Below are 115343 nucleotides of genomic sequence, written 5' to 3' on the forward strand. Positions count from 1 at the left end.
ATGGCGGACCTCGAGAACGGGCTGTTCTCCGGTGTCAACGCCGGCTACAACGCCAACGACCCGTCGGTGAACCACCGGTTCCTGACCGCGATCATCAAGGGCGAGCCGAACCACTGGGCCATCCGCGCGGGCAACGCGCAGACCGGCGGCCTGTCCACCTACTACGACGGCAAGCGCCCGAACGTCAACGGGTACAACCCGATGCGCAAGGAAGGCGCGATCATCCTCGGCACCGGCGGCGACAACAGCATCGGTTCCGCGGGCACCTTCTACGAGGGCGTGATGACCGCCGGCTACCCGTCCAACGCCACCGAGGACGCGGTGCAGGCCAACATCACCGCCGCCGGCTACACCATCGGGGCCAGCACCGGCAGCGGACCGCTGCACGCGAGCGGCGCGGGCAAGTGCCTCGACGGCGCGAGCTCCGGCGTCCAGCTGCAGATCCGTTCCTGCACCGGCCAGGCCAACCAGAACTGGACCCGCACGGCGGAGAACCGGCTGACCGTCACCGTCGGCGGCGCCACCCTGTGCCTGGACGCCAACGGCGCGGGCACCACGGCGGGCACCAAGGTGATCACCTGGAGCTGCAACGGCCAGGCGAACCAGCAGTGGCAGCTCAACCCGAACGGCACGATCACCGGCGTCCAATCAGGACTGTGCCTGGACGTGACCGGCGCGTCCACCGCGGAGGGCGCCCTGGTCGAGCTCTGGACCTGCAACAGCGGCAGCAACCAGCAATGGGCGCTCGGCTAGCCTGCCCTGCCCTGAAGCCCTTTTTCAACGACGAAAACGAGGGGTTCGATGTCCACCAGTCCATCCCTGCGACGGCGTGGCAGATCGGCGCTCGCCGCTCTGACCGCCGCCGGACTCACCACAGCCACCCTGACAGCGACGCTGGCGGTCGCCTCCACGCCCGCGGCCGCCGCGGCGAGCACGCTCGGTGCCGCGGCGGCGCAGAGCGGCCGCTACTTCGGCGCCGCGATCTCCCAGAGCCATCTCGGCGACTCGGCGTACGTGAACACGTGGGGCACGGAGTTCAACAGCGTCACACCTGAAAACGAGATGAAATGGGACACCGTCGAGCCCGGCCGCAACCAGTTCAACTTCGGCCCGGCGGACCAGATCGTGAGCCAGGCGCGCAGCCGCGGCATGTCGGTCCGCGGCCACACCTTCGTCTGGTACCAGCAGATTCCCGGCTGGGTGAACGGCCTGAACGGCAACGACCTGCGCGCGGCGATCTCGAACCACATCACCCAGGTGGCCGGTCACTGGAAGGGCCAGATCTACGCCTGGGACGTGGTGAACGAGGCGTTCGAGGAGAACGGCAGCCGCCGTCAATGGTTCGTGCAGCAGCGGCTCGGCGACGGCTACATGGAGGACGCGTTCCGCACCGCCCGCGCCGCCGATCCGGCCGCCAAACTCTGTTACAACGACTACAACACCGACGGCATCAACGCGAAGAGCACCGGCATCTACAACATGGTGCGCGACTTCAAAACCCGCGGCGTGCCGATCGACTGCGTCGGCTTCCAGAGCCACCTCGGCCAGGGCGCGAACCTGAGCAGCTACCAGGCGAACCTGCAACGCTTCGCCGACCTCGGCGTCGACGTGCAGATCACGGAGCTCGACGTCGGCGGCTCCGGTTCCGCCCAAGCCGCGACGTACCGCGCGGTGACGCAGGCCTGTATGGCCGTGACGCGCTGCACCGGGATCACCCCGTGGGGCATCACGGACAAGTACTCGTGGCGGGCAGGCGACACCCCGTTGCTGTTCGACGGCAACTACAACAAGAAGCAGGCGTACACCGCAGTGCTCGACGCGCTGAACGGCGGCGGCGGTGGTGGCGGCAATGGCACGTTGCGCTCCGTTTCCGCCAACAAGTGCCTGGACGTGCCGAACTCGTCGACCTCCGCGGGCACCCAGCTGCAGATCTGGGACTGCCACACCGGGACGAACCAGCAGTGGACGCGCGCCGCGTCCGGTGAGATCTCGGTCTACACCGGCGACTCCAAGCGGTGCCTGGACACCTCCGGCACGGGCAACGGCGCGAACTCGGTCATCGCGAACTGCAACGGCGGCAACAACCAGAAGTGGAACGTCGGCAGCAACGGCACGCTCACGAACGTCCAATCAGGACTGTGCCTCGACGTCAACGGCCGGGGAACCGCCAACGGCACCAAGGTGATCATCTGGTCCTGCAACGGCGGCACCAACCAGCAGTGGACCGGCCTGAACGACCCGGGCCCCGGCCCCGGACCCGGTCCGCTGCCGTCGCGGTACTCGTGGAGCTCGAGCCAGCAGCTGATCGCGCCGAAGTCCGACTCGACGCACAACATCGCGGGCATCAAGGACCCGACCGTGGTGTACCACGACGGGAAGTGGCACGTTTTCGCCAGCGTGGCGAACGCGGCCGGGTACAACATGGTCTACCTGAGCTTCACGGACTGGGCGCAGGCGAGCGCGGCACCGCACTTCTACCTCGACAGGTCGGGGATCGGCGCCGGCTACCGGGCGGCACCCGAGGTGTTCTACTTCGCGCCGCAGAACCTGTGGTACCTGGTCTACCAGGACGGCAACGCCGCCTACTCGACCAACCCCGACATCAACAACCCGGCGGGCTGGACCGCGCCGAAGCACTTCTACCAGGACATGCCGAAGATCATCAGGGACAACATCGGCAGCGGCTACTGGGTCGACATGTGGGTCATCTGCGACGCGGTGAACTGCCACCTGTTCTCCTCCGACGACAACGGTCACCTCTACCGGTCGCAGACCGCGGTCGGGAGCTTCCCGAACGGCATGAGCGACCCGGTCATCGCCGCGCAGGACTCCGACAAGTACGCGCTGTTCGAGGCGTCCAACGTGTACAAAGTGGACGGTGCGAACCAGTACGTGCTGATCGTCGAGGCGATCGGGGCGCAGGGCCGGTACTTCCGGTCCTGGACGTCGAGCAGCATCTCCGGCCCGTGGACGGCGCTGGCCGACACCGAGAGCTCACCGCTCGCGGGCGCCGCCAACGTCACGTTCCCCGCCGGATCGTGGACGCGGGACATCAGTCACGGCGAGATGATCCGGTCCGGCCGTGACCAGACGCTGAGCATCAGCCCCTGCAACATGCGCTACCTGTACCAGGGACGCGATCCCAACTCCGGTGGCGACTACAACAGCCTGCCGTGGCGGCTGGGCCTGCTCACGCAAACCAACTCTTCCTGCTGACTGGCGAACGCTAGGAGACGACGTTGTCCAACGCACCAGACGAGCGTTCACCGGACCACCAGCACAGGATCCGGCGCCGCACCATCCTCGGCACCGGCCTGGCGGCTCTCGCCGCACCCGCGCTGGCCCGCACTGCCGAAGCCTCCGCGGCACAGGCGAGCGGGGACGTGACGGCCGCGGCATGGCCCGACCCGCCCAACGGCTACCCCGAGTGGAACAACAACATCGGGATCTTCCAGGTCAACGCCCAGCCCGCGCACGCCACGTTCATGCCCTACGCCGATCTCCAGCAGGCGCTGGCGGCGGACCGCTCGAACTCACCGTTCCGGCTCGACCTGACCGGGACGTGGAAGTTCAAGCACGTCACCAAACCCGCGGACCGCGACCTGAACTTCTGGCGGACCGACGTCAACGACAGCGGCTGGGCGAACCTGCCGGTGCCCGCCAACTGGCAGCTGCACGGCTACGACAACCCGATCTACGTCAACGTCACCTACCCGTGGTGGGGCGGCAACGGGCAGAACGAGAACGCGCAGCCCCCGTTCGCGCCGCAACGCGTCAACCCGGTCGGCCAGTACCGCAGGACGTTCACGCTTCCGCCCACCTGGCAGGGGCGGCGGATCCACATCCACTTCGAGGGCGTCAAGTCCGGGTTCTACCTGTGGGTCAACGGCACGAAGGTCGGTTACCGCGAGGGCTCCTACACGCCCTCGGAGTTCGACATCACCGACCAGGTGCGCACCGGGTCGAACCTGATCGCGGTCGAGGTCTTCCGGTACCCGGACGGCGACTGGCTGGAGGACCAGGACATGATCCGGCTGTCCGGGATCTTCCGGCCGGTCTTCCTCTACTCGCTGCCGCCCGTGCACCTGCGCGACTTCACGATCACCACGCCGTTGCGGGACAACTACACCAACGCAGACCTCGGCGTCGCGGTGGCCGTGCGCAACAGCGGCGGGCAGCAGCCGGGCACGTTCACGGTCGAAACCCAGCTGTACGACCAGAACCAGCAGCCCGTGTGGCCGGAACCGTTGCGCACGGCGGTGAACTCCCCCTCGCCTGGCCAGGAGGCGACCGGGCGCGGCTCGAAGGCGGTGCAGGGGCCGAGGCTCTGGTCCGCCGAGCACCCGAACCTCTACACCGCGGTGCTCTCGCTCAAGGACCCGGCGGGCACGGTGATCCAGACCGTGTCGGCCAGGGTCGGCTTCCGCGAGTTCGCCATCAAGAACGGGCTCATGCGGATCAACGGCCAGCCCGTGTCGTTGCGCGGCACCAACAGGCACGAGATGCATCCGGACCACGGCGCGGCGCTGACCCGTGAGGACATGGTCCGCGACATCACGGTGATGAAGCAGATCAACATCAACTCGGTCCGCACGTCGCACTACCCGAACAACGCGGTGTGGTACGACCTCGCCGACGAGTACGGCCTGTACGTCCTGGACGAGACCAACCTCGAGACCCACGGCATCCGCGACAACTACCCGGACTCGAAGGCGGACTGGACCTCCAACGTGCTCGACCGGGCAGCGCAGATGGTGCACCGCGACAAGAACCACCCGTCGGTGATCATGTGGTCGCTCGGCAACGAGGCCGGTGGCGGCAGCAACTTCGTCACGATGCGCGACTGGATCCGCGCGGCCGACCCGACCCGGATCATCCAGTACGAGGGCGACAACCGCCCCCAGGTCAGCGACATCCGGTCCGCGATGTACGAAAGCCCCGCCGGAGTGCAGAACCGGGCGCGGAACACCTCCGACACCCGGCCGTACGTGATGATCGAGTACACCCACAGCATGGGCAACTCGACCGGCAACCTCAAGGAGTACTGGGACATCATCCGTGCCAACCCGATCCTGCAGGGCGGCTGGATCTGGGACTTCGTCGACCAGGCACTGACCTGGAAGGCCTCGAACGGCGCCACGTACCAGGCCTACGGCGGCGACTGGGGCGACAACCCGAACGACGGTGCCTTCAGCGGCGACGGCATCGTCACCACCAACCGGCGGATCAGCGGCAAGGCCGTCGAGGTCAAGCAGGTCTACCAGGCGATCAACGTGGCCGCCGGCAGTTCCTTCGACACCGTCCGGATCACCAACGAGTACCTCTTCAGCAACGTCGGCGAGTTCGTCGCCGACTGGGCGCTGGTCGCCGACGGCACGGTGGTCCAAAGTGGACAGCTCACCGCGGAGCAGGCCGACATCGCGCCGCTGTCCACCAAGACGGTGCAGCTGCCGGTCCAGCGTCCGGCCAACCCGGCGCCGGGCGAGGAACACTTCCTGCAGCTGTCGTTCAAGCTGCGGACGGCGACGCCGTGGGCGGGCGCCGGTTTCGAGGTGGCCAAGCAACAACTGCCCGTCAACCTCAACAGCCCGGCGATCGTGCCGACACCGGTCACGTCCGTGCCGGTGCTGACCGCCACCGAGACCGGCGACCGCATCACCGTCACCGGACAGGACTTCACCGTCGCCATCGCGAAGTCCAACGGCGTGATCACCTCCTACGAGGCGATGGGCATGCGGCTGCTGAGTTCCGGTCCCACACCGAACTTCTGGCGAGCGCCGACGGACAACGACAACGGCAACGGCCACCCGAACCGCAACGGGACGTGGCGCAACGCCGGCGCGAACCGCACGGTGAGCCGCGTGGCGCTCGAACGGCCGTCCGACCGCGCGGTGCGGGTGACCATCAGCGGCACCCTGCCGACCAGCACCGTCTCGACGTTCACGATGACGTACACCATCTACGGCAACGGCGAGATCAAGGTCGACAACACCCTGCACCCCGGGTCGTCGTCCCTGCCCTACATCCCCGAGGTCGGCACGATGCTGTTCCTGCCGGGTGAGCTCTCCCGGCTGCGCTACTACGGCCGGGGCCCGCACGAGAACCAGTGGGACCGCAAGACCGGCTCCGACGTGGGCGTGTACTCCTCGACCGTGGCCGAGCAGTGGACCGGCTACCTGCGGCCGCAGGAGAACGGCAACAAGACCGACGTCCGCTGGGTCGCCCTGGTCAACGGCAGCGGCCGCGGCCTGCTCGCGTACGGCGACCAGCCGCTGGAGGTCAACGCGTCGTACTTCACCCCCGAGGACCTCTCGAAGGGCGTCCGCCACGACTACCAGCTGACCCGGCGGCAGGACGTGGTGCTGCGGCTGAACCTGCGGCAGACGGGCGTCGGCGGCAACGACAGCTGGGGCGCGCAACCCCTCGACACCTACAAGATCTTCCCCAACCGGGACTACACCTACACGTACCGGTTGAAGCCGCTGCCCGACCTCGGCCAGGCGCTGGCGCTGTCCCGCGTTCCGGTCGGCACCGCGGGCGGCGGCGGTACCGGGGTGCAGCCGGGGGTGGACTACCACCTCGTCGCCCAGCACAGCAACAAGCTGGTCGACATCAACGGCGCGTCCACCGCGGCGGGCGCCACCGTGATCCAGTGGGCCGCCACGGGCGGGCTGAACCAGGTGTTCGACTTCGTCGACTCCGGTGGCGGCTACTACCGCATCCGGGCGCGGCACAGCGGTCTCGTGCTCCAGGTCGCGAGCTCGAGCACCGGCGCCGACATCACCCAGCAGGCCGACACCGGCTCGCCCGCCCAGCAGTGGCAGGTGGTCGACCAGGGCCTGGGCGTGGTCAGCTTCGTCAACCGGCAGAGCGGTCTGGCCATGGACGTGTTCAGCGCCTCGACCGCGGACGGCGCCCGGATCTCGCAGTGGACCGCGGGAAGCGGGCTGAACCAGCGGTTCGCGCTCCAGCGGCTCTGAGCCGATGAGGTGAGCTTTCCCTGGCGTGGTCGGGGAAAGCTCACCCTTCGGAGGCGACCTCCTCCAGCCACGCGCCGATGAGCGCGGGCCAGTCGAGGGTCAGCACGGCCTGGTGGGTCGCGTGGAAGAGCCCCAAAGGCCCGCCACCGCGGCCATCGGCCTCGAGGATCACGTGCAGCTCGTGCTCTCCGGCGACGAACGTCAGCTCGACCTCGCCGATCCGGTCCGCGTACCGGGCAGGCGCGACGAGCTCGATCTCCTGGTAGTACCCCGGTTCGTGCCGCACCCCCGGCAACCGGCCGGCGTCGACCCCCGACCCGCGCAACCGGAAACCCAGCTGCCCGAAGGCCTCCAGCACCTTCCGCTGCCCCGGCGCCGGCTCCACCTGCACGACGTCGAGGTCGTCGTGGACCGAGACGCCCGCCACGAAGACCTCGGTCCGCACCCCCACGGACACGCCGGGCAGCCACAGGCCGCCGACAGCGGTGATCGGTGTCTCCCACGGCACCGCGAGCTGGAACGGGATCGACACCACCTCGCCCGGCAACACCCGTATTGCCCGGCGTGCGACGACCCGGTGCAACTCGCGATCGCCGTGCTCGGCCTCGACGCTCGTGACGAGCGACAGCACGACCTGGCTGATCACCGCCTCGGACCTGCCACCCTGCAGGTGCGCTTGGCCCGTGATCACCTGGCCGGGCACGGTGCGCGGTGAGTCCAGCACGGTATCGGCCGACGGGCCGCCGACGCCGAGAGCGTTGAGCATCCGGCTGAACATGAGCTGACTCCTGCCGTCTGGGATGGGCGGCATCGAGCGTCACAGACAGCGCCGGGTCACCACATCGGCCCGGCGGCCGGAACAGCCTGCCACCCGGCCGGAACACGCCCCGCCAGGTGGCTGGTCAGACGCGGTCGAACGGCACCCGCAGCCGCACCCGGAACCCGCCCTCCGGCGTCGGCCCCGTCTCCACCGCACCGCCGAGCAGCTCGGCCCTCTCCCGCAGCCCCACCAGTCCGTGCTGCGCGCTGGGCAGCGGAACCGTCGGCCGCGTCGGCCTGCCGTTCGTGATCGTCACGGTCAGTTCGGCTCCCACCCGGTCGATCCGCACCGTCGCGGCGGCTCCCGGGGCGTGCTTGCGCACGTTCGTCAGTCCTTCTTGGACAGTGCGGTAGACCGCGCGCTGCACCACCGGCACGGCTTCGGTCGGCACCTCCCCGTCTAGCCGGACGTCGATGCCGCTGGTGGCCAGCAACCGGTCCAGGTCGAGCAGGGTCGGCTGCGGCATGAGCTCGGTCGCGAGTGTGCCGGACGCGCGCAGCAACGTGACCATGTGCCGCAGCTCGTCGAGGGTGTCGACGCTGAGCTGGCGGATGGTCGTCGCGGCCTCGCGGGACGCCGGGTCGGGCGTGCTGACCTGCCACGCCCCCGCGCGCACCGCGATCAGGCTCACCTGGTGCGACACCACGTCGTGCATCTCGCGGGCGAGCTGCGCGCGTTCCTTGGCCAGGGTCTGCTCGGCGATCAGCAGCCGTTCGTGCTCGCGCGCCTCGTTGATCTCCCGCAGCCGCAGGGAGAGGTCGTGCCGGGCCTGGACGAGCTGGCCCAGGAACGCCGGTGCGAGCGCCGTCATCGAGCCATACAGGACGTTCAGCAGGATCGTCTTGTGATCGGCGGCGACGAACATCTCGTACGGGTCGGGAAAAGTGTTGCCGGCCACCACCACGAGCGCGAAGCCCGCCAGCTTGCGGCGATCGGGCTCGTAGCGGGCGACGGTGTAGAGCGCGATCAGGGACGAGATGCCGGAGTACGACACGAACAGGGCCGGCAACGTCAGCACGAACACCAGTCGCGGAAACCGGCGCCGCACGACCAGCGCCAGCACCGCGACGCACGCGAGCACCGTGGCGACCGGCTGGTCGCCGTCGGCCGTCAGCCACACGTCGAGGCCCGCCGCCAGCACCAGGGCGGCGTCGAAGGACCGCGCCCCGTTCACAGCAACCCCGCCCGCTGCGCCAGCAAGGCCGCCTGAACGCGGCTGCCGACGCTGAGCTTGGTCAGGATCGCGCTGACGTGGTCCTTGATCGTGCCCACGCTCAGGTGCATCCGCGCGCCGATCTCGGCGTTCGACAGGCCTTCCGCGACCAGCACGAGCACCTCGCGCTCCCGCACGGACAGCGTGGCCACCGCCGAGGCGTCGGGCCCTGTGCCGCGGCCCAGGTACCCGTCGACCACGGTCTGGGAGACCTTCGGCGACAGCACCACTCCCCCGCTCGCGAGCGTGCGGACGAGCTGCGCCAGCTGCGTCGGCTCGGTGTCCTTGAGGATGAACCCGGCCGCACCCGACCGCAGCGCCTCGGCGATGTACTCGTCGGAGTCGAACGTGGTCAGCATCGCCACGACCGGCGGCTGCGCCATCGCCATCAGCGTGCGCAGCACCGTGAGGCCGTCGACGTCGGGCATCCGGATGTCGAGCAGCACCACGTCCGGCCGATGCGTCCCGACCTCCCGCACCGCCTGCCCACCGGCCGCGGTCGCCACCACGTCGATGTCCCCGGCCGCGCGCAGGATCAGCTCGAACCCCGACCGCACCAACGCCTCGTCGTCCACCACGACAACCCTGATCACACCGCAGACGATAAGCCCCTCGCGCCGGCCGGTCGACGGCGGCGCGTCTACTTCGGACAGTAACCGGTGGCGCCGGCCGCAAGTTGCCGATCGTCTCTAGTTCGAAGGCCGGTCGTCTCGGCACCCGCTCCGATCGGTCCGCTGTCCTCCGCGCGCTGAACGGCCAGGCAGCGAACCCCCGTACTCCCCCGTCGGAAGCGTCGAACACGAGAGGAAAACCAAGATGCCGAACCAGAAGCAGGTGGTGAAGCGTGGCGTGATGGTGGCAGTCCTGGCCGCCGCGGTCAGCGTCGGACTCACCGGCACAAGCGCCGCGAGCCCCACCACAAGTACCACCGCCGCCGCCAACTGCACCGCGCAGCAGAAGCAGGCAGCGAACCAGGCCGCGACCAACGCGAAGAACCAGGCCGGCCGGGCGCAGCGAGCAGCCAAGCTGGCGGCGAACACGGCCAAGCGCGCCCAGCAGGCCGCGCAGAAGGCCCAGCAGAAGGCGAACACGGCCAAGCAGACCGCCGACGCGGCCGCGAAGAAGGCACAGCAGACCAAACAGGCAGCCGACGTGACCAAGGCGAACCAGGCCAAGCAGGCGTCCGACCAGGCCGCTGCGGCAGCGGCCAAGGCGAAGCAGCAGGCGACCGCGCTGGCGAACCGGGCCGCGAAGGCCAAGAAGGCCGCGGACCAGGCGGCCGGCCGCAACAACCAGGCTGCCGCGGCGGCGCGCAAGTGCGCCGCCTGACGGGGGCGATCGGGCTCGTGGTCTACCGGGAGCGAACCCGATCGTGAGGACGGAGAAGGAGCCTGGGCCGCGGCGGTCCCGGGCTCCTTCCCCGCGTCACGGCCAGGAGAAAGCCCGATGCCCGGCAGCGGCCCGGAGGCCTTCTCCGTTCGACAACCAGGAAAACTCAGGTGTCCGGCAGCAGTCCCGCGTCGTGCGCGACGATCGCGGCCTGGGTCCTGTTGGCACAGCCCAGTTTCGCGAGGATGCGGCTCACATAGGTCTTGACCGTCCCCTCCCCCATGTAGAGCAGCCGCGCCGTCTCCGCGTTGGACGCGCCGGCACCGACCATCACGAGCACCTCGCGCTCGCGTTCGTTCAACGTCCCCACCAGCCGCTGCGCCTTCACGGCCCTGCTGTCGGCAGCCGTCAGGTGCGTCGCGATGAGGTCCTTGGTGATGCGCGGCGAGAGGATCGCACCCCCGTGAGCCGCCGCCCGCACCGCGTGGATGAGCTCCTGCGGCCCGCTGTCCTTGAGGATGAACCCGGCGGCCCCGGCACGCAGCGCCCGCGTGATGTACTCCTGCTCGCCGAACGTCGTGAGCATCACGACCTTGACCGCGGGCGCTCGCACGGCCAGCTGCTCGGCGGCGGTCAGGCCGTCGGTGCCGGGCATGCGGATGTCCACGAGCGCCACGTCGACCGGCACCGCGCAGGCACGTTCCACCGCCTCCTCGCCGTCACCCGCCTCCGCGACCACCTCGATGTCGGCGGCGTGTCTCAGCACCAGCCGGACTCCCTCGCGCAGCAGTTGTTCGTCATCGACCAGCATCACCCGGATCGGTTGCGCGGTCACGACTTCGGCAGTTCGAAGCGGGTCTTCTGGACGAGCAGGTCCCGGTGGAAGCAGTAGCGTTCGATCATGGTCCATTCGCCCTCCTGGTAGTAGCTGTAAGAACATTGCGCGTTCGCGGGTCGCGCCGGTTCGACCCCGCGGGCCGCCAGGCGGGCGAGCGGACTGTCCGGCCCGGCCGTGTCGGTGACCTGGTCGCGGGTGCTGCCGAGCGCGAGAGTCTCGAACGGCAGCTGTGCCTGGACGTTCTGGAAGTCGAACATCACGGTGTTGAAGGTGACGACGAGAATCGCCACCGCGCCGATCAGCCCGGTCGCCAGAACCGCGGACATGCCCGCGCGCGCGAGCTGGTCGTCGGGGCGGGCGGGGCCGTCGGAGGCGACCGGGATCGGGCTGGTCGCGGTGAGCGGAAGCGTTGCGGTGACGCGGAACCCGCGTCCCTGCCGGGGGCCGGCCTCGAAGCTGCCGCCGAGCAACCGAACCCGTTCCTGCACGCCCGCGAGCCCGAGACCCGTGCCCGGCGCCGGGGCCGCCGTCCCGCCGTCGTCGAACACGCCGACGCGGACGCAGTCGCTGCCGTGCTCCACCACGACTTCCCCGTGCGCGCCCTGGGCGTGACGGCAGACGTTGGTGAGTCCTTCGCGCACGATCCGGTGCACCGCCTGCCGGACCGGGCTGGCGACGCCGGTCAGGTCGTCGCCCGTCCACTCCAGCCTGACGTGGACGCCTCCCGCCTGGGCCTGCCGCACCAGCTGGAACACGTCCGCCCTGGTGCCGGTGTGGTCCGCGGGCTGCGTGCTGGCGGGTTCGGGCTGGCGGAGAATGCCGAGGGTCGCCCGCAGCTCGTCCATCGCGGTGCGCACGGTTCCCCTGATGAGCCGCGCGGGGTCGCTGATGTGGCGCGGCGTCGTCGTGTCGAGCTCGAGACTCCCCGCGTACAGGGAGATGAGGCTGAGCCGGTGGCCGAGCAGATCGTGCATCTCCTGCGCGATGCGGGTCCGTTCCTGCAGCCGCGCGGTCGACCCGGCGTAACGGGTCTGCTCGTGCAGGGCGCTGATCAGCTGTTCGCGTTGCACGAGAAGGGCCTGCACCACGACCGGACCGGCCACGCAGACGAGCACCGAGACGCCGAAGTCGACGAGCACGGCCTTCCACTGGTACCCCGACCCGACCAGCCCGATCACGACCGGCAGCAGGGCCGCCACGACCAGCACGGTGGTCCGCCACCGCTCGTTCCGGACCCGCGCCGCCACGCTGTAGGCCGCCACCGCCAGTGCGATGCCGGCCGCCGGGTACCAGCCGAACAACGCCGCCGCGGTCAGCACCGCCACCCCGGGCAGGCGATGCCGGAGCAGGGCGGGCACCATCGAGGCACCCGCGATCACCAGGCCGACCACCGGGTCGTCGCACGGTGCGGGTCCCCAGTCCACGATCACGTACCGGGTCGCCGTGAAGGTGACCGCGCCGATGAACGCCAGCAGCATCACCTCACGGCTCAGCGCCACGACCCGTGGGGAGAGCCGCGGCGCCGAAACGCGAGTTGCGCTCATAGCCTGTTCTACGTACCCGCGGTCTCACCGGTTGACCGCTGCACGAATGCGAGGCAGTACGTCGTCGGCGGTTCCGCGTAGACGATCGACGCCGAGTTCTCGCCGTCCGGGCATTCGACCGCGTCCCCCGCCGACGAGATCACCTTGGTGACCTTGACGGTCTCCTCCCCGGCGCACTCCGCCTTGACCCAGCTGTCCTCGTCGTCGGCGGGCCGGTAGCACGCGCCCTCCGCGAGGTTGGGCAGCAGGCAGAGCTTGCCGCCGCCGGAGTTCGGCACGACCTGCACGTACTCGTCGTCGCCCGCCGGGCAGCCCGCGGCTGCGTCGGCGAGCACCTTGCCCACCTTGAACCTCACGTCACCCGTCGCACAGCCCGCGCTCGAGACGTCCGCGCGGTTGTCGCTGCGGTTGGCCAGCGCGACGCACTCACCCGCCTTCGCCCGCGGCCCGCCGGCGAACTTCACGAACACGAATCCCGCGGCGGCGGCGACCACGAACGCCGCCAGCGCGATCACCAGTACCGGTTTTCTCATACAGGTGGGTACGGACGCGGCGGAAAGCCCGGGCGGCGGCCCGCGCAGCGCGAGGCGAAGGTCTCTGCTGCCCGGACGCGTCGCATCCGGACGGCAGAGAGCTCGAGACGATCGGCGACTTGTTCTCGCGCGTCAGAGCTGGTTGATGCGGACCAGGTTGCCGGCCGGGTCGCGGAACGAGCAGTCGCGCACGCCCCACGGCTGGTCCTCTGGCTCCTGCAGCACCTCACCCGCACCTGACTCCTCGACCCACGCCCTGGCGCGGTCGAACGCGCCCTGCAGGTCCTTGGACGCGAGCGAGATGGCCGTGTAGACGCCCTTCGCCATGAGGACGGCGATCGTGCGGCGCTCCTCCTCGCTGACGCCGGGGTCGGCGGCGGGCGGGTGCAGCACGATGCCGGTCTCCGGCTGGTCGGGCGGTCCGACGGTGATCCAGCGCATGGTGCCCTTGCCGACGTCCTGGCGGACCTCGAAGCCGAGCGCGTCGCGGAAGAAGCCGAGTGACTTCTCGGGGTCGTCTGCGGGCAGGAAGGCCGCGGCGATGATGACTGACATGCCCGTCAACCTAATCGGGCGAACCGGCCGCCGCTTCTCGATTCCTGATCGGACGCATGACGGCCTTGGCCAGGCAGTTCGGGATGCCCTGGCCGTCCTCGGCGGCGACCTTGCGGTACTGGCTCGGCGACATGCCGACCAGCTCGGAGAAACGGGTGCTGAACGTGCCGAGCGACGTGCAGCCGACCTCGAAGCAGACCTCGGTGACGGACAGGTCGCCGCGCCGCAGCAAGGTCATCGCGCGCTCGATGCGGCGGGTCATCAGATAGCTGTAGGGCGACTCGCCGAACGCGGCCCTGAACGCGCGCGACAGGTGCCCGGCGGACAGGTGCACGCCGCGGGCCAGCGCCGCCACGTCGAGCGGCTCCCGGTACTCGCGGTCGATCCTGTCGCGCACCTTGCGGAGCAGGACGAGCTCCTGCAGGCGCGGGTCCTGGGCGGTCACGAGAGACAGCCTAAGGCCCGCGCCTGACAGTTTCCTGACTTGCGAGAACTAGCAGGCACCCTGGTCGCGCCAGACGCCCCACTCACCGGTGGTGCCGGGCTCCTCGCCCTTCGTCCACCACTGGGCCTTCCACTTGCGACCCTTGTGCGACACCTCGTTGCCACCCGTGTAGACCTGCTCGCGGTCCCACGCGGGCAGCGAACAGGCAGGCGGGTTCGTGGTGGTCGTCGTCGTGGTGGTGGTCGTGGACGTGGTGGTCGGCGTGGTGCCGCCGCCGATCTTCGGGTAGTCGGCCGTGATCGCGTAGGACTGGCCGCCGAAGGTGAACACGAAGTTCGACGGCGTCGAGATCGGCAGCTGGTAGCTGACCGTCATCTCGACCGACGCGCCCGGTGCGAGCGACTGCCACGACGGCAGCGTCAGCTCCGCCTTCTGGAAGTCGCCCTTCAGGCCGCCGACGTTCGATCCGCTGTGCCCCTTGGAAACGACCTTGAGCCCGAAGCCGGACTGGTCGGCCATGCCGCCGGGCGCGCTGGTGCCGTAGTCGAACGCGATCTTCGTGCCACCGGGGATGGTGACGGTCGAGCGGTTGGTGAACTTGATCTTCGGAGTGATCGGGTAGTTGTTGTCGCCCAGCGCGAAGCCGTAGACGTCCACGTCGACCGCGAGCGACTGCGACTGCTGGGACGAAGCCTTCAGGTTGCCGTAGGGCGCGGCGCCGTTCAGGCCGGTGTTGATCGTCGACAGCAACGTGTCGCCGATGAAGTACTCCTTCTTCGCGGAGTCGTACTTGTAGTCGCCGGCGAGCTCCCAGATCATGATGCCGCCGAGACCCTTGTCGCGCACGTACTTCGCCTTCTCCGCCATCGACTGCTCGGTCTCGGTGGACAGGAACACCTTCTTGTCGTTGTTCCACAGCCACGGCGACTTCAGCGTCGAGTCGTAGGAGGGCGTGTACGTGCCGGTCAGCCGGTCCGTCGGGTCGTTGACCGGGTCCAGGCCGTACTGCGCGGAGTACGAACCGGTGACCTTGGCCTCGAGGTTCTTGGTGTGCCACAGCGGGTTCACGCCGGACGGAACCTCGGCGCCACCGGCCGTGACGTCGTGCCAGATGTTGTCGATGCCGGTCGCGCCGTTGCCGCACGGCGTGGTCGAGCCGACCGAGGTACCGGTGCCGGGCGGGCACTTCGACTGGTCCGGCAGCGCCGCCTTGCCCCACAACCCGTTCGTGCCACCGGTGACGCCCTGCCAGCCGCGCGAGTAGAACGGCACGCCCAGGTTGATGCGTCCGGCCTGCATGGCACCGCGGTAGTAGTGGTACGCCCAGTCGCTGTTGAGGTAGCCCATGCCCTCGTACTGCGGCGCCGTGTACACACCACCCGCGGACAGCTCGCCGTCCTTGCCGTCGTCGTAGAGAGCCGCGTTCGGGCCGACGAAGTGGTTCCACGAGCCGTGCAGGTCGTAGCTCATGACGTTGAGGTAGTCGAGGTACTTGACCACCTGGTACGACTCCTGGCCGCGCAGCAGCCAGCCGGACGCGGGCACCGCCGCGGTCAACATGTAGTGCTTGCCGTCGGTGGCGCCGGCGCGGTCGAGCTTCTCGCGCAGGGTCTTCATGATCGCCGAGTAGCCGGTCCACAGGTTCCCGCGGTTGGCGTTGGAGATCCAGAAGTCGTCGGGGTTGCCCGCGTGGTTGTTCGACGTCGCGTACTCGTAGTCGATGTCAGCGCCGTTGAAGCCGTACTGGCGCAGGAACCCGACCACGCTGTCCGCGAACGTGTCGATCGCGGCCTGCGACTGGCCGAGCTTGTAGAAGCCGCCCGAGGCGTTGCGCGTGCCGTCTGCGTTGAAGAAGCCACCGGTCTCCGCCCAGCCGCCGATGGAGATCAGCGTCTTGACGTTCGGGTACTGCTTCTTGAACTTCGTGAGCTGGTTGAAGTTGCCCTTGTAGGGCAGCGACGGGTCCATCTCCGCGCCCGCGACGCCCGGCCACTCCATGCCGATCGAGGAGTTGTTCGCGTCGTTCGCGCCGACCGAGATCTTGTTCTGCGCATCGATGTGCGCGAACGCGTAGTTGAGGTGCGTGACCTTGGTCCAGGGGATGTCCTTGGCGAGGTAGCCGGGCTGACCGTTCTTGCCGGTCCGCCAGCTGGTGAAGTACCCGATCACCCGCCGGGACTTGTCCGGCCCCAGGTTCTCGCGCCCGGAGGTGTCGTAGACGGTGCAGTAGGGCACGTCGACGCCCGGCGTCCTGTACAGCCCGTCGGGCCGGCAGTCCTCGTGGGCCGCGGCGGCGATGGGCGCGTTGGTCACAGCTATGACGGTCCCGGCTAGCAGTGCTAGCACCGGGACCACTCTGGAGAGCAGTCGCAAGACGAGGACCTCCTGGCTAGGGCGGCGGCCCTGCCCGGAACGGTAAAATGGTCCAGACCTTTGCGTCAATACTCGATCACTGACATCGGGTGTCAGTGATGGCGTTTTAGCGTCCTGGCCATGAGTAAGAACGATTTCGACTTCTTTCACGGCCGGTGGCGCGTGGCCAACCGCAAGATCGCCGACATCGTGGGCCGCGGCACCGACTGGGTCGAGTTCGAGGCGACGAGCGAGTGCAGGCCGGTCCTGGGCGGGGCGGCCAACATCGACAACCTCCTCGCCGACGGCTGGGAGGGCATGACGCTGCGCCAGTACGACCCCTCCGCCGACGTCTGGCGCATCTGGTGGGCGTCCACCCGCGCTCCCGGCCACCTCGACCCACCGCTCGAGGGCCGGTTCACTGACGGGCACGGGGTGTTCTTCGGCGACGACGTGGTGGGCGGCCACGCGGTGAAGCTGCGGTTCGACTGGACGGCGGGCGACGAGCCCGTGTGGCAGCAGCAGTTCTCCTACGACGGCGGCGAGACCTGGGAGACGAACTGGGTCATGAGGTTCACGCGCGCCGAACTGGACGCGGTCTGACCTGCGGGTTCAAAGTTCTTGCAAGCACACGCGGGCATCCTGGACCTACCACCGAACTGGGGAGGTCACATGGTGGGCAAGAAGACAGCGGGCGTACTGGTGCTCGCAGCAGCGGCGCTCGTGCTCGGAGTGGGCACGGCATCGGCCGCCGGGGATGACAGTGGTCAGGGCACGCGGGTGACCGGGGTGGACAACCGGGAATCGGGAACGCGCGTGACCGCGGCGGACGACCGGGAAGCCGGGATCGACGGCAAGGAGCAGTCCATCGGGACCGACGGCAAGGACCAGTCGATCGGCACCGACGGCACTCGGGTGACGGGCGGCGTCAGCAGCCAGGGCACGCGGGTCACCTCGGTGGACTCCGGTTCGCTGGTCTGGTGACCGAAGGGCCGGGACGTCACGAAACGTCCCGGCCCTTCCAGTCAGTGGTGGTGCTGGTGGACGACCGCGTGGCCCTTGCCGCGCCCGATCATCCAGCGGTTCACCGGCACCGTGACCACGAAGGCAATCACCAGCGACACCGCCAGCGACGCCCAGAACAGCCAGGTCCCCAGGCCCGCCTCCATGGCGCCGGGCACCACCAGGATCACGCCGTTGTCGACGATCTCCATCACCGCGATCGACACCGTGTCCGCCGCCAGCGCGACGCCGAGCGCCGCCTTGAACGACAGGCCCGAGCGCAGCACCGGGCGCATCGTGAGCGAGTAGCCGAACACGAACGCGAGCACGATGGCCAGCACGATCGTGGCGAGGTTTCCCCAGCCCAGCGCCGTGCCGATCACCATGCCGAGCACCTCGCCGATCGCGCAGCCGGTGAGGCAGTGCAGCGTCGCGGAGATCGCCTGCCTGGTCAGGCTTGCGGGAGCGTGGTCCATCTCGTCCTCCTCGTCGAACGTCGAGCCGACCATACCCCTAGGGGGTATTGGTATCAACCCGTACCCCGGTAGGGTGTGCCCCATGACGAGGCGCCGGGCCACCCAGTGGGTGCTGCTGTGCGCGCTCGTCTTCGCCGTCGTCGGGATGCACCATGTCGCAGCGGCGGAAACTCCGCACGCCGGGCACACGATGAGCCAGCAGCAGGAGCAACCGCACGAGCACAACCTGCTGCACATGTGTCTCGCGGTCCTGGTCGCGGCGGCCGTGGCGCTGACGGCGTGGTTCCTGGTCCGGACGGCACTCCCCCGGCTCGCGGCGCTCCCGTCCGAAGTGCCGCTGAGCACCCCTCAACGTCCGCCACCGGGCGGAAGATCACTCCTCACTTCTCTCTGCGTGCTGCGGAACTGAGTTCGACAGTCCACTCAGCACTGTCCACAAACGTCAGAGAGAAGACCGCGTCTTGAAGAAGTCCCTCATCGGGGCTGTCGTCGGCATGCTCATCTTGAGCGCCTGCAGCAGCACCGAGAAGCCGGCCGCGCCCGACCTCAAGGCGGACATCGCGTTCGCGCAGAAGATGGTCCCGCACCACGAGCAGGCGCTGGAGATGGCGAAGCTCGTGCCGTCGCGCAGCAGCGACGACAAGGTCCGCGACCTCGCCCAACGCATCGAGAAGGCCCAGGACCCGGAGATCACCCGGATGAACTCCTGGCTCAAGGAGTGGGGCGCCCCCTCCATGCAGGACCACTCCGGCCACGACATGTCCGGGATGATGAGCGGCGACGACATGGCCGAGCTCGAGAAGGTCACCGGCGCCGAGTTCGACCAGCAGTGGCTCGACATGATGATCAAGCACCACGAAGGTGCCCTCGAGATGGCGAAGACCGAGCTCGACCAGGGCAAGGACGCCGAGGCCAAGAAGCTCGCCCAGGCGATCATCGACGGTCAGCAGCAGGAGATCACCGAGATGAAGGGCCTCCTGCAGGCCAGGTGAACAACGGCGGGGGCCGGTCGCCCGGCCCCCGCCTTCCTGAGCTAAAGAATTCTCGCTTGTTTTAGCAACTCGGAATGCGCGCCGCTTTCGCCCGATCGGCCCTCGAAACATTTCTTGCGCGTCTTGACCGCGCGGAGATCGTCCCCCACAGTTTGATGCACGCGAATGGCACCCGCGGCTGTGGCATCCCCGTCCGTCGCCTGTCTTTGGTTCTCCGATTGTCGACGCTGGCGTAATCGCCGTTCGTACGCTGCCCGTACCGCGGTGTGCCCCCACCTCAACGAAGAGGAGCACACCCATGGCCGGATCGGGCCATATTTCGCACACAGCCGTCCCACGAGCCGGCAGGCGACGCATGGCCGGTGCCGCCGCCGTCGCCGCCGTGCTGCTCGGCGGGCTGGTGGCGGCCTTCACCGCGGCGCCCGTGTCGGCCGCGACGGTCGACACCAGCGCCTGGTACGTGCTGGTCAACCGCAACAGCGGCAAGGCTCTGGACGTCTACAACCTCGCCATGAACGACGGCGCCCGCATCACCCAGTGGGCCCGCAACGACGGCAACCAGCAGCAATGGCAGTTCGTCGACTCCGGCGGCGGCTACTACCGGCTGAAGTCACGGCTGTCGGACAAGGTCCTCGACGTCTCCGGCGCCTCCACCGCCGACGGCGCCGGCATCATCCAGTGGACCGACCACGGCGGCGGCAACCAGCAGTTCCGCCTCGCCGACTCCGACGGCGGCCACGTGCGTCTGATCAACCGCACCAGCAACAAGGCCGTCGAGGTCCAGGGCTCCTCCACCGCCGACGGCGCCAACGTCGTCCAGTACAGCGACCTCAGCGGCACCAACCAGCAGTGGCAGCTCGTCCTTGTCGGCGGAGGGCCCGGCCCCACCACCACGACGACCACCCCGCCCGGCACGTGCACGCTTCCGTCGACCTACCGGTGGTCGTCGACCGGCTCGCTGGCGAACCCGAAGCAGGGATGGGTCTCGCTCAAGGACTTCACCCACGTCGTCTACAACGGCAAGCACCTGGTCTACGCGACGACGCACGACACGCGGACGTCCTGGGGATCGATGAACTTCGGGACCTTCACGAACTGGTCCGACATGGCCTCTGCCAGCCAGAACGGCATGAGCAGCGGCACCGTCGCCCCCACGCTGTTCTACTTCGCCCCGAAGAACATCTGGGTGCTCACCTACCAGTGGGGCGGCACGGCGTTCAGCTACCGGACGTCGAGCGACCCCACCAACGCGAACGGCTGGTCGGCCCAGCAGACGCTCTTCACCGGCAGCATCCCCAACTCCGGCACGGGCCCCATCGACCAGACGCTCATCGGTGACGGCACGAACATGTACCTGTTCTTCGCCGGTGACAACGGGAGCATCTACCGGGCCAGCATGCCGATCGGTAACTTCCCCGGCAGCTTCGGCTCGAGCTACACGACGATCATGAGCGACACGCAGGCCAACCTGTTCGAAGGCGTCGAGGTCTACAAGGTCCAGGGCCAGAACCAGTACCTCATGATCGTCGAGGCGATGGGCCGCAACGGCCGGTACTTCCGCTCGTTCACCTCCAGCAGCCTGAACGGTTCGTGGACCCCGCAGGCCGCCACCGAGAGCAACCCGTTCGCCGGCAAGGCCAACAGCGGCGCCACCTGGACCAACGACATCAGCCACGGCGACCTGATCCGCAGCAACCCCGACCAGACCAAGACCATCGACCCCTGCAACCTGCAGCTGCTCTACCAGGGACGTGACCCGAACTCCGGCGGCGACTACGGCCTCCTGCCCTACCGGCCGGGCCTGTTGACGCTGCGACGCTGATCGCCGGCACACCCTGAACGTTCGTCGAATTCGACAATCCGAATTCGACAGGATCGGATCACCGAAAGAGTTTTCGAAAATTTATCGAAACCTTTGAGCACCCACCGGAGCCGGTTCGGCACTGCTAGCGTCGAATAATCCCCCAAAGCGCCGACGAACTGGATTCCCTCGAATCCGGTGCGCGGTCATGTCCGCGCTGCCGGCCGACTCCGGTGAGGAGTACCCCGCATGGTTGAAACAAATATTCGAGCGGGCCGCGTTCCCGGTCGCATCGCACTGCTCATCTCCGGTGCCTGCACCGCGCTCGTCGCCGCGCTGCTGCCCGGCGTCGCCGGCGCTGACGTGGGTATCGCCGCCACGTGCTCGAGCCAGACGGGCAACAACAACGGCTACTACTACTCGTTCTGGACCGACGGCGGCGGCAGGGTCTGCATGGACTTCGGCGCCGGCGGCAACTACAGCACGTCGTGGAGCAACGTCGGCAACTTCGTCGGTGGCAAGGGCTGGAGCAACGGCTCACGGCGGACCGTGACCTACTCGGGCAGCTTCAACCCCTCCGGCAACGCGTACCTGACGCTCTACGGGTGGACGTCGAACCCGCTCGTCGAGTACTACATCGTCGACAACTGGGGCACGTACCGGCCCACGGGTACGTACAAGGGCACGGTCACCAGCGACGGTGGCACGTACGACATCTACCAGACGATGCGCTACAACGCGCCCTCCGTCGAAGGCAACAAGACGTTCCCGCAGTTCTGGAGCGTCCGGCAGCAGAAGCGGACGGGCGGAACCATCACCACCGGCAACCACTTCGACGCGTGGAACCGCGCCGGCATGCGGCTCGGCAACTTCAGCTACTACATGATCCTCGCGACCGAGGGCTACCGGAGCAGCGGCAACTCCAACATCACCGTGAGGTGACGCTGGCGGGCGGGCTCAGTTGATCTGGGTCAGCGCGAGCCCGCCCGCCATCAGCAACACGCACGCCAACGCGTGCACGACCGGGTTGCGAACCAGCAGTGCCACGAACTCCCGCAGGAACGCGCTCGGCACGAAGTACCAGGCCGTCGGCGCACCGATCACCTGCAACCGCAACCCCTGCTTGCGCGACAGCACGGCGGTGCGGAACACGTGATAGTTGTTCGTCACCGCGACAACACGGCCGGTGTGCCCGCGTTCGGCCAGCAACTCCTTGCTGTAGCGGAGGTTCTCCTCGGTCGTGGTGGCCTGGTCCTCGAGCACGATGTCGGACTCCGGCACGCCGCGTTCGGTCAGGTACCGGCGCATCGCGAACGCCTCCGAGACCTCCTCGTCAGCGCCCTGCCCGCCCGACACCACGATGATCGGCGACCGACCGGCCTCGCTCTCGCGGTGGTACAGGCGCAACGCGCGGTCGAGCCGGGACGCCAGCAGCGGCGGCACCTTTGACCCGACCAGGCCCGCGCCGAGCACCACGATGCCGTCGAACCCGGTGCGGCGCCCGGTGCGGCCGTAGATCACCGAGTACAGCAGCAGGCTCACGAACAGGAACGCGATGTACGCGGACACCAGGAACAACCCGATCGCGCTGCCGCGGATCCAGTCGTTGGGCTGGCCGATGCCCCACCCGAAGTAGATCATCTCGCCGATCAGGGCGAGCCCGGCGAGCAACGACAGCAAGTTGCCCAGCGACCGGCCCTCGCGGCGGACCATGACCAGGCCGTTCGCGAGCAAAGCCAGTGGCAGCAACAGAAGACCGAGCACGGCGAGCATGAAGGCGAGCAGCAGCGGCAGGCTCAGCACCGGGTTGTCGCGCCCGGCCTCCGCCAGCAGGAGCAGCAGCATCACCAGCGTGATGCCGAGCCAGACCGCGTTGCTCAGCCTGCGCCGGTCGCGCACCATGCCGTACAGGAAGATCGACGCGGGGATGACGAACAGCAGGCCGGCGAGCACCGGCTCAGGGTAGTACCGACGATCAGTCGGTGTTCTCGGGCTCCGGTGCGGCGGGCTTGGGCCGCGGCCTCAGCCGCACGGCCCCCGCCGTGAGGTCGAGCGGACCGGTCTCCTCGAAGTCCTCGCCGGTGCCGGAGTCCGTCGCCTCGCTGCGGAGCTTGCGTCCCGGGAACAACTCACCCAACTGTCCCATGCCTTCGACCCTACCCCTTTAGAACAGGGCGATGAGCAGCACGATCACGGCGATCGCGACCAGGATCGGGATCCACATCCCACCGGCGGGCCTGCGGTAGTGGCTGCGGACCGTGGTGGTGCGGAACCAGCTGTACGGGGCGCTGCGGCGGTGCCGGCGAACCCAAGGCATCTCGACTCTCCTTAAGAGGGCGACCTATCTGGTCGGGGATACCCAGATCTTCAGCCGATCACGCACACCCGCCAGACCACCCGCCGCCACCTGCGGGTCGCCGATGTCGTTGCCGTACAGCACTTCGTCCCACGGTCCGAGCTGATGCCAGATCAACGCCCGGTGTCGCAGCTGGTCAGTCACGCCGTAAGTGCCGGCGAGCGCGTCCGCGAACTCCGGTGGTGTGCCGTGCAGTGCCCAGGCCAGGTCGACCGCCGGGTCCCCGATGTGGAGGTCGCCGAAGTCGATCACACCGGTCAGCACGCCGTCGCGGCCCAGGACGTGTTCAGGGCCCAGATCGCCGTGCACGAGCGTGTCCGCGGGCACGCCCGGCAGCGCGTCCAGCAGCGTCGCGCCTTCCGGCACGTGCGGCAGCACTTCGCCGCGAAACCGTTCGACCGGCAGCGTCCTCGGGCTGACACCTCGTGCCGAAGCCTCCTCGACCGGCAGCGCGTGCAACGCCAGCAGGAACTCGCCCAGCTGCCGGCCCTGGGTCGCGTTCAGCGTGGCCAGTTCGCCGGGCACCAGCTCGTGCCGCACGACGAGCGGGTCGTGAGACATCACGACAGGCACCGGGACGGGCAGGGGCAGCAGCGGCGCGAGCCACGGCATCACCACGGTCTCGCGCACCAGCTGTGGCCCGATCTCCGGACGGCGCGGCCGGCGTTCCACCCAGCCGCCGACCAGTTCGGCCCTGCTGTCCCAGCCCTCGCCCAGGTACGTCACGCGCCCAGTGTTACCAGCAACTCCCGTGCGTCTGAAGCGACTTTCGCCTGGCCACACCGCTCCGCCGCCTCCAGCGCCTCCCGTGCCACCTCAACGGACCGGGTGATGCGCGCACGGACCAGCAACGCCCGTGAGTGGTCCATCATGCTGTTGGTCTCGTGGATCATCGTGAGCACCTCGTCGATCAGCTCGACCGACGCCGTGGCCTCGGCGAGCAGGATCGACGCGGTGATCACGCCGGGGCCGTAGCCGATCTTGCGGCCGAGCTCGGCCGCGTCCCCCGCGTGCTCCCTCGCCCTGGCCGGTTCCAGCACCGCCATCGCGACCAGGCAGTCGATCCGCGCCTTGGGGTGCTCGGCTTCCCGCGCGACCTCGAAGCACTGCTCCGCCACCCGCAGCCCCTCGGCGGTCTCGCCCCGTTCGGCGTGGATGCGGGCCTGGCTGGCCAGCGCGTTGGCCAGCGCGCGTTGCTGGTCCTGGCTGATGTTCAGCTGCACGGCCTCGACGCTCGCGGCCAGCGCCCGGTCGAGGTCACCGAGCTCGAAGCAGGCGACGGCGATGTTGTCCAGCGCGAGAGCGACCTGGTTGTGCAGCCCGTTGCGCTCGCTGAGGTCCTTGACCTCCTGGAAGTACTCGGCGGCCTGGCGCAGCTCACCGCGCGTGCCGGAGGAGATGGCAAGGTTGATCAGCACGCTGCCGACGCCGCGTACGTCTCCGAGCTCCCGCCTGATCCGCAACGCCTCCACGAACTGCTCGTCGGCCCGGCCGCCCTCGCCCATCTCCTGCAGCACGAGGCCCGTCGCGTTCCTGATCGACGCCACCGCGAACGGCGTCGGCGCGCACTCCATGGCCTGCTCGTAGCTGCTCAGCGCGGCGGGATACTCGCCGCGCGTCCACGACGACATGCCCAGGCCGTACCACGCGGCGGACTGCCCGGCCAGGTCGCCCGCCGCCCGTGCGGTGCGCAGCCCCGCGCGGAACACCAGCGCCTTCTCGGTCTCGAACCGGCCGATGTGCAGGTAGATCCGCAGGGCGTCGGCGAGCTGCTGCGCGTATGGCGACGGTGCCGCCAGCACCGCCGCGACCAGGTTGGAGTGCTCGTCCTCCAGCCACGCCGCCGCGTCGTCCCGGTCGGTGAAGCTCAGGCTCGGGCCGTCCAGGTCGGGCTCGGTCAGGAGGTTCGTCTCGGGCACGATCCGCAGGACGGCGTTGTGCGCGGTCCGCAGGTACCACGCGTACATGTCGAGCAGCCCGGCCCGATCGTCGTCGTCCGCCGTGTCTGCGGCGAACAGCCTGATGAGGTCGTGCAGCTGATAGCGAACGCCGATGTGGTCGACGAGGCCGGCGCGCACCAGTTCGTCGAGCTGGGGTTCGGGATCACGCCCGGCGAGTGCCGTGGCCGCGTCCAGCCCGAGGTCCGCGCCCGGAGGCAACCCGAGCCGCCGGAATACGCGCTTCGCCTCGCTGGTCAGCGCCCGGTACGACAGCTCGAACGTGGCCCGCACGGCCGTGTCGCCGTCGATCTCCAGCACGTCCAGCCGGTCGCCGCGCAGCTCGTCCAGGTAGTCCTCGATGTGCCCGTGCGCGACGTTCGCCCCCGCGATCCGCAACGCGAGCGGCAGGTGCGCACACAGCCGCACCAGCTCCGTGCGTTCCTCGGGAGTGCCTTCCACCCGCATGTTGGTCAACAGGTCGTGTGCCGCGTCGTCGCCCAGCACGTCGAGCCGCAGCTGCCCCGGCAGGTCGTGGCGGCTCGTGACGATCGCCAGGCAGCCGGGTGAGGCCGGCAGCAGCGGCTCGATCACGTCCTCGACGGCGTTGTCGAGCACGACCAGCACCTTCCTGCCGTCGAGCTTCGACTTGTACAGCTCGACCTGCGCGTCGAGGTTCACCGGAATCGCGGGCTGCGGAACCCCGAGTGCCCTCAGGAACCCGCTCAGCGCCTGCTCGGCCGTCACCGGCGGCCCGGACGCGAACGCCCGCAGGTTCACGTACAGCTGCCCGTCGACGTACCGCTCCCGCAGCCGGTGGGCGAGCCTGACCGCGAGCGCCGTCTTGCCGACGCCGGGCGGCCCGGTGATCGAGATCAGGTCGCTCTGAAGTTCGAGACGTTCCAGCTCGTGCTCGCGGCCCACGAAGTCCGGCAGGTCCGCCGGCAGCTGGCACGGTCCGGGCGTGCGCACCTTCAGGCGGTACCCGGACGCGTCCGTGACGATCTCGTCCGGAATGGACCGTCGCAGGCGCTTCACCAGCGTGCGCAACGCGGGCATCGGTCCCGTGGGCGGACTCTCGCCCCAGACCTCGCGAATCAGGTCGGCGAACAGCACCGGCTCGTTGGGGCGCGCGGCGAGTGCCCGGTGCAGCGCGCGGAGCTTTCCCTCTTGTGATCCGGCCACCGGCCGATCCTAAGCAAGGCGTGCAGAATTCCGGGATGGCCGCCACCGTCTCCGCCAAGCTGCTCTCGCTGCTCGGCACGTTCGACGCCCGCCACCGCCGCCAGACCCTCAGCGGCATCGCGCGCCGCGGCGGCCTGCCGATCAGCACGACGCACCGGCTGCTCGCCGAACTGCAGGCGTGGGGTGCGGTGCGCAGGCTGGACTCCGGCGAGTACGTCATCGGCCGCCGGATCTGGCGGCTCGGGCTGCTCGCGGCGGGCGAGGTCGACCTCAGCCGGGTCGCCGAGCCGTTCCTGCACGACATCCACGCGGCCACGCGCGCCGTCGTGCACCTGGCCGTGCGCGAAGGGACCGAGGTCCTGTACCTCGACCGGGTGTCGGGCCACGCGTCGGTGCCGATCGTGAGTTCGACGGGCAGCAGGTTGCCGCTGCACTCAACCGGCGTGGGCAAGGTTCTGCTCGCGCACGCGCCCGCCGAGGTGCAGGAGGAGGTGCTGCTGCACCACCTGACGCGCATCACGGCGTACACGGTGACCGAGCCCGGCCGGATGCGGGCGCAGCTGCACCGGATCCGCCGGGACGGGTACGCGCAGACGTTCGAGGAGATGACGCTCGGTGCGTGCAGTGTCGCGGTGCCGGTCGAGGTGGACGGGCACGTCGTGGCGGCTCTCGGCATCGTCGTGCCGGATCTGCGGAACGTGCGCGGACGGCTGGTCGCCGCGTTGCAGGTGGCCGCGCGGGGCATCGGGCGGATGCTGGATCCGGGTTTCCATCCATCGGAAATCGACCCTGGCGGTCAGCGCGGCTGACCGGTTGAATCTTCAACCGTGGCAAGCGAAAAGCGTCAGCTATTCATCGGCGGCGAAAGCGTTCCCACCGCGGACGGCCGCACTACTGAAGACCTCAACCCCTTCACGGGCGAGGTGTACGCCGTGGTCGCCGCTGCTGGAGCGGCGGACGTGACGCGTGCGGTCGACGCGGCGCAGGAGGCGTTCGCGGAGTGGGCGGCGACCTCGCCGTCCGCCCGGCGCCGGATCCTGCTGCGCGCGGCGGACGAGTTGGAGAAGCGCACCCCGGAAGCCATCGCGCTGATGGCTCAGGAGGTCGGCGGCGTCGCCGGGTGGGCCGGCTTCAACGTCATGCTGGCCGCCAACATGCTGCGCGAGGCCGCCGCGGCCGCCACCGCGCCCATCGGCGAGGTGCTGACCACGGACACGCCGGGCCAGCTGTCGCTCGCGGTGCGCGAACCGCTCGGCGTGGTGGCGGCGATCTCGCCGTGGAACGCGCCGATCATCCTCAGCGCGCGGGCCGTCGCGGCCCCGCTCGCCGCGGGGAACACCGTGGTGCTCAAGCCCAGCGAGGACGCGCCGATCGCGGCCGGTCACTTCATCGCCGACGTGCTGCACGAGGCCGGGTTGCCGGCGGGCGTGCTCAACGTCGTGACGAACGCGCCTGCCGACGCCGCAGAGGTGGCGGAAGCGTTGATCGCCGATCCGCGCGTGCGTGCGGTGAACTTCACCGGCTCCACCGAGGTGGGCCGGATCATCGGAACCCTCGCGGCCCGGCACCTCAAGCCCGCCGTGCTGGAGCTCGGCGGCAAGAACTCGCTGCTGGTCCTGGACGACGCCGACCTCGACCACGCGGTGGAGGCGGCCACGTTCAGCTCCTTCTTCAACGCCGGTCAGATCTGCATGTCGGCCGACCGGATCCTGGTACACGCATCCGTGGCCGAGGAGTTCACGGCGAAGCTGGCCGCCAAGGTCTCCTCGCTGCCTCACGGCGACCCCGCCGACCCCGGCACGGTGATCGGCCCGGTGATCACCCCGGGCGCCGCCTCCCGGGTGGCCGCGCTGGTCACCGAGGCCGTCGACGCGGGCGCTCGCGTGCGGGCGGGTGGTGACGGCGCCGCGACCGTGCTGGACAACGTCACCCCGGCCATGCGCATCTTCCAGGAGGAGATCTTCGGTCCCGCCGTCGTCGTGACCACGGTCGCGGACGACGACGAGGCCGTCGCCATCGCCAACGACACCGAGCACGGCCTCACCGCCGGCATCCTCACCGAGGACTCGCGGCGCGGCCTCGCCCTGGCGCGCCGGATCCGCACGGGCATCGTCCACGTCGGCAACCAGACCGTGGACGACGAACCGCAGGCGCCGTTCGGTGGCGTCAAAGCCAGCGGGTACGGCAGGTTCGGCGGCAGGTGGGGCATCGAGGCGTTCTCGGCCACCCGCTGGGTCACCGTCGCCTCGGAACACGGTCACTTCCCGATCTGAGCCGGCACTAGCCGGAGATGAGCCCGGCCTCGTGCGCCACGATCGCCGCCTGCACCCGGTTCTCCGCCCCGAGCCGGGTCAGGATGGCGCTCACGTGCCCCTTCACCGTGCCCTCGACGAGCTCCAGCCGGCGCGCGATCTGCGCGTTCGACAGGCCTTCGCCGAGCAACGCCAGCACGTCCCGTTCCCGCGCGGTCAGCGACTCCACGCGGGACCGGGCCTCGCTGACCCGCCCGCCGCGGAACCGCGTGATCATCCGCGCCGCCACCTTGGGCGCCAGGTAGGCACCACCGGACGCCAGGGCGTGCACGCCCGCGATCAGTTCGCGCGGATCACCCGACTTCAACAGGAACCCGCGCGCGCCGCCGTCCAGCGCCTGTTCGAGGTAGCCGTCGTCGTTGAACGTCGTCAGCATCGCCACGCCGAACCCCAGCCGCGCCAGCTCCCGGGCCGCCGCCAGCCCGTCGAGCCGCGGCATCCGGACGTCCAGCAGCACCACGTCGGGCCGGTGCTTCAACGCCAGGTCGATCGCCTCACGACCGTCGCCGGCCTCCGCGACCACCTCGATCGCCTGATCCGAACCGAGGATGGCGCGCACGCCCGCACGCACCAGTGCCTCGTCGTCGGCGAGCAGAACGCGAATCACGAGTCCCCCGCGTGCGGAAGTGTTGCCACCAGCTCGAACCTGCCGTCGTCACGGCTGGTCCGGAGGGTACCTCCCGCGATCCGCACCCGTTCGCGCAACGCGATCAAGCCCAGCCGGCTGCCCGTGCCACGCCGCAGCCCGAGGTCGTTGCTCGCCTCCACCACCGTGGTCGCATCCGCCGTCGTGACCTTCAGCACCACCAAGGACTTCGGCGCGTGCTTCGCGGCGTTCGTCAACGCCTCCTGAACCACCCGATGCACGGTTCGCTCCACAACGGACGGAAAACGTCCCTCCACGGTGAACTCGACCTGCAACCCGGACGCCACCGCGCGGTCCACCAGATCCCGCAGGTCCACCACCGCGGGCGGATCGCCGTCGCGCAGCAGGAACACCAGGTCCGCCAACCGTTCCGTGGCATCGGAGGCGGCCACGCGGAGTTGTGCGGCCGCGGCCTGGTGCTCGGCGGGCAGGTTCATCTCCAGCGCGCCGGCCTGCAACGCGATCAGGCTCAGCTCGTGGCCCAGCGTGTCGTGCACCTCGTGCGCGATCCGGGTCCGTTCGCGCAGGTGCGTGGCCTCCACCCCGGCCGCGGCCAAGGCTGCCTGCTGGTAGGCGACCCGGCCGAGGAACCACGGCAGCGCCACCGCCAGTCCCACGACGATGAGATGCACGGCCTCGATGAGGCCCGCCGCCGCGAACATGATGATGGGCCAGCCGGGTTCCATCCGGCGGCCGAGCAGGAAGGCGGCCACGAACAACACAACACACACCGCGACCGTCCACGGCGGCACGTGGTCGCGCATGAAGAACGACACGGTAAACGCAGCGCCGACGCACGCCGCGAGCGCCACGACCCTCATCGCACCCACCTCACGACCGCCACACTCGCGTTCATCGCACTGGACACGCCCAACCACACCACAAGCGGCAAAGAATAGTGCGCCAGTTGGTAGAACGTGATGTCCCGCCCACCGCCGTACAGCAGTCCCAGCAACGTCGGCAACGCCAGCAGCACTCCCAGCGGCACGAACCTGAGCACCTGCCACGCCTTGTCCAGCCTCCGAGGCCGCCGCAACGCTCGCACTCCAAGCGCCAGCGACAACAACGTCAGCCCGGCCAGCACGAGATCGATCATCAGCCGATACGACGACGGCTCAGCGGGCGTCTTGCCGTCGACGATGTCCGCGATGCCGTTCTCCAGCGCATGAGTGCCTTCGTTGCCAAGCCCGATGCCGCTGTTGCTCATCACCGCGATGCCGTATCCGGAAGGGGTCAGCACCTGCCCGGCCGTGCTCGTGAACCAGATCCCGTTGTGCCGCAACCGTCCCTGCGAATCGGCTTCCCAGCCCATCCTGTCCTGTGGTGCCAGCTTCTGCTGCGCCGCCAGCCACTTCGCCATGTCCGCGGCGGTGGTGATCACGCCGTCCGACCCGGCAACGAACCGATCAGGCTCGGTCAACGGAACCGAGAACCCGTAGGCGTATCCGAAACCGCGCCGGTAGTCCGACGGCAGATCGCGCGGTGTCACGTCGATCGCGACCGTGTCCCGCATGCCCAACGGTTCGAAGACGTGCGACCGCAGATAGGAGTTGAACTTCTCCCCCGACGCCAGCTCGACCAGCCGCGCGGCCAGGTGGTAGTTCGTGTTGGTGTACCGGAACTGGCCGTCGGGTACGGCCGAACGCAGGACCTCACGAGCCCGTTCCACCGCTCCCTCGGGCGAGTCGGGCTGCGGCAGGCTCTTCTCCGGCAACGTGCGGTCGCTGATCCCCGATGTGTGGGAGAGCAGCTGACGCGGCGTGACGCGTGAGTCGAACACGGGCCGGTCCAGGTCGATCTTGCCCGCGTCCGCGAGCTGCCGGACCGCCAACGCCGTGAACGACTTGCTGACCGACGCGATCGCCATCTTCGAGTTCTCGGTGATCGGCGCCCCGGCCGAGTCGTGGCCGAAGCCCTGGACCGCGACCACCTGGTCCCCCTTGGTGATCGCCACCGCGACCCCGGGAAGCGAGGCCTCCCCCATGTACGTGGAAACGAACAGCGTGAGCGCTGCACCCCAGATGTTCATGAGACACAACGTAAGGAGCCGCGAACGCGAAATCCCGGCCCGAAAGGCAGAGCGGACCCCCGACGAAAGTCAGGGGTCCGCCCGGTACGACAGGAACGATCAGTGACCCGCCGCCATCTCGGCGACCAGCCTGTCGTCACCGCTCTGCTCCTTGAGCGGCTTCTCCTTGATGAACAGCACCGCCAGCAGCGCGAGCACCGCGAACGGCGCGCCCACCAGGAAGATCTCGGCGGTGGCGGTCGCGTAGATGTCCGCGATCACGGCCTTGATCTCGGGCGGCAGCACCGCGAGGTCCGGCACCTTGGCCTCACCGGAGCCGGTGATCGGCCCGAACTTCTCGGCCGCCAGAGACGACACCTTGTTCGCCAGCACGGCACCCAGAGCGGACACCCCGATCGCGCCGCCCAGCGAGCGGAAGAACGTCAGCGTCGACGTGGTGGCACCGAGGTCGCGAGCGGGCACGTCGTTCTGGGCAGCGAGCACCAGGTTCTGCATCATCAGACCCACGCCGACACCGAGCACGAACATGTCCGCGGACACCATGAACACCGTCGTGGACGAGCTGATCGTGGACAGCAGCAGCATGCCGCCGACCATGACCACGCCACCGGCGACCAGGAACGCCTTCCACCTGCCGTACTTCGTGATCAGCTGACCGGCGACCGTCGAGGAGACGAGCAGGCCGAAGATCAGCGGCAGGCCGAGCAGACCGGCCTGGGTCGGCGTCTTGCCGAGCGCCAACTGGAAGTACTGCGACAGGAACACCGTGCCGCCGAACATCGCGACACCGACCAAGGCGCTCGCCACGGTCGCCAGCGCGACCGTGCGGTTGCGGAAGATCGACAGCGGCACGATCGGGTCGTGCGCGGTGGCCTCGACGCGGACGGCGGCCGCCAGCAGCAGAACACCCAGCGACACCAGGCCCGCGGTCCAGCCCGACCACCAGTCGAACTTCTGGCCGGCCAGCGAGGACCAGATCAGCAGTGTCGAGACACCGGACACGATCAGGAAGGCGCCCAGGTAGTCGATCTTCGTCTCCTGCTTGCGCACGACCGGCAGGTGCAGGGTGCGCTGGAGCATGTAGATCGCGGCGAGGCTGAACGGGATGCCGATGAAGAAGCACCAGCGCCAGCCCAGCCACGAGGTGTCGACGAGCAGGCCACCGATGAGCGGGCCCGCGACGGTGCCGACGCCGAACACCGCGCCGAACATGCCGGAGTACTTGCCGAGCTCGCGCGGTGGGATCATCGCGGCCATCACGACCGTCGCGAGCGCCGTGACGCCACCGGCGCCCACGCCCTGCACGACCCGGCTGACGATGAGCATCTCGATGTTCTGCGAGAAGCCCGCGATCAGCGAACCGACGACGAACAGGCCCAGCGACGCCTGGATCAGCAGCTTGCGGTTGTAGAGGTCGGCGAGCTTGCCCCACAACGGCACGGTCGCGGTCATCGCCAGCAGCTCGGTCGTCACGATCCAGGCGAAGACCGACTGCGAGCCCTTGAGCTCGGCGACGATGCGCGGCAACGCGTTCGACACGATGGTGCTGGCGAGGATCGACACGAACATGCCGAGCATCAGGCCCCACATGGCCTGAACGACCTCGCGTCTGCTGTGGACTGGTGTCACTTCGGTTTCGGTGCTCATGATCCCCCTTCGCGGTGGTGCGGTGGCACGTGAGCCAGCCCGGTGCCGAACAGGTCGAGTGCTTCACCGACCAGGTCACCCAGCGCGACGTTGTCGTCGAGGGCCCAGCGGGTCACCGCACAGCGGAACGCGGTGCTCCCGGCGGCGACGAGCAGGCGCGGGTACATGTCGGACTCGGGAAGTCCTGCCCGCTGCCCGACGGCGTTCGCGAGCAGCTGCTCGGACTCGGCGCTGTTGGCGAACGCCCGCAGGAGCAGGTCCGGCCGCTGCATCAGCACTTCCTTGCGCAGCAGCCACAGGTCGCGGGCGTTGTTCAGCTCGTCGGTGATCTCGGCGAGCACCGAGGACCGGTACGCCTCGAACGGCGTGACCTCGTCCGGCGCGGCCAGGATGCGCTCGGCCATGCGCGGGCCCGCCTCGGGGTCCGCGCCGATGAGCGCCTCGTCCTTGCTCGCGAAGTAGTTGAAGAACGTGCGCACCGAGACGTCGGCCTCGGCGGCGATCTCCTCAACGGTGACGTGGTCGTAGCCCCTCTCGGCCGCGAGACGCACCGTCGCCCGCTCGAGCGCCGCACGCGTGCGGCGCTTCTTGCGGTCGCGCAGGCTCTCCCCCGGCTGGTTCACAGGGGCAGCGTACCGGATTGTTTTGCAGTCTCTGCAACTTTGCAGACTGTGAAATGGATCGCTACGACCAGGGCGTCTTCGGCTTCTCCTGGAGCTCGCCGTCGACGTAGAGATCAACGCGCTCGCTGTAGAAGCACGCAAGCCCGGCGACCTTCTGGCTCTCGGGCAGGGGTGCCCGGTAGATCCACACGAGGTCCTCGTGCACGACGCCGCCGACCTCGACGTTCCAGTAGGTGGCCGTCCCCTTGTACGGGCAGTGCGTCTGGGTGTCCGACGGCCTGAGCAGATCGGACCGCACGTCGCTCAGGGGCAGGTAGTACCGCGGTGGAAGGCCGGTCTCGAACAGAATCCTGGGCTGCGAGGAGGCCGCCAGCGTCACGCCGTCGAGCGCGACTCGAACGTGCCGCGAGCTGCCGAGCACGTCAACACGCGCGTACGGGCTCCGCGGGTGCACGTAGATGGGCTCGTCCTCTTCGAGCCACTCGTCCATCGCCGCGAACTCGAACCGGACGACGTCGCGCAGCTCCTCGATCGGCGAGTCGGGGTAGGTCAGCGCCGCGCCCTCGGCCGTGCCGCCGGCCGTCACGACGTCGTGCACGACGCCCTCGCCCCTGCTGGGCGAGTGCTTGGTCTCCCCCGTCGCCTTCAGCTCGGCGCGGACCGAGGAAAGCGGCAGGTAGTAGGCCGGGTAGTACGGGATCTCCCAGACCAGCCGCGGCGAGGTCGTGTCCGCGACCAGCTCGCCACCGAAGTACGCACGGACCCGCTTCGCCGAGTTCTCGACCCTCACCCGGCCACGCTGCTGCTCGTTGCCCATGTCACAGCACAACGCACCCCGCGGTCAGGCATTCCCGTCGAACAGGCTGGTCACCGAGCCGTCCTCGAAGACCTCCTGGATCGCCCGCGCGAGCAGCGGGGCGATGCTGAGGACCGTCATGCCCTGGAACCGCTTCTCGTGCGGGATCGGCAGGGTGTCGGTGAGGACCACCTCGCGGGACTTGCTCGCGATGAGCCGGTCGTACGCCTCGCCGGACAGCACACCGTGCGTGGCCACGAGCACGACGTCCTTCGCGCCCTGCTCCAGCAGCTGCCGGGCCGCGCCGGTGCTCGTCAACGCCGTGTCGATCATGTCGTCGACCACGACGCACGTGCGGCCCTCGACGTCACCGACCACGCGGTTGGCCAGGACCTCGTTCGGGCGCGACGGATCGCGGGTCTTGTGGATGAACGCGATCGGGCACCCGCCGAGCAGGTCCGCCCACTTCTCGGCGAGCCTGGTCCGTCCGGCGTCCGGCGAGACGATCGTGAGGTCCTCGCTGTCGTAGCGCGACCGGACGTGGTCGGTGAGCAGCCACATCGCGTGCAGGTGGTCGACCGGGCCGTCGAAGAAGCCCTGGGCCTGCGCGGTGTGCAGGTCGACCGTGACGATCCGGTCCGCGCCGGCCGTTTTGAACATGTTCGCGACGAGCCGGGCCGAAATCGGTTCACGTCCGGCGTACTTGCGGTCCTGACGCGCGTAGGGGAACGACGGCACGACCGCCGTGATCCGCTTGGCCGAGGCGCGTTTGAGGGCGTCGACCATGAGCAGCTGTTCCATCAGCCAGTCGTTGATGGGCGCGCTGTGGCTCTGCAGGACGAACGCGTCGGCGCCGCGCACCGACTCCTCGAACCTGACGAAGATCTCGCCGTTCGCGAAGTCGTAGGCGGCCTGCGGGGTGATCGGGGCGCCGAGGTGCTTGGCCACGGCCTGCGCGAGCTCGGGGTGGGCCCTCCCGCTGAGCAGGATGAGCTGCCGTTTCGCGATGCCCGGCTTGCCACTGACCACGTCACGCTCCACGTTCGCCCGTCGGTGAACCCGATGGTTCAGCATCACGGCGAGATCACGCAAACGCGGAGTCCGGCCGGCGAGATTCCACGTTGCCGAGAAATGCGCAGTACCCCTATCGGGCACACCCACACGTAGTCGTCCAGCGGGCTCCGAGCCCCACACTCGGTATAAATCGGCTGACTCGAATTCACCTCATGGGGTACGTCGAGTGTGATTTCTTGATCAGCGTGCTTGATGGGTCAAGGACGATGCCTACGCTCCTGGCATGCCTGCAGACCAGGACGCTCCCGGACCGACACAGTCGGCTTCAGCACCGAACCCGGTCGTGATGAGCACGCCCATCCACGACCAGATCGCCGACCGGCTGGGAGTTCGCCAGAAGCACCGACGCCCGGACTGAACCCGCTCGGGAGGTCGCGACTTTCGGCGGTCGACGGGCCGCGCGGCGAGCGGGTAGGAATGGCCCCTCTTCGGACAAGAGGGGAGCTTGTCGATGCGTATCACCGTGCTCGCCGCGGCGGCCGCGCTCATGATCACCGGTGCGCCCGTCGCGCTGGCGGATTCCGGCGTCCCGCGGATCAACTGGGAGGCGTGCGGACCGGAACACCCCGGTTTCGAGTGCGCCTCGGTCAAGGTGCCGCTGGACTACGGCACCCCGCGCGGCGCGACCACGTCCCTCGCGCTGGCGCGCAAGCCCGCGACCGACAAGGCGCACCGGATCGGGTCGCTGTTCCTGAATCCCGGCGGACCGGGTGGCTCCGGCGTGGACTTCGCGCTGGGGGCCGGCGAGAGGCTGTCCGCCAGCCTGCAGGGCCGGTTCGACATCGTGGGCTTCGACCCGCGCGGCATCGGCCGGTCGGACCCGTTGCACTGCTTCGCCAGCGAGGCCGATCTCGACAAGTTCTTCGAGGGCGTGCCGGGCTTCCCGTACCAGGCCTCGCAGGAACGGCCGTTCTTCGACCGGTACCGGACGCTCGGCCCGGAGTGCCGGGACGACCAGGCCATCGCCGGGCACATGAGCACCGCCGACGTGGCGCGGGACATGGACCTGCTGCGGCGCGCGGTGGGTGACCGCAAGATCTCGTACCTCGGCTTCTCGTACGGCTCGTTCCTCGGTGCCACGTACGCGAACCTGTTCCCGAACAACATCCGCGCGCTGGTGATCGACGGCGTGCTGAACCCCGAGCTGTGGTCGAGCGGGCGGCAGGTCGAGTCCGACCGGATCGCGACGAAGGAGGAGTTCCGCGAGTTCCTCCGCAACTGCGACGAGGCCAAGTGCGTGTTCGGTCCTCAGTCGGAGAAGCGCTGGAACGCGTTGCTGGCCTCGGTGCGCGCCAAGCCGATCCAGCTCGGCGACCAGCTGTACACCTACGACGCGGTGATCAACGCGGCGATCGGCGCGATGTACAACCCGCGTGACTGGCCTGGCGCGGCCACCCTGTTCGACCAGCTGTCCGACGCGTCCACCTCGGCCGCGTCGGCCGCTGTTTCCGTCGCGGCGGAACCGGACTACGACAACGGCTTCGACGCCTACAACGGCAACGTGTGCGCGGACACCGAGTTCCCGCGCACGTTCGAGGCCTACCGCTCGACTGCTCGTTACGCCGCAGCGGGTTCGGAGTTCGGCCCGGCGTGGTGGTGGGGCAATGCGGCCTGCGCGAACTGGCCCGTCAACCACGACCGCTTCACCGGACCGTGGCGGACCAGGACCAACGCGCCGGTTCTGGTGGTGGGCAACTACTTCGACGGCGTGACGGACTACCGCGGCGCCCAGGCGGCCAACCGCCTGATCGCGGGCAGCCGCCTGCTCACCTACGCGGGTTGGGGCCACACGGCTTACGGGCTGAACAAGTGCGCGTCCGACCACACCAACGCGTACCTGCTCAACGGCACGTTGCCGCCGGTCGGAACCGTGTGCGCGGCGAACCCCAACCCGTTCCTGCCGGCCGCGGTCCTTTCGGAGCCGCTCTTCCAGCCCACCCGGCGCTGACGACGGAGTGGCTGTAGGGCGTGTGCACGCCCTACAGCCACTCGGTCTAGCGCGACAGTCCGAGGAAGTCGACGGCGTACTGGGCCATGCCGGCGACCATGATGTTGTGCGTTCCGTTCGTGATGCTGATGCCTTCGACCTGGACGGTGCCGCCGAGGTTGTAACGCGTGCGGACCCAGTTGGGCATCGGGCGGTCGGTCGTGGACGGGTTCTGGCTGATGCCGGCGACGTTCGTCCACTGCTTGATCGCCTCGCCGAAGTTCGGGTAGCGCAAGGTGTCGTCGTTGGTGCCGTGCCACAGCTGCATGCGCGGCTTCGGGCCCGTGTAGCCGGGGTAGGCGCGGCGCACGAGGTCGCCCCACTGCTGCGGGGTCTTGATGAGCTGACCGTTGGCGCACTGGGAGTTCCACTCCGAGCCGTTGGTCGTGGCGAAGCAGGCGAACGGGACGCCCGCGAACGCCGCGCCGGCCTTGAACACGTCGGGGTAGGCGCCGAGCAGGACGTTGGTCATCATCGCGCCTGACGAGACGCCCGTCGCGTATACGCGGTTCGGGTCGGCGTTGTTGCGCTGCAGGACATAGCGCACCATCGACACGATTCCGGTGGGGTCGCTGTCGCCGTCGTGGCGCAGCGCCTGCGGGGAGGACACGTCGAAGCACTTGCTGGCGCGGGTCACCGACGGGTAGATGACGACGAACCCGTAGCGGTCGGCCAGCCTGGCGTACTCGGTGTTGCTGTAGAAGACCGGTCCGGAACCCGTGCAGTAGTGCGCCGCGACGAGAACCGCGGGCCTGGGTTTCACCGTGTTCGGCACGTACAGGTACATCTGGAGATTCGACGGGTTCGGCCCGAAGTTCGTCACCTGGGTCAGCGACGCCGCCGACGCGGACGGGGCTCCGGTGATCAACAGTGCGGCGACCAGCGGTGCGGCGGCCAACCCGCGCAGGGCACGCCTCAGCAACTCTCGAACCACGATGTCTCCCTCAATCCCTGAGCGCGTTCACGGACGGCGGGCGGAGAAATCCGACGTTACTCGTTTTTCTTTGCGCAGCAAGAAGTGCGCGTTCGAACAATCGAACCTGCTGTTCACGGAATTCGATTGTTCGACGACGGCGACCGCGATCACACCGCATGCCCACCGGTTGCCCACCGCGTCCCGGCAGCGTGGCACCCGGACCGGACGCCGCTGGTGCCCCGGCCAGACCTGAAGGAGGTACGCCATGTCGGGTGACGACATCGTGCGGTACTGGAAGGACGAGGAGTACCGGCTCGGCCTCGGTGCCGCGGGCAGCCTGCTGCCCGCGAACCCGGCCGGCATGCTCGAGCTCACCGACGAGGCGCTCGAGAGCCTCGTCGCGGGCGCCGGGCTGGAGCTGCTGGACTCGTGCGGCTTCCTGAGCTGCAACAACAAGCCGAAGCCGCCGGCGGACCCGGTCGAGAGCTGAGTTTCCGCGCGCCGACCTCGGGGCCTTCGCGGTCCCGGGGTCGTCCGGCTTCGGCTTCGGCTTCGGCTTCGGCTTCGGCTTCGGCTTCGGCTTCGGGGAGGGTGTGGTGGCGGAGATCTTCCGGCAGCAGGCGGTCGAGCACCACCGGTCCGGTCGCGGGGTCGCCGAGACGGCGGAACCAGGCTCGATGGGGCGGACCTGGGGCGTGCTGTGCGGTCTGGTCGTGCTCGGACTGGTCGGTGCGGCCGTGGTTTCCGTGCCTCGGTACGCGCGGGGAAGCGGTGTGGCGACAACGGATCGGGAGATCGTGGTCGAGGTTTCCGCGGTTTCTGGAGCGCCGGCGGTGCTGCAACAGGGAACGGCGCGCGGCACGGTTGCCGGACAGACCGACGGGAAAGTCGTTGTGCGGCTGGACGTCGGAACCGTCGAGCCGGGAAGCCGTTACCAGGTCTGGGTTCGCGTCGGTTTCCGCTCGATCCTGGAGGCGCTGTGAGGGGATTCCTGCGGTGGCTGCGACGCGGGATGCCGGTGGTCCTGCAGCTGACCGCGACCGAGTGCGGCGCGGCGTGCCTGGCCATGATCCTCGGTTTTCACGGTCGCAGCACGCAGATCTCCGAGTGCCGTTCGCGGTTCGGCATCGCGCGTGACGGCATCACCGCGCTGGCGCTCGTGCGGGCGGCACGGGAGTTCGGCCTGCGGGTCAAGGCCTTCTCGGTCGACCTGCCGCAGTTCGCGCAGTTGCCGTTGCCGTTGATCGCGCACTGGTCGTTCAACCACTTCGTGGTCGTGGAGAAGAAGCGGCGTGGCGGTTACCAGATCGTCGACCCGGCTACCGGCCGGCGGTTCGTCGACGCGGAGGAGTTCGCTCGCGAGTTCACCGGCGTCGCGCTGACCATGGCGCCCGGCCCCGGTTTCACCCGGCGCGGGCTGGGCCGCTCGCCCGTCACCGCCTACCTGCGCCAGGTCCTGCGCGTGCCGGGGTGGCGCGGCCTGCTCGCCCAGGTGCTCGGCGCGTCCCTGGTGCTGCAGGTCGTGGCGCTCGCGATTCCGGCCTTCACCAAGGTGCTGGTCGACTACGTGGTGCCGCTGCACGTCACGGACGTCGTGCTGGTCGTCGTGGCCGGCGTCGTGGTCGTCGTGGCCACCGACCTGGTCGCGGGCTACCTGCGCGCGATGCTGCTGATCCGCCTGCAGAGCCGGTTCGACGCCCGGATCATGACCGGCCTGTTCAGCCACCTGCTGAGCCTGCCGTACGCGTTCTTCGCCCAGCGCACGAGCGGCGATCTCCTGTTGCGTCTGAGCAGCTCCGGCCTGATCCGCGAGGTCCTCACCAACCAGACGTTGTCGGTGGCGCTCGACGGCGGTTTCGTCCTCGTCCTGCTGGTCGTGTTGTTCACGCAGAGCCCGATGTTCGCCCTGGTGACGCTCACCATCGGTGCCGCACAGGTGCTCGTGCTGCTCCTGACCGCCCGGCCGTTGCGCGACCTCACCCAGCGATATCTGGTGGCGCAGTCGGAGTCCCAGAGCTTCGGCGTGCAGGTGATCAGGGGCATCGGCACGCTCAAGGCGTCCGGCTCCGAGGACGACGTGCTCGACTTCTGGTCCTCGCTCTTCCTGCGCGAGCTGGCGGCGTCGGTGCGGCGCAACAGGCTGAGCGCGGGCGTGAGCACCGTCCTGAGTGGACTCCGCACGTTCGCACCGCTGGTGCTGCTCGGCATCGGCACGGCGGGCGTTCTCAACGGCTCGATGCAGCTGGGCAGCATGCTGGCGCTCAATGCCATTGCGATTTCGGTGCTGGGCCCGCTGACCTCGCTGGTGACCGCCTGCCAGCAGCTGCAGCTGGCCGGCGTCCACTTCCACCGGATCGTCGACGTGATCGAAGCCGCGCCCGAACGCACCTCCGGCGCCGTGACACCGCACCTCACCGGCAGGCTGGAGTTCTCCGGCGTCTCCTACTCCTACGACGCCAACGGCCCGCGCGTGCTCGACGACGTCTCGTTCACCGTCCAGGCGGGCCAGAAGGTCGCTCTGGTCGGCCGCACCGGGGCGTCCAAGAGCACCCTGGCGTTGCTCATGCTCGGGCTCTACCAGCCCACCGCGGGAACCATTCGTTACGACGGAACGCCTCTGTCCTCGCTGTCGTTGCGCGACGTGCGTCGACAGTTCGGCGTCGTGCTGCAGGAACCGTTGCTGTTCAACGGATCCATCCGCGCGAACATCTCGCTCAACGACCCGTCGATGGACCTGGACCACGTGGTCAGGGCCGCCAGGCTCGCCGAGATCGACGAGGACATCAGCCGCATGCCGATGCGCTACGACACGGTGCTGGGCGAAGGCGGCCACGGCCTGTCCGGCGGCCAGCGGCAACGCCTCGCCATCGCCCGAGCGCTGGCCCACAACCCACGTTTGCTGTTGCTCGACGAGGCGACCAGCCACCTCGACGCCGCGACCGAGGCGCGGGTGGACGCCGGCCTGAGCGCGCTGGCGTGCACCCGCATCGTGATCGCCCACCGGTTGAGCACGGTCCAGAACGCCGACCTGATCCTCGTGCTCGACGCCGGCCGGATCGTCGACCGCGGCACGCACGCGGAACTGCTGGAACGCGGCGGAATCTACGCGGACCTCGTGCGCACTCAGTGGGCCGCCTCGACCGCGTGAGCCCACACGGCGGCAAGCAGCGTGAGGCCGCGGATCTTCTCTTCCCGCCCGTGCGTCACCGTCACGACCATCAGCTCGTCGGCGTTGGTCGCGGTGACGAGGTCGTCGAGCGCTGTGGCCACCGTGCGCGGAGCCCCGGTGATGAGGCTGAGCGGAAGCCGCATCGCCTTGTCCAGGTGCGGATGCGCGGCCGCGGCCTCCGGTGACTGCAGCAGCAACGTGCGCATCCCCGCCACCATCTCGAGCATCCGGAGCCGGTGCGGGTTGGCGAGCCGCACCGCTTCCTCGTCCGTGCCGGCCACGACCGCGCTCACCGACACGATCACGTACGGCTTCTTCAGGCTCAGCGAGGGGATGAACGAGTCCCGGTAGACGCGGATCGGGTCGAGCGAGCTGCCCGCGGCCTTCAGGTGGAGCCCGTACACGAACGGCAGCCCGAGCTCGGCCGCGAGCAGGGCGCTGCTCTCCCCCGCCCCGAGCAGCATGACATCGGGTGTGCCGGCCGCCAGCGGGGTGGCGCGGAAGCGTTCCCACAGCCCTTCCGCCACGCGCGGATCACCGAGCAGCCCCAGGACGTCGAGCAACGCCGGCGTGAACTCGGCGTCGCCCGCACGCCGCAGCACGTCGGCGGTCTCCGGGTCGGTGCCGGCCGAACGTCCGATGCCGAGGTCGATCCGGCCGGGGTGCAACGCCTCCAGCATCGCGAACTGCTCGGCGACGACGAGCGGCGAGTGGTTGGGCAGCATCACGCCACCCGAACCGATCCGGATAGTCCGGGTGGCGGCGGCGAGGTGCGCGATCAGCACGGCGGGCGAGGTGCTCGCGACGCTGCGCATGTTGTGGTGCTCGGCCACCCAGAACCGCCGATACCCCAACTGGTCGGCGGCGCGGGCGAGCGCGGTGGTCTCGGCGAGCGCGTCAGCCGTCGTGGAGTCGGTGGTGAGCACGGACAGGTCGAGCACGGAGAGCGGGGTGGTCATGGTTTCCCCCTTGGATCGCGGGCGGTGGTGGGGTCAGCAGCGAGGTCGCGGGCGGAGGGTGGGATCAGCAGCCAGGTCGCGGGCGGTGGTGGGGTCAGCGGCGAAATCGGATCGAAGACCGCGGTGAGCACAACCAGATCGAGCAACGACGGTCGGTCGGGTTACCGGGCTGAGCCACCGGCTTCGGCACCGGAAGCAAGCCCGGCCACCGGGCTCCGCCACCGGGCTCCGCCACCGGGCACCAACACCGGAACCGGGCCACCCTCAATCACCGGCCGGCGGTTCGAGCATCAGCACCGAGGGCACCCCCGCCGGATCCGCCGCCCGCAGCAGGCCGTACCCGATGCCGGCGAGCCCGTTGAGCAACCCAGGCGTCTCCGCGTGCCGGGGCGTGCCGCACAACCACCCCTGCGCCCCAATGCTTTCCAGCACCGCCCGGCCACGTTCGCCCGCTTCAGGACGACCGGCGGCGAGCAGCAGATCCAGGCTGCCGAGATCGCCGTGACACAACGAATGGTTCGCACCGAACCCGTGCGCCAGCGTGGTTTCCACCGCCTGCGCGATCTCCGCAGCTTCCCGCGCCCCGCGCCACGCCGACGGCAACGCCAGCCGGGCCAGCCCGACCCCGACCGCCCCGTGGCACCACGCCGTCATGCACGTCGGCGGGTCGTCGCGCAGGTCCGGCCAGTTGCCCTGTTCCGGCAGGTACATCGCCCGTTCGTACGCGAGTGCCGCGGACGCCGTCTCCGCGAACCGGCGCTGCCCGGTCACCTCGGCGAGCACCGCCAGCGCCGAGCCGATGCCCGCGGCGCCGTGGCCCAGGCCGGTCAGCGGGCGGTCCGCCAGCGGTGTCACCCAGCCGCAGGAGTCGGGTCCGGTGGGCCGGGCCGCGTCCAGCAGACGTTCGCCGCAGCGGAGCATCAGGTAGACCAGCGCGGGGTCCGGCCGCTGGCGCTGCAGTCCGGCGAGCACCCCGATGGCGCCCGCGCACCCGCCGAGCACGTCGAACTGGTCGTCGGAGTCGATCAGGCCACCGAGCGAGACCGCCAGCGACGACGCCTCGTCCAGCAGGTCCGGGCGGCGCCACAGCACGCCGAGGTGCGTGTAGAGGTAGACCGCGCTTCCCCTGCCCGAGTACGCGCCGATCTTGCCGTGGCCGCCGCTCTGGTCGACGTGTCGCCGCACCATCGTCAGCGCGCCTTCCGCCAGCGCGGTGTAGCGGGCGTCGCGAGCCGCGGCACCTAGCCGGGCCAGGAAGAGCGCGATGCCCGACAGGCCGCTGTAGAGGTCGGCGCCCAGCGTGGACAGGTTCCAGTACCGCTCCTGGAACGCGGTGAGCCCGAGCCACGACACGGCGCCGTCCTGGCGGATCGCGAGCTGGTCGAGCCGGTCGCCGACGGCTTGAGCGGCCGAAAGGAAGTCGGACACGGGCCTGCGCATCCGCGGGATCCGATCTCGCGGCACGTCGGTGCCGTCGCTCAACGACAGCGCGGTGAGCGAGCCGCGGACGATCCAGCCCTGCCACTCCAGGTCCACATCGGACAGTGCCGCGATCCGCTCGCGCACCAGCTCGAAGCCGGACCGGCCGAGGAAGTCCGCGACGCGCGAGCCGGAGCTGGTCCACACGTCGCGCGAGCTGGGCCGGGTGACGAACATCGGGACGTCGCCGCGCCACAGGTCGGCCCGTTCCGCGGCGATCACCCGTTCCAGCAACGGGAACTCGCTGACCGACACCCAGAGCTTGTCGAAGAACCGCTCGCGGTCGAGGCCGTCGCGCAGCAGGTCGGGGTGGACGCTCTCGCGCAGCATCAGGCTGTAGACGTGCGTCGGCCGCACGATCACGCGGATCTCGTCGGCGGTGAACCACGACAGCGGGCCGTCCACCGCCAGCAACTCGTCGCGATGTGTCCGCAACGCGCGATAAGTGTCCTGGAACCCGGACAGCAGGTCGTCGGCGAAGTCGGCGGCGTTGACGTCGGCGCCGCGCAACGAAGGCCTGTTCTGGCCGCCGCTGATCGGCAGCCGCTTGCGTTCGATGCGCATCTCGTCGGTGTTCACCGCGGTCCAGTACTGCGCCGCGCGAGGCGACAGCTGGTCCTCGTGAGTGCCGAGGCCGGACACGTCGATCCCCGGCGCGCCGTCGTGACCCCAGGCCCGTTTCGGCAGCAGACCCACCCGCAGCACGGAGTCGACCACGGCCCGCGTGGCGAAGTCCGTGCCGGTCGGGGCGTGCACCTCGGGCTGGAACAACGACTCCAGGTCCACCACGACCGGGTGCTCGCCGGCCGCGATGACGTTCTCGTAGTGCAGGTCCGTGCCGCCCAGCGCGTGCATGATCGCGAGCTGCGCGCCGAGCCGCCGGTAGAAGCGGCTCACCTGCGTCTCGTCCTCGCACGACCGCCACCCGACGAACTCGGTCCAGCCGTGGTCGCCGCGGTCCAGCACGCCGAACGTGCGCAGCCCCAGATCCCGCACGCGGTCGTTCACCCACACCAGGAACGTCTGGAAGTGCCGGTCGGCCGCGAGCGACCGCGGCTTGTAGACCAGGCGCAGGCCGCCGCTGAACGTCGCCAGCATGACCGTCCGGCCACCGCGGTGCCGATCGCCCAGATCGGATTCCACTGTGGACAGAACACCGTGGTCGCCGGGGAAGCGCGCGCAGATCTCGGCCCAGTCGGCCCCCAGCCTGCGCAGGAACTCGACGAGCGCCGCGACCCCGCTCGAGACGTGCCCGGCGAGCAGCCGGCCGAGCACCGGGTACTCGGCGAACAACGCCGCCGGGTCGCGCAGCCCGCGCACGAAGTCGCGATAGCGGTCCGCGGGGCTGTCACCGGACAGCTCACCGCGCAACCGGGCCACGTTGAGCTCCAGCGCGAGCGTGCGTTCGACGAGTGGACCGATCCCGGCCTCGACGCACACCCGGACCAGCTCAGGCGCCAGAGCCGGGTCCAGCGGACCGGCGACCTCCGCCATCACGCCGGCCACCGTCGAGCGAGCACGACGCAACAACGGTTCGGCGACCACGCTGAAGCCGGCGAACTCCGGTTCTCCCTCGGACTCGCCGAACGCCGCCAGACCGTCCAGCCACGCGGGCGCCTCGACCCTGTCGCCCAAAGCAGCGTCGTCCTCGCCGAGCAGCGCCTGCAGCGAGCCTTCGGTGATCCCGTCGGCCGCGAGCCGCCGGGAGAACCACTCGTCCTGGTCGAACGGCGGCTGCGTGCGCCACCGCGAGAACCGCCGTGCCGCTCGTTCCGCGCAGGCCCCCTCAGCGCGAACGACAGGCAGCCGTTCGGCGAGCGTGAGCCCCCGGTACCACGAGGAATCGTCAAGTCGCACTGGTCCGTCTCCGTTCTCCCGCGTCAGCGTGCGGCGAGTGGGTGGGCGTTCGGTGTGCCAACGGTGGGAGCGCGGTGAGTGGCGTAGTCGCGCAGCAGGCCGTGCATGGCATAGCCGTCCGGTGTCACGAAGATCAGGTTCGCCCGCACGAGCCGTCCCAGATCACGGCGCGCCTCCCGCAGGCTCGTTCCCGCCAGCGCCGCGGCCGCGCCGACGTCCACCACGTCGTGGCGCCCGAGGCACAGGAACATGTGCGCGGTCGTGGCCGGAAGGCGCTGGTACGAACGGAACAACGCCTCCCGCACCGAAGCGCGCTCGTCGTCACCGGCCTCGAGCAGGTCGAGCCGATCACCCGGATCACGGAGATCTCCCACGAGATCGGGCAGAGCGCGGGTGGCCGCCAGCTCGGCGACGATCCGCAACGCCAGCGGAAGCCGCGCGCACTGGTCGACGAGCGCTGCCGCCGCCAAATGCTCGGCAGCCACCTCCGCACCGATCAGGTTCTGCAACAACCGGAGCGCCTCGACGCCGGACAACCGGCCGAGATCGAGCCGGTGCGCCCCGTCCAGCACCACCAGTCCGGCCAGGGTGTCCCTGCTGGTCACCACGGTCAGGCAGGACGTCGTGCCGGGCAGCAACGGGCGCACCTGCTCGGCCGAACGCGCGTCGTCGAGCACCAGCAACAAACGCCGCCCGGCCACCTCGGTCCGCCAGCACGCCGCAAGCCCCGCCTCGTCACCGGGAAGCTCGTCGGCGGCCAATCCCAGCGAGGTGAGCAGACCCACCAGCGCGGCCGCGGCCGCAAGCGGTTCGGCGGCGGAATGTCCGCGCAGGTCGAGATAGAGCTGCCCGTCCGGAAAACGGTCGCGAACGCGATGAGCCCACCGCACGGCCAACGCCGACTTGCCCACCCCTGCCGTCCCGGAGATCAGCACCCGCCCGGCCAGGCGGTCGAGCGAGGCCAGCTCCTCGGCTCTGCCCACGAAGCCGGGCACGTCGGCCGGCAGCTGCGCGGGAACACGTCTTCGCACCCCGACGGACTCCGCGGACGAGCCCGTCAGCACCACCCGGTGCGCCCGCCGCAGCACCGCACCCGGTTCGACGCCGAGCTGCTCGACCAGCGACTGCCGGATCCGCTGGTACGCCGTCAGCGCGTCCGCCTGCCGGTCCGCCCCGTACAGCGCGAGCATGAGCTGCGCCCACAACCGTTCCCGCAACGGGTGCTCCCGCACCAACATCTGCAGTTCAGCGACGAGGACCCGGCACCGGCCCAGCCGCAGCTCGACCTCGATCCGCTCCTCGAGCAACGCGAGCCGCCGCTCCCCCAGCCGTTCGGCCTCGGTCCGGCACACCTCCGCGTCGAGACCGTCGAGCACGGGACCACGCCAGAAGGAAAGCGCTTCCCTCAACAGCGCCGCCTTCTGCTCCCCTGCTCCGCCCTGATGCGCTGCCGCGGCCAGGTCCTCCGCCAGGTCCAGGTCGCACTCACCGCGCCGCACCTCCAGCAGGTAGCCGGGCGGACGGGTCAGCAGGCGCTCGGCCCGGCCGACCCGCAACGCCCGGCGCAGCCCCAGCACGCACCCCTTCAGCAGCTGCCGGGCCGACGCGGGGGCCCTGCTCCCCCACAGGTGCTCGATCAGCCGCTCCGCCGAGACCACCTGGTTGGCGTTGAGCACCAGCACCGCGAGCAGATGCCGTTGCTGAGGACCCCCGATCACGAGCGGCTCGTCGCCGTCCCACACTTCCAGCGGACCAAGAATCCCGAACCTCATGAGCCACGGACGATCGGCCGTCCGCGTACACGCCGACGTACACATCCCGATGTACGTCTCAAATACTTCACTCCGATTGGGTGCGTACGAGTGTCGTTCGCATCCGTAGGCTCTGGCCGGTGAGGCTACGCATCCTCGGACCGGTCGAGATCCTGGCCGACCACGGTTCCGCGCTGCCCACGCGACGGATGGCCAGGGTACTGCTCGGCATGCTCGCCTTGCACGCCAACACCTTCGTGCCCGCCGACCGGATCGTCGACGGCCTGTGGGGCGGCTGCCCGCCCCCGTCCGCGCCGGTCAACCTCCGCTCGTACGTCAGCGACTTGCGCCGGCTGCTCAGGTCGGCGAACGGCGTGCCGCGCATCGACACGGTCAACGGCGGCTACCTCCTCACCGCCGGGCCGGACGACCTCGACGTCCTCGCCTTCACCGCGCTGGCCCAGAAAGGCCGCGACTGCCTCACTCGCGGCGACCACGAACAGGCGGCCGAACTGCTGACCAGGGCGACCGGCCTGTGGCGTGGTCCGGTGCTGGACGGAACGCCGGTGCCGGACGCCGTCCAGCCGACGATCCGCATGCTGGAGGACCGCCGGGTCGACGTCATCGAGGACTGCGTCCAGGCCCGGCTCGAGCTCGGCCGGCACGCGGGGATCGCCGCCGAGCTGCGCGAGCTCACCGGCCAGTACGAGCTGCGGGAACGGTTGTGGGGCCAGCTGATGCTCGCCCTGTACCGCGGCGGGCGTCAGGGCGAGGCGATGCAAGCCTACGACCGGTTGCGCCAGGTGCTCGACACGGAGCTCGGCGCCGACCCGAGCCCCGAGATCAGGCTGCTGCACCAGCGAATCCTGCGCGACGACCCCGGGTTGTCCGCGCCAGCAACGAAAACCAGGCATGTGCCGTGGCAGCTGCCGCCGGACACCGACCCGTTCATCGGCAGGCACGACCAGCTGCGCACAGTGGATCACCTGGCGACGACCGCGGCCGTTGCGGCCATCGTCGGAACTGCCGCCGTGGGCAAGACCTCGCTCGCGGTCCACTGGGCACACGGCGCCCGCGGCCGGTTCCCCGACGGCTGCCTCTACGTCGACCTGCGCGGCTACGGCCCGGAACCGCCCGTGCCACCGGAACAGGTCCTGGCGGGTTTCCTGCGCGTCCTGGGCGAACGCGACCTCGGCCTCGACACCGCCGAACTGTCCGGCCGCTACCGCACGGCGATCGCGGACCGGCGCATGCTGATCGTGCTGGACAACGCTCGCGCCGCCGATCAGGTGCGCCCGTTGCTGCCCGGCACCGCGGGCTGTCTCGTGATCGTCACCAGTCGCGACGACCTGGCGGGTCTGGTGGTCCGCGACGGCGCCCACCGCGTGCGGCTGGACCCGATGCCACCGCACGAGGCACGGGCGTTGCTGGGCAGGTTGATCGGTCACCGCGAAGGCATCGACGAGCTCGCGCAACGGTGCGCCGGACTGCCGTTGGCACTGCGCATCGTCGCCGAACTGGCCGCGCAGTCCGACACCACTCTCGCCGACCTCGCGCTCGCGCTGGCCGACCGTCAACGCGGCCTGGACGAGCTGGACGCGGGCGGCGACCCGCGCACCGCCGTCACCGCGGTCTTCGACTGGTCCCACCAAGCGCTGCCACCGTTGGCGGCACGGGCTTTCGAGCTCCTCACCCGGCATCCGGGACCCGACTTCGACGACTACGCGGCCGCCGCACTCCTCGGCACCACGCCCGACGAGGCCGGACGGCTCATCGGCCAGCTCTGCCGCGCCCACCTGGTGCAACGCGACGGCGCGGGCCGGTTCCACATCCACGACCTGCTCCGCGCCTACGGCAGGCGGCTGGCGTGCACCGACACCGAATCCGCCCTGACCGGACTGTTCGACTACTACGTGCACGCGACAACTCTCGCGGAGTCCACACTGCCGCTAGGACGCGGTCTCACCCCGTCCGCCGCGATCACCACCCCACCGCTGCACGACTCCGTCCACGCCGCCCGCTGGCTCAACGCCGAGCGAGCGAACCTGGTGGCCGTCACCGCCCACTGTGCCGCGCAAGGCCACCACGCCCACGCCTGCGAACTCTCCCAAGCACTTCGGCCCTACCTGGACAACGGCCACCACCTGACCGAGGCCGTCACGGTCTACCGGCACGCGCTGCAGGCCGCCCGCCGTCTGGACGACCCCGCCCGGATCGGAGCCGCGCTGAACAACCTCGGCGGCGTGTCCATGCATCTCGGCCGCTACGCCGAGGCGATCGAGCACCTCGAAGCGGCACTGGCCATCCGCAGGCAGATCGGCGACCGCATCGGCGAAGTACGCACCACCAGCAACCTCGCCGGGGTGTACAACAGGCTGGGCAGGCACCGCGAGGCCGGCGAGCACTACCAGCGGTCCCTGCGCATCGCCCGCGACCAGGGCGACCAGGCCGGCGAACTGCTGGTGCTGCTCAACCTGGCGTTCGTCCACTTCAGACTCAGCCGTTTCCGCGAGACCGTCGACTGCCACCAGCGCGCCCTCGCACTGGCCGTGCTGCTCGGCGACCGCATGTTGCAAGCCACCGAACACTGCAACCTGGGCCTCGCCTACGTCCACCTCGGCCGCTACAAGGACTCCGCCGAATCCCTCTGGCACGCCGCCAGAATGTGCCGCGAACTGGGCGACCACCAAGGCGAGGGCTTCCTGTCCGGCAACCTCGCCCTCCTGCACACCCGCCTGGGCAACCACTGGGTCGCCCAGCGCCACGCAGAACGCGCCCTGGCCGTGCACAGCGCGTCCGGCGACCTCGCCAGCCAGGCCGCGGTGCTCGGCTTCCAGGGCGAGCTCCTGCTGCGGATGAACCAGCCCGCACAAGCCCTGCGCACGTTCCGCCGAGCCCTGAGCATGAACCAGAAGCTCGGCGAACGCTTCCAGGAAGGCCAGGCGCTCAACGGCATCGCGGCCGCCGCCCTGGCCATGCACCGGTTCGACCAGGCCACGCACCACCACGACGCGGCCTTGGCCCTGACCACCGCGATCGGCGACTGCCACGGCCGGGCTCGCGCACTCGAAGGCATCGGACACGTGCGTCGCGGCACCGGCGACCTGGCCGCGGCCGCCGCGTCGTGGCAGGAGGCAGCCGCCCTCTACGACGAAATCGGTGTGCCGGAAGGGAAACAACTCCGCGCCCGGCTCGCCGAACTCACCGTGGCGACCTGAGCCGATCAGCCCGCGATGATCCTGATCTGCGCCGCCACGCTGGGCGTCCCCGCGTTGTCGAGGGCGAACAGCAGGTAGTTCCCCGGCGGCGCGATCCCCAGGTCGGATGGGACCACTACCCGGTGCGACGTCGGCGAGATCGCCGTCGACGACAGCGGCACGCGTCGCTGATCGTTGTCCACCGAGTGGGTCACCGCACTCGTGCGCACCAGCGAGAACGCCTTGACCGCGCGGTCGGTGCCGATCGTGATCGCCGACCCGGTGGTCGCGGTGGCCGGCGCGGAGGTGATGGCGGGGCGTGCCTTGCGGGAGCCGTCCGGGTTGAGCAGGTAGGGCGGCACGAGGATCTGCCCGTCCGGGTGGTTGGTCGCGCACTTGCCGCAGAGTCCGCCGCCGCCGGAGAACACGGTTCCGTCGGGCAGCAGGTTGGCCACGCTGTGGTAGTTGCGCGGGGTCGCCATCGCGGCGAGCTTGGTGAACCGGCCGGTCGCGGGATTCCACAGTTCCGGTTGCAGCACGGACGTCTGGTCGGAGAAGGGAACCGGGTAGCTCTGCCCGCCGATCACCACCACGGTGCCGTCCGGCAGCACGACGCTGTTCAGGTACGCCCGCGCCGCCGCCATGTCAGCCGTCCTGCGCACCGCCGGCGTGCGTCCCGTGATGTCCACTGTGTACGCGGCCTTCGTGGCATCGGCCTTCTCGTAGGCAGGTGCCCCGCCCACGGTGAGGATCTTGCCGATGTCGTACATGACCGCGTTGCCGTTCATCGCGTCCTGGCTGTCGCCACGGGTGCCCGCGTCGGTGACCTTCCCCTGGCCCGCGGTGTCGATCCAGTGCATCTTCGCGCTCGGCCCCGCGTGGAAGACCCTTCCGCCGCCGGCCGCGAAGAGCCAGGCGTGGTTGTCGGCGCGGTAAACCCCCGCCGGGTCCGCGGTCAGGAACGGTGCCGCCGGCACGTTCGGCAGCGATCTCCACTGGTTCGTCTTCGGTGAGTAGAGCTCGCCGGCCTTGCCCTTGCGTCCACCGGACCAGGAACCACCGACCGTGAACACCTCACCGGTGGACAGGGTGGTCTGGCCTTGGTATCCGCGCCCGACGGTCATGTCCGCCGCGCTGGACCACGCGTCGGTCCGCGGGTCGTAGATGCTGGCCTTCGTGGCGTTGCTGCCACCGGTGACCAGGATGCGGCCGTCGGCGAGCATCGACGTGCCGGGACAGAACATGTCGTGCCCGGTGTTGTCGACCTTGCGCGTGCTGACCCGTCCGGTGGTGAGGTCCATGATCGCGGTCTGGGTGTATCCGTTGGCACCGCCGAAGTTGTCGGCCGCGTAGGCCGACCACGTGAGCAGCTTGTTGCCCGGCAGCACCGCGGACGCGGCCGGCACGATGGGGAATCCCACCGTCGGTCCCCACGCTCCCACGACGCTCGGATCGCCCTGCGCCGGCGGCGGCTGTCCGGGATCGCCCAGCAGACCGATCTCCGCCGCGCTCGCCCACGGCCCGCGCTCACCGGCCTCGGACAACGCGGTCAGCCGCACGTACCGCGCGCTGCTGACCGCGAAACCGATCGTCTTGACGGCTTCGTCGTCGGCCATCGTGCCCGTCGTGACCGGGCCGCCCCACGTGGTCCCGTCCTGGCTCAGGTGGATCTCGTAGCGGCCGATCCTCCCGTTCTTCTGGCCCGATCTCGGTGTGTAGACGAGTCCTGACACCCGTTGCGCCGACCGCATGTCGATCGTGAGCCACTGCGGCAACGACGACGCCGTCCTCCACCGGCTGTGCCAGATCGTCGCTCGATCACCGTCCAGCACCCGCGCGGCCACGTCCACGCCGGTCTCCTCACTGCTGGCCGTGGCCACCCAGCCGTCGCGCGGCAGCTCAGTGGCCGCGGGAACCATTGCGGCGGCAGCGATTTCCAGGTGCTGATGGTGGTCGTGCGCCCCGTCCTCGCCGGGCTCCTGCCCAGCGGCACGGGTCACGACCGCGGCAACGACCAGCGCCAGGTACACGGGTCTTGCCAGTGTTCTTCGGTTCACTGCAGTCCATTTCCACTGTGGCAGCACCAGGTGCGCGCGCGATGACAGCGACTTCCGCACGTTGTTGAAAACTTGACGACCTTATCTTGATCTTGTCCTCGCTCACATCAGCCGTTCGGAGGCTTGCCCTGGCGCCATCCGCACACGATCGCCGTCACGAGCACCAGCAGCACTTCGATCGCACGAGCGGACAACAACGACGTCTCCACCACGATCTGCATCGGACTTTCCTTTCGGCCGATTCCCCGTGATTCGACGATGGCGCCCGAAGGTCCGTCCGTCATCCTCCTGTTCAGGACGTTGTTCCCCTCCAGCCCCTGTGCTGAAATGAAGTGATCTCCACAGGGGGTGGCGTGCACTTCAACGACGAAGTCAACTGGCCGGAGCTGTTCCGCGACTACATTTCCCGATCCAGCCTCGCCGATCCGCACAATCCGCGGCGGTCCGCCTACATCACGACGATGGTGTTCCTCGAAGGCGGCCTCCGGGAGATCGGAGACCAGCTGTCCGGCCGCAGCCCGCGCAGCCGCGACGAGCTGGTAGGCGCTCGCCTGACCAGGGAGATCGTCGTGCGCAGGGCCGCCCAGGTCGCCACCGAACTGCCGAACGCCGTGCACGTCGGCGAAGGAGCCTTCCGCGACCGGTGGCCGGGCAACGGCGGCATGTCGAACTTCTTCATGTGCCTGATCAAGTACACGTGCACGGCACCGCGCTGGGGCCTGTTTCTCGACTACGGACCACGCCGCGCACTCGCCGAACTGCCCAAGGTGCGTGAAGGCGAGCTCGAGCTCACCGAGCTCATCGAGAAAATCGCCACGCACGACCTGCGGATGCGCATCCGACTGGCCAGGTACTGGTTGTTCCAGCTCTCCCTGACCATCGACACCAAGTGGCAGGCCGTCGCCACGACCGCCTATCGCGAGATGCTCGACGCGTATTCCACGCGATGGGCTCCGGTGTACGAGCAGGGCCTGAGGATGCTCGGGGTGCGGTTCCGGCCCGGTGTCACGCCGGCGACGCTCAGCATGATGGTCTCCGCGCAGACCGCCGGCTTCGCGCAGCACATCGCGGCCACCGGCGACAACACGACCGACAACCGCGACCTGTTCGTGGCGTCCGTCGAGGCACTGATCTACGCCGCACTCGACCCAGGTGACGGGCGCGACATCTCGGAGGCGCTGCGGGAGATCCTGCGCAAACGCCAGTCCTAGCTCTCAGTGAAACCGTTGTCCCGCAGCGCTTTGGCGACACGGGCGCGATGCTCCGCCTCCCAGTCGTCGAGCGACTGCCCGGCTTCCCCGGCCTGCTTCGCCTGAGCGTCGCGGAGCACCTGCTCACGCCGATTCCCTGACACCACGACGATGCCCTCCTCGTCCGCCACCACGACGTCGCCCGCCTCCACCCGCACGCCGCCGCACGTGATCGGCTCGTTGAGCGGCAGCGCGGCTTTCTTCGTGCCGGGGATGGGGATGACTCCCCTGGCGAACACCGGGAAGCCCAGCTCCCTCGCCTCGGCCACGTCGCGGATCACGCCGTCGAGCACGAACGCGGCAACACCGCGGCGGTGGGCGACGGCGCACACGTTGCCATCGGCCAGGGCGTAGTCGAGGTCGCCCGACTGCACCACGATCACCGAGCCCGGCTCGGCGCGGTAGATCGCCGCGTGCAGCATCAGGTTGTCCCCCGGCGGGCACCGCACCGTGAACGCCGGGCCCGCGATCCTCGGCATCGACGTCCACAGCGGACGGATGCCCACGTCCATCACGCGCTCACGGCCCAGGACGTCGGCGAGGGTGGTCGGGGAGATGTTCTCGAACTCGTTCATCGTGTTCCTTCCGGCGCGGCCCCCTCCACGACTACCAGACCAGGCCGCGGCGCGCGGCCCGCCATCCGGGCAAAAGGCACATCAACGCCGACAAGGGAATGCGCGGCAGCAAGTCCTACAAACGCGCACGAATATTTGGTGTGAATAAGTTAGTACTTGTTAACGGTCGCTGCGCAACCGATCCTTTCCCTGCTCCGTCACCACACATTCACCTCGACGAACGCCCGGCTCCCCCTGCAACCGAGAGCCGGACGGTTCGCCCTGCAACGAGGAGAAAAATGCAAGCCAGACGCACATTCGTGCTGGCCGCGGCAGGATCACTGGTCGCAGCCGTTCTCACCCAGACCGGCGCGCAGACCGCCGTCGCCGGGCCACCGAGCCAGACCGCCGAGGCGATGGCGGTGGACGCGGCCGCGAGCCTCGTCGACAGCCGGCCGGCTCAGCTGCACGTGAGCTCGAACGACTCGTTCGTCCGCCACAACGTCATCTCGTCGACGAACGGCCTCAAGTACGTCCCGTACGAGCGGACGTACAAGGGAATGCAAGTCGTGGGCGGTGACTTCGTCGTCGTCACCAACGCGACCGGCCAGGTCCTGCAGACGTCGGTCGGTCAGAGCTCGACGATCGACCTCGCCAACACGACCCCGTCCGTGACCAAGGCTCAGGCCGAGGCCACCGCCAAGACCGCCCTGTCCACTGTGGACAGCACGGGCGCGGCGGAACAGGTCGTCTACGCACTCGACAACGCGCCGAAGCTCGCTTGGAAGGTCTCGGTCGTCGGCCGGGACTCCGAGGGCCCGAGCAAGCTCGACGTGGTCGTGGACGCCGCCACCGGCAAGGTGCTGCACACGCAGGAACATGTCCTGCACGGCACCGGCAACAGCGGGTGGAGCGGTCCCTCCGTCCCCCTCGCCACCACGCAGTCCGGGTCGACGTACTCCATGAAGGACCCGAACCTCACCAACGTCAGCTGCCAGGACGCGGCGAACAACACGACGTTCACCAAGTCCAGCGACACGTGGGGCAACGGCACCGCGACCAACCGCGAGACCGGTTGCGTCGACGTGCTGTTCGCGGCGCAGACCGAATCGAAGATGCTCACGCAGTGGCTGGGCCGCAACGGTTTTGACGGCAACGGCGGCGGCTGGCCGATGCGCGTCGGCCTGAACGACCAGAACGCCTACTACGACGGCAGCCAGGTCCAGATCGGCAAGAACACCGCCGGGCAGTGGATCGGCTCGCTCGACGTCGTCGCGCACGAGCTCGGCCACGGCATCGACGACCACACGCCGGGCGGCATCTCCGGCTCGGGCACGCAAGAGTTCGTCGCGGACGTCTTCGGCGCCACCACCGAGTGGTTCGCCAACGAGCCGTCTCCCTACGACACGCCTGACTTCCTCGTCGGCGAGACGATCAACCTCGTCGGCAGCGGGCCGATCCGCAACATGTACAACCCGTCGGCCCTCAACCACGCGAACTGCTACAGCAGCTCGATCCCGAGCACCGAGGTCCACGCGGCCGCCGGCCCCGGCAACCACTGGTTCTACCTGCTCTCGCAGGGCACGAACCCGACCAACGGCCAGCCGACCAGCACCACGTGCAACAACACCTCGATCACGGGCCTCGGCGTCGAGAAGGCCATCAAGATCTTCTACAACGCCATGCTGCTCAAGACCTCCGGCAGCTCGTACCTCAAGTACCGCACGTGGACGCTGACCGCCGCGAAGAACCTCTACCCCGGTAGCTGCGCGGAGTTCAACACCGTCAAGGCGGCCTGGGACGCGATCAGCGTGCCCGCGCAGTCCGCGGACCCGACGTGCAGCGCGACCGGCACGGTCACCGTCAGCAACCCCGGCAACCAGTCCAGCACCGTCGGCACCGCGGTGAGCCTGCCGCTGTCGGCCAGCGGCGGCACCGCGCCGTACACGTGGTCCGCCACCGGTCTCCCGGCCGGTCTGTCCATCAACTCGAGCAACGGCACCATCTCCGGCACGCCGACCACCGCGGCCACGTCGAACGTGACGGTGACCGCGACGGACAGCGCGAACAAGAGCGGCACCGCGTCGTTCAGCTGGACCGTCGGCACGGGCGGCGGCAACTGCTCGGGCCAGAAGCTCGTCAACCCCGGCTTCGAGTCCGGTACCGGTTCGTGGACGGCCACCTCCGGCGTCATCGGCCAGCACAGCTCGAACGGTGAGCCCGCCCGCACCGGTGCGTGGTCGTCGTGGCTGAACGGCTACGGTTCGTCGCACACCGACTCGCTGTCCCAGTCGGTGACGATCCCCGCCGGTTGCAAGGCATCGCTCGCCTTCTACCTGCACATCGACACGGCCGAGACCGGTAGCACGGTCTACGACAAGCTCACGGTCACGGCCGGCAGCACCACGCTCGGCACGTTCTCGAACACGAACGCCGCTTCCGGCTACGTGCTCAAGACGTTCGACGTGTCCTCGTTCGCGGGTCAGACCGTGACGTTCAAGTTCAACGGCGTCGAGGATGCCTCGCTGCAGACCTCGTTCGTCATCGACGACACGGCTCTCACCCTGAGCTGAGGCTGACAGCACAGGAGCGGCCCGGCACTGATGGTGCCGGGCCGCTTCGCGTTATTCCACAGTGCACTGCGTTAGCCGACAGAGCATTGGGCGCCGTTGAAAGTGAACGAAGTCGGCGCCGAGTGCGGACCGCGCGCGTTGCCGTTGTACCCGATCTCGACCGAGCCGCCGGGCGCGATCTGCGGGTTGTAGTCGGCATTGACCGCGTTGACCGTCGAGCCGGACTGGCGCGGCGAGGCGTTCCACATGTCGCGCACGGTCTCGCCGTTGGAGAAGCTCCATCGCAGCGTCCAGCCGCTGACCGCGGCGGTGCCGGTGTTGCGCACCGTGACGCTGGCCTGGAAACCGCCCTGCCACTGCCCGGTGACCCGGTACGCGACGGCGCACGTCTTGGCAGGCGGGCGTGGCGGGTTGGTCGTGGTCGGCGGCGTCTCGCTGGACGTCGCCACCGGCGGCGGAGGCGGCACGGTCGTCGGCTTGGGCGAAGAAGGAGGCTTGGCCGTCTCAGAACCGTCGCAGGGCGGGCCCCACAGTCCCCGCTTCGCCGCCGCGGCCTCGGTCTGGGCGCTGATCAGCGGGCCGCCGTCGACGCCTTCCGGTCGCAACGCGCCCTGCTGCACCGCCAGCACCGCGTAGTCGGTGCCGTCCTCGAGCTCGAGGGTGATCTCGCCGGGAGCGATACCGGTGAACCGCACGGATCGCGCCAGCAGAGTCGACCTGGCGAAGTCGAGCGACGCCGCGGCCCAGCACTCCTTCGGCGCGGCCAGCTGCGCGACGCGGACCTTCGTGCCGTCGGCGAGCTCGACCGTGCGGCCGTCGACCACATCGGTCACCACGGTGATCACGTCCTGCGGGGGCACCACCTCGTTGATCAGCGACGGTGGCTTGAGCGGGCTCCGGGAGGACGGTGGCGGCGCTTGCGGTTCGGCTGTGCACCCCGCCACGAGCAGGGTCAACATCACCATCACGTGCTTGCGCGCCACCGTCACTCCTGAAGGCTCAACTCAACGAGATGTTGCTGTCCAGCGTTGGTTCGCACCAGAAGTCGCGTGGTACAACCCGATTCTGGCTCCGTCCTCACGCGACTCGCCGACGACGTCGAGCAGCGATCCGGTCGCGGCGTTCACGAACGTCCAGCTGCCGTCGCCGGTGGACGACAGCACCCACCTGGCAGCGGGACTGTCGGCCTTGGTCAACGTCGCGTTACCGTCCACAGCGGCGATCCGCTGGCCGGTGGCGGCGTTCACAACGCCGAACTGGACATCGCTGCCGTAGCCGCCCGTCTTGCGCTCCAGCCGCCACACCTGGTCGCGCGCGGCGGGGTCCGTCGTGCGCTGCACGAGCGAGGTGCCGGACGGGGCAAGGGACTTGCCGCTCTGCACACCCGTCAGCCGCTGCTCACCGCTCAACGCGGCGGAACGATCGAGGCCGCTGACACCCGACACGTCGAACGTGACGACCGACCGCGCGGGCACTGTGAGCGTTGCCTTGCGGTCCTTCACCCGGACCGCGGCGCCCTTGGTCAGCGCGCCGAACATGTCGGTGACGATCGGCCGCACGGAGGCGCTGGAGCGCACCGAGCCGAAGCCGGAGAGGTCCAGCGTCACGGACTGCGGCTGCTCGGACTGGTTGAGGTGCACCACGGTCTTCAGCTCGGTGTTGCGCACCGCGGCCACGTCGGACTTCGTGTTGACCTTGACCAGACGGTCACCGGGCTTGACGTAGTGGGTGAAGTTCCGCAGCGTGTGAAACTTCGAGTTGACGCGAGCCGGGCAGGTCGCGAGCGTGTCCTGCGGGCCGCAGTTGAACGGGATCTGGACGACGCCCCAGTTCATGCCGGCCGGCGTCTCACCGCCGGGCTTCATGTTGTCGTAGTCCTCGACCGCCTGCCACAGCAGCCACGCGCGTGGCTCGAGCTCGCGCAGGTCGTCGATCACGCGGGCCGCGATGCCCAGGCCGGAGTCCATGGCGGTGAAGTCCTGCTTCGTCCCCCACGAGCCGTCGACCTCGCTCATCCACAACGGCTTGTCCGCGGCCTTGGCGATGTCACGGGCGGACGTGCGGCGGTCCTGGCCGTAGGTGTGCACGTTCAACTGGCCGAGCTGCGAGCGGACCGAGGCCGGATAGCCGGCCCAGTCTTCGGCGAAGATGCCGGGGTTGGTCTCGTCCGGAGCGGACACGACGGCCTTGAGCCGCTTGGCGCGCAACGCGTCCGCCACCGCGGGCACGACCTTCGCCTGCAGTGCAGGGCTCATGTGCGCGCCCTCCTGGCGGCCACCCGTGGGGTTGCCGTCCGGGCCGAGCTTCGTGCTCCAGTACGGGGTGTTGGGCTCGTTGAACGGGTCGAGTGTCGAGAACTTGATGCCGTGTGAGCGTTCGAGTTCCGCGGTCGCCTGCGTCAGGTAGGCGGCGAAGTCCTCGACGCGGTCCTCGCGCAGCTGATCCGCGGTCGCGTCCAGCCCGCCAGACACGTAACCGCTGACGGTCTGGAACCACGGCGGCGAGTTGCTGAACGCCTCCCACCTGGTGACGTCGGACTTGATCCGGTCGACCCACCAGCGCTGGTTCGGGTCCGCCGCGGCGTCGAAGAACCGGGGATCACCGGGCTTCCACCAGTCGGTGTCCGTGCGCTTCGTGCCGGCCGGGGCCTTCCACCAGCCGGGCACTGCCGCGCCGGGGCGCAGGTACTGCGGCACATCCGGCGCGTTGCCGCCGCCGATGTTGTAGCGGGCGATGTTGAGGTTGAGTCCGTCCTCACCGAACAGCAGCTCTGCGAGCTGGTTGCGGATCTCGTCCGGGTATCCCCCGGTCGCGTTGGCGAACCAGACGAGGCTCGTACCCCAACCTTGGAACGGCTCTTGCTGATAGGTCGGATCCGGCCGCACGGTCACGGATTCCACGGCGGCGGCGGCAGGGACACCGCTGGAGACCACTGTGGACAGTGTGAGCGCCGAAGCGGCGAGAAAGGCAGGGAATCTGGTCATCGGTTCTCCGTTGAACGGGCGATGTTCGCGTTAACATCTACCGAGGACCGGGTGGTGCGTCAAGGGACTGCCGAGCGGTGGCGCGTCCGCTCGGCAGTCCCTCGGTGGAACGCTCACCCCCGAGGAGAGGCGGGCCCTGTGGCTCTCGACCCCGAGGAGGGTTACTTGAGCGAGCAGGTGGCGAAACGTTCCAGTCCCTGAGGCTTCTCACCGACGCGGCCGATGGCGATCGCGATCCGGTCGAGCGCGGAGGACCGCTTGCCCGTCAACGGCCCGAGAATCGCGTTCTGCACGAAGTTCGGCCCACCCTGACCGGCGGACGTGCGCAGCCGCTCGTTGGCCTCCGCCTGCTGCTTGTTGAGGTTCTGCAGCTCGCGGTCCACTTCGGCCTGAGCCTTCGCGGGAACGTTCTGCAGCACCGGCACCGGGCACTCGATCGTCTTCCCCGACGCCGACGACCCGTTGCCGGCGTTGTTCCCCGCGTTGTTGTTCCCGGAGTTGTTCCCGGACGCCTGGCGGGAGGTCGTCGGTGCCGCACCGACCGCGGGAGCCTTGCCGAGTCCGCAGGGAGCGAACCTTTCCAGGCCCTCGGGCTTTGCGGCGACCCGGCCGATAGCGGTCTCGATGCGGTTCAGCGCCGCGACCCGCTTGTCCTTCAGAGGTCCGAGAATCGCGTTCTGCACGAAGTTCGGCCCACCTTCTCCCGCTGAAGTGCGCAGCCTGTTGCTGGCCTCGGCGATCTGCTTGTCCAGATTGGCCAGCTCACGCGTGACCTCGGCCTGCGCCTGCGCAGGAACGGCGACGCCGATCTCGGGCTTCGGGCAGGCGATCGACTGACCAGCGGCGTCGTCCCCGCCCGCGGCGAACGCGGCGATCGCGGTACCGGCGGTCAAGGTCGCGGCTACGGCCATTCCGGCAACGAGCACCCGCTTGCGTCGCTCCGGTTTTGCATGTGCTCTCGACATTTCGAACCCTCACGAATCAGTGGACGTTTATGCCGGCACACCGGGATACGGACCGGGACCGTCCAGGGTTCAACTACTTGTGAGCGTTCACAGCAAGTGCAATGCTGGCTGTCTCGTACCGCAGACCGCACTGCGCAGAATTCCGGGGACCGCTATGCCATCGGGGCACAGAGTCGTACACGAACAACTTCGCCTGAGAGTTCAGGGAGTCAACCTCAAGATCGCCGCGGTGCACCGCGGCGGCACCACCGAACCGATCGTGTTCCTGCACGGGTTCGGCACGAGCAAGGAGGACTACACCGACATCACGCAGCGGCACGACTTCGCTGATCGCGCCTTCCTCGCCTACGACCTGCCGGGCTGCGGAGCCACGGAGTGCGCCGATCTCGGGGCGATCGACGTACCGTTCCTGGTGGACACCGCGCGCGCGATGCTCGACCGTGCGGGCATCGGCCGCTACCACGTCGTCGGGCACTCGCTCGGCGGCCTCACGGCACTGTTGCTCGCGCACCGCGAGCCGGGTCGTGTGCTCAGCTTCGTCAACATCAAGGGCACGCTGGCCCCCGAGGACTGCGCGCCGACCAGGCAGGTGCTGGCGCAGCAGGAGCCTCGCGACCTCTTCACGCGCTTCATCGAGGGCGCCCGCCGGGGTGAGGGCTACTCGAGCGGCCTGTACTTCTCGAACCTGCCGCACAAGATCCGTCCTGGGGCCCTGCACGGCATCCTGCGGTCCGTGGTCGAGCTCGCCGACCACGGAGACCTGCTGAACAAGTTCCTCGCGCTGCCCATACCGAAGATGTACCTCTACGGCGAGGACTGCGCGTCACTGTCCTATCTGCCGTCGCTGGACGCGAACGGGGTGGAGCTCGCCGAGATCCCGCACAGCGGGCATCTCCCGATGTACTCCAACCCCGTCGCGACCTGGAAGCGGATCGCCGCGTTCTACGCCGGCGACATCAGTCAGCGCATCCCCGCCGCGAGGCGGTGGTAGGCCGCGTTCCAGCGCAGGCGGTCGCCGAACTGACCGGGGGTGGTCGACGAGTCGATCAGCACCAGTTCGGTGGCCGCCATCGTGGCGAAGTCGTGCAGCGTCTCGGATCCGACGGCTTGGGTCAACACGGTGTGGTGCGGTCCGCCCGCGGTGAGCCAGCACTCGGCCGACGTCGACAGCGACGGCGCCGGCCGCCACACCGCGCGTGCGACGGGCAGGTTCGGCAGCGGCTCGTCCGGTCCGACGACCTCGACCTCGTTGGCCACCAGGCGGAAGCGGTCACCGAGGTCGGCCAGGCCGATCACCACGGCAGGGCCCGCCGCCGCGTCGAACACCAGGCGAACCGGGTCCTCGCGGTCGCCGATGTCGAGCCGGTGGATCTCGCACGACGGCACGCCGTCCGCGATCGTCGGGCACACCTCGAGCATGTGCGCGCCCAGCACCTTCGGCGTGCCCGGCCCGAAGTGGTAGGTGTAGTCCTCCATGAACGAGGTGCCGCGCCCGGTTCCGGCGCCCATGACCTTCACCGCGGCGAGCAGCGCCGAGGTCTTCCAGTCGCCCTCGCCGCCGAAGCCGTACCCGTCGGCCATCAGGCGTTGCACCGCGAGGCCGGGCAGCTGCTTGAGGCCACCGAGGTCCTGGAAGTTCGTCGTGAAGGCACCGAAGCCGCCTTCGTCCAAAAAGGACCGCAGGCCGATCTCGATGCGCGCGGCGTAGCGCAGCGACGCGTGCCGGTCTCCCCCGCGCGCCAACGCCGGTGCGAGGTCGTAGGTCTCGGCGTAGTCGGCGACGAGCAGGTCGATGTCGGCGTCCGCCACCGCGTCCACCACCTCGACGAGGTCGTTGACGCCATAGGTGTTGACCGAGACACCGAACCGCAGCTCCGCCTCGACCTTGTCGCCCTCGGTCACCGCGACGTCGCGCATGTTGTCGCCGAACCGCGCGAGCTTGAGGCTGCGCAGGTGCGCGAGCCCGGCCGCGGCACGCGCCCAGCCGTCGATCCGCGACGCCAGCTGCGGGTCGCTCGCGTGGCCCGCCACGGTCTTGCGCGCCACGCCGATGCGCGTCTGCACGTAGGCGAACTCGCGGTCACCGTGCGCGGCCTGGTTGAGGTTCATGAAGTCCATGTCGATCGTGGACCACGGCAGCGCCTCGTTGAGCTGGGTGTGCAGGTGCAGCAACGGTTTGCGCAGCAGATCGAGGCCGGTGATCCACATCTTCGCCGGCGAGAACGTGTGCATCCACGCGATCACGCCGACGCACGACGGGTCGTTGTTCGCCGTCTGCATGATCGAGCGGATCGCGCCCGCGTCGGTGAGCACCGGCTTCCACACGATCTCGGTGCTGATCTTGCCGGAGTCGGCGAGCATCCGCTGGATCTGCTGGGACTGCGCCGCCACCTGGTCGAGCGTCTCTGGGCCGTAGAGGTGCTGGCTGCCGGTGAGGAACCAGACCTGCGGCTTGCCCGCGAACGACATGTGCTCTCCTCGTGGGCTCACTGCCCGTAGACGTTCTGGTAGCGCTCGTAAAGCCGGTCGACGTCCTGCTGGTCGATGGCGGAGGCCTTGCCGAGCTGGAGTGCGAAGTGGACGGTGCGCGCCACGTCCTCCAGCATCACCGCGGACTTCACCGCGGACTTCGCGGTCGGGCCGACCGTGAACGGGCCGTGGTTGCGCATCAGCACCGCACGGGACCTGCTGGCCTTGAGCGTCTCCACGATGCCCTGGCCGATCGAGTCGTCGCCGATCAACGCGAACGGGCCGACCGGGATCTCGCCGCCGAACTCGTCCGCGATCATCGTCAGCACGCACGGGATCGGTTCGCCGCGCGCCGCCCACGCTGTCGCGTAAGGGGAATGCGTGTGCACGACACCGTTCACGTCGGGCATGTGCCGGTACACGTACGCGTGCGCGGCGGTGTCCGACGACGGCGCGTACTCGCCTTCGACGAGGTTGCCGTGCAGGTCGGTCACGACCATCGCCTCGGGTCCGAGCTCGTCGTAGGACACCCCGGACGGCTTGATGACCATCAGCTCGTGGCCGGGCACCCGCGCCGACACGTTGCCCGCGGTCCAGATCACCAGCTCGTACTTGGTGAGCTCGCGGTGCAGGTCGGCGACCGTGCGGCGCAGTTCCGCCGTGACCGACATCAGTTCTTCCCCTCGACGGCCTCACGGCGGAACTTGCGCAGCCGGCGCATGACATCGTTGCCACCCCGGCCGAAGTGGTCGTGCAGCTCCTGATATTCGAGGAACAGCCGCTCGTAGGCGACGACGTTCTCCGGGATGGGCATGAAGACGTTGCGGCGCACCGACCCCATGGCCTGGGCGGCCTCGCGGATGTCCGCGTACGCTCCCGCCGCCACCGCCGCGTGCATGGCGCTGCCGAGCGCCGGTCCCTGCGCGGAACCGATGACCGACAACGGCAGATCGGTGACGTCGGCGTAGATCTGCATCAGCAGCGTGTTCTTGATCAACCCGCCCGCGATGACCAGCTCGGTCACCGGCACGCCCGAGTCCGTGAACGTGTCCACGATGACCCGCGTGCCGAACGCCGTGGCCTCCAGCAGAGCGCGGTAGACGTCCTCCGCCTTCGTGGCCAGGGTCTGCCCGAGGATCACACCGGACAGCTCGTGGTCGACTAGCACGGACCTGTTGCCGCTGTGCCAGTCGAGCGCGATCAGCCCGTGCTCGCCGGGGGCCTGGTCCGCCGCCAGCTCGGACAGCAGTTCGTGCACGGAGAGCCCGCGCTCCTTCGCCTGCTCGTGGTAGACGGGCGGCACCTGGTTCTTCACGTACCACGCGAAGATGTCGCCGACACCGGACTGCCCCGCCTCGTAACCCCAGAGGCCCGGCACGATCCCGCCGTCGACCACACCGCACATGCCAGGAACCTCGCGCAGCACGTCGCCGCTCATCACGTGGCACGTGGAGGTGCCCATGATCGCGACCATCTGGCCGGGCTCGACGGCCTGCGCGGCCGGTGCGGTGACGTGGGCGTCGACGTTGCCGACCGAGACCGCGATCCCCTGCGGGAGTCCGGTCCACCGCGCGGCTTCCGCGGTCAGGCTGCCGGCCTTGTCACCGAGCGCGGACAGCGGGTGGTCGAGCTTGTCCTCGACGAACGTGGCGAACGCGGGGTTGAGCTCGGCGAGGAACTCCTCGCTCGGATACCCGCCGTCCTGGTGGATTCCCTTGTAGCCGGCGGTGCAGGCGTTGCGCGTGTACTCGCCGGTGAGCTGCCAGACGATCCAGTCGGCGGCCTCGACCCAGTGGGCCATCGCCGCGTAGACCTCGGGCGCCTCCTCCAGGACCTGCAGACCCTTGGCGAACTCCCACTCCGAGGAGATGAGGCCGCCGTAGCGCGGCAGCCACGCCTCCTTGCGGTCGCGGGCCAGCTCGTTGATGCGGTCGGCCTGCGGCTGGGCGGCGTGATGGCGCCACAGCTTGATGTAGGCGTGCGGGTTGTCCGCGAACTCCGGCAGGTCGCACAACGGCGTGCCATCGGCCGTCACCGGAACCATGGTGCAGGCGGTGAAGTCCGTGCCGATGCCGATGACCAGTTCCGGCGCGACACCGGCGGCCTCGACGGCCTGCGGGACGGCGGTCCGCAGGACGTCGAGGTAGTCGGCCGGCACCTGCAGCGCCCACTCCGGCGGCAGAGCCTTGCCCGTCGCCGGCAGAACGCTGTCCACCACGGCGTGGCGGTAGTCGTGCACCGCGGTGCCGAGCTCGGCGCCGTCACGGACGCGCACGACCACGGCGCGACCGGACAACGTGCCGAAGTCGACACCCACGACACACGCGTCGGGATGGATCGTCTCGTCAGTCACGAGCTGAGTGTTATCGCTAACATTCGGCCCGTCAAGATGCTGACGAGACGTCGTGAAAAGCCTTGATAGAACCGGTATGAGCAAATGAGTGAACGCACGACAATGGCGCACTGCGAGCGGTACCGGCCGATCGCCGAACAGGCCCCTGGCCACGCCCGGCCTGTTCGGCGGTCACCGAACAGGCCGGGCGTGATCAGAAGCCTGGCGATCGCAGGGTGGCGGGGTGCCCGCGGACGTTCGGCGGAGGCCGTCGGACCGGCGCCCAACCCCGGCCGAGTTCAGGCGGGCGGGCCCACGCTCTGGCGCTGCACCAGCACCGGCGCGATCGTCCGCCGCGGCCGAGTCGACTCGCCCTCGCTGACCTGCTCGAGCAGCAGGCCGAGCGTCTCCCGGGCCACCGCCGCGAAGTCGGGCCGGACCGTCGTCAGCGGCGGGATGAAGAACTCCGCCTCCGGCACGTCGTCGAACCCGACGACGCTCACGTCGTGCGGCACCCGCCGCCCGCGCTCGTGCATCGCCCGCAGCACACCGAGAGCGAGGTGGTCGTTGGACGCGAACACCGCGGTGACCTCGGGCATCCGCGCCAGCATCTGCCCGGCCTTGTACCCGGCCGCCGCAGTCCAATCAGCAGCAACCACCGGCGGCACCTCGGCGTTGTGGAGCTCCAGCGCCCGGCGCCAGCCCTGCACGCGGCCGGCCGCGTCGAACCAGTCGGTGGGGCCGGAGACGTGCCACACCGTCGAGTGTCCGGCCTGCAGGAGGTGGGTGGTGGCGTCGTACGCGCCGACTCCCTGGTCGACCGTGACGAGCGGCGTCGACCGTTCCGGGTCACCGTCCACAGTGACCAGCGGCAGTTCGGCGGGGACGTCGGCCAGTGCGTCGGCCGCGGACGAGTTCGGCGCTATCACGACGATCCCGGCCACCCGCTGGTCGCGGTGGCGTTCGACGGCGGCCGCTATCGACTCGCGGTCGAGCACCTTCACCCTGCCGACGCTGACCGCGAACCCGGCCTCCCCCGCGGCCTCCTCGAAGGCGGACAGCAGCGAGGCGGGGCCGTACAGCGTCGAGTTCTGCGCCACCACGCCGATCAGCTGCGTCTTGCCGGTGACCAGCGCGCGAGCCGCCCTGTTCGGCCGGTAGCCCAGCTCCTTGATCGCCGCCCGCACCCGCAGGCGGGTCTGCTCGCGGACGTTCGGGTGGTCGTTGAGAACACGCGAGACCGTCTGATGCGACACCCCTGCGAGGCGAGCGACGTCGGTCATCGCGGGGTCACGCGTGGTCTTCTGCTCCACGGACGATCTCCGATCCTTGGTCTAGACCGATGATGTTAGCGATAACACCCGTCAGCCTCGGTTCAGCACACCCATTGTGACCGCTATTCGATCCGGAACGTCGCACGTCGGCGCGCGTCGCGGTCGTTTCCAGGTCTGCCGGCGACCAGTCTGCCTCGATCGTGGATGAGATAAGAATCTGCTCCAACATTCAACGAAATCGCCTTGCCGTCCGCGAGTCCCGGCACCCGCGTAAAGCTCGCCGCACGGCCGTAGGTGTCCGTGTCCTCGAACGGGTCGATGCGGATGACGTCACCGTCCACACGCACGTAACGATCGGGGAAGTTGACCGACTGCAGCGCCACGGTGCCGGAGCCGAGGAATCCCGGCACGAACCGGAACTGCGAGTCGGCGAGCTCGCGGACGTTGCCGTCCACCCGCAACCGGTACTCGTAGTGCCGCACGAACAGCCCGTCCAGCGTGGACAGCCGGGCGATCGGGCCGCCGCGCCCCACCGGGACGCCGAACGAGGGCGTGCCGTCGTCGTTCCAGTGCAACCGTTGCACGCGGGTGTGCCGGTTCGGGTCGAACAGCGGGTCACCACTGATGTCGCGGTAGTCACGGGCGTGGTAGACGAGCACGTCCATGCCGCCGACCGTCGTGAACGAGTTGTGTCCCGGTCCGTACTGCGAGGTCGGAGCATTGGTCGAGAAGACCGGCTGGGCGGACTTGGTCCACGACCGCGCGTCGAGCAGGTTCGCGTTCTCGTCGGCAGTCAGCAGGCCCATGCAGTACCGGGCGTCGGTGGCGCTGGCGGAGAACGTGACGAACACCCGGCCGTTGCGGATCAGCACCGCCGGCCCCTCGTTCACGCGGAAACCCTGCACCTCCCACGACGCCGTGGGGGTAGCGATGCGCACGGGCGTCGTCTTCAACGCCAGCGGCGAGGCCATCTCCGCGATGTAGAGGTTGGTGCCGGAGCCGACCGCCGGATCGTTCTGCGCCCACAGGAAGTAGCGCTTCCCGCGATGCGCGAACGTGGTCGCGTCCAGGGTGAACGTGTCCAGGTGCGTCACGATCTGGCCGCGCAACACCCAGCCGCTCTCCCGGGGGTCGGCGTTGGGAGACTCCAGCACGTAGGTGCGGATGCGGAACGGCTCGTCCTTGTCGCCCGCCGCGAAGTAGACGTACCACTTGCCGTCGATGCGGTGCAGCTCCGGCGCCCAGATGTAGCCGCCCATCTTCCCGGACGCCGGACGACGCCAGATCGTCCGTTCCCGCGCCGCCGACAGACCGTCCAGAGTGGACGCTCCACGCACGACGATCCGGTCGTACTCCGGCACGGACCCGGTCAGGTAGTACATGCCGTCGGTCGGCGGCGTGATGAACGGGTCGGCGCGCTGCTCGACCAGCGGGCTGCGGGTCGGCAGCTCGGTGACGGGTTCAGGAGCGGCTGAGACGGCCGCGGAGCCGGCGAGAGAAAGCGTGCCGGTGGCGGCGAGGACGCCACCCGTGCCCAGCAGCAGGGATCTGCGGTCGATCACTTGCGGCTCCTGTCCTTGACGCGGAAGACCGTGACTGAGTTCGGCGGGAACGTGTAGCTGAAGGAGGTGCGCACGCTCACCTGGCTCGTGCGCGGCTTGATCGGCTGGGCGAACTCGGTGTTCACGTCGTCGGGACAGCCCTGCAGGACGGTGACCTTCGCGGTCGACGCCACCGGCATGCCCAGGTCGATCGAGGTGCGGGCGGCGTTGTCCTGGGCGTTGACGACCTTGACGATCAGCTCGCCGGTCGCGAGATCGCGGGTCACGACCTGGCGGAACGGTTCGACGCGCGAGTCGTCGTTGAACTCGCCCCACTTCTGGCCGTCGAGGAACAACGCCACCTTCCGGCCGCGCACCTCGACCCGCACGTCGTAGGTGCGGCCGGTCTCGATGCTGGTGTTGTTGCTGAGCAGCGTGCTCTTGGCGCCACCGGCGGACTTCTCGACGGCGGACTGGGTGTTGTTCCAGCCGCCCAGGTTCCACCAGTAGTAGTTGCCGGTGTCCTGCACGCCGAACGCGACGAGGAAGCCCTCACGTCCGGACTGCTTGGTGGCCTTCAGGTTCAGCGTGTAGTCGCGCCAGTCGCGCGATCCGGCCGTCACCAGGGTGTTCTCGGCGGCCGCGTCGGACTGGACGTAGGCGCCGTTCACGACGTTCCAGGCACCCTTGCCGGTCTTGGTCCACTGCGCGTCGGTGCCGGAGAAGTCGTCACCGAACAACTGCTGGCCGGCCGCGTTGGTAACGTGAACATCGTCGTAGGCAGCGGCGGTCGCCCACGTCGACAGGCCGATCGCGCCCGTGATCGGAGCCTGGGTGGACGGCGTGGCCGACGCGGTGCTCGGCACGACCTGGTCGCCCACGTTGTTCATGAACAGCTTCTGGGTCTCGTAGCTCGCCGAACCCCACGACGCGTGGTTGTTGAACCAGATCATGTCCGGCTTCCACTGCACGTAGTCCTCATTGGACAGCAGCGGCGCGTAGGAGGCGAGCTTCACGACGTCGGCGTTGCGTTCCAGGCCGGTCATGTACGCGGCTTCGCTCAGCGCGTTGAAGTACTTGTTGTCCAGAGAGGCGTACTCGCCGAGGAACACCTTGGGACCGTTGCGGTCGTAGGAGTCGTAGCGGCTGTTGTTCTCCAGGAACCAGGACGGGCTGTTGTAGTAGTGCTCGTCGACCATCTTCACGCCGGCCTGCTTGTTGAGCTGCCACAGCCGGTCGAAGGTGCCGCCGGTGTCGTCGGGGCCGGAGTTGCCCACGACCGTGATGTCCGGGTACTTGGCGTTGATCACCTTGCGGAACTCGGTGAAGCGGGCGAAGTACTCGTCCGGCAGGTTCTCCTCGTTGCCGACCGAGACGTGGGTGAGCTTGAACGGCTGGGGGTGGCCCATCTCGGCGCGCTTGCGACCCCAGGTCGAGTCGGCGGGCCCGTTGGCGAACTCGATCAGGTCGAGCGTGTCCTGGATGTGCCGCTGCAGCAACGCGGGGTCGTCCGTGGCGCGGTTCTGGCCACAGCCGGTGACCAGGGCGGGCACGACGGGCAGGGGCATCGCGCCGACGTCTTCGGCGAACTGGAAGTACTCGTAGTAGCCGAGCCCGTAGGACTGGTTGTAGCCCCAGAAGTTCCAGTTCGTGGCGCGCTGCTCGACCGGGCCGATGGTGTCCTTCCACTGGTACGAACGGCGGCGCTCGTACGCGGGAGCGTCGTAACCGTAGTGGCTGCCGGTGTTGACCAGGCAGCCGCCGGGGAACCGCACGAAGCCGGGCTTCAGGGCGGCGACCTTCTCGGCGAGGTCGCGGCGCAGGCCGTGGCCCTTGAAGGTGTCCTGCGGCATCAGCGAGATCATGTCGAGGCGCAGGGTCCCGGTGCCGCCGCCGGTGACGAGCAGCCTGCCGGTCGTCGTCGACTTCTTCGCGCGGACGGTGCCGGTGTAGCGGGCCCAGCCGTCGCCGCGAACCTGGACCTTCACCGCGTCACCCAGCGGGCTGCCCGCCGGATCGGTGATGGTGGCGGTCAGCGGCGTGGCGGACTGGTCGGTGCGGGCCCAGACGGAGAAGTCGTAGCGCTGGCCCTCCTGGACCGCGATTCCGCTGTTGTAGCCCGAGTTGATGACACCCGCGGGCAGGCCGAGCTTGAGGTAACGGCGGTTGCGCTCGTTCATCCGGCCGCTGTCGTCGGCCACGTCTACGGTGCCGCTGTGCGGTGCCCACGAGGTCAGGCTGGTGTAGGACGCGTTGTCGGCCTTGTCGTACTCGAACGACCGGTTCTGCACGAGTTCCGCGTAGAGGCCACCGTCAGCGGCACGATTGATGTCCTCGAAGAAGACGCCGTACATCGTGTCGTCGATCGACGCGCCCTTCCTCGTGGCGTCGACCTTGATCGTGTAGTCAGCATCGGCCGCCGCGCCCGAACCGGGGACGGCGGCCAGCAGGGAGGCCGCGAGGGCGGCGGACAGCAGAACGTGCCTGGGGGACATTCATTGGCTCCGGGGCGTTCGTGGGCGTTCGCTGCAAAAGTGAGCGCTAACATACGACCGCCGCAAGGTCAGGTCAACGGTCACAAGTCGTTATGGTCGAAGGCTTGACGCGACTGATGTGAGCGTTCACTCTTGTCCACCTGACAGCCGCGGACACGCGGTCAGGCTCCGCGACACCGTAGTCACCTCGGAGGAACTCCTGTGCTGAAGAAGATCACGACAGCCGCCAGCGTGATCGCGCTCTGCGCGCTGACAGCGTGCGGCTCTGGCTCCGGCGGTGCCGGCACCAACTCGTCCGGCGACACCATCACGATGGGCTTCGCCCAGGTGGGCGCCGAGAGTGGCTGGCGCACCGCGAACACGAAGTCGGTCCAGGACGAGGCCAAGGCCGCCGGGATCGACCTGAAGTTCTCCGACGCTCAGCAGAAGCAGGAGAACCAGATCAAGGCGATCCGGTCCTACATCCAGCAGAAGGTCAAGGTGATCGCGTTCAGCCCGGTCGTCGAGACCGGCTGGGACACCGTGCTGCTGGAAGCCAAGCGCGCCAACATCCCGGTCATCCTCACCGACCGCTCCGTCGACTCCAGCGACAAGTCGCTGTACAAGACGTTCCTCGGTTCGGACTTCGTCGAGGAGGGCCGCAAGGCCGGCGACTGGATGGTCGCCAACGCCACCGGCCCGACCAACATCGTGGAGCTGCAGGGCACCACGGGTGCGGCGCCCGCGATCGACCGCAAGAAGGGCTTCGAGGAGAAGATCGCCTCCAAGCCGGACATCAAGATCGTCGCCTCGCAGACCGGTGACTTCACCCGCTCCGGCGGCAAGCAGGTCATGGAAGCGTTCCTGAAGTCCCAGCCGAAGATCGACGTCGTGTACGCGCACAACGACGACATGGGTCTGGGCGCGATCGAGGCGATCAAGGCCGCCGGCAAGGTGCCCGGCAAGGACATCAAGATCATCACCGTCGACGCGGTCAAGGACGGCATGACGGCGCTGGCCAACGGCGAGATCAACTACATCGTCGAGTGCAACCCGTTGCTGGGCAAGCAGTTGATGGAGCTGGCCAAGAAGGTCGTCAAGGGCGAGGAGGTGCCCGCTCGAGTCGTGACCGTGGAAGGCACGTTCACGCAGGAGCAGGCCAAGGCCGCCCTCCCCCAGCGCCAGTACTGATCCCTTCAGACAGCGGGGCCCGTCATCTCCTTGAGTAGCTGACGGGTCCCGCACCCCAGCCAGCCACGCAGACTCGCGGGGCCCGTCACTCTCTCCCATTCGGTGACGGGTCCCGCGCCCCAGCGACGAGGGTCCCAACCCATGACCGAGCCCGACACACCGATCGTCGAGATGCGGGGCATCAGCCTCGCGTTTCCTGGCGTGAAGGCGTTGCAGGACGTCGACTTCCGGCTGTTCCCCGGCGAGGTTCACGCTCTCATGGGCGAGAACGGCGCCGGCAAGTCCACTCTGATCAAGACGCTGACCGGCGTGCACACCCCGGACAGCGGCACAACGCTGCTGGCGGGCGACACCGTCACGTTCTCCTCCCCCGGCGACGCCCAGCAGGCCGGGATCAGCACGGTGTACCAGGAGGTCAACCTCTGCGCGAACCTCACGGTCGCGGAGAACATCCTGCTGGGCCGTGAACCCCGCAAGCGCGGCGGCATCGACTTCAAGGCGATGCGCACGCAGGCCGCCGCGGTGCTTGCGCGGATCGGTGTGCACATCGACCCCGCCTCGATCCTGAGCACGCATCCCATTGCCGTGCAACAACTCGTGGCCATCGCTCGCGCGATCGCCGTCGACTGCCGCGTGCTCGTGCTCGACGAACCGACGTCGAGCCTGGACGCGGGCGAGGTCGCCGAGCTGTTCCGGATCATGCGGGTGCTGCGCGACGAGGGCGTGGCGATCCTGTTCGTCTCGCACTTCCTCGACCAGGTCTACGAGATCGCGGACCGGATGACGGTGCTGCGCAACGGAGCCCTCGTCGGCGAGCACCTCTCCAAGGACCTGGACCGCCGTGCGCTCATCTCGGCCATGATCGGCCGCGAGCTCGGCGTTCTGGAAGCGATCGAGGACGCCAGCGAACGCCGCGACACGTCCGGCCCTGTCCTCGTGCGCGCGGAAGGTCTCGGCCGGCGCGGTGCCATCGCACCGTTCGATCTGGACATCCGTGCGGGCGAAGTCGTCGGGCTGGCCGGACTCCTCGGTTCGGGCCGCACGGAGATGGCGCGGCTGTTCTTCGGCGCGGACAAGGCGACCGAGGGCAGGCTGCTCGTCGACGGCTCGCCGCTGCACCTGCGCGGCCCCAGGTCGGCGATCGCCGTCGGGATCGCGTTCTGCTCGGAGGACCGCAAGGGCGAAGGCCTCGTCGCGGACCTCAGCATCCGCGACAACCTCGTGCTGGCCATGCAGGCGGCGCGCGGGTGGAGCCGCCCGGTGTCACGCCGGGTCAAGGACACGCTCGTCGAGAAGTACCTGGCGGCACTGGACATCAGGCCCGCCAACCCGGACGCGCTCGTGCGCACGCTCTCCGGCGGCAACCAGCAGAAGGTGTTGCTGGCCCGCTGGCTCGTCACCGAACCGCGGCTGCTGATCCTCGACGAGCCGACGCGCGGCATCGACATCGGTGCCAAGGCCCAGATCCAGCAGCTCGTCACGAAGCTCGCCGCCGAAGGCACCGCGGTGCTGTTCATCTCGGCGGAGCTCGAGGAGGTCGTGCGCATCGCCGACCGGATCGTGGTGCTGCGCGACCGGCACAAGATCGCCGAGCTCGACGGCGGGTCGAGCATCGACGAGGTCGTCGGGCTCATCGCGGGTGAGCACCTGTCGGAAGAGGTGGCGTCGTGAAGTACCGCTTGCTGTGGCCACTTCTAGCGCTGGTCGCGTTGCTGTTGCTCAACCTGGTCGTCACGCCGTCGTTCTTCTCGTTGCGCATCCAGGACGGCCACCTCTACGGCGGCCTGGTCGACGTGCTCAAGAACGGCGCGCCGACGCTCCTGATCGCGCTCGGCATGACCCTCGTCATCGCCACCCGCGGCATCGACCTGTCCGTCGGCGCGGTCGCGGCCATCGCGGGCGCGGTCACGTGTGTCCACATCGGAACGTCCGGGGACGCGGGCACGGCGTTCGCCGGTATGGGGATCGCGCTCGTTCTCTGCGCCCTGCTCGGGCTCTGGAACGGTTTCCTGGTGGCGGGCCTGGGCATCCAGCCGATCATCGCCACGCTGGTGCTGATGACGGCGGGCCGCGGTATCGCGATGCTGGTCACCGAAGGCCAGATCATCACGGTCAACAACGACCCGTTCCGGCAGGTCGGCGCCGGGTTCCTCATCCTCCCGATCTCGATCCTGATCAGCCTCGCCGTGCTCGGGCTGGTGGCGCTCACCACCCGCAAGACCGCGCTGGGCATGCTGATCGAGGCCGTCGGCGTGAACCCGGAGGCGTCCAGGCTGGCCGGCGTCCGCGCGAAGACCATCATCTGGACCGTCTACGTGTTCGCGGCGGTGTGCGCGGGCATCGCGGGCCTGATGATCAGCTCGAACGTCAGCGCCGCCGACGCCAACAACGCCGGCCTGTGGATCGAGATGGACGCGATCCTCGCCGTCGTCATCGGCGGCACGTCGCTCGCGGGCGGACGCTACTCGCTCACCGGCACCCTGCTCGGCGCGCTGATCATCCAGACCCTCACCACGACCGTCTACACGATCGGCGTCGCGCCCGAGGTCACGCTGGTGTTCAAGGCCGTCGTCGTCATCGCCGTCTGCCTGGTGCAGGCGCCCAAGGCCCGCGCCGCGCTCAGCTTCCGGAAGGTGGCCGTCTCATCATGACCGCTCTCGCTACCCGGCTGCCGTCGCGGTTCCTGCCGGTCCTCGCGACCGTGGTGTTGTTCGCGATCACGTTCGGTGTGGGGTCCGGACTCTACGACGGTTTCGCGTCGGGGCAGGTGATCGCGAACCTGTTCATCGACAACGCGTTCCTGATCGTGCTCGCGGCCGGCATGACGTTCGTGATCCTCAGCGGCGGCATCGACCTGTCCGTCGGCTCGGTCGTCGCGCTGTCGACCATGGTCACCGCCTCAGGCCTCAAGGCGGGCTGGCCGGTACCGCTCGTGGTCGTCGCCGTGCTGCTCATCGGCAGCACCCTCGGCCTGCTGATGGGCCTGGTGATCCACAAGTTCGACATCCAGCCGTTCATCGTCACGCTCGCCGGCATGTTCCTGGCGCGCGGCCTGTGCTTCCTGATCAGCGTGGAGTCGGTGTCCATCAAGGACAGCACGTTCCGCGACGTCGCCACCGCCGTCATCGAACTGCCCGGCGGCGTCACCATCACCTACAACGTGATCATCGCCCTGATCGTCGTCGCCGCGGCCCTGTACGTGCTGCACCGGACGCGGTTCGGCCGGACGGTCTACGCGGTGGGCGGCAACGAGCAGTCCGCGCTGCTGATGGGCCTCAAGACCGCGCGCACCAAGGTCGGCGTCTACGTGATCAGCGGCTTCTGCTCGGCGCTGGCGGGCCTGCTGTTCAGCCTCTACATGCTGTCCGGCTACGGCCTGCACGCCGTGGGCATGGAACTCGACGCGATCGCGGCCGTCGTCATCGGCGGCACCCTGCTCGCGGGCGGGGTCGGGTACGTGCTCGGCAGCCTCGCCGGCGTGCTGGTGCTCGGCACGATCCAGACGCTGATCTCGTTCCAGGGCACGCTCAGCTCGTGGTGGACCAAGATCGTGATCGGCGCGCTGCTGCTGGTGTTCATCGCGGTGCAGCGCGGTTTGATCCGCGACAAATCCGCCTGACGGGATCTCCCGTTCGTGACAGGCCCGAGCAGTCACGACGAGCTGCGTGCCCCAGCGGGATTGCGTGAAGTCCCACGAGGTGGTCGAAGCCGGAGACAGGCAGGTGCCCGTGCGCACCTTCCGTCCCGGACGGCCACCTCGTGGCGTCTACCTGGACATCCACGGCGGCGGCTTCTACCTGGGCCCGACCGCGCGGGAGAACGCACGCAACCAGCAGCTCGCCGACACGCTCGGACTGGCGATCGTGAGCGTGGACTACCGCATCGCCCCCGAAGATCCCTGGCCGGCCGCACCCGACGACTGCGAGACGGCCGCGCCATGGCTCATCGAGCGCGCCGAGCCAGGTTCGGGACCACGCGGCTGGCCATCGGCGGGTTCTCGGCGGGCAGCACCCTCGCCGTCACGACGTTGCTGCGCTTGCGTGATCGCGGCTGAAGGCGTTCGACCGCGCCGTGCTCCAGTTCGGCACGTACGACCTGCGTGTCTACCCCGGCGCGCCGCACGCGTTCACCAACCGCGACAGGGACGTCGCCCGAACCGCCCGGCACGACATCGAGACCTGGCTGGCCGCGACCTGGGAAACTCCGTCACCGGCGGCGAACCACCGGTGACGGAGATCGGGCCAACTACCGCCGAGTCGTCTTGTTCGCCACGACGAGCGGCGCGAACTGGACCCAGTCGACGTTCGGCCCCCAGCCGGCGGGGTTGCCGAAGGTGACCGCGCCACCCGGCGTGACCAGGTCGATCGGCGACGTCTCGAGCCAGAACCCGTCCCACGTGTAGTTGTGGCGGTACCGGGTGGCCGTCGCCTTTCCTCCGGCCTCGGTGGCGACGAGCGTCCGGTTGATGATGTCGGTGTTGTACGGGTGGCCGGTGTTCTTGTCCGCCTGGGCGTAGGCGACGGTCAGGTTGTACTGGCCGGCGCTCACCCCGGTGCGGGGAACCGTGAGCGTGCCGTTGTTGCCGACGTAACCGACGTAGGTGCTGCCGGACGCCCAGGGGCTCGACGCGGTCGCCGCGCCACCCGCGAGCTTGCCGGCCTCGGCCTCGACGCGGACCGCGTTGCGGTCGGCCGCGGCGTCGCGGGTCAGCGTGAGCGTGCCCGCGGCGAGCGGGGTGCGGCCCTCGTTGGACAGCTTGACCTCGGTGATGCCTGCCTTGAGGTGCACTGTGGTGTTGCCGTTCCAAGCGCCGGCGCAGGTGGTGGTCAGGTCGGCACCGGTGACCCTGCGGCCGGAGAGGGTGAGCCCGAGGGTGCTCCTGCCGGTCGCGGTCAGGGTGGTGTCGAGCCGGTAGTAGCCGTCCTCGGCCGCGGACACGTAGGTCGTGACGGAGTCGCCGGCCCGCAGGAGCGCGCTGCCGCCGGAGCTGCGGGCGTCGGAGAGCGGGTACACCGTCCTTTCCGGACCGGTGACCTCGGTCAGGTCGACGCGGTCGAGCGTGATGTCGGACGAGCCGCCGAGGTAGCCGCCGGGACCGCTGGTGCGCAACGAGAGCCGGTGCGTGCCCGCGGTGAGCTGGACGGGCGTGTCGTACCGGCCGCGGTAGGTCCAGCCCAGAGTTGCGGGCAGGGTCAGGTTCCGCACGTGGGCGTCGTCCACGTAGAGAGCCTGCTGGCCGACGAACGCGTTGGTGCCGTAGAAGACACCGAGTTTGTACGAGCCGGTGCGCGGCACGGTCACGTTGACGGTCACGCGCGAGTCCGGCCGGTTCATGGAGCCGACGTCCTTGCGGCCGGACGTGGTGTAGCGCATGGCCATGTCCCAGGAGCCCGATCCGTCGTCCTGCACGTACACCTGGGCGTTCTCCACCGTGCCGTTCTCGGCTTCGTAGCTCGCCTGCCACGGCGCGTTCGCGACCGGCGCCACACCCGAGGCCGGCGTGACGATCACCTGGTACGCGGCCAGCTGGTCGCCACCGGGCACCTTGACCGTCGCCGCGCCGTTCGCCACCCGGATTCGCGACGCCGCCACGACCGACGGCTGGCCCGCGTCCCCTTCGTACCCGCTCCAGCTGGTCTTGGAGACCCGCACGTCGACCTGATCGCCGAACACCTTCCGGTCGATGCCGGTGAGTGCGACGTTCACGTCGTTCGCCGTGCCGCCGAGCAGCACCGTCGCCTTGGCGCCACTCAACGTCGCCATGCCCTGCAGGGAGTCCCGGACGTTCGGTTGCGGCGGCGTCACCTTGACCGTGTTGACCGCGTTGGCCGAGCTTCCGGAAAGGTCGCCGTACCACTTGGTGAGCCACCAGCCGCCGTTGGCACGGCCTGCGCGCACGGCGTGGTCGCTGAGGTTGCCCGCCATGGACCAGAAGGCCATGTGACCGTCCACTTTGGTGTCTTCCAGCATGGTGATCCACTGGACCATCTGGCCGGGCACCGAGGTGTCGCGCTTGTTGGAGTACTCGTTGATGACGATCTCTCGTGGCGAGATGCCGAGCTGCCGTTCCATCTCGCGGTAGTCCGCGTAGTTCTTGCGGTACAGCGCGAGCGAGTCCGGGCCGAGCTCGTGCCAGCTGGTCATCTGCGGCAGCACGTTGTTGGCCTTGGCGTACGTCAAGAACTCGCGCAGGTGGTCCGCGCGGTACCGGGTCTCACCGATGCCCGCGATACGAGCGTTGGGCAGCACGGACTTCACCAGGCGGTAGATCCTGGTCCAGTCGGCGAAGAACTTCTGCTTCTTGTTCGCCCAGTCCGAGTACCAGATGCCGTCGGGCTCGTTGAAGATCGTCCACACGAACTTGTCGCGGTCGGGGCGCTGGGCGACCTTCTCCAGCTGCGGCCGCAACTTGGCGGCGTAGTCGTCGATGCCCAGGTCCTCGTAGGGCCACTTGCTGTAGGCGTCCTGCGCGTAGATGTGCATCTCGCTGCCGCCCGTCGCGAAGAACTCGTCCGCGAGCTTCAGCGCGTCGCCGTTCGGGTGCTGGTCCCCGTCCGGCGCCTTCTGCGAGATGCTGCGCAGCCGCATGCCCGCGACCAGGTCCTGGGACGGGACACCGGAATCGCCCAGGCCGTAGAGCATGCCCGTCGCACCACCGCGGAACGCGCCGGTCGAGGAGGCGAGGTCCACCCGCAGTGTCTCGGTCGCGGCGACGGCGGCCGACGGGGTGAGGGTGGCGAACGCTAACGCGGCAACGACCGCGCAGGCAGGGATACGCATCGGAGCTCCATTTCGGATCACTTGACGGCACCACCGGTGATGCCCGAGATGATCTTTCGCTGGACGACGGCGAGCACGACGACGAGTGGCAGGCTCATCAGGACGACGTAGGCGAAGATCAGATGCCAGTTGTTCAGGTACAGACCGGCGCTCGCCACGCGGAACAGGTTCAGCGGCAGGGTGTCGATCCGCCCGCCGATGACGAAGAACGCGTAGAACACGTCGTTCCACACGTACAGGCAGATGAGGATCGTGGCGGTGGCGAGCACCGGCCTCAGCAACGGCAGCACGATCCGCCAGAACACCATCACCGGACCGGCGCCGTCGATCTGCGCGGCCTCCTCCAGCGCCGGCGGGATGGTCCGGACGAAGCCGGTGACGAAGAAGATCACCGTGGACAGGTAGATCCCCGTGTAGACACCGATCATGCCGATGGCGCTGCCCGCGAGCCCGAGCTGGCGCAACAACAACACCACCGTGACGACAGCTGGTGGCAGCACGATCCCGCTGATGCCCAACGCGTACAGCACAGCGTTCAGCAGCGTCGCGCGGCGAGCCAGGACCCACGCCGCCATCGACCCGAACGTCAGCAGCAACGCCACAGTCGGCACGACGACCAGCAGGCTGCCGAAGAACGCGGCGGGCACCTGGCCGTCGACCCACACCGTCCGCAGATTCTCCAGCAGCTGCCAGTGCTGCGGCAGCGACAGATCCGGGTTGAGCGCCTCGCCCTGAGACTTCGCCGCGGTGACCACCACGAGCCACAGCGGGATCCCGATGACCACGAGCGCGAGCGCGACCGCCACGACGGGCTGCGCCCTGGTCCACACCCTGTTCACAGCACCGCCTCCCGCCTGCGCAGCATCCGGATCAACGGGAACGCCAGCACCACGACGAGCAGGAACAGCACCAGGCTCATCGCGGTGGCCTGGGCGAACAGGCCCTGCCCGAACGTGCGGTAGATGAAGATGTTGAGGATCTCCGTGGTCCGCGCGGGCCCGCCGCCGGTGGTGGCCTGGACGATGTCGAACCCGTTCATCGACCCCAGCAACGCGGTCGCGACGTTGAACGTGACCGCGGGCGCCAGCAGCGGGAACCTGATCGCCCAGAACGCCCTGGCGCGCGACGCGCCGTCGATGCGCGCCGCCTCCAGCAGATCCTCGGGAATCGTCTTCAGTCCCGCCAGGTAGATGAGCATCGACAGGCCCATCCACTTCCACGCGTGGATCACCGCGACCACGACGATCGTCCAGGTGGTGTCACCGAGCCACGCGTAGTCGATGCCGAGCAGACTGTTGAGGCTGCCCTGCGGTTTCAGCAACGCCTGGAAGATGTAGCCGACCGCCAGCGCGGACATCAGCACCGGCACCAGGAAGAAGATCCGCACCACCCGGTTCAGCGTGGTGTCCCGTTCCAGCAGCACGGCGAGCGCGAAGCCGAACAGGTTCTGGAACAACGCCACCAGCACCGCGTAGACCAGCGTGATCCGCACCGCCCGCAGCAACGTGCCGTCCGCCGCGAGCTGGCTGAAGTTGTCCAGCCCCACGGGTTTGATCGCGCCCTTGAAGCCGGACCAGTCGGTGAACGCGTAGATGAAGTTGAACAGCGTCGGCACGAAGAAGAAGACGAGCAGAATCACGAAAGCCGGTGCCAGGAACCACATCGGATGCGTCTGCCGCTTGACCGCGTTGCGGCGCGGCGGGTCCGGCACGGGGAGCGGCCGCACCGACGACCGCTCCCGCGCTGGTGCTGAGGTGACCGGCATCAGAACCCCGGTGCCCCGGCCGCCTTGGCCAGCTGGGCGAACTGGTCCTGCGTCGCCTTCGCGACCTGCTCGGGCGTCATCGTCCCGACGATCATGTCCGCGAGGTTGATGTACAGGTCCGGGTTCGCGACCGCGGCCGTCTGCATGGAGCCCACCGCTGTCGGCAGCGACGCGTGCACATCGAGCAGCGCCTTCGGCACGCCGGCCGGGTTGGCGATCGCGGGCTGCAGCGAGACGGTCTTGCGGGCGTTGACGAACTCCTGGTAGCCCGGTCCCATCCAGTACGCCAGCAGCTGCCTTGCCGCGGCCTCGCGCTTGGCGTCACCGGTGCGGAACGCGACCAGTGCGTTGGACTGGTCCGGGATGAACGTGCCGACGTTGCCCGACGGCGAGATCGGGAAGAACCCGATCTTCTGGTCGAGCGTCGCGGTGTCGGCCTTCGCCTGCAGCTGCCCGAAGAACGAGGTGACCTGCACGGCCATCGCGGCCTTGCCGTCGAGCAGGGCCGCGCCCTGGTCTTCGAACTTGGCCGTCCTGATGTCGGCGTTGAACAGTCCCTCGTCGATCAGCGACTTGTACTTCTTGATCGCGTCGAGCACGACCGGGCTGCTGAAGGTCTCCTTCTTGGTGTTGATCTTCTCCCAGAGCCCGTCCTTCGCGGCGTCGGCGAGCAGGACGTGCACCCACCACTGCGTCGCCCAGCGGTCGCCGCCCATCTCGAAGAACGGGGTGACGCCCTTGGCCTTGAGCGCCCTGGCCTTCGTGACCATGTCGTCGAAGTTCTTCGGCAGCTCGGTGATCCCGTTGGCCGCGAACACCTCCTTGTTGTAGTAGACGCCCTCGACGGCCGGGCTGGTGACCAGCGCGGCGTACCGCGTGCCGTCGAGGATGCCGGTGATGTCCTTCACCTCCGGCGCGAGCTTCGGCAGCCAGGGCGCGTCGGTCAGGGGCTGGAGGTTCGTCTTGGCGTTGATCGCCGTGAGCATCGACGCGGTGGGCTGCCAGAACGCGAGGTCCGGCTTGTCGCCGGTGGCCACCTTGGTCTGCACGCCCTGCTCGTACGGGTCGGGGATGGTCACGACGTCGACGTCGGCACCGGTCGCCTTCTCGAACGCCGCCACCACCTGCTCCGGCACGGTGTTGCTGTTCTGCGCCGCCCAGATCGTCAGCTTCGTCCCGCTCAGCGACGCGGTGGGGTCGGCCCAGGAGACCGGACCGCCGGAGCCGGCGTCCGCACCGGGGTCACTGCACGCGGCGAGTCCTAACAGGAGGGTGGCGGCCGCAACGTTGATCCAACTCTTCATCGGGCGGATCCTTCGGTGGGTGAGGGAATCGGGGAGGTGCGGTGGGAGATCCGGAACAGGCGCGCCGACGCCGGCAGGCGCTCGGCCGTCAACGTCAGCTCTCCCGCGGGCGCGTTCCAGTCGGACGTCCACACGGGCAGATCACGCGGGTAGAGCACTTCCAGCTCGACGTCGCAGTCGCGCAGGTGCTGCAGCGGCAACGTCACGCTCGCCTGGTCGCTGTCGCGCTGCCACACCGCCAGGTAGGTGACGTCGCCGGAGGTCAGGGCGAGGCTCAGCCACCGGTCGCTCCACGCGGGCAAACCCAGTGGCCACAACGGAACCGCGGTGGCGAGCTCGGCGCGGATCTGCTGGTGCACCCGGACTGCGGCGTGCACGGACTTGAGCTGGGCGGTCGTCATGAGGTCGAGACGGCCGGACAGGTACAGCCTGCCGAGCATGCCGGTGCAGAGCGTGAAGGCGATGTCCTCTTCGGACATGTCGGGCTGCGGATAGGCCCAGCTCGCCGACTGCTCCGGCAGCAGTGACATCGGGGCGGCCACCGCGATCGGCGGGTAGCGCAGGAAGTCCTGCTGGTCGCTGGTCGACTGCAGCTGCATCCGCGCCATCATCGCGTAGTCCATGCGCATGGCACCCGACGCGCAGTTCTCCAGGATCAGACCGGGATGGCGGTCCAGAACTCCGTCGAGCCACGCCAGGTGCGCCCGGTTGCACGCGAGCAGGCCCGCGCCGGCGCTGTCCGCGGCCACGTCCGTGCCCGCGCCGGCGTCGATGTTGTAGTCCAGCTTGAAGTACCCCACGCCCAGTTCGCCCACGAGCCGGTCGACCACCGCGTCCAGGTGCGCGACGGCCCGCGGGTGCCGCAGGTCCAGGTGGTAGCGGCCGTGTTCGACCAGCCGGACACCACCGCGTTGCAGGAACGCCGATGGCGGCAGCCGGTCGGCCATCGGGCTGCGCACGCCGATCACCTCGGGCTCGAGCCAGAGCCCCGGCACCATGCCGAGATCCCGGATGCGCGCGACGACCTCCTCGATCCCGCCGGGAAACCTGGTCCGCGACGGCAGCCACTCGCCGACGCTGTCCCACCAGCTGGAGCCGTTGTCGTACCAGCCCGCGTCGATGCAGAACACCTCCGCACCGGCAGCCGCGGCCGCATCGATCAACGGCAGCAGCTTCTCCGTGGTGGGATCGCCCATGATCGTGTTCATGTAGTCGTTGAACACCACCGGCAGCGCGGTCCGGTCGGGATGCAGGCGCACGATCTCGCGACGGTGCCGGGTGAGTGCGGCGATCGCACCGTCCACACCGGACGCCGACACTGCCAGGGACACCGGGACGGAGGTGAACGACTCGCCCGGCATCATGCGGTGCTGCCACTGGTGGTCGATGTCGGTCGGCCCGAGCAGCGCGACGTAAGCGCCGTCCATCCGTTCCGCGACCTCCCACCGCCAGGCGCCGTTGTGCTCGACCTGCCACAGCCACGCCTGCCCGGTCCGCCGGTCGACGAGACCACCGGTCGGCAGAACCGTGCCCGTCGACCACGTGCCGGTGCTGACCACGGCGAGGCGGCCGCGGCCGTCCTGGCCGTGCAGCCCGAGATTGAGATCGGGCACGGCGTCCTCGCGCAACGGGCGGCGGGACCACCGTCCCTCACCGAGCCATTCGCTGTCCGCCCGCAGCACGTCGAGGTCCTCGACCCTCGCTCCGCCGAATCCCGCGGCGAACGAGGTCAGCCCCAGCAGCGTCACCGTCTCCTGGCCGTGGTTGGTCACCGTGGTGGTGATCTGGCAGGCGGCGATGCCGTCGACCGAACGGAACACCGTGCGTGCGACCAGGCCGGTGAGCTCGTCCCGCAGGTCGACGTGCAGCTCACTCCACTTGCCGTCGGTGCGGCGGGCAGAACCGGCGTAGACCATGCGCCTGCCCACGGCGGTCTCGGAGAAGCGGTGCGACACCCGAGCCCTGCCCTGGCCCGCCACCAGAATCTCGACCAGCGGCTGCGTGACCGGAGTGCCATCGGCTGCCGCGCCACCGGTCGAGAGCGAGCGAACGCCGACCGCTCCGTCGGGCGCGACGTCCACCACGAGTTCCAGCGCCGAATGCCCCCAGATCACGCCGGTCGCGGACTCGATCGAGATCACTGTCGCCCCATTCCTGCTGGTCCACACGGTGTGACCGGTCACATCGTCGCAACAGTGTGAGCGTTAACACTGCGATGGGGAAAGGGTGTGTTACGCAGTTGTTACCGCGGTGGCGCGGTGGACTCCCGCACCACGAGCGAAGGCGGCGCGAGTGCGATCACCTGGCGCGGCTCCCCCGCGACCTCGGCCGCGATGGCGGCCAGGCACGCCCGCCCCAAGGCCGCGAAATCCATCCGCACGGTCGTGAGCGCCGGTGTCCAGTAGGCGGCACCGGGCACGTCGTCGAAGCCGATGATGCTGACGTCCCCCGGCACGTCCCGCCCCGCCTCGTAGAGCGCACGACGCACCGCGAGTGCCGTGTCGTCGTTGCCGCACAACACCGCCGTCACCTCCGGATCGGCCGCCAGCCGGGCACCCGCGAGGTAGGCCGACCGCACGTCCCACCCCGCCGTCAGCACCTCGGGCACCGGCACGCCCGCCGCCTCGAGCGTCGCGCGCCACCCCGACTGACGGGCGCTCGTGCCGCTCTCCGACGGAATCGCCACGTGATGCACCGTGCGATGCCCCAGTTCCAGCAGATGCCTGGTCGCGTCGGCAGCGGCCTGACGTTCGTCCAGGAAGACCATCGAACGCGAGACCCCCGCAAGCCCACCGGCTTCCGTGGCGGCCACCGCGGGAACGTCCGCCGGCAGCGCTCGCAGCACCTCGGCACCCGCGGTGTCGAACGCGATCACCACGACGCCACCCGCGTTGGGATCGCTCACGTGCTCGACCGCGTGGCTGACGTCGACCGGACTGTCCGACTCCACCACCCGCACACCGACGGCGAAACCCGCCGACCGCGCGGCTTCCTCGATGCCCTGCAGCGTCGCCGCATAGCCGTACAACGTGGTGTTGGCGATCACCACCGTCACCGTGGACGACAGTCCCGACCCGAGCGCCCTGGCCGCGCGGTTCGGGCGGTACCCCAGCCGTTCGATGACCTCGAGCACGTGCCTGCGGGTGTCGGCGTTCACCCGCGGCGAGTCGTTCAGCACCCGTGACACGGTCTGGTACGAGACGCCGGCGGCCGCCGCGACATCCCGGATGCTCGGCGTGGCGGAAGATCGTCGTGTCACCTCGACATCGTGATCGCTGCCGATCGCGGCGTCAAAGTCGGTCAACTGAGCAGCTCCGCGACATGCACCACCTCACGGCGAGTCCACGTGCGGTGACCTCCACCGTGGAACGCCACGCGCACGCTCTCCGCGAACGTCACCGCGACGACCTGCCCGACCGGTCCGATCGAGCCGTACAACCGGACGACATCGCCCGGTGACAGCCTCTCCGCGGGCTTGGTCCCGATGTTCCGCGCGAGGGACGCGGGCTTCACGAACGTCGTCAGAATCCCCCAGGCAGCGCCGAACAGCGGCGGAACCACGACCACCAGGACACCGGCGGCGACGGGAAACGTGCCAACCAGCAACACGGCGCAGACCATCGCCCCGAGCATCCCCAGCAACGTCGCCATGAGCGCCGAGCTCACCGGCCAGTCACCGAACTGGAGCCAGCCCGTCGTGCGCACCCAGCCACCCGCGGTCAGACCGCGCGGCGGCCTGCCGTCCGGGAGGCGGGGCCGTCCGTCGGCATCGTCAGCGGGCCTGCCGAACAGGTCGACGTGGTCCTCAATGGACACGCCGCCACCTCAGCTGATCCCGGCCGGTGCGCTCGCACACCATCTCGTCACCGTTCGCGGACGTCCTGCGCGCACCTTCGACGTAGCACTGCCTGCCCAGCAGAACGTCCAGCCAGGAGCCGCCGCGGGACGGCGCCGAGGTGGGCGTGACCTCAGATGAGGACGGTGCCGGCTCCGTGGTGGTGGTCGCGGCAGTTGTGGTCGTGGTCAGGGTGGGCGCGAAGGACGAGGGTTCGCTGGGCGCCGCCGACGCCGTCACCTGCTCGTTCGTGGCGCAGCTGACGGCCCACAGACCACGGCGTTCCTGACGGGCCTCGGAGTCGGCAACCGCAAGATCATCACGTGCGGTCAGGTCCGCGGGCGCCACACCGTCGTGCACGATGGTGTGCGCGTAGTCCGTCCCGTCCGGCAGCACCACGTCGACCGTCATCAGATCGCTGTCGAAACCACCGTCCTTCCTGACCATGAGCCGCACGTTCCTGCCGCGCAACAGGTTCTGGGCGGCCTCGCGCGACTCGGCCGGCCGGCACCCGGTCCGGAGCAACCCTGCGACGCGAGCCCGGAAGAAGAGCCCCGTGGCGGGTTCCACACCGTCGAACGTGTCCACTTCGGACACCGTGTGCACCACGGCCTCGAAGGAGTCGCCCCGGTGCACGGCCGCTTCGAGTCCGTCGCTCCGATGATGCTGCGGCAGCACCTCGGTGGCGAAGCCGACCGCTCCGGTCGTGGCGACCGCGGTGACGACACCGAGGCATGTCATCGCCAGGCGCGCCGACTGACTGGAGCGCCACCAGAACAGACGAACAATCGCCGGGCGCCCCTCAAGAATGTTCAACTCGGTCGTCTCGGGCAATCTCAATCCCAGCTCGATGAGGGTCGGACAATCCATGGGACAAACAGGTGCGACGATCGCGCGAGGCCCCGTGTCGACTCGCGGAGATCTCCGTGTTTGCCGTGGTTGGAGCAGTGTTGTCGCCGACGAGCGACCTCGTCAACAACCAAAAAGGTTCAATCGAGTACTTATACAACCTTCACAGCAGCTGCTCTGTGATTGCTTCCGCACGAGTTCGACACCACCCGTCGAATATTCGACATCGAGGCCGACCGCCCCGTCGGCCGTCCTGGGGGTGAAATGCACAGAAATGAATCCTCGGCGACCGGCCTGCCCACCACGGCACCCGCGCCCGCACCACCTAGAATCGTGGTCTGCGACCAGATCAACAGAGCGGGTGGCTTGATGAAGCTGGGCGATGTCACCCGGACCGCGCTGGCGTTCGTCCGGATCTTCAACGGCGCGCTGGGACTGTTCGCGGCCGGGAGGATGGCGAAGAGCCTCGGCGGCGACCTGGGCGACGACAAGCGGTTCGTCTACCCCGCCCGCATGTTCGGCATCCGCACGCTCGTTCTCGGTGTCGACCTCCTGACGCTCAAGGCCGATCGCCGGATGTTGCGGCAGGCAGTGCTCATTCACGCCACGGACACGGCTGCCGCGATCTACGCTGGCAGGAGTGGCGAGCTTCCGGCCAGGGCGGCGAAGCTCACCACGATCGTCTCCGCCGTCAACACCGGACTTGCCGTCGTCTCGCTCGTCGCCGCTGAGAAGGATCGCTGATCTGTGGTCGAGATCGACCTGCTCGGAGAGGTGACCGCGCGGGTCGACGGCCACAACGTCGAGCTGGGACCCGCGCGGCAGAGATGCGTGCTCGCGGCACTGGCGGTCGACGTCAACAAGACCGTGTCGGTCTCACAGCTGGCCGAACGCGTCTGGGGTGACGAGCCGCCCGCGCAGGCACGGGCCACGCTGCACAGCTACCTCTCCCGGCTGCGGCAGACCGGCATCGAGCTGGCCACCCGGTCGACCGGGTACGTGCTCGTCGCGGACGAGTCCTGTGTGGACGTTCTGCGGTTCCGCAAGCTCTGCCGCCAGCCGGGCACTCTCGGCGAGGCCATCGCGTTGTGGCGCGGCGAACCGCTGACCGGCATCGGCGGCGACTGGGCCGGGCGAACCCGCGAGCAGCTCGTCAGGGAACGCGACGCCGCCGAGCTCGACCTCGTCGACGCACGTCTGCGGCTCGGCCACGGACCCGAGCTGCTCGCGACGATCGCCGCGCACGCGACGGCCCGGCCGCTCGACGAACGCGTGGCGGCGCAGCACATGCGGGCGCTCGCCCAGGCCGGCCGCGTCTCCGAGGCACTCGACCAGTTCCTCGCCCTCCGCACCAGGCTGAGAACCGAGCTCGGCACCGAACCGGGTGCGGACCTGCGGCGGCTGCACGAGAAACTCCTCCTCAGCGACCAGGAAGCGACCGTCGAGGTGCCCAGGCAGCTGCCGTCGGCGCCGGCGCAGTTCGTTGGCAGGCAGGAAGACCTGGCCGAGCTGGACCAGGCCGTGCGCACCGGTGTGGCGGCGATCGCGGGCGCGGGCGGCATGGGCAAGACGTGGCTCGCGCTGCACTGGGCGCACCGCAACCTGCACCGCTTCCCCGACGGCCAGCTGTTCGTCGACCTGCGCGGGTTCAGCCCCGACGAGACGCCGATGGAACCGGACGTCGCCATCCGCGGGTTCCTGCACGCGCTGGGTCTCGACGCCGCCCGCATCCCGGCGGACCCGCAGACCAGTGCCGCGTTGTTCCGCAGCCTGACCGCGCACAGACGCATGCTCGTGGTGATCGACAACGCCGTCGACGCCGCCCAGGTCGCCCCGATGCTGCCCGGCGGCGACACCTGCAAGGTGCTCGTGACCAGCCGGAACCGGTTGCCGGGCATCAGCAGGCCGGTCGGCCTCGACGTGCTCGCCGACTCCGACGCTGCCACGTTGCTGGCCACCAGGATCGGCGCGAGCAGGCTGAACGCCGAACCTCTCGCCGTGGCACGGCTCATCGACCTGTGCGGCGGGCTGCCACTGGCGTTGAGCATCGTCGGCGCCCGCGTGCTGACCGAACCGGAGCTATCGCTCGCCGCCATCGCCCACCAGCTCGAGGAGCTCGGGCTCGGCGCGCTCGACGCCGACCCGAGCGTCAGCGTGCCGGTCGTGCTCTCGTGGTCCTACCGGGCGCTGACCGACCAGCAGAGGCAGATGTTCGCGCTGCTGGGAACCGCGCCCGGCGAGGACATCGGCCTGGACGCGGCCGCGAGCCTCGCCGGAGTGTCCACACAGGACGCACGCGCGACGCTGCGAGCTCTCGAACAGGCCTCCCTGATCTCGATCAGCGGCAGCCGGGCGCGGATGCACGACCTGGTCCGGGCGTACGCGGCCGAGCGGAACAGCGACGGCACCGAGGCGTTGCGCAGGCTCGTGGACCACCACGTCCACACCGCGCACGCCAACGACCGGGTGATCGACCCGCACCGCCCGCTGATCACCCTCGGCCGCTCGGACGTCGAGATCACCCCGGCCCGGGACAAGGCGGGCGCGCTGGCGTGGTTCGACGCCGAACGCGGCACGCACCAGGCCGTCCAGCAAGCGGCGGCGGCCCACGGCTGGAACGACAGCGTCGTGCTGCTGGCCAGGGTCTCGCACGCCTACCACCAGCTGCGCGGTCATCTCGACGACGAGCTGGCCATGTGGCAGGCCGCCCTCGATGCCGCGGAAGACCCCGCCGACAGGGTCATCGCACACCGGATCATGGGCAGCTCGCTCGGCCAGGTCCACCGCTACGACGAGGCGCAGCACCACCTCGCGGCCTCACTCGACCTGGCCCGCCAGGTCGGCGAGCCGCTCGCCCTGGCCGACGCGCACGGCGCCCTGGCCTGGCTGTGGGCCAGCAGGTCCGAGTACCACCGCGCGTTCGAGCACGCCCAGGCCGCGCTGCCGCACTACCGGCGCACCGGCAACCGGATGCTGCTCGCCATGGCGCACAACAACATCGGCCACTGCGCCGCGGAGATCGGCGACACCGCCAGCGGCCGTGAACACGCTTCCACCGCCCTCACCCTGCTGCACGAGCTGGGTGACCGGCACGGCGAGGCGACCGCCGTGGACACGCTCGGCCGCGTCGAACACCAGGCCGGCAACCACGTCGAGGCCATCGCCCTCTACGAACGGGCGCTGGAGCTGTGCCGGGCCGAGAACGACGACTACGTCGCCGCCAACGTCCTCACCAATCTCGGCCACCCGCACCTCGCTCTCGACCAGCGCGACCTCGCGGCGCGGTGCTGGCAGGAGGCGCTGGTCATGCTGGAGCAGCAGGGCCGTGACGACGAGGCCGACCGGATGCGCAAGCAGCTCGCGGAGATCCACGTCACCCCGGGGACCTGACGACCAGGGTTCCTCACTGGCGCGAACACACCCCCTGGACGGGGAACGTGGTCGGTGTCAACAGCGCCAAAGAGGAGCGACGAGATGTCCACCATCACCCTGACCCAGCAGACCACCGCCACGCCCGAGCAGTTCGTCGCGGGACTGACCGACTTCGGTCCCGGCCGCGCGGAGCTCTTCCCCAACAGCACCGACGACTACCTGAAGGTGCACGAGCGGGGCGAGAACTTCGCCGACGTCACCGAGGGGTCCGGCGGCATCTGGGAACGCCTGCACTACGACTGGTCCGACCTCGGCCGCGTCGTGCTGACCACCACCGACTCCAACGTGTGGGGCGGCAGGTCCGGCCACACCTACACGTTCACGAGGCAGGCCGACGGGACGACCGTCGTGCACGCCGTGGTGGTGCGCGAGGGCAAGAACCTCAAGGGCCGCCTGCTCGGCGTCGTGCTCGGCCTGTTCGGCAGGCAGGTCCTCGGCGGAGCGCTCGCGAAGACCGTCAGGGCCATCGAGACGAGAGCCACGAAGAGTTAGGTAAGGGTGCCCTAGGTCCGTCCGAGTGACGGGAGCTAACGTAGCCCGTCGTGAGCATCGTGGTGGAGCAACGCGGGCTGGATCCCGCACCGGCCCAAGCGGGCCCGCGACGGCTGCGCGGGCTGGCGTGCCTGGTGGCGTTGCTCGCCGTGTCAGCGGTGCTGTCGCTGGTGATCGGTGCCCGGTCGCTCTCCCCCGCCGAGGTGTGGCAGGGGTTGTTCGGCGATCCCGGCACCGACCAGCGGCTCACCGAGATCACGCTCATCGTGCAGACCCTGCGCGTGCCGCGGACGGTGCTCGCGATCGTCGCCGGCCTCGCGCTCGGCGTGGCGGGCGCGTTGATCCAGGGCCACACCCGGAACCCCATCGCGGACACCGGTCTGCTGGGCGTGAACTCCGGGGCGTCGTTCGCCGTGGTGCTCGCGGTCTACCTGTTCGGGCTGCAGAACCCCGTCCAGTACATGTGGTTCGCGTTCATCGGGGCCGCGGCGGCGGGCGTGCTCGTGTTCGGGCTGTCGAGTCTCGGGCGGGGAGCGGGCAACCCGCTCACCCTGGCGCTGGCCGGGCAGGGCGTCACGGTGTTCCTCGCCGCGATGACGTCCGCAGTCGCGTTGTCCGACAAGCAGACCCTGGACGTGCTGCGGTTCTGGAACGCGGGCTCGGTGCAGGGCGTCGGGTGGAACGTGATCGTCGTGGCCACGATCTTCGTGGCCGTCGGACTCGTCGTCTCGTTGTTCAACCTGCCCACGATCAACCTGCTCAACCTCGGTGACGACGTGGCGCGCGGGCTGGGCGTGAACATCGCGGCAGGCCGGACCATCGGCGTCGTGGCCGTCACTTTGCTCGCGGGCGCGGCCACGGCGGCGTGCGGGCCCATCGCGTTCCTCGGACTGATGGTCGCGCACATCGCGCGATGGATGACCGGGCCGGACTACCGCTTTCTGGTGCCGTACGCCGGGTTGCTCGGCGCGCTCACGCTGCTCGTCAGCGACATCGCCGGACGGCTCGTCGTGCGGCCCGCCGAACTCCAGGCCGGCATCGTCATCGCGCTCATCGGCGCACCGTTCTTCGCGGCACTGGTCTGGCGCGGGAAGTTCAGGCAGGCATGACCACCACTGAGATGCATCCCGGTGTCCGCGTCGGCGGCTGGTCGTGGGTCTGGCGCCCGTGGGTCGTGCTCGTGACGCTGATCATCGCCGCGGTGACGTTCCTCGTCTTCTGCGTGTCGATCTCCGTCGGCGACTTCACCATCGAACTGCCCGCGGTGATCAGGACGATCTTCGGGCAGGGTGAGCGGGTCGACGAGTTCGTGGTCATGGACCTGCGGATGCCGCGCGCGCTCGTCGGCGTGATCGTGGGCGTGGCACTCGGGATCTCCGGCGCTCTGACCCAGTCGATCGCGCGCAACCCTTTGGCCAGTCCCGATGTCCTGGGCATCACGGGTGGGGCGAGCGCGACCGCGGTCTTCCTCGTCACGGCCACCGGCGGCTCGGCGGTCACCACTGCGGTCGGGCTGCCCGCGGCGGCGTTGGCCGGCGGGCTGCTGACCGGGTTGCTCGTCTACTTCCTGGCGTGGCGCCGGGGCATCGACGGGTTCCGGTTGATCCTCATCGGCGTCTCGGTCAGCGCGGTCATGCAGGCGCTCACGACGTGGCTGCTGGTGCTGGCGGACATCCGTGACGTCGCCCGCGCGCAGTCGTGGCTCGTCGGGTCGCTCGACTCGCGGTCGTGGACCGAGGTGTGGACGACGCTGTGGGTCACCGTCCCACTGGTCGTCGTCGTTCTCGTCGTCGCCTTCCAGATGCAGCCGATGCACTTCGGCGACGACGTGGCAGCTGGTCTTGGTGTTCGCTACTCCGCCGTGCGTGCCGTACTGCTGCTGTGCGCGGTGCTTCTGGCAGGTGTCGCGGTCTCAGCAGCGGGCCCGGTGCCGTTCGTGGCTCTGGTCGCACCCCAGATCACCATGCGGCTGCTGCGCTCCCCCGTGCCGCCGTTGATCGCGTCCGGCCTGTTCGGCGCGTTGCTGCTGATCGGTTCGGACCTCATCGCACGGACCGTGCTGCCGAACGACCTCCCCGTCGGCATCGTCACGGCGATCATCGGCGGCCCGTTCCTCGTCTACCTGCTCGTGCGCGCGAACGTGAAACGGTCAGCCTGAGGGTCATTTGAGGAAATGCGCTCGAAGCGGTTTCCGCGTCGAATTCGATTCGAATGCCGTTCAGCAACGCCGCAGGTCATCCTGCGTTCCGCATAGTTGCGCCTTGCAGGTTGAGAAAGACTCTGGCAACCTCGAAAGAGGCAAATGTTAGCGCTAACACTGGGCGCGGTAGGCGCTGACCAATTGCACGTGTGCTTCTGACCCCGAAGGAGAATCACCGTGGATTCTTTGCGCCGGTGGGCGTCCCTGCTCAGTTCCCTGCTCGCGACCGTCCTCCTGACCGGCACCGTGGTCGCGCTCACTCCGACCGCGGCGTCGGCGGCGACCGTCGACACGAACGCGTGGTACGTGCTGGTCAACCGCAACAGCGGCAAAGCAATGGACGTCGCCGCAGCCGGCACTGCCGACGGGGCGGTGGTCCAGCAGTGGTCCCGTCACGACGGCGCGAACCAGCAGTGGCAGTTCGTGGACTCCGGCGGCGGCTACTACCGGCTGAAGTCGAAGAACTCCGGCAAGGTCCTCGACGTCGACAACTGGTCGGTCGCGGACGGCGGCAAGGTCCAGCAGTGGACCGATCTCAACGGCACCAACCAGCAGTTCCGGCTCGCGGACTCCGACGGCGGCTACGCCAGGCTGATCAACCGCAACAGCGGTAAGACCGTGGAGGTGACCCGCCAGTCCACCGCGGACGGGGCTGCGGTCGTGCAGAACGGCGACCGGAACGCGACCAGCCAGCAGTGGCAACTGGTCCGCGTGGACAGCACGCCGGGGACGTGTTCTCTTCCGTCGACCTACCGCTGGTCGTCGACGGGCTCGCTGGCGAACCCGAAGTCGGGCCTGGTCTCGCTCAAGGACTTCAGCAACGTCGTCTACAACGGCAAGCACCTGGTCTACGGCTCGACGGTCGACTCGTCGGGGCAGCACTACGGCTCGATGAACTTCGGGACGTTCACGAACTGGTCGGACATGGCCTCGGCCCCGCAGAACACGATGAACATCGGCACCGTCGCGCCCACGTTGTTCTACTTCGCCCCCAAGAACATCTGGGTGCTCGCCTACCAGTGGGGCCCGACCACCTTCAGCTACCGGACCACCAGCGACCCCACCAACGCCAACGGCTGGTCCTCGCCGCAGACGCTCTTCTCCGGCAACATCCCCGGCGGCGGCGCCCTCGACCAGACGCTGATCGGCGACGGCACGAACATGTACCTGTTCTTCGCCGGTGACAACGGGAACATCTACCGGGCGAGCATGCCGATCGGGAACTTCCCCGGCAGCTTCGGCACCTCGTACACGACGATCATGACCGACACGAGGGAGAACCTGTTCGAGGCGGTCGAGGTCTACAAGGTCAAGGACCAGAACCAGTACCTCATGCTCGTCGAGGCGATGGGTGCGCGCGGGCGCTACTTCCGCTCGTTCACCTCCAGCAGCCTCGGCGGTTCCTGGACCCCGCAGGCCGCCACCGAGAGCAACCCGTTCGCCGGCAAGGCCAACAGCGGCGCGACGTGGAGCAACGACATCAGCCACGGCGACCTGGTGCGCACCAACCCCGACCAGACCAAGACCATCGACCCGTGCAACCTGCAGTTGCTCTACCAGGGACGCAGCCCCAGCTCCGACGGCCAGCCGTACAACTCGCTGCCCTGGCGGCCCGCCGTGCTCACACTCCAGCGCTGAAACACGACCGCTCAGGCGCCTCACCGCACTTCAGGTGAGGACGCCTGAGTTAGGTAAGGTTTCCCTATGACCGCGCTGCGCAACGATGCCGCCCGACTGGGTGCCGAGGGCGTCACGGTCGGGTACGCCGACCGCGTCGTGCTCGACAACCTGGACGTCTCCATCCCGACCGGCGTCATCACCACGGTCATCGGCCCGAACGGCTGCGGCAAGTCGACCCTGCTGCGCACGCTGTCCCGCCTGCTCAAACCGCGCCAGGGCACCGTGCTGCTCGACGGTCACGACATCGCGCGCCTCAAGACCAAGGACGTCGCGAAGAAGATGGGCCTGCTCCCGCAGACCCCGATCGCGCCGGAGGGCCTCACCGTCGCCGACCTGGTCGCTCGCGGCCGGCACCCCCACCAGAGCTGGGTCCGCCAGTGGTCGAGCGACGACGCGGGCATCGTCGCGCGCTCGCTGGAGATGACCGGTGTCGCCGACCTCGCCCACCGCCCGGTCGACTCGCTCTCGGGTGGTCAGCGGCAGCGCGTGTGGATCTCCATGACGCTCGCCCAGGGCACCGATCTGCTGCTGCTCGACGAGCCGACGACCTACCTGGACCTCGCGCACGCGATCGACGTGATCGACCTCGTCGACGACCTGCACGAGAGCGGCTGCACGATCGTCATGGTCCTGCACGACCTGAACCTCGCCGTCCGCTACAGCGACAACCTCATCGTGATGAAGTCCGGATCCATTGTGGCTCAAGGACATCCGAGCCAGGTGATCACGAGCGACCTGCTGCTCGACACGTTCGGCCTGCAGGCGAAGGTGATCGACGACCCGGTGAGCGAACGTCCGTTGATCGTTCCCATCGGACGGACCCATGTGACGCCGAAGAGTGAGAAGGCCTAGGTTAGCCTGCCCTAACCAGGTGATAAGGTTCGCCTGTCCTAATTTCCCCGCCGCGTGGGCAGCGAACGAAGAGGTGCCGAATGGGCCAGCGAACAGCCATGACCTGGAAGCGATTGGCGGCCGTGGCAGCAGCCGCGGTGGTCGGGGCGGCCGTCCTCGCCGGGTGTGGTTCGTCCACTCCGGCCTCGACGCCTGGCGCGAACAACGCTTCCGGTGGCACGTTCCCGACCAAGGTCGAGCACTTCTTCGGCACGACGGAGATCAAGGAAGCGCCCAAGCGCGTCCTGTCCCTCGGCTACACCGACGACCAGACGCTGCTCGCGCTCGGCGTCGTCCCGGTCGGCATGGTCGACCAGTACCCGAACCCCGAGGGCACCAAGCCCGACATCAACACCCAGTGGGCCTGGGTGAAGGACAAGTGGGGTTCGGCCACGCCCGAGGTCGTCATGAAGAACGGCGACACCGAGCCGAACTACGAGAAGATCGCGCAGCTGCGTCCCGACCTGATCGTCGCGGTGTACTCCGAGGCCACCCAGGACTGGTACGACAAGCTGACCAAGATCGCGCCGGTGGTCGGCCGCACCAAGGCCGAGAAGGAGCCCTTCAGCGCGAAGTGGCAGGACAACGTGCTGCAGATCGCGAAGGCGGTCGGCAAGGGTGACGAGGGCGCGAAGCTGATCAAGGGGCTCGACGACAAGCTCGCCGAGGCGAAGAAGGCCAACCCGGAGTTCGCGAACCAGACCGCCACCGTGCTGACCTGGTACAAGGACGCGATCGTGCCGTTCACCACCACCGACGTGCGCGGCCAGCTCCTGACCGGCATCGGCTTCAAGGGCAACACGAAGGTCGACGAGATCGCGGAGGGCGGCTTCTCCGCCAAGCTCTCGCCCGAGAAGATCGACCTGATCAACACCGACCGCATCTTCGTGGTCGCCGACAAGGCGGACGCGGACGCGCTGAAGAACTTCCAGCTGTTCGCGAACCTGCCCGCGGTCAAGGCCGGCAAGGTCCACTGGATCCTCGACAGCGAGGGCCCCGCGGTCGGCGCCGCGATCTCGCAGGCCACCCTCCCGTCCCTGCCCTACGCGATCGACGAGCTGGTGAAGTCCGCCAAGTCCGGCGCCTGATCCACGAACTCCAGCGAAAGGCCTCCCCTCGTGACCACGAGCGTCTCCGGCGCGCCGTCGAAGATCCTGCGCACGGCGTCCGGACGGGAGGCCTCCCGCTGGCTGCTCGACCACTGCCGCACCGCCCCCCTGCTGCCGATCGCCACCGTGCTGGCGACGGTGGCGGGGGCGGTGCTGCAGATCGTCCCGGTGTTCCTGCTGGGCACCGTGGTGGACGGCATCGCACAGGGGCGCGACGTCTCGATCCTCTGGACGATCGGCATCGCCACCGTCGTCTCGGCGCTGGCCGGGGCGGTCATGACCGCGGTCTCGACCTACCTCGTCGGCCGGGCGGGCGCGGAGATGCTGGCACGCCTGCGGGAGGGCGCGGTCCGTGCCGTGCTCGGGATGCCCAGTGCGCGCATCGAGGAAGTCGGGCGCGGTGACGTGCTCTCCCGCGTCGGTGACGACGTTGCGGTCATCTCCAAGGGTTTCCGCACGGCGATCCCGACGATCTTCTCGGCGACGGTCCTGGTCGTCATCGCCACCGCCGGCATGTTCGGGCTCGACTGGCGGCTCGGCCTCGCGGGTGCCTGTGCGCTTCCCGCGTACGCGTTGGCGTTGCGGTGGTATCTGCCGCGCTCGCAGCCTCTCTACCGCGCCCGTTCCGAGGCTCAGGCCGATCGCGCGCAGGCGTTGATCAGCGGGCTCGACGGCATCGCGACCGTGCGCGCTTATCGCCTGGAGAACGCGTTCCGGGACAAGGTGACCGCAGAATCGTGGCGAGTGCGTGACATCGGGATCGACGTCTTCCGCTTCTTCGGCCGGTTCATCGGACGGGAGAACCGCGCCGAGTTCATCGGCCTCGGGCTGATCATCGTGGTCGGCTACTTCCTGGTGACCGGCGGGGAGTCTTCGCTGGGCCAGGTTTCCGTTGCCGCGCTGTTGTTCCACAAGTTGTTCGTGCCCCTCGGCCTGATCATGGCGTTCTTCGACGAGGCGCAGAAATCCGGCGCCGGGCTGTCACGGCTGGTGGGCGTGCTGTCGGAATCCGACGGCGACTCGCTAGTGCGCAGTGCGGTGGCGGTCGATCGTGACGCGCACCCGCTTCCGGTCTCGGTGCGCGGGCTTTCCTTCCGCTATCCCGAATCCGAGCACGACGTGCTGTCGGACCTCTCGCTGGAGATTCCCGCGGGAACGTCGTTGGCGTTGGTCGGCGCGACCGGAGCGGGCAAGACGACGCTGGCCGCGCTGGTCGCCGGGACCGGCACGCCGCTGACCGGATCCGTGCACATCGGGCCGACCGATCTCGCCGACGTGGACGAGGCAGGCGCCCGCGCGCTGGTCAGCATCCTGACCCAGGAAGCGCACGTGTTCGCCGGTCCACTCTCGGAGGATCTTCGTTTGGCCGCACCGGATGCGACCGATGACGAGCTGATGGCTGCGCTGCGAACGGTGGGCGCGGATTCGTGGGTGCAGGCGTTGCCTTCCGGTTTGCGGACCGATGTCGGCGAGGGAGGCGAACGCCTCGACGTGACCAAGATCGCCCAGATCGCGCTGGCCCGCCTGGTGCTCGGCCGCTCCCCCGTCGTCGTGCTGGACGAGTCGACTGCCGAGGCGGGCAGCCAGGGTGCCGCCGCGCTGGAACGGGCCGCGCTGGCGGCCTGTCGTGGCCGCACAACGCTTTGGGTGGCACACCGGCTGACCCAGGCGATCGCGGCGGACCGGATCGCCGTCCTGGACGCGGGTCGCGTCCTCGAGCAGGGCACGCACGAGGAACTTGTGGCGCGTGACGGGCGTTACGCGGCACTTTGGGCCGCTTGGAGATTCGGATCCGCAATTACTTAGGTTAGGCTCACCTACATGGAACAGGTGCTGCTTTCCTCCGATCGGATCGCCTCCGTTCGGCGCCGTGCCGGTGAGTACCCGCAGCGGACCATCGCTGTCGCAAGTGCGGTGGCACTGTCGCACTGGGCGGATCCCACGCTGATCGTCGACGGGCTCGAGCTCTCGCCCGCAACGCTTTTCGGGGATCTGCTGGTGTGGGCGGACAAGGGTCAGCAGTCGAACGTCGTCGAGGAAGCCGATGGCTGGCTGATTCCACTGGCCCCTGGCGTCGACGCGGCCACGGCCCAGCGGGTGCTGGACGACCTCGCCGAGTTCCCCAACCGCGCCATCGGCACGCTGACCGCGCAGACCCTGGACGAGCGCCTCGCCGACCTCGTTCGCTGGAACGACAACGAGTTCCCGCGCGAACGCCCCGGCATCGTCGAGCTGTTCCGCACGCAGGCCGCCGCGCGGCCGGACGCCGTGGCGATCAACGACGGCGACCGTGCTTTCACCTACGGCGAGGTGCTCGCCCGTTCCAGCCAGCTGGCTCGATTTCTGACCGAGCGCGGCGTTCGGGCCGAGCAGGTCGTCGGCATTTCGCTGGACCGCTCGGCCGAGATGATCGTCAGCCTGCTCGCCGTGCTGCAGGCCGGTGGCGCGTTCGTGCCGCTGGACCCGCAGTGGCCCGCTTCCCGCCGCGAGTCCGTGATCACCGACGCGCAGATCGTCCTACTTCTGGGCGCTGGTAACGAGAACGAGCCCGAGGCCGTCGCGGTCGACCTGGACGACTGGGGTTTCGGCGAGCACTCCCCCGAGCCCGTCGACGTCACCATTCTCGGCGCACAGCTCGCGTACGTGATGTTCACGTCCGGCTCGACCGGCCGCCCCAAGGGCGCGATGATCCGGCACGAGGCGATCAGCGAACGCCTGCTGTGGCAGGTCGACCAGATCCTCCACTTCGGATATTCCGACGCGTCGCTGTTCAAGGCGCCGCTGTCGTTCGACATCTCGATCAACGAGATCTTCCTGCCGCTGGTGTGCGGCGGCCGGACCGTCGTCGTGCGGTCCGGTGGCGAACGCGACCCGCACCACCTGCTGGCGACCATCGCGCGGCACCGCGTGACGTTCGTGTACCTGGTGTCGTCGATGCTGGACGTGTTGCTGAACATCGCGGGCGACGGCGAGCTCGCCAGCCTGCGGCACGTGTGGTGCGGCGGCGAGGTGCTCACGCCCGAGCTGTACGAGCGGTTCCGCACGCAGCTCGACATCCCGATGTACCACGGGTACGGCCCGGCCGAGGCCACGATCGGCGTCTCGCACGTGATCTACCGCGGTGAGGCGGAGCGGCTGTCGACGTCGATCGGCAAGGCGAACCCGAACACCGATCTCTACGTGCTGGACGACCGGCTGCGGCCGTGCCCGCCCGGGGTCGGTGGTGAGCTGTACATCGGCGGATTCCTTCTGGGACGCGGATATGTGAACGCTCCCGGCCTCACGGCGTCGCGGTTCGTGGCGAACCCGTTCGCCGCCGACGGCTCGCGCCTGTACCGGACCGGTGACCTGGCGCGGTTCGCGCAGGACGGGTCGCTCGACTTCCTCGGCCGCGTCGACAACCAGGTCAAGATCCGCGGCATGCGGCTGGAGCTGGAGGACGTCGAGGTCGCGCTCGCCGAGCACCCCGGGGTCCGCCACACCTGCGTCGTGGTGCGCCAGAACTCCGCCGGCGGCAACTACCTCGTCGGCTACGTCGTGCCGTCCGATCCGTCGCTGACCTCGGACGCCGTGAAGCAGTGGGCGACCGAGCACCTCGTCGAGTACATGGTGCCGGCGCACGTCGTGGTGATGAGTGAATTCCCGTTGACGCCCAACGGGAAGCTCGACCGTCGCGCGCTGCCGGAACCGGTGGTGGAGGCCGGTCCGATGACCGCCGCGGCGAACGACGACGAGGCGGTGATCTGCGCGGCGGTGGCGTCGGTGCTGCGGGTCGAGCAGGTCGGCGCGGACCAGGACTTCTTCGAGCTGGGCGGCGACAGCATCCTGGCGATCTCGCTGCTGTCGGCGTTGCGGGCGGAGGGTGTGTTCGTCACCGCCACGCAGATCTTCGTCAACCGCACGCCTCGTGCGCTCGCTGCCGTCGCGTCCCGTGACGGTGCTTCGGCGGTCGACCACGACGACGTGCCGACCGGGCCGGTGGCGGGCGTGCCGATCGTGCAGTGGCTCGGCGAGACCACCGACGCGATCGACGGGTTCGTGCAGTCGGTCGTGCTCAACACCCCGGCCGAGCTGACCGCCGACGCTTTGACGCAGATCCTCGACGCTGTCGTCGCGCGGCACGACATCTTGCGCGCCAAGCTGGTCCGGGGTTCGCGGTGGTCGTTCGACATCCCCGCGGACGGGCACGCGCTGTGGGAGGAGAGCAACGCGCCGCTGGACGAGTGCGTCGAAGCGGCGACCGAGGGCCTCAATCCCGATGCGGGCATCATGCTGCGTGCGGTGTGGCGGCCGGCGGCACGGCAGCTCGTGATCGTGATCCACCACGTGGTGATCGACGGTGTTTCGTGGCGCATCCTGTTCGACGACCTCGCCCTTGCGTGGCAGCAGGTCTCTTCCGGCGATCCGGTCGAGCTCCATCCGGTCGGCACGTCGTTCCGGCGCTGGACGCAATTGCTGGAGCAGGCCGGCTTCGAGGGCGACCGTGCGTACTACGAGCGCACATTGCCGGGCGTGGACCAGTTGCTCGGCCGGCGTGAGCTGACCGATGACGATGTCGTTGCCGGTGAGCAGGTCCGCACCGTGACGGTCGGTTCCCGGGCCACTGCGGCGTTGCTGGGCGACGTGCCCGCGTTGTTCCACGCCAAGGTCAACGACGTGCTGCTGACCGGTCTCGCGGTCGCGCTGGCCCGGTGGCGGCGCGACAACGGCCAGGACCAGACGTTCGCGCACATCGAACTGGAGGGCCACGGCCGCGAGGGCCGGTTCGTGCCGCTCGACCCGGACCTGTCCCGCACGGTTGGCTGGTTCACGACGCTGTTTCCGGTGACGGTGGACCCCGTCGACATCGACGATCTGTCCGTGGCTTTGAAGCGCGTCAAGGAAGATCTGGCGCGAGTGCCGAGCAACGGCGTTTCCTATGGCGCTCTGAAGTACCTGAGCGACGAGCGGTTCGACGCGTCGCGGCCGCAGGTGCTGTTCAACTACCTCGGCCGGTTCTCCGGTGGCACGACCGGTGACTGGCAGCTCGCGGAGAATGCGGGCCAGCTCGGCGAGAAGCGCGACCCGGCGATGCGGCTGCCGCGCGCCCTGGAGTTCAACGCCTCCGCCGAATCCGGTGCCGACGGCGAGCTGGAACTGGTCACCGTGGTCTCGTGGCCGCGCGGGGTCTTCACCGACGAGGACACCGCCAAGATCGGCGAGTACTTCGTTGCCGCGCTGGAAGGTCTGGCGGAGCTCACCGCCGGTGGCCACTCCCCCAGCGACTTCCCGCTGCTGCCGCTCACCCAGGCCGACGTCGACGCCCTGGACTCCCCGGCGCTGCGCGAGATCCTGCCGCTGACGCCGTTGCAGGAAGGCCTGTACTTCCACTCCGTCTTCGACGACGACTCCGCGCACCGGTACGTCGAGCAGCAGGTGCTGACGCTGACCGGTTCCGTGGACGCCCGCAGGCTCGAAGAAGCGGCGGCGCGGGTGTTCGACCTGTTCCCGAACCTGGCCGCGCGGTTCGCGAGCCTCGCCGACGGCCGGGTCGTGTCGGTGCTGGAGTCGGGTGTGCGGCCGGTGTTCACCACGGTGAACGGCCAGGGCATGTCCGACGAGGAGATCAGCGAGCTCGCCGAACGCGACCGCGTCGCCGGGTTCGACCTGGCCGCCGGTCCGCTGATGCGCTACACGTTGATCCGCACGGCGCCGCAGAAGTACGTGCTGGTGCAGACCGTGCACCACATCATCGCGGACGGCTGGTCGGTGCCGCCGATGCTGCGCGCGTTGCTCGCCGAGTACGACGCGCCGGGGTCGGTGCACGTGCGCGGCAGCTACTCCGACTACGTGCGATGGCTCATCGAGAGCGACGCCGACGAGAGCGACCGCGTCTGGGCGCACGAACTGGAAGGCCTGGCGGGACCGTCGATCACCGTGCCGGACCACGTGCCGTCCGAACGGTTCGCCGACATGATCCTGGACGCACCGTCCGATGTGGACGAACGGGTGCGGGCGACCGGGGTGTCGCTCAGCGTCGCCGTGCACAGCGCGTGGGCCGTGACGCTCGGCGGTATCCTGGGCCGTCAGGACGTCGTGTTCGGCTCGACGGTGTCGGGTCGCGACGCCGGTGTGCCCGGCATCGACGAGCTCGTCGGCCTGTTCATCAACACCATTCCCGTCCGCGCCGGGTGGTCTGGCGACACGACCGCCCGCGAATTGCTGGACGCGATGCGCGAGCACCAGACCGCCGTGCTGCCGCACCAGCACGTGTCGCTGACCAGGATCGGCAAGCTCGCGAACGCCGGATCGCTCTTCGACACGCTCGTGGTGTTCGACGTCGCGACCGACGTGACCTCGTTGCGCAGCGACTCGTTCGGCATCGCGGACGTCGTCAACGAGGGCGCGCCGCACTACCCGCTGACCCTGGTGGTCGCCCGCGGGCACGACGGCTCGGTGCTGTTCAACCTGGTGCACGACAGCGCGGTGATCCGCCCGGCGGGTGCGCGCCGGATCGTGGAGACCTTCGCCGACACGCTCAACGCCCTGCTGGCCGGTGAGCAGATTCCCGCGCCGCAGAGCATCGAACCGGCCGTGGTCGAGCCTGCCACGCTGGCCGAGTTGTTCGACGCGGCCGCGGAACGTGCGCCCGAAGCGCGCGCCGTGACGTTCTGCCGGATCGACGGCACCTCGGAAAGCCTGTCCTATGGCGAACTGACCGAGGCGAAGAACCGGCTGGCGCGCACACTCGCGAACGCCGGGGTCGGACCGCACCAGCGGGTCGCGGTCGCCGTGCCCCGGTCGCTGGAGCAGGTCGTCTCGCCTCTCGCGGTCGTGTCCGCCGGTGGCGCGTACGTGCCGCTGGACGAGGCGTACCCGGACGACCGGCTCGAGTACCTGATCTCCGACACCGCCCCGCGGGTGGTGCTCGTCGCCCCCGAGCAGCGCGACCGGTTCGCCGCGATCGTCGCCCGGATCGGCAGCGCCGCACAGGTGCTCGCGATCGGCGACGAGGTGCCCGGCGAAGGCGTGCTCACACCGGCGACCTGGCGGCACCCGGCGTACGTGATCTACACGTCCGGGTCGACCGGCAAGCCCAAGGGCACCGTGGTGTCGCACCGCAGCGTGACGACGTTCCTGGCGAACGTCCAGCCGGACATGGGTTTCGGGCCGGACGACGTGATGACGCAGGTCCACTCGTTCTCGTTCGACCCCGCGGTGATGGAGCTGTGGGGCTCGCTGACCAACGGCGCCGAACTGGTGGTGCCCGACCGCGCGCTGACCCGCTCGCCCGTCGACCTGCACCGGCTCGTGCGCGAGCGAGGCGTCACCTGGATGGCCCAGACGGCGTCGGCGCTCTACCAGTTCCTCGAGGCGGACAGCCACTGCGAGCCGATCACGTCCGTGCGCCGGATCGCCGTCGGTGGCGAGGCGCTGGAGATCGGCCGGTTGCGCGACTGGGTGGCGCGGTACGGCACCCGGCGTCCGGAGCTGGTGAACTGCTACGGCCCAACCGAGTCCACTGTGTACACCACCTCGCACGTGCTCGACGACCGCGACTTCGAGGCCGACGGCTGCCCGATCGGCGCGCCCGTGCCCGGCCAGCGGACCTACGTGCTCGACGACCGGCTGCGACCGGTCGGGCCAGGTGTCATCGGCGCGCTCTACCTCGCCGGACCGCAGCTCGCGCACGGCTACTCGAACCGGCCGGGGCTCTCGGCGAGCCGGTTCGTCGCCGACCCGTTCGCCGGCGATGGCTCCCGGATGTACGACACCGGTGACCTGGCGAGGTGGAACCTCGACGGCGAGATCGAGTTCCTCGGCCGCTCCGACGGCCAGGTGCAGCTGCGCGGCTTCCGCATCGAACTGGGTGAGATCGAGGCCGTCGTCCGCGAGATCGCGGGCGTGGTCGACGTGGCCGTGACCGTGGCGGACACCGCCGACCACCTCGTCGCGCACGTCGTGGGCACACCGCCCGCCGACCTCGAGTCGGTGCTCGCCGCGAAGCTGCCCCAGCACATGGTGCCGCAGCGGGTCATCCCGCTGGAGAAGCTGCCGCTGACGATCAACGGCAAGCTGGATCGCGCCGCTTTGCGGGAACGCGCCCGTGAGGACGAGTCGCCGGTCGTGGCGGCGGACACCTCCGTGCTCGACTCGCTGGTCGAGATCTTCCGCGACGCACTGCCGGTGTCCGATGTGGACGCCGACACCGATTACTTCGTGGCAGGCGGCGACAGCATCGTGGCCATCGGTGTGGTGAACCGGGCGCGGGCGCTGGGACTGGCGATCTCGCCGCGCGACATGTTCCTGCACAAGACCCCGCGAGCGCTTGCGGAGAAGTTCGCCGCACAGCCCGTGGAGCACAAGGCTCCTGTCGAGGAGATCGCGGACGGTCCGGTCGCGCCGACACCGATCGTGTTGCGGCTGCGGGAGCTCGGCGGGTCGCTCGACCTCTTCGCGCAGGCCAGGCAGCTTTCGTGCGCGAGCCTGGAGGACGCCCGGCGCGCGGCGAACGCTGTCGTGGCAACGCATCCCGCGTTGCGTCTGCGCCTGAACACCGACCATGGTGTGTGGTCGCTGCGGACCGAACCGGCGACCGAGGTCGACGTCGTGGTGTCGGCGGACGACCCGCAGGAGGCTGCCGAGTCGGCCGCGCGCGGGCTCGACTCCGAAGCCGGTGTCATGGCGGCGTTCACGTGGCTGGAGAACAGCAGCACGCTCGTCGTCGTGGTGCACCACTTCGCGGTGGACGCGGTGTCCTGGATGATCCTGCTCGAAGACCTCGCCGTCGCGATGCGGGGCGAGAAGCTGGCGCCGCTGACGACGTCGTTCGCCTCGTACGCCGCGGCGTTGACGCTGAACGCCCAGTCCGGCGGCGACCTGCGACGGTGGATCGAGACGCTCGACGCCCCGCTGCTCACGCCGGAGCTCGGTGCACGGCGCGAGGTCACCGTCACGCTGGCCGCCGACATCACCGGTCGCGTCGTGCGGACCGCACCGGCCGCGCTCGGCATCGGCCTGACCGAACTGCTGCTCGGCGCGCTGCGGACCGCGCTCACCGAGATCCAGAGCACGCCGTCCGACCTGGTGGTCGACCTCGAACGGCACGGCCGCGTGCCTGCCGCCGAGCACCACGACTACACCCGCACGGTCGGCTGGTTCACCGCGGTCGCGCCCGTGAAGCTCAGTCCCGAGACCGATCCGGTCGCGGCGGCCCGCGAGGTCGTCGCACGCCAACCGGACGAGGTCGCGCACGTCGGGTTCGGTCAGCTGCGCCACCTGAACCCGCAGACGGCACCCGTGCTGGCCGCGTTGCCCCGGCCGCAGGTGCTGTTCAACTATCTCGGCCGGGCCAGCGAGTCGCAGGCGCTGCACGTCGATCCCGAGAACCGGCCGAGCCCGTACCCGGTCGAGATCAACTGCTGGGTCGACGCCGCCGGCTCGCTGCGCGCCACGTTCGGGCTGACCGAGGACGTGTCGGACGAGATCGCGGCCCGCTGGTTGCTGGCACTGGAACGGATCGCGGACGCCTCGGCGACCGTACGGCACACCGCGCCGGTCTCGCCGTTGCAGCGCGGCCTGTACTTCCAGGCGGAGCTCGCGGGCAGGTCCGGTCAGTACGTGGCGCAGAGCTGCTTCACGTTCGACCGGCGGCTCGACCCCGGCGCACTCGGCAAGGCGTTCGAGCACGTCATCGCGAAGCACCCGGTCGCGGGCGCGGGCTTCGAGACCGACGAGAACGGCACGCCGGTGCAGGTGCTGGGGATCAGCGGCCAGGTGCCGGTGCGAACCGTCGACGTGCTGAACTCCGACGCCGTCGAGGCGTTGCGGATCGAAGACCGCGGCACGGGCTTCGACCTCACCTCGCCTCCGCTGGTGCGGATGACCGTGCTGCGGCTGCCGAACGGCTGCGACACGCTGCTGTTCACCACCCACCTGCTGCTGTGGGACGGCTGGTCGCGCGCGATCGTGCTGGACGACCTGTTCGACGCCTACCGCGCGCTCGTGGCGGGCGAGCCCGTCGACTCGACGCACGCCACGCCGAGCTTCGAGAGCTACACCCGTGCGCTGGCTTCGAAGGACGTCGAGGCAGTACAACGGTTCTGGGCGGACCACCTCGCTGACCTCCCCGGCCCGACACTCCTCGGTGGACAGTCCACTTCGGACTCGCTGCCGACGAAGATCGTGCGGACGTTGCAGGTCGAGGCCTCGAACCAGGTGCGGGAGGCCGCGCGCCGGCACGGCGTCACGGTGAACTCGGTGGTCACCGGAGCGCTCGGACTGGTGCTGGGCCGCGAGACTGGGCGCGGCGACGCGGTGTTCGGCGTGACGGTGTCCGGACGTGACGAGGAGGGCACCGAGGGGATCGTCGGAGTTCTGCTGAACACCGTGCCGATGCGGGTGACCGCTCAGCCGCACGACACCGTGGGCGACTTCCTGGCCTCGTTGCAGGCCTCGCGGGTCGCGACGATGGAGCACGAGCACTTCGGGCTCGGCGAGATCCAGCGCGCGAGCGGCCACGACCAGCTGTTCGACAACCTGTTCGTGCTGCAGAACTTCCTGAACGACGACACGTACACCGAGTTCAACGCGAAGAACGGGATCACCGACCACGACGGGGAGGACTCGACGCACTACCCGTTCACGTGGGTCGTGACGCCGGGCGAGCAGCTCACGGTCAAGCTCGAGTACCGCCCGGATGTCACCGACCCCGTGTTCGCGCAACGGCTCTTCGACTCCTACCTGCAGGTGCTCGACGAGCTGACCAGCACGGACGGCCTGCTGGGCTCGATCGGGTCCGGACTCACGCCGGAACTGAACCCTGCCAACGACTTCGGCAACCTCACGGTGGTCGACCTGTTCGACCAGGCCGCCGACCGCAACCCGGATCGGGTCGCACTCGTCGCGCACGGCAAGACGATGACGTTCGCGGAGCTCCGGGACCGCAGCCGTCATCTGGCCGGAGTGCTGTCCTCGCGCGGAATCGGCGTCGAGACGTCGGTCGCCATCGCCGTGCCGCGGTCGATGGAGTGGGTCGTCGCGCTGTTCGGCATCCTGCGCTGCGGGGCGGCGTACGTGCCGCTGGAGCTGGACCACCCGGACGAGCGGATCGCCGCGATCATCGACGACGCGCAACCGTCATTGGTCATCACGACCTCCGCGGTGGCGCCGCGCATCCAGGGCCCGACGTTCAAGCTGGACGAGCCGTGGCCATCAGCCGAGCCCGTGATCACGTTCTCCGAGAACGACCCGAACCGGCTCAAGCACGCGGCCTACACGATCTACACGTCGGGCTCGACCGGCAAGCCCAAGGGTGTCGTGACCGAGTACGCGGGCCTGACGAACATGCTGGTCAACCACCAGCGGCGGATCTTCGAACCGGTGCTGGCCGAGCACGGGCACCGCACGTTCAGGATCGCGCACACAGTGTCGTTCGCGTTCGACATGTCGTGGGAGGAGCTGCTCTGGCTCGCCGACGGCCACGAGGTGCACATCTGCGACGAGGAACTGCGCCGCGACGCCAACGGGCTGGTCGAGTACTGCGCTGAGCACGAGATCGACGTCATCAACGTGACGCCGACCTATGCGCAGCAACTGGTCGCCGAGGGCCTGCTCGACCAGCACAAGCCGGCGCTCGTGCTGCTGGGCGGTGAGGCGGTCACGCCGACGCTGTGGCAGCTGCTCGCGGAGACGCCCGGCACGGTCGGCTACAACCTTTACGGCCCAACGGAGTACACGATCAACACGTTGGGCGTCGGCACGTTCGACTGCGTCGACCCGGTGGTCGGCGTGGCGATCGACAACACCGACGTGTACGTCCTCGACCCGTGGCTACGGCACGTGCCGGACGGCATCGCGGGCGAGCTTTACGTGTCAGGCGTGGGTATCGCGCGCGGCTACCTCGACCAGCCCGGTCAGTCGGCGGAACGGTTCGTGGCGTGCCCGTGGGTGCCGGGACAGAGGATGTACCGGACGGGCGACCTGGTGATCAAGCGCCCCGACGGGAACCTGCTGTACCTGGGCCGCACGGACAAGCAGGTCAAGATCCGCGGGCACCGGGTGGAGCTGGGCGAGGTCGAGGCGCGGTTCGCGGCACATCCCGACGTCCGGTTCGTCGCCGCCGTCGCGCAGTCCGACCCGCAGGTCGACGGCGCGTACCGGCTCGCGGCCTACCTGGTGCTCGAACCAGGAGCGGACATCCCGGCCATCGCGGCCGAGGTCGGCGCGGGCATGCCGGACTACCTGCGGCCCTCGCACTACGCCGCGGTGGACGCGATTCCGTTGACGGTGAACGGAAAGGCCGACACCGCCGCGCTGCCCGAGGCCCGGCCGCTCGGCACTCTCGTGAAGCAGGAAGCGCGGGAGCTGACCGAGACCGAGACCATGGTCCGCGAGATGTTCGCGGAGGCGCTCGACCTCGACGAGGACGAGGTGGGCATGACGAGCGGCTTCACCGACCTGGGCGGGCACTCGATGCTCGCGGTGCGGCTGACCGGACTGCTGCGCCGCGAGTTCGGCCCGGTCGTCACGATCCGCGACCTGCTCACCCTGTCCACCCCCGAAGCGATTGCGCGCCACGTTGATGAGCACTGAAGTCCACTCCGGCCAGGACATCCTGCGAAAAGCCCTGCGCCGCAACGTCGGCGCGATGGCGTCCGGGACCCTGCTGATGGGGTCGTACCAGGCCGCCGAGACCGCCGTGCCGATCCTGCTCGGCGTGATCGTCGAGTACGCGCTGCGCGGCGGGCAGCTGAGTTCTTTGAGCCTGGCGCTGCTGGCACTCGGGCTCGTCATGGCGACGGTGTCGTACTCGTGGCGGTTCGGCATGCGGATCCTGCAGAAGGCGAACACGACGGAGGCGCACCGGTGGCGGGTCGCGGTCGCGGACCACGGCCTGCAGCCGGTGGCACGCGACGTCGACCTCAAGTCCGGCGAGGTGCTCACCATCGCCACCGAGGACGCCGACCAAACCGCGGACATCATCGAGGTGGTGCCGCTGCTGGTCAGCTCGCTGGTGTCGGTGGTGATCACGGGTGTCGTGCTGGCGGTGATCAGCGTGCCGCTCGGGGTGCTGGTCTTCGTGGGCACGGTGGCGATTCTCAGCGTGCTCAGCGTGATGTCACGCCGAATCGGGGCCAGCACTCAGGTCCAGCAGGCGAAGGTCGCGCGGGCCGGGGCGAAGGTGTCCGACCTGATCGCCGGTCTGCGGCCGCTGCACGGGTTCGGTGGCAGCTACGCGGCGTTCCAGGCCTATCGGCGGGTGAGCACCGAGGCCAAGAAGCAGTCGATCGTCGTGGCACGGGTCAACGGTGTCTACGCGGGTGCTGCTCTGGCGCTGAACTCGTTGCTGGCGGCGGCGGTCACGTTGTGGGCCGGGTATCTGACGTTCCAGGGCACCATCGGAATCGGCCAGCTGGTGATGGCGGTCGGGCTGGCGCAGTTCCTGATCGAGCCGCTGAAGATGTTCTCCGAGATGCCGAAATACGTCATGATCGCGCGCGCGTCGGCAGAACGGATGGCGTTAATCCTGGCCGCGCCCCCACTGATGAAGCCCGGAGTCGAAGTTCCCGGCCCCGATGGCGGCCTCGAGGTCGAGGGGCTGACGCACGGAACGTTGCGGGATCTGACTTTCTCGGTGCGACCCGGCGAGTTCGTCGCGATCGCGGCCTACCAGCCGCAGGCCGCGGCCGAGCTGGCGTCGGTGCTTTCCGTTGACGTGCCGCCCTCTTCGTACTCGGGCGTCGTTCGGGTGGCCAAGCAGGAGATCGCGGCGTTGACGATCGAGAGCGTGCGAACGCACCTGCTGGTCAACCCGTCACACCACGAGGTGTTCGCGGGAACGTTGCGGGACAACGTTGATCCGTCCGGCAGGAGCGAGCTGATCGACGAGGCCGTCGAAGCCGCGATGCTCACCGACGTCGTGGCCTTGCACTCCGAGGGCCTCGACTACGCCGTGCGCGACCGCGGCGCGAACCTCTCCGGTGGGCAACGGCAACGGCTCTCATTGGCTCGTGCGTTGGCCGCGGACCCGGAGATCCTGGTGCTGCACGATCCCACGACGGCCGTCGACGCGGTGACCGAACAGCTCATCGCCCGCAACGTCACGGCGTTGCGCCGCGGCCGGACCACGGTCGTGATCACCAGCAGCCCGGCGCTGCTCGACGTGGCCGACCGCGTGATCGTGCTCGACGACGGCGCGGTGACCGGCGAGGGCACGCATCGCGAACTGCTCGGCCGCGACTCCTCCTACCAGCTGGCGGTGGCCCGATGACGACCTTCCACTGGACCTCCGCCGGCTCGGTGCGGTTCGAGGACGTGCTGGAGCCCGTTCCGTTCACCGAGGCCGGGGGTGTCTGGTCCGCCGAGGTCGAGATGCCACCGCGGCTGCGCGTGACGTACCACTTCTTCGACGGCGAGGAACACGCCGACCCGGCCAACCCCGCCGGCGCCGGCCCGAACCGCTCCCTCTTCAGCACTCCCGATCTGGAGCCGCAGCCGCACTGGCCGGTGGTCGGGCCGGACGAGGTGCTGGACGTGCCAACGTTGCGCGTCAGGTGGAACGGCGCGTTGGGGCGCAAGACGGTTCGCGTGCACAAGGGCGGCCCGGCTGTGGTTCTGCTGCTCGACGGCGACGACTGGATGTACGTGCACCCGGCCGTCGCCGCCTTCGAGTCTGCGATGGGCGACGAGATGCCCACCCTGGTCTTCCTGCCCACGCCAAGGGATCGCGCCGCCGAGTACAACGATCCTGCGTTGTGGCAGGCGATTCAGGACGAGCTGCTGCCACTCCTCGCGACCAACGGCGTGACTGTGGATCCCACCAGGTTCGTGGTCGCGGGCCAGAGTCTCGGCGGGCTCAGCGCGTTCAACGCAGCCCTCGACTTCCCGGATCTGGTGTCACGGGTCGCGTGCCAGTCAGGGTCGTTCTGGTGGACCCGTGATCTGTCAGATTCCGGGTTCACCCTCGACGGTCCAGCTGGTGGCGACACCGCGGAACGTCTCCGCGACCGCGACCTGTCCGGGGTGCGCGTGGCGTTCGACGTCGGCGAGCACGAGCCGAAAATGCATCGCCACTGCGAGGCCGTGGAGGAGCTGACAGCGAAAGCGGGCGCCAACGTAAGGTTCGATCGCTCCCCCTCCGGGCACGACCGCGTCGGCTGGCGGCACGCGCTGGTTCGCGACGTGGCCTGGTTGCTCAGCGATCTGTGAGCTGATCCGGCACGCTGGTCGCCATGCCCGAACCAGTGATCTCAGTGATGCTGATCGTCCCGGACGCCGACGCCGCGGTCGCCTGGTACAAGACCGCACTCGGCGCCACAGAACTGTGGAACCTCGGCGGTGTCGCCGGTCTGTCGCTCGGTGGCGCCGCGTTCTTCGTCCACCAGGTCAATCCGGACAATCCCGCGGAGACCGCTCCCGACGGGGTCACGAGTGTCCGGATCGAGGTGTTCACCGACGACCCGGACGGCCTCGTGGTCCGTGCCATCACGGCCGGGGCCGTCCAGAGGTCGGCGGTCGTGGACCATCAGATGCCGTGGGGCACCCACCGGCAGGGCGGGTTCACGGATCCGTTCGGCCACAACTGGTCTGTGGGCGACAGGTCACCCCTGCGTTAGCGGCCACACCTCCACCACTCCATGACCGACCGCGCACGGAGTGTTCGCGACGAGCTTGATCGCCTCGTCCACCGACGCGGCCTCGATGATCGAGAAGCCCGCCACCGGCAGGTCGGACCGCAGGAACGCGCCTTCTGCCACTTCGGTACCGGCGTTGTCGTGGTTGCGCACCTGCACGGGTGAACCGGCGATGCCCATCTCCGCACCCGCGTCACGCAGGCGCTGGTCGTGCGCGTGCGCCTCGTCGCGCACAACTGGATCCATCCGGTCGTAGTCCTCGCGCGAGCCATATCCGATCGTTATGAACTTCATGCCTGTACCTCCTCGGTTCGGACTCTTCATCCATACCGACTCAGGAGGCGCGCGAAACTCATCGGTCTGCGGCTTTTTCCGGGACACCGCAGGATAAAACGGGCTTCTTCGTTCCCAGTGAACAGCCGATCCTTGCTCGACGCCCTCCCATCGGATGACCCTGTGCCTGCCCCTGCAGAAAGGAACCATCCGATGACCAGAAGAGCGCTCCCTGCCGCGCTCGCGCTCGTCACCGCCCTGTTCGGTCTCACCACCCCCACCACGCCGGCGTTCGCCGCCGCGTGCGGGGACCAGGTGATCGGCAACGGCGGCTTCGAGAACGGGACGACGCCGTGGACCCAGACGGCCGGCGTCATCTCCGCCGCGACGACCGCCGAACCCGCGCACGGTGGCAGCACCGTCGCCTGGCTCGGCGGCGACGGCACCACCCACACGGACACCCTGTCGCAGTCGGTCACCCTGCCGGCCGGCTGCACCTCGGCGACGTTGACGTACTGGCTGCACATCGACACCAAGGAGACGACCACCGGCACCCAGTACGACAAGCTGACGGTGCAGATCGACTCGACGACCGTCGCCAGTTACTCCAATTTGGACAAGAACACCGGCTACGTCCAGAAGAGCATCGACATGTCCGCCTACCTCGGGCAGACGGTGACGCTCAAGGTGACCGGCACCGAGGACGTCAGCCTGGTCACGAACTTCCTGCTCGACGACCTCGCGCTCACCACGGCGGGCAACGCGCAGAACCCGTCGGTCACCAGCCCCGGCAACCAGACCTCCCAGACCGGCCAGGCGGTGTCGCTGCAGATCCAGGCGTCCGACCCGCAGGGCGACCCGCTGACCTACAGCGCCACCGGGCTGCCGGCCGGGCTGACGATCGACGCGGCCGGGCGGATCTCCGGGACGCCGACGACCGCGGGCACGTCCACGGTGACCGTGACGGCCAAGGACCCGGCCGGCAACAGCGGCAGCGCGACCTTCACCTGGACCGTGGGCTCGCAGCCCCCGGCGGACGGTACGCGGACGCCGTCCAACCCCCAGTACACGGTCAGCCTCACGTCCAACGCCGCCGGCGACACCTGGACCGGCCACCAGTCGGTCAGCTTCACCAACAGCGCGCCGACCGCGTTGCCCGAGGTGTACCTGCGGCTCTGGGACAACTACCACGGCAGCTGCCCGTCGACGCCGATCACCGTCACCAACGTCACCGGCGGCACGCCGTCGGCGTTGAGCGTGAACTGCACCGCTTTGAAGATCACCCTGCCCGCACCGCTGGCGCAGGGGCAGTCCGGCACCATCGGGTTCGACCTGAGCATCGTCGTCCCGAGCGGCGCCGACCGGTTCGGCCACGACGGCGCGTACAACATGATCGGCAACGCCCTGCCGGTGCTGGCGGTCCGTGACGGCGCGGGCTGGCACCTCGACCCGTACACGAACAACGGCGAGTCGTTCTACGCGGTGATCAGCGACTTCGACGTCACCCTCACGCACCCGACGTCGTTGCTCACGCCCGGCACCGGCACGTCGACCGAGACTGTCAGCGGCAGCAACACGATCACCCACGCCACGGCGGCCAAGGTTCGCGAGTTCGCGTGGGCGGCGGGTCCGTTCACGAAGATCTCCGGCACCTCGCCGAAGGGCTTCAAGGTCAACGTGTACGGCACGAGCGGGATCTCGAACGCGAACGCCACCTCGATGCTGACCCTGGCGAAGGACGCCCTCGACGTGCACTCCGGGAGGTTCGGCGACTACCCGTACCAGGAGATGGACGTCTTGCTGGACAACAACTTCTGGTTCGGCGGCATGGAGTACCCCGGCTTCGTGCTCGACCTGGTGTCGAACGTGGCGCTCCCGCACGAGCTGGCGCACCAGTGGTTCTACGGGATCGTGGGCAACGACGAGTACAACTCGCCGTGGCTCGACGAGAGCTTCACCGACTACGCCACGGACCTCTACCGGGGCGTGACCGGCAGCGGCTGCGGCATCACCTGGCAGTCGAGCGCGGAGAAGCTCAGCAACTCGATGGCGTACTGGGACGCGCACTCCTCGCGCTACTCCACCGTCATCTACAACTACGGCAAATGCACGCTGCACGACCTGCGGCGGCTCATCGGTGACACGGCGATGGCGAACCTGCTGAAGTCCTACGCCCAGTCGCACTGGTACGGCGTCTCGACGACCGCCGAGTTCAAGGCCGCCGCACAGGCCGCCGCGGGCTCGACGGACCTGACGTCGTTCTGGGCGTCGCACCGCGTCGAGGGCTGAGTCGAAGGCTGATCGGGCGCCCCGCGTTCTCCTTCCGGGAGAGCGCGGGGCGCTTCGTCACAGCCGGATGCCGTTGACCACCAGTGCCACGTCGACGGCAGCGAGACGCACAGCTCCACGCCGAGCTTGAACCGCCCGCCGTCGACCAGGATCAACTGGACCGCCGCGTCGATCTCCACGTCGTCCGCCTCTGCTTTCGCGCGCCTCCTTCAGTTGACTACCTGATTCAAAAGTTGTCACTTCAAAATCAGGAAGTAAATGGACTAGGGTCGGCACGAGGCTCTGGAGGGACGATGACGAAGCTGGAAGTCGGCTATCTGCTGCCGACGCGAGACGACGCCGTGCTGGGACGCCACGAACCGGGAC

87 protein-coding genes and 1 pseudogene (2 of these 88 running past the window's edge) are annotated in these 115343 nt (G+C 69.1%); 42 read left to right on the top strand and 46 right to left on the bottom strand.

Annotation, left to right across the window (positions count from 1 at the left end):
- The 3 genes in view from ABZ345_RS20120 to ABZ345_RS20130 are tightly spaced (at most 48 nt apart) and all read left to right on the top strand, a layout consistent with a single transcriptional unit that may run on beyond the window.
- A protein-coding gene (locus ABZ345_RS20120) for an arabinofuranosidase catalytic domain-containing protein (protein WP_359850801.1) crosses the window boundary here: on the top strand, positions 1-753 show its 3' portion. It extends 645 nt beyond the left edge of the window; the window shows 753 of its 1398 coding nt (coding positions 646-1398); its start codon lies beyond the left edge, outside the window; the stop codon is at positions 751-753.
- 48 nt (positions 754-801) lie between these two features.
- Complete coding sequence (locus ABZ345_RS20125; protein ID WP_359850549.1) at positions 802-3216, top strand: non-reducing end alpha-L-arabinofuranosidase family hydrolase; 2415 nt, start codon at positions 802-804, stop codon at positions 3214-3216.
- A gap of 23 nt (positions 3217-3239) precedes the next feature.
- Positions 3240-6980, top strand: a complete 3741-nt coding sequence (locus ABZ345_RS20130) for a glycoside hydrolase family 2 TIM barrel-domain containing protein (protein ID WP_359850552.1) — start codon at positions 3240-3242, stop codon at positions 6978-6980.
- A gap of 40 nt (positions 6981-7020) precedes the next feature.
- On the opposite strand, the gene ABZ345_RS20135 is transcribed toward ABZ345_RS20130, so the two are convergent.
- The 3 genes from ABZ345_RS20135 to ABZ345_RS20145 all read right to left on the bottom strand — a co-directional run bounded on the left by ABZ345_RS20135 (position 7021) and on the right by ABZ345_RS20145 (position 9606).
- The gene (locus ABZ345_RS20135) at positions 7021-7758 is read right to left on the bottom strand and encodes a sporulation protein (protein WP_359850555.1); all 738 of its coding nucleotides are present in this window, start codon (positions 7756-7758) and stop codon (positions 7021-7023) included.
- A 124-nt stretch (positions 7759-7882) separates the two neighbouring features.
- A complete protein-coding gene (locus ABZ345_RS20140) occupies positions 7883-8974 on the bottom strand; it encodes a histidine kinase (RefSeq protein WP_359850558.1) in 1092 nt (363 codons plus the stop codon).
- The gene (locus ABZ345_RS20145; protein WP_359850561.1) at positions 8971-9606 is read right to left on the bottom strand and encodes a response regulator transcription factor; all 636 of its coding nucleotides are present in this window, start codon (positions 9604-9606) and stop codon (positions 8971-8973) included. Before ABZ345_RS20145 ends, ABZ345_RS20140 begins: the two co-directional genes overlap by 4 nt.
- Positions 9607-9829: 223 nt before the next feature.
- On the opposite strand from ABZ345_RS20145, the gene ABZ345_RS20150 reads away from it, so the two are divergent.
- A complete protein-coding gene (locus ABZ345_RS20150; protein ID WP_359850564.1) occupies positions 9830-10342 on the top strand; it encodes a hypothetical protein in 513 nt (170 codons plus the stop codon).
- A gap of 166 nt (positions 10343-10508) precedes the next feature.
- Here the strand turns inward: ABZ345_RS20150 and ABZ345_RS20155 are convergent, their stop codons facing one another.
- The 6 genes from ABZ345_RS20155 to ABZ345_RS20180 form a co-directional block, all read right to left on the bottom strand.
- Entirely contained in the window at positions 10509-11177 is a 669-nt protein-coding gene (locus ABZ345_RS20155; RefSeq protein WP_359850567.1) for a response regulator transcription factor, read from the bottom strand.
- Entirely contained in the window at positions 11174-12724 is a 1551-nt protein-coding gene (locus ABZ345_RS20160) for a histidine kinase (RefSeq protein WP_359850570.1), read from the bottom strand. The genes ABZ345_RS20155 and ABZ345_RS20160 overlap by 4 nt, the downstream gene beginning before the upstream one ends.
- An 8-nt stretch (positions 12725-12732) precedes the next feature.
- Positions 12733-13257 (bottom strand): hypothetical protein, encoded by a 525-nt coding sequence (locus ABZ345_RS20165; protein ID WP_359850573.1) that lies wholly within the window; start codon positions 13255-13257, stop codon positions 12733-12735.
- 132 nt (positions 13258-13389) lie between these two features.
- A complete protein-coding gene (locus ABZ345_RS20170) occupies positions 13390-13812 on the bottom strand; it encodes a VOC family protein (protein WP_359850576.1) in 423 nt (140 codons plus the stop codon).
- Between the two features lie 10 nt (positions 13813-13822).
- Positions 13823-14266: a helix-turn-helix transcriptional regulator gene (locus ABZ345_RS20175; protein ID WP_359850804.1), complete on the bottom strand. Its 444-nt coding sequence runs from the start codon at positions 14264-14266 to the stop codon at positions 13823-13825.
- 39 nt (positions 14267-14305) lie between these two features.
- Positions 14306-16570 carry a glycosyl hydrolase family 18 protein gene (locus ABZ345_RS20180; RefSeq protein ID WP_359850579.1) on the bottom strand — a complete coding sequence of 755 codons (2265 nt, stop codon included), beginning with the start codon at positions 16568-16570 and terminating at the stop codon, positions 14306-14308.
- Between the two features lie 180 nt (positions 16571-16750).
- Between ABZ345_RS20180 and ABZ345_RS20185 the strand changes: the two genes are divergently transcribed.
- Positions 16751-17212: a hypothetical protein gene (locus tag ABZ345_RS20185; RefSeq protein WP_359850582.1), complete on the top strand. Its 462-nt coding sequence runs from the start codon at positions 16751-16753 to the stop codon at positions 17210-17212.
- 69 nt (positions 17213-17281) lie between these two features.
- A complete protein-coding gene (locus ABZ345_RS20190) occupies positions 17282-17593 on the top strand; it encodes a hypothetical protein (RefSeq protein WP_359850585.1) in 312 nt (103 codons plus the stop codon).
- Positions 17594-17634: 41 nt separating this feature from the next.
- Here the strand turns inward: ABZ345_RS20190 and ABZ345_RS20195 are convergent, their stop codons facing one another.
- The gene (locus ABZ345_RS20195) at positions 17635-18087 is read right to left on the bottom strand and encodes a DUF4396 domain-containing protein (protein ID WP_359850807.1); all 453 of its coding nucleotides are present in this window, start codon (positions 18085-18087) and stop codon (positions 17635-17637) included.
- Positions 18088-18169: 82 nt separating this feature from the next.
- Here ABZ345_RS20195 and ABZ345_RS20200 point away from each other — a divergent pair, with 82 nt between their 5' ends.
- The 4 genes from ABZ345_RS20200 (at position 18170) to ABZ345_RS20215 (ending at position 21822) form a co-directional block, all read left to right on the top strand.
- Positions 18170-18496 (top strand): hypothetical protein, encoded by a 327-nt coding sequence (locus ABZ345_RS20200; RefSeq protein WP_359850588.1) that lies wholly within the window; start codon positions 18170-18172, stop codon positions 18494-18496.
- A gap of 85 nt (positions 18497-18581) precedes the next feature.
- The gene (locus tag ABZ345_RS20205; RefSeq protein WP_359850809.1) at positions 18582-19079 is read left to right on the top strand and encodes a DUF305 domain-containing protein; all 498 of its coding nucleotides are present in this window, start codon (positions 18582-18584) and stop codon (positions 19077-19079) included.
- Positions 19080-19377: 298 nt separating this feature from the next.
- On the top strand, positions 19378-20901 hold the full coding sequence (locus tag ABZ345_RS20210) for a non-reducing end alpha-L-arabinofuranosidase family hydrolase (RefSeq protein WP_359850591.1): 1524 nt from the start codon (positions 19378-19380) through the stop codon (positions 20899-20901).
- A 228-nt stretch (positions 20902-21129) separates the two neighbouring features.
- Complete coding sequence (locus tag ABZ345_RS20215) at positions 21130-21822, top strand: glycoside hydrolase family 11 protein (protein WP_359850594.1); 693 nt, start codon at positions 21130-21132, stop codon at positions 21820-21822.
- Positions 21823-21837: 15 nt separating this feature from the next.
- On the opposite strand, the gene ABZ345_RS20220 is transcribed toward ABZ345_RS20215, so the two are convergent.
- The 5 genes from ABZ345_RS20220 to ABZ345_RS20240 are packed head-to-tail and all read right to left on the bottom strand — an operon-like array spanning position 21838 to position 26358.
- Positions 21838-22833 carry a YdcF family protein gene (locus ABZ345_RS20220; protein ID WP_359850597.1) on the bottom strand — a complete coding sequence of 332 codons (996 nt, stop codon included), beginning with the start codon at positions 22831-22833 and terminating at the stop codon, positions 21838-21840.
- Between the two features lie 22 nt (positions 22834-22855).
- Positions 22856-23026, bottom strand: a complete 171-nt coding sequence (locus ABZ345_RS20225) for a hypothetical protein (RefSeq protein WP_359850600.1) — start codon at positions 23024-23026, stop codon at positions 22856-22858.
- A gap of 18 nt (positions 23027-23044) precedes the next feature.
- On the bottom strand, positions 23045-23197 hold the full coding sequence (locus tag ABZ345_RS20230) for a hypothetical protein (RefSeq protein WP_359850602.1): 153 nt from the start codon (positions 23195-23197) through the stop codon (positions 23045-23047).
- A 24-nt stretch (positions 23198-23221) separates the two neighbouring features.
- Positions 23222-23962, bottom strand: coding sequence for a phosphotransferase (locus ABZ345_RS20235; RefSeq protein WP_359850605.1), 741 nt, complete (start codon positions 23960-23962; stop codon positions 23222-23224).
- A complete protein-coding gene (locus ABZ345_RS20240; protein WP_359850608.1) occupies positions 23959-26358 on the bottom strand; it encodes an AAA family ATPase in 2400 nt (799 codons plus the stop codon). The genes ABZ345_RS20235 and ABZ345_RS20240 overlap by 4 nt, the downstream gene beginning before the upstream one ends.
- Before the next feature lie 35 nt (positions 26359-26393).
- Between ABZ345_RS20240 and ABZ345_RS20245 the strand changes: the two genes are divergently transcribed.
- On the top strand, positions 26394-27167 hold the full coding sequence (locus ABZ345_RS20245; protein ID WP_359850611.1) for an IclR family transcriptional regulator: 774 nt from the start codon (positions 26394-26396) through the stop codon (positions 27165-27167).
- An 18-nt stretch (positions 27168-27185) separates the two neighbouring features.
- Entirely contained in the window at positions 27186-28631 is a 1446-nt protein-coding gene (locus tag ABZ345_RS20250) for an aldehyde dehydrogenase family protein (RefSeq protein ID WP_359850614.1), read from the top strand.
- Positions 28632-28638: 7 nt separating this feature from the next.
- Here ABZ345_RS20250 and ABZ345_RS20255 read toward each other — a convergent pair whose 3' ends face one another.
- From ABZ345_RS20255 to ABZ345_RS20285, 7 genes are all read right to left on the bottom strand, one after another.
- Complete coding sequence (locus ABZ345_RS20255) at positions 28639-29277, bottom strand: response regulator transcription factor (RefSeq protein ID WP_359850617.1); 639 nt, start codon at positions 29275-29277, stop codon at positions 28639-28641.
- Complete coding sequence (locus ABZ345_RS20260) at positions 29274-30137, bottom strand: histidine kinase (protein WP_359850620.1); 864 nt, start codon at positions 30135-30137, stop codon at positions 29274-29276. The genes ABZ345_RS20255 and ABZ345_RS20260 overlap by 4 nt, the downstream gene beginning before the upstream one ends.
- Positions 30134-31345, bottom strand: coding sequence for a serine hydrolase domain-containing protein (locus ABZ345_RS20265; protein WP_359850623.1), 1212 nt, complete (start codon positions 31343-31345; stop codon positions 30134-30136). The genes ABZ345_RS20260 and ABZ345_RS20265 overlap by 4 nt, the downstream gene beginning before the upstream one ends.
- 99 nt (positions 31346-31444) lie before the next feature.
- Positions 31445-32992: an MFS transporter gene (locus tag ABZ345_RS20270; protein ID WP_359850626.1), complete on the bottom strand. Its 1548-nt coding sequence runs from the start codon at positions 32990-32992 to the stop codon at positions 31445-31447.
- Positions 32989-33615 (bottom strand): TetR/AcrR family transcriptional regulator, encoded by a 627-nt coding sequence (locus tag ABZ345_RS20275; RefSeq protein WP_359850629.1) that lies wholly within the window; start codon positions 33613-33615, stop codon positions 32989-32991. The genes ABZ345_RS20270 and ABZ345_RS20275 overlap by 4 nt, the downstream gene beginning before the upstream one ends.
- Positions 33616-33676: 61 nt before the next feature.
- A complete protein-coding gene (locus ABZ345_RS20280) occupies positions 33677-34432 on the bottom strand; it encodes a DUF427 domain-containing protein (RefSeq protein ID WP_359850632.1) in 756 nt (251 codons plus the stop codon).
- Positions 34433-34456: 24 nt separating this feature from the next.
- Positions 34457-35440 carry a ribose-phosphate diphosphokinase gene (locus ABZ345_RS20285; protein WP_359850635.1) on the bottom strand — a complete coding sequence of 328 codons (984 nt, stop codon included), beginning with the start codon at positions 35438-35440 and terminating at the stop codon, positions 34457-34459.
- Between the two features lie 268 nt (positions 35441-35708).
- On the opposite strand from ABZ345_RS20285, the gene ABZ345_RS20290 reads away from it, so the two are divergent.
- On the top strand, positions 35709-35843 hold the full coding sequence (locus ABZ345_RS20290) for a hypothetical protein (protein ID WP_359850638.1): 135 nt from the start codon (positions 35709-35711) through the stop codon (positions 35841-35843).
- A gap of 93 nt (positions 35844-35936) precedes the next feature.
- Entirely contained in the window at positions 35937-37433 is a 1497-nt protein-coding gene (locus tag ABZ345_RS20295) for an alpha/beta hydrolase (protein ID WP_359850641.1), read from the top strand.
- A gap of 46 nt (positions 37434-37479) precedes the next feature.
- Here ABZ345_RS20295 and ABZ345_RS20300 read toward each other — a convergent pair whose 3' ends face one another.
- A complete protein-coding gene (locus tag ABZ345_RS20300; protein ID WP_359850644.1) occupies positions 37480-38406 on the bottom strand; it encodes a PHB depolymerase family esterase in 927 nt (308 codons plus the stop codon).
- Positions 38407-38653: 247 nt separating this feature from the next.
- Between ABZ345_RS20300 and ABZ345_RS20305 the strand changes: the two genes are divergently transcribed.
- The 3 genes from ABZ345_RS20305 (at position 38654) to ABZ345_RS20315 (ending at position 41536) form a co-directional block, all read left to right on the top strand.
- The gene (locus ABZ345_RS20305) at positions 38654-38878 is read left to right on the top strand and encodes a mersacidin/lichenicidin family type 2 lantibiotic (protein ID WP_359850646.1); all 225 of its coding nucleotides are present in this window, start codon (positions 38654-38656) and stop codon (positions 38876-38878) included.
- Between the two features lie 106 nt (positions 38879-38984).
- Complete coding sequence (locus ABZ345_RS20310) at positions 38985-39371, top strand: hypothetical protein (RefSeq protein ID WP_359850649.1); 387 nt, start codon at positions 38985-38987, stop codon at positions 39369-39371.
- Complete coding sequence (locus ABZ345_RS20315; RefSeq protein WP_359850652.1) at positions 39368-41536, top strand: peptidase domain-containing ABC transporter; 2169 nt, start codon at positions 39368-39370, stop codon at positions 41534-41536. The genes ABZ345_RS20310 and ABZ345_RS20315 overlap by 4 nt, the downstream gene beginning before the upstream one ends.
- Here ABZ345_RS20315 and ABZ345_RS20320 read toward each other — a convergent pair.
- From ABZ345_RS20320 to ABZ345_RS20330, 3 genes are all read right to left on the bottom strand, one after another.
- On the bottom strand, positions 41512-42516 hold the full coding sequence (locus ABZ345_RS20320; protein ID WP_359850655.1) for an MsnO8 family LLM class oxidoreductase: 1005 nt from the start codon (positions 42514-42516) through the stop codon (positions 41512-41514). The two genes, ABZ345_RS20315 and ABZ345_RS20320, sit on opposite strands and share 25 nt — an antisense overlap.
- Positions 42517-42780: 264 nt before the next feature.
- A complete protein-coding gene (locus ABZ345_RS20325; RefSeq protein ID WP_359850658.1) occupies positions 42781-45852 on the bottom strand; it encodes a type 2 lanthipeptide synthetase LanM family protein in 3072 nt (1023 codons plus the stop codon).
- Positions 45853-45875: 23 nt separating this feature from the next.
- The gene (locus ABZ345_RS20330; protein ID WP_359850661.1) at positions 45876-47624 is read right to left on the bottom strand and encodes an AfsR/SARP family transcriptional regulator; all 1749 of its coding nucleotides are present in this window, start codon (positions 47622-47624) and stop codon (positions 45876-45878) included.
- A gap of 119 nt (positions 47625-47743) precedes the next feature.
- On the opposite strand from ABZ345_RS20330, the gene ABZ345_RS20335 reads away from it, so the two are divergent.
- Entirely contained in the window at positions 47744-50821 is a 3078-nt protein-coding gene (locus tag ABZ345_RS20335) for a BTAD domain-containing putative transcriptional regulator (protein ID WP_359850664.1), read from the top strand.
- 5 nt (positions 50822-50826) lie between these two features.
- Here ABZ345_RS20335 and ABZ345_RS20340 read toward each other — a convergent pair whose 3' ends face one another.
- Entirely contained in the window at positions 50827-52857 is a 2031-nt protein-coding gene (locus tag ABZ345_RS20340) for a discoidin domain-containing protein (RefSeq protein WP_359850667.1), read from the bottom strand.
- 332 nt (positions 52858-53189) lie between these two features.
- Between ABZ345_RS20340 and ABZ345_RS20345 the strand changes: the two genes are divergently transcribed.
- Positions 53190-54068: a hypothetical protein gene (locus tag ABZ345_RS20345; RefSeq protein WP_359850670.1), complete on the top strand. Its 879-nt coding sequence runs from the start codon at positions 53190-53192 to the stop codon at positions 54066-54068.
- Here the strand turns inward: ABZ345_RS20345 and ABZ345_RS20350 are convergent.
- The gene (locus tag ABZ345_RS20350) at positions 54065-54682 is read right to left on the bottom strand and encodes an RraA family protein (RefSeq protein WP_359850673.1); all 618 of its coding nucleotides are present in this window, start codon (positions 54680-54682) and stop codon (positions 54065-54067) included. The two genes, ABZ345_RS20345 and ABZ345_RS20350, sit on opposite strands and share 4 nt — an antisense overlap.
- A 278-nt stretch (positions 54683-54960) precedes the next feature.
- On the opposite strand from ABZ345_RS20350, the gene ABZ345_RS20355 reads away from it, so the two are divergent.
- Positions 54961-57234, top strand: coding sequence for a M4 family metallopeptidase (locus ABZ345_RS20355; RefSeq protein ID WP_359850676.1), 2274 nt, complete (start codon positions 54961-54963; stop codon positions 57232-57234).
- Positions 57235-57305: 71 nt separating this feature from the next.
- Here the strand turns inward: ABZ345_RS20355 and ABZ345_RS20360 are convergent, their stop codons facing one another.
- The 3 genes from ABZ345_RS20360 to ABZ345_RS20370 all read right to left on the bottom strand — a co-directional run bounded on the left by ABZ345_RS20360 (position 57306) and on the right by ABZ345_RS20370 (position 61129).
- Positions 57306-58217, bottom strand: coding sequence for a cellulose binding domain-containing protein (locus ABZ345_RS20360; protein WP_359850679.1), 912 nt, complete (start codon positions 58215-58217; stop codon positions 57306-57308).
- A 21-nt stretch (positions 58218-58238) separates the two neighbouring features.
- Positions 58239-60218, bottom strand: a complete 1980-nt coding sequence (locus ABZ345_RS20365; protein ID WP_359850681.1) for an RICIN domain-containing protein — start codon at positions 60216-60218, stop codon at positions 58239-58241.
- A gap of 161 nt (positions 60219-60379) precedes the next feature.
- Complete coding sequence (locus ABZ345_RS20370; RefSeq protein ID WP_359850683.1) at positions 60380-61129, bottom strand: hypothetical protein; 750 nt, start codon at positions 61127-61129, stop codon at positions 60380-60382.
- A gap of 283 nt (positions 61130-61412) precedes the next feature.
- Between ABZ345_RS20370 and ABZ345_RS20375 the strand changes: the two genes are divergently transcribed.
- Positions 61413-62174, top strand: a complete 762-nt coding sequence (locus ABZ345_RS20375; protein WP_359850685.1) for an alpha/beta hydrolase — start codon at positions 61413-61415, stop codon at positions 62172-62174.
- Here the strand turns inward: ABZ345_RS20375 and araA are convergent.
- The 6 genes from araA to ABZ345_RS20405 all read right to left on the bottom strand — a co-directional run bounded on the left by araA (position 62144) and on the right by ABZ345_RS20405 (position 71294).
- The gene (gene araA / locus ABZ345_RS20380) at positions 62144-63652 is read right to left on the bottom strand and encodes an L-arabinose isomerase (protein ID WP_359850688.1); all 1509 of its coding nucleotides are present in this window, start codon (positions 63650-63652) and stop codon (positions 62144-62146) included. The two genes, ABZ345_RS20375 and araA, sit on opposite strands and share 31 nt — an antisense overlap.
- Before the next feature lie 17 nt (positions 63653-63669).
- Positions 63670-64323, bottom strand: a complete 654-nt coding sequence (locus ABZ345_RS20385) for an L-ribulose-5-phosphate 4-epimerase (protein ID WP_359850691.1) — start codon at positions 64321-64323, stop codon at positions 63670-63672.
- Positions 64323-66005 (bottom strand): ribulokinase, encoded by a 1683-nt coding sequence (araB, locus tag ABZ345_RS20390; RefSeq protein WP_359850694.1) that lies wholly within the window; start codon positions 66003-66005, stop codon positions 64323-64325. Before araB ends, ABZ345_RS20385 begins: the two co-directional genes overlap by 1 nt.
- A gap of 278 nt (positions 66006-66283) precedes the next feature.
- Entirely contained in the window at positions 66284-67297 is a 1014-nt protein-coding gene (locus ABZ345_RS20395; RefSeq protein ID WP_359850697.1) for a LacI family DNA-binding transcriptional regulator, read from the bottom strand.
- 83 nt (positions 67298-67380) lie between these two features.
- Entirely contained in the window at positions 67381-68820 is a 1440-nt protein-coding gene (locus ABZ345_RS20400) for a family 43 glycosylhydrolase (protein WP_359850700.1), read from the bottom strand.
- A complete protein-coding gene (locus ABZ345_RS20405; protein ID WP_359850703.1) occupies positions 68817-71294 on the bottom strand; it encodes an alpha-L-arabinofuranosidase C-terminal domain-containing protein in 2478 nt (825 codons plus the stop codon). The genes ABZ345_RS20400 and ABZ345_RS20405 overlap by 4 nt, the downstream gene beginning before the upstream one ends.
- Positions 71295-71495: 201 nt before the next feature.
- Here ABZ345_RS20405 and ABZ345_RS20410 point away from each other — a divergent pair, with 201 nt between their 5' ends.
- The 6 genes and pseudogenes from ABZ345_RS20410 (at position 71496) to ABZ345_RS20435 (ending at position 76694) form a co-directional block, all read left to right on the top strand.
- On the top strand, positions 71496-72464 hold the full coding sequence (locus ABZ345_RS20410; protein WP_359850706.1) for an ABC transporter substrate-binding protein: 969 nt from the start codon (positions 71496-71498) through the stop codon (positions 72462-72464).
- Positions 72465-72605: 141 nt separating this feature from the next.
- A complete protein-coding gene (locus tag ABZ345_RS20415) occupies positions 72606-74135 on the top strand; it encodes a sugar ABC transporter ATP-binding protein (RefSeq protein ID WP_359850708.1) in 1530 nt (509 codons plus the stop codon).
- Positions 74132-75115: an ABC transporter permease gene (locus tag ABZ345_RS20420; RefSeq protein ID WP_359850711.1), complete on the top strand. Its 984-nt coding sequence runs from the start codon at positions 74132-74134 to the stop codon at positions 75113-75115. Before ABZ345_RS20415 ends, ABZ345_RS20420 begins: the two co-directional genes overlap by 4 nt.
- Positions 75112-76083 carry a galactofuranose ABC transporter, permease protein YjfF gene (gene yjfF, locus ABZ345_RS20425; protein WP_359850713.1) on the top strand — a complete coding sequence of 324 codons (972 nt, stop codon included), beginning with the start codon at positions 75112-75114 and terminating at the stop codon, positions 76081-76083. Before ABZ345_RS20420 ends, yjfF begins: the two co-directional genes overlap by 4 nt.
- A gap of 109 nt (positions 76084-76192) precedes the next feature.
- Positions 76193-76363 (top strand): annotated as a pseudogene (locus ABZ345_RS20430) (alpha/beta hydrolase fold domain-containing protein); the annotation flags it as partial.
- Between the two features lie 172 nt (positions 76364-76535).
- Positions 76536-76694, top strand: coding sequence for a hypothetical protein (locus ABZ345_RS20435; RefSeq protein WP_359850815.1), 159 nt, complete (start codon positions 76536-76538; stop codon positions 76692-76694).
- A 15-nt stretch (positions 76695-76709) separates the two neighbouring features.
- Here ABZ345_RS20435 and ABZ345_RS20440 read toward each other — a convergent pair whose 3' ends face one another.
- The 8 genes from ABZ345_RS20440 to ABZ345_RS20475 form a co-directional block, all read right to left on the bottom strand.
- Complete coding sequence (locus tag ABZ345_RS20440) at positions 76710-79244, bottom strand: hypothetical protein (protein WP_359850716.1); 2535 nt, start codon at positions 79242-79244, stop codon at positions 76710-76712.
- Between the two features lie 17 nt (positions 79245-79261).
- Complete coding sequence (locus tag ABZ345_RS20445; protein WP_359850718.1) at positions 79262-80083, bottom strand: carbohydrate ABC transporter permease; 822 nt, start codon at positions 80081-80083, stop codon at positions 79262-79264.
- Entirely contained in the window at positions 80080-81009 is a 930-nt protein-coding gene (locus ABZ345_RS20450; protein ID WP_359850721.1) for a sugar ABC transporter permease, read from the bottom strand. Before ABZ345_RS20450 ends, ABZ345_RS20445 begins: the two co-directional genes overlap by 4 nt.
- Positions 81009-82313: an ABC transporter substrate-binding protein gene (locus ABZ345_RS20455; RefSeq protein WP_359850724.1), complete on the bottom strand. Its 1305-nt coding sequence runs from the start codon at positions 82311-82313 to the stop codon at positions 81009-81011. The genes ABZ345_RS20450 and ABZ345_RS20455 overlap by 1 nt, the downstream gene beginning before the upstream one ends.
- Positions 82310-84454 carry a glycoside hydrolase family 36 protein gene (locus tag ABZ345_RS20460; protein ID WP_359850727.1) on the bottom strand — a complete coding sequence of 715 codons (2145 nt, stop codon included), beginning with the start codon at positions 84452-84454 and terminating at the stop codon, positions 82310-82312. The genes ABZ345_RS20455 and ABZ345_RS20460 overlap by 4 nt, the downstream gene beginning before the upstream one ends.
- A gap of 101 nt (positions 84455-84555) precedes the next feature.
- Entirely contained in the window at positions 84556-85572 is a 1017-nt protein-coding gene (locus ABZ345_RS20465) for a LacI family DNA-binding transcriptional regulator (protein WP_359850730.1), read from the bottom strand.
- A gap of 41 nt (positions 85573-85613) precedes the next feature.
- Complete coding sequence (locus ABZ345_RS20470; RefSeq protein ID WP_359850733.1) at positions 85614-86129, bottom strand: hypothetical protein; 516 nt, start codon at positions 86127-86129, stop codon at positions 85614-85616.
- Positions 86119-86964, bottom strand: coding sequence for a hypothetical protein (locus tag ABZ345_RS20475; protein WP_359850736.1), 846 nt, complete (start codon positions 86962-86964; stop codon positions 86119-86121). Before ABZ345_RS20475 ends, ABZ345_RS20470 begins: the two co-directional genes overlap by 11 nt.
- 297 nt (positions 86965-87261) lie before the next feature.
- Here ABZ345_RS20475 and ABZ345_RS20480 point away from each other — a divergent pair, with 297 nt between their 5' ends.
- The 13 genes from ABZ345_RS20480 (at position 87262) to ABZ345_RS20540 (ending at position 112397) form a co-directional block, all read left to right on the top strand.
- Positions 87262-87741: a hypothetical protein gene (locus tag ABZ345_RS20480; protein WP_359850739.1), complete on the top strand. Its 480-nt coding sequence runs from the start codon at positions 87262-87264 to the stop codon at positions 87739-87741.
- 3 nt (positions 87742-87744) lie between these two features.
- Positions 87745-90387, top strand: a complete 2643-nt coding sequence (locus tag ABZ345_RS20485) for a BTAD domain-containing putative transcriptional regulator (RefSeq protein WP_359850742.1) — start codon at positions 87745-87747, stop codon at positions 90385-90387.
- 84 nt (positions 90388-90471) lie between these two features.
- A complete protein-coding gene (locus ABZ345_RS20490) occupies positions 90472-90921 on the top strand; it encodes a hypothetical protein (RefSeq protein WP_359850745.1) in 450 nt (149 codons plus the stop codon).
- Positions 90922-90971: 50 nt separating this feature from the next.
- On the top strand, positions 90972-92030 hold the full coding sequence (locus ABZ345_RS20495; RefSeq protein ID WP_359850748.1) for an iron ABC transporter permease: 1059 nt from the start codon (positions 90972-90974) through the stop codon (positions 92028-92030).
- Entirely contained in the window at positions 92027-93079 is a 1053-nt protein-coding gene (locus tag ABZ345_RS20500; RefSeq protein ID WP_359850751.1) for an iron chelate uptake ABC transporter family permease subunit, read from the top strand. Before ABZ345_RS20495 ends, ABZ345_RS20500 begins: the two co-directional genes overlap by 4 nt.
- Before the next feature lie 228 nt (positions 93080-93307).
- A complete protein-coding gene (locus ABZ345_RS20505) occupies positions 93308-94759 on the top strand; it encodes a non-reducing end alpha-L-arabinofuranosidase family hydrolase (RefSeq protein WP_359850812.1) in 1452 nt (483 codons plus the stop codon).
- A gap of 66 nt (positions 94760-94825) precedes the next feature.
- Positions 94826-95653, top strand: coding sequence for an ABC transporter ATP-binding protein (locus ABZ345_RS20510; protein WP_359850753.1), 828 nt, complete (start codon positions 94826-94828; stop codon positions 95651-95653).
- 98 nt (positions 95654-95751) lie between these two features.
- On the top strand, positions 95752-96780 hold the full coding sequence (locus tag ABZ345_RS20515; protein ID WP_359850756.1) for an iron-siderophore ABC transporter substrate-binding protein: 1029 nt from the start codon (positions 95752-95754) through the stop codon (positions 96778-96780).
- Between the two features lie 30 nt (positions 96781-96810).
- Positions 96811-98607, top strand: coding sequence for an ABC transporter ATP-binding protein (locus ABZ345_RS20520; RefSeq protein WP_359850759.1), 1797 nt, complete (start codon positions 96811-96813; stop codon positions 98605-98607).
- 15 nt (positions 98608-98622) lie between these two features.
- Complete coding sequence (locus ABZ345_RS20525) at positions 98623-109374, top strand: amino acid adenylation domain-containing protein (RefSeq protein WP_359850762.1); 10752 nt, start codon at positions 98623-98625, stop codon at positions 109372-109374.
- On the top strand, positions 109364-111052 hold the full coding sequence (locus tag ABZ345_RS20530) for an ABC transporter ATP-binding protein (RefSeq protein ID WP_359850765.1): 1689 nt from the start codon (positions 109364-109366) through the stop codon (positions 111050-111052). The genes ABZ345_RS20525 and ABZ345_RS20530 overlap by 11 nt, the downstream gene beginning before the upstream one ends.
- A complete protein-coding gene (locus tag ABZ345_RS20535; protein WP_359850768.1) occupies positions 111049-111990 on the top strand; it encodes an alpha/beta hydrolase-fold protein in 942 nt (313 codons plus the stop codon). Before ABZ345_RS20530 ends, ABZ345_RS20535 begins: the two co-directional genes overlap by 4 nt.
- Before the next feature lie 23 nt (positions 111991-112013).
- Positions 112014-112397 carry a VOC family protein gene (locus tag ABZ345_RS20540; RefSeq protein WP_359850771.1) on the top strand — a complete coding sequence of 128 codons (384 nt, stop codon included), beginning with the start codon at positions 112014-112016 and terminating at the stop codon, positions 112395-112397.
- Here ABZ345_RS20540 and ABZ345_RS20545 read toward each other — a convergent pair.
- Positions 112383-112709, bottom strand: a complete 327-nt coding sequence (locus ABZ345_RS20545; RefSeq protein WP_359850774.1) for a transcription initiation protein — start codon at positions 112707-112709, stop codon at positions 112383-112385. The two genes, ABZ345_RS20540 and ABZ345_RS20545, sit on opposite strands and share 15 nt — an antisense overlap.
- 192 nt (positions 112710-112901) lie before the next feature.
- On the opposite strand from ABZ345_RS20545, the gene ABZ345_RS20550 reads away from it, so the two are divergent.
- Both ABZ345_RS20550 and ABZ345_RS20555 read left to right on the top strand, forming a co-directional pair.
- The gene (locus ABZ345_RS20550; protein ID WP_359850777.1) at positions 112902-114977 is read left to right on the top strand and encodes a putative Ig domain-containing protein; all 2076 of its coding nucleotides are present in this window, start codon (positions 112902-112904) and stop codon (positions 114975-114977) included.
- A gap of 293 nt (positions 114978-115270) precedes the next feature.
- Positions 115271-115343, top strand: partial view of an LLM class flavin-dependent oxidoreductase gene (locus tag ABZ345_RS20555; protein ID WP_359850780.1) — the beginning only. The gene runs 860 nt beyond the window's last position; the window shows 73 of its 933 coding nt (coding positions 1-73); the start codon lies at positions 115271-115273; its stop codon lies beyond the right edge, outside the window.

The organism is Lentzea sp. NPDC005914 (genome assembly GCF_040629405.1).
Classification (GTDB): Bacteria; Actinomycetota; Actinomycetes; order Mycobacteriales; family Pseudonocardiaceae; genus Lentzea.

Coding starts and splice junctions, on each gene's coding strand:
- ABZ345_RS20480 (WP_359850739.1), top strand. CDS start 87,262: ATGCACAGAAATGAATCCTCGGCGACCGGCCTGCCCACCACGGCACCC.
- ABZ345_RS20510 (WP_359850753.1), top strand. CDS start 94,826: ATGACCGCGCTGCGCAACGATGCCGCCCGACTGGGTGCCGAGGGCGTC.
- ABZ345_RS20265 (WP_359850623.1), bottom strand. CDS start 31,345: ATGAACATCTGGGGTGCAGCGCTCACGCTGTTCGTTTCCACGTACATG.
- ABZ345_RS20200 (WP_359850588.1), top strand. CDS start 18,170: ATGACGAGGCGCCGGGCCACCCAGTGGGTGCTGCTGTGCGCGCTCGTC.
- araA (WP_359850688.1), bottom strand. CDS start 63,652: ATGTCGTTCGCGGGCAAGCCGCAGGTCTGGTTCCTCACCGGCAGCCAG.
- ABZ345_RS20160 (WP_359850570.1), bottom strand. CDS start 12,724: ATGAGCGCAACTCGCGTTTCGGCGCCGCGGCTCTCCCCACGGGTCGTG.
- ABZ345_RS20350 (WP_359850673.1), bottom strand. CDS start 54,682: ATGAACGAGTTCGAGAACATCTCCCCGACCACCCTCGCCGACGTCCTG.
- ABZ345_RS20185 (WP_359850582.1), top strand. CDS start 16,751: ATGAGTAAGAACGATTTCGACTTCTTTCACGGCCGGTGGCGCGTGGCC.
- ABZ345_RS20270 (WP_359850626.1), bottom strand. CDS start 32,992: ATGAGCACCGAAACCGAAGTGACACCAGTCCACAGCAGACGCGAGGTC.
- ABZ345_RS20280 (WP_359850632.1), bottom strand. CDS start 34,432: ATGGGCAACGAGCAGCAGCGTGGCCGGGTGAGGGTCGAGAACTCGGCG.
- ABZ345_RS20405 (WP_359850703.1), bottom strand. CDS start 71,294: ATGTCCCCCAGGCACGTTCTGCTGTCCGCCGCCCTCGCGGCCTCCCTG.
- ABZ345_RS20365 (WP_359850681.1), bottom strand. CDS start 60,218: ATGACCAGATTCCCTGCCTTTCTCGCCGCTTCGGCGCTCACACTGTCC.
- ABZ345_RS20210 (WP_359850591.1), top strand. CDS start 19,378: ATGGCCGGATCGGGCCATATTTCGCACACAGCCGTCCCACGAGCCGGC.
- ABZ345_RS20500 (WP_359850751.1), top strand. CDS start 92,027: ATGACCACCACTGAGATGCATCCCGGTGTCCGCGTCGGCGGCTGGTCG.
- ABZ345_RS20125 (WP_359850549.1), top strand. CDS start 802: ATGTCCACCAGTCCATCCCTGCGACGGCGTGGCAGATCGGCGCTCGCC.
- ABZ345_RS20550 (WP_359850777.1), top strand. CDS start 112,902: ATGACCAGAAGAGCGCTCCCTGCCGCGCTCGCGCTCGTCACCGCCCTG.
- ABZ345_RS20135 (WP_359850555.1), bottom strand. CDS start 7,758: ATGTTCAGCCGGATGCTCAACGCTCTCGGCGTCGGCGGCCCGTCGGCC.
- ABZ345_RS20170 (WP_359850576.1), bottom strand. CDS start 13,812: ATGTCAGTCATCATCGCCGCGGCCTTCCTGCCCGCAGACGACCCCGAG.
- ABZ345_RS20190 (WP_359850585.1), top strand. CDS start 17,282: ATGGTGGGCAAGAAGACAGCGGGCGTACTGGTGCTCGCAGCAGCGGCG.
- ABZ345_RS20355 (WP_359850676.1), top strand. CDS start 54,961: ATGCAAGCCAGACGCACATTCGTGCTGGCCGCGGCAGGATCACTGGTC.
- ABZ345_RS20455 (WP_359850724.1), bottom strand. CDS start 82,313: ATGAAGAGTTGGATCAACGTTGCGGCCGCCACCCTCCTGTTAGGACTC.
- ABZ345_RS20305 (WP_359850646.1), top strand. CDS start 38,654: ATGTCGGGTGACGACATCGTGCGGTACTGGAAGGACGAGGAGTACCGG.
- ABZ345_RS20415 (WP_359850708.1), top strand. CDS start 72,606: ATGACCGAGCCCGACACACCGATCGTCGAGATGCGGGGCATCAGCCTC.
- ABZ345_RS20370 (WP_359850683.1), bottom strand. CDS start 61,129: ATGGCCGTAGCCGCGACCTTGACCGCCGGTACCGCGATCGCCGCGTTC.
- ABZ345_RS20540 (WP_359850771.1), top strand. CDS start 112,014: ATGCCCGAACCAGTGATCTCAGTGATGCTGATCGTCCCGGACGCCGAC.
- ABZ345_RS20150 (WP_359850564.1), top strand. CDS start 9,830: ATGCCGAACCAGAAGCAGGTGGTGAAGCGTGGCGTGATGGTGGCAGTC.
- ABZ345_RS20490 (WP_359850745.1), top strand. CDS start 90,472: ATGTCCACCATCACCCTGACCCAGCAGACCACCGCCACGCCCGAGCAG.
- ABZ345_RS20165 (WP_359850573.1), bottom strand. CDS start 13,257: ATGAGAAAACCGGTACTGGTGATCGCGCTGGCGGCGTTCGTGGTCGCC.
- ABZ345_RS20320 (WP_359850655.1), bottom strand. CDS start 42,516: ATGACCACCCCGCTCTCCGTGCTCGACCTGTCCGTGCTCACCACCGAC.
- ABZ345_RS20205 (WP_359850809.1), top strand. CDS start 18,582: ATGCTCATCTTGAGCGCCTGCAGCAGCACCGAGAAGCCGGCCGCGCCC.
- ABZ345_RS20450 (WP_359850721.1), bottom strand. CDS start 81,009: ATGCCGGTCACCTCAGCACCAGCGCGGGAGCGGTCGTCGGTGCGGCCG.
- ABZ345_RS20260 (WP_359850620.1), bottom strand. CDS start 30,137: ATGAGGGTCGTGGCGCTCGCGGCGTGCGTCGGCGCTGCGTTTACCGTG.
- ABZ345_RS20385 (WP_359850691.1), bottom strand. CDS start 64,323: ATGTCGGTCACGGCGGAACTGCGCCGCACGGTCGCCGACCTGCACCGC.
- ABZ345_RS20290 (WP_359850638.1), top strand. CDS start 35,709: ATGCCTGCAGACCAGGACGCTCCCGGACCGACACAGTCGGCTTCAGCA.
- ABZ345_RS20295 (WP_359850641.1), top strand. CDS start 35,937: ATGCGTATCACCGTGCTCGCCGCGGCGGCCGCGCTCATGATCACCGGT.
- ABZ345_RS20545 (WP_359850774.1), bottom strand. CDS start 112,709: ATGAAGTTCATAACGATCGGATATGGCTCGCGCGAGGACTACGACCGG.
- ABZ345_RS20215 (WP_359850594.1), top strand. CDS start 21,130: ATGGTTGAAACAAATATTCGAGCGGGCCGCGTTCCCGGTCGCATCGCA.
- ABZ345_RS20525 (WP_359850762.1), top strand. CDS start 98,623: ATGGAACAGGTGCTGCTTTCCTCCGATCGGATCGCCTCCGTTCGGCGC.
- ABZ345_RS20195 (WP_359850807.1), bottom strand. CDS start 18,087: ATGGACCACGCTCCCGCAAGCCTGACCAGGCAGGCGATCTCCGCGACG.
- ABZ345_RS20535 (WP_359850768.1), top strand. CDS start 111,049: ATGACGACCTTCCACTGGACCTCCGCCGGCTCGGTGCGGTTCGAGGAC.
- ABZ345_RS20245 (WP_359850611.1), top strand. CDS start 26,394: ATGGCCGCCACCGTCTCCGCCAAGCTGCTCTCGCTGCTCGGCACGTTC.
- ABZ345_RS20515 (WP_359850756.1), top strand. CDS start 95,752: ATGACCTGGAAGCGATTGGCGGCCGTGGCAGCAGCCGCGGTGGTCGGG.
- ABZ345_RS20530 (WP_359850765.1), top strand. CDS start 109,364: ATGAGCACTGAAGTCCACTCCGGCCAGGACATCCTGCGAAAAGCCCTG.
- ABZ345_RS20330 (WP_359850661.1), bottom strand. CDS start 47,624: ATGAGGTTCGGGATTCTTGGTCCGCTGGAAGTGTGGGACGGCGACGAG.
- ABZ345_RS20440 (WP_359850716.1), bottom strand. CDS start 79,244: ATGCGTATCCCTGCCTGCGCGGTCGTTGCCGCGTTAGCGTTCGCCACC.
- ABZ345_RS20225 (WP_359850600.1), bottom strand. CDS start 23,026: ATGGGACAGTTGGGTGAGTTGTTCCCGGGACGCAAGCTCCGCAGCGAG.
- yjfF (WP_359850713.1), top strand. CDS start 75,112: ATGACCGCTCTCGCTACCCGGCTGCCGTCGCGGTTCCTGCCGGTCCTC.
- ABZ345_RS20230 (WP_359850602.1), bottom strand. CDS start 23,197: ATGCCTTGGGTTCGCCGGCACCGCCGCAGCGCCCCGTACAGCTGGTTC.